Annotated in this window: 98 protein-coding genes, 1 other RNA gene and 1 pseudogene (2 of these 100 cut by a window edge); 63 read left to right on the top strand and 37 right to left on the bottom strand. The window is 60.3% G+C overall.

Annotated elements, in window-relative coordinates; all coding sequences use genetic code 11:
- A protein-coding gene (locus PMI09_RS28240) for an AGE family epimerase/isomerase (RefSeq protein WP_007802422.1) crosses the window boundary here: on the bottom strand, positions 1-545 show its 5' end (the start). 715 nt of this gene lie to the left of the window's left edge; 545 of the gene's 1,260 nt are visible here — the first part of the coding sequence; the start codon lies at positions 543-545; its stop codon lies off the left edge, out of view.
- A 172-nt stretch (positions 546-717) separates the two neighbouring features.
- Here PMI09_RS28240 and metH point away from each other — a divergent pair, with 172 nt between their 5' ends.
- Positions 718-4,491 carry a methionine synthase gene (gene metH, locus PMI09_RS28235; RefSeq protein WP_007802420.1) on the top strand — a complete coding sequence of 1,258 codons (3,774 nt, stop codon included), beginning with the start codon at positions 718-720 and terminating at the stop codon, positions 4,489-4,491.
- An 89-nt stretch (positions 4,492-4,580) separates the two neighbouring features.
- Here metH and PMI09_RS28230 read toward each other — a convergent pair whose 3' ends face one another.
- The 3 genes from PMI09_RS28230 to PMI09_RS28220 are packed head-to-tail and all read right to left on the bottom strand — an operon-like array spanning position 4,581 to position 7,151.
- Positions 4,581-5,456 carry a protein phosphatase 2C domain-containing protein gene (locus PMI09_RS28230; RefSeq protein WP_007802418.1) on the bottom strand — a complete coding sequence of 292 codons (876 nt, stop codon included), beginning with the start codon at positions 5,454-5,456 and terminating at the stop codon, positions 4,581-4,583.
- Positions 5,457-5,505: 49 nt separating this feature from the next.
- On the bottom strand, positions 5,506-6,270 hold the full coding sequence (locus PMI09_RS28225; protein WP_007802416.1) for a GntR family transcriptional regulator: 765 nt from the start codon (positions 6,268-6,270) through the stop codon (positions 5,506-5,508).
- On the bottom strand, positions 6,267-7,151 hold the full coding sequence (locus PMI09_RS28220) for an N-acetylglucosamine kinase (RefSeq protein WP_007802414.1): 885 nt from the start codon (positions 7,149-7,151) through the stop codon (positions 6,267-6,269). Before PMI09_RS28220 ends, PMI09_RS28225 begins: the two co-directional genes overlap by 4 nt.
- 526 nt (positions 7,152-7,677) lie before the next feature.
- Here PMI09_RS28220 and PMI09_RS28215 point away from each other — a divergent pair.
- From PMI09_RS28215 to PMI09_RS28195, 5 genes are all read left to right on the top strand, one after another.
- Positions 7,678-8,937 (top strand): ABC transporter substrate-binding protein, encoded by a 1,260-nt coding sequence (locus tag PMI09_RS28215; protein ID WP_007802412.1) that lies wholly within the window; start codon positions 7,678-7,680, stop codon positions 8,935-8,937.
- Positions 8,938-9,123: 186 nt separating this feature from the next.
- Entirely contained in the window at positions 9,124-10,071 is a 948-nt protein-coding gene (locus PMI09_RS28210) for a carbohydrate ABC transporter permease (protein WP_007802410.1), read from the top strand.
- A gap of 10 nt (positions 10,072-10,081) precedes the next feature.
- On the top strand, positions 10,082-10,924 hold the full coding sequence (locus PMI09_RS28205; RefSeq protein ID WP_007802408.1) for a carbohydrate ABC transporter permease: 843 nt from the start codon (positions 10,082-10,084) through the stop codon (positions 10,922-10,924).
- Entirely contained in the window at positions 10,921-12,003 is a 1,083-nt protein-coding gene (locus tag PMI09_RS28200; RefSeq protein ID WP_007802406.1) for a Gfo/Idh/MocA family protein, read from the top strand. Before PMI09_RS28205 ends, PMI09_RS28200 begins: the two co-directional genes overlap by 4 nt.
- A 12-nt stretch (positions 12,004-12,015) precedes the next feature.
- Entirely contained in the window at positions 12,016-13,017 is a 1,002-nt protein-coding gene (locus tag PMI09_RS28195; protein ID WP_007802404.1) for an ABC transporter ATP-binding protein, read from the top strand.
- Between the two features lie 54 nt (positions 13,018-13,071).
- Here PMI09_RS28195 and PMI09_RS28190 read toward each other — a convergent pair whose 3' ends face one another.
- From PMI09_RS28190 to PMI09_RS28165, 6 genes are all read right to left on the bottom strand, one after another.
- Entirely contained in the window at positions 13,072-13,377 is a 306-nt protein-coding gene (locus PMI09_RS28190; RefSeq protein WP_007802402.1) for an NIPSNAP family protein, read from the bottom strand.
- A gap of 203 nt (positions 13,378-13,580) precedes the next feature.
- On the bottom strand, positions 13,581-14,642 hold the full coding sequence (locus PMI09_RS28185; RefSeq protein WP_007802400.1) for an ABC transporter ATP-binding protein: 1,062 nt from the start codon (positions 14,640-14,642) through the stop codon (positions 13,581-13,583).
- A 13-nt stretch (positions 14,643-14,655) separates the two neighbouring features.
- Positions 14,656-15,444, bottom strand: coding sequence for an ABC transporter permease (locus tag PMI09_RS28180; RefSeq protein ID WP_007802398.1), 789 nt, complete (start codon positions 15,442-15,444; stop codon positions 14,656-14,658).
- Complete coding sequence (locus PMI09_RS28175; RefSeq protein ID WP_007802396.1) at positions 15,441-16,334, bottom strand: ABC transporter permease; 894 nt, start codon at positions 16,332-16,334, stop codon at positions 15,441-15,443. The genes PMI09_RS28180 and PMI09_RS28175 overlap by 4 nt, the downstream gene beginning before the upstream one ends.
- Positions 16,335-16,408: 74 nt before the next feature.
- Positions 16,409-17,491 (bottom strand): ABC transporter substrate-binding protein, encoded by a 1,083-nt coding sequence (locus PMI09_RS28170; RefSeq protein WP_210301557.1) that lies wholly within the window; start codon positions 17,489-17,491, stop codon positions 16,409-16,411.
- A gap of 202 nt (positions 17,492-17,693) precedes the next feature.
- Entirely contained in the window at positions 17,694-18,566 is an 873-nt protein-coding gene (locus PMI09_RS28165) for a MurR/RpiR family transcriptional regulator (protein ID WP_007802392.1), read from the bottom strand.
- A gap of 175 nt (positions 18,567-18,741) precedes the next feature.
- Here PMI09_RS28165 and PMI09_RS28160 point away from each other — a divergent pair, with 175 nt between their 5' ends.
- The 6 genes from PMI09_RS28160 (at position 18,742) to PMI09_RS28135 (ending at position 26,284) form a co-directional block, all read left to right on the top strand.
- Positions 18,742-19,515, top strand: coding sequence for an N-formylglutamate amidohydrolase (locus PMI09_RS28160; protein ID WP_007802390.1), 774 nt, complete (start codon positions 18,742-18,744; stop codon positions 19,513-19,515).
- A 126-nt stretch (positions 19,516-19,641) separates the two neighbouring features.
- Positions 19,642-21,189 carry an amino acid permease gene (locus PMI09_RS28155; RefSeq protein WP_007802387.1) on the top strand — a complete coding sequence of 516 codons (1,548 nt, stop codon included), beginning with the start codon at positions 19,642-19,644 and terminating at the stop codon, positions 21,187-21,189.
- A 144-nt stretch (positions 21,190-21,333) separates the two neighbouring features.
- Entirely contained in the window at positions 21,334-22,701 is a 1,368-nt protein-coding gene (locus PMI09_RS28150; protein WP_007802385.1) for a glutamine synthetase family protein, read from the top strand.
- A 104-nt stretch (positions 22,702-22,805) separates the two neighbouring features.
- Complete coding sequence (locus PMI09_RS28145) at positions 22,806-24,191, top strand: aldehyde dehydrogenase family protein (protein ID WP_007802383.1); 1,386 nt, start codon at positions 22,806-22,808, stop codon at positions 24,189-24,191.
- Positions 24,188-25,339, top strand: coding sequence for an iron-containing alcohol dehydrogenase (locus PMI09_RS28140; RefSeq protein WP_007802381.1), 1,152 nt, complete (start codon positions 24,188-24,190; stop codon positions 25,337-25,339). Before PMI09_RS28145 ends, PMI09_RS28140 begins: the two co-directional genes overlap by 4 nt.
- Positions 25,340-25,570: 231 nt before the next feature.
- On the top strand, positions 25,571-26,284 hold the full coding sequence (locus PMI09_RS28135; RefSeq protein ID WP_007802379.1) for a ParA family protein: 714 nt from the start codon (positions 25,571-25,573) through the stop codon (positions 26,282-26,284).
- Positions 26,285-26,354: 70 nt separating this feature from the next.
- On the opposite strand, the gene PMI09_RS28130 is transcribed toward PMI09_RS28135, so the two are convergent.
- Positions 26,355-27,716, bottom strand: a complete 1,362-nt coding sequence (locus tag PMI09_RS28130; protein ID WP_007802376.1) for a L,D-transpeptidase family protein — start codon at positions 27,714-27,716, stop codon at positions 26,355-26,357.
- 230 nt (positions 27,717-27,946) lie between these two features.
- Between PMI09_RS28130 and PMI09_RS28125 the strand changes: the two genes are divergently transcribed.
- The 3 genes from PMI09_RS28125 to PMI09_RS28115 all read left to right on the top strand — a co-directional run bounded on the left by PMI09_RS28125 (position 27,947) and on the right by PMI09_RS28115 (position 29,612).
- The gene (locus PMI09_RS28125) at positions 27,947-28,786 is read left to right on the top strand and encodes a DUF4432 family protein (RefSeq protein WP_007802374.1); all 840 of its coding nucleotides are present in this window, start codon (positions 27,947-27,949) and stop codon (positions 28,784-28,786) included.
- A gap of 69 nt (positions 28,787-28,855) precedes the next feature.
- Positions 28,856-29,194 carry a TIGR01244 family sulfur transferase gene (locus PMI09_RS28120; protein ID WP_007802372.1) on the top strand — a complete coding sequence of 113 codons (339 nt, stop codon included), beginning with the start codon at positions 28,856-28,858 and terminating at the stop codon, positions 29,192-29,194.
- Positions 29,195-29,267: 73 nt separating this feature from the next.
- Complete coding sequence (locus PMI09_RS28115; RefSeq protein WP_007802370.1) at positions 29,268-29,612, top strand: RidA family protein; 345 nt, start codon at positions 29,268-29,270, stop codon at positions 29,610-29,612.
- Positions 29,613-29,650: 38 nt separating this feature from the next.
- On the opposite strand, the gene PMI09_RS28110 is transcribed toward PMI09_RS28115, so the two are convergent.
- Genes PMI09_RS28110 through PMI09_RS28095 form a run of 4 tightly spaced genes read right to left on the bottom strand, consistent with a single transcriptional unit; the run spans position 29,651 to position 34,429 of the window.
- On the bottom strand, positions 29,651-31,309 hold the full coding sequence (locus PMI09_RS28110) for a thiamine pyrophosphate-binding protein (protein ID WP_007802368.1): 1,659 nt from the start codon (positions 31,307-31,309) through the stop codon (positions 29,651-29,653).
- A complete protein-coding gene (locus PMI09_RS28105) occupies positions 31,306-32,508 on the bottom strand; it encodes a CaiB/BaiF CoA transferase family protein (RefSeq protein WP_007802366.1) in 1,203 nt (400 codons plus the stop codon). Before PMI09_RS28105 ends, PMI09_RS28110 begins: the two co-directional genes overlap by 4 nt.
- 18 nt (positions 32,509-32,526) lie before the next feature.
- A complete protein-coding gene (locus PMI09_RS28100; RefSeq protein WP_007802363.1) occupies positions 32,527-33,483 on the bottom strand; it encodes a DMT family transporter in 957 nt (318 codons plus the stop codon).
- Between the two features lie 16 nt (positions 33,484-33,499).
- On the bottom strand, positions 33,500-34,429 hold the full coding sequence (locus PMI09_RS28095; protein WP_007802361.1) for an alpha/beta hydrolase: 930 nt from the start codon (positions 34,427-34,429) through the stop codon (positions 33,500-33,502).
- Positions 34,430-34,586: 157 nt separating this feature from the next.
- Here PMI09_RS28095 and PMI09_RS28090 point away from each other — a divergent pair, with 157 nt between their 5' ends.
- The 4 genes from PMI09_RS28090 (at position 34,587) to metF (ending at position 39,256) form a co-directional block, all read left to right on the top strand.
- Positions 34,587-35,321, top strand: a complete 735-nt coding sequence (locus tag PMI09_RS28090; RefSeq protein ID WP_007802359.1) for a ribonuclease T2 family protein — start codon at positions 34,587-34,589, stop codon at positions 35,319-35,321.
- 193 nt (positions 35,322-35,514) lie between these two features.
- Positions 35,515-37,164, top strand: coding sequence for an energy-dependent translational throttle protein EttA (gene ettA / locus PMI09_RS28085; protein WP_007802357.1), 1,650 nt, complete (start codon positions 35,515-35,517; stop codon positions 37,162-37,164).
- 165 nt (positions 37,165-37,329) lie between these two features.
- Positions 37,330-38,352: an ArsR/SmtB family transcription factor gene (locus tag PMI09_RS28080; RefSeq protein WP_007802354.1), complete on the top strand. Its 1,023-nt coding sequence runs from the start codon at positions 37,330-37,332 to the stop codon at positions 38,350-38,352.
- Between the two features lie 4 nt (positions 38,353-38,356).
- The gene (gene metF, locus PMI09_RS28075) at positions 38,357-39,256 is read left to right on the top strand and encodes a methylenetetrahydrofolate reductase [NAD(P)H] (RefSeq protein WP_007802352.1); all 900 of its coding nucleotides are present in this window, start codon (positions 38,357-38,359) and stop codon (positions 39,254-39,256) included.
- Positions 39,257-39,764: 508 nt separating this feature from the next.
- Here the strand turns inward: metF and PMI09_RS28070 are convergent.
- From PMI09_RS28070 to PMI09_RS28055, 4 genes are all read right to left on the bottom strand, one after another.
- Positions 39,765-40,997 carry a lytic murein transglycosylase gene (locus PMI09_RS28070; protein ID WP_007802349.1) on the bottom strand — a complete coding sequence of 411 codons (1,233 nt, stop codon included), beginning with the start codon at positions 40,995-40,997 and terminating at the stop codon, positions 39,765-39,767.
- A gap of 82 nt (positions 40,998-41,079) precedes the next feature.
- Positions 41,080-41,877 carry a glycoside hydrolase family 25 protein gene (locus tag PMI09_RS28065; protein WP_007802347.1) on the bottom strand — a complete coding sequence of 266 codons (798 nt, stop codon included), beginning with the start codon at positions 41,875-41,877 and terminating at the stop codon, positions 41,080-41,082.
- A gap of 131 nt (positions 41,878-42,008) precedes the next feature.
- Entirely contained in the window at positions 42,009-42,626 is a 618-nt protein-coding gene (locus PMI09_RS28060) for a class I SAM-dependent methyltransferase (protein ID WP_052026613.1), read from the bottom strand.
- Between the two features lie 50 nt (positions 42,627-42,676).
- Positions 42,677-43,921: a DUF3419 family protein gene (locus tag PMI09_RS28055; protein WP_007802342.1), complete on the bottom strand. Its 1,245-nt coding sequence runs from the start codon at positions 43,919-43,921 to the stop codon at positions 42,677-42,679.
- 171 nt (positions 43,922-44,092) lie between these two features.
- On the opposite strand from PMI09_RS28055, the gene PMI09_RS28050 reads away from it, so the two are divergent.
- Positions 44,093-45,478, top strand: coding sequence for a serine hydrolase domain-containing protein (locus PMI09_RS28050; RefSeq protein WP_007802340.1), 1,386 nt, complete (start codon positions 44,093-44,095; stop codon positions 45,476-45,478).
- Here PMI09_RS28050 and PMI09_RS28045 read toward each other — a convergent pair.
- The 3 genes from PMI09_RS28045 to PMI09_RS28035 form a co-directional block, all read right to left on the bottom strand.
- Positions 45,472-46,407 carry a lytic transglycosylase domain-containing protein gene (locus PMI09_RS28045; RefSeq protein ID WP_037084414.1) on the bottom strand — a complete coding sequence of 312 codons (936 nt, stop codon included), beginning with the start codon at positions 46,405-46,407 and terminating at the stop codon, positions 45,472-45,474. The two genes, PMI09_RS28050 and PMI09_RS28045, sit on opposite strands and share 7 nt — an antisense overlap.
- 114 nt (positions 46,408-46,521) lie before the next feature.
- Positions 46,522-47,157 (bottom strand): LysE family translocator, encoded by a 636-nt coding sequence (locus PMI09_RS28040; protein ID WP_007802337.1) that lies wholly within the window; start codon positions 47,155-47,157, stop codon positions 46,522-46,524.
- 58 nt (positions 47,158-47,215) lie between these two features.
- Complete coding sequence (locus tag PMI09_RS28035) at positions 47,216-48,427, bottom strand: pyrophosphate--fructose-6-phosphate 1-phosphotransferase (protein ID WP_007802335.1); 1,212 nt, start codon at positions 48,425-48,427, stop codon at positions 47,216-47,218.
- A 342-nt stretch (positions 48,428-48,769) separates the two neighbouring features.
- On the opposite strand from PMI09_RS28035, the gene PMI09_RS28030 reads away from it, so the two are divergent.
- From PMI09_RS28030 to rnpB, 5 genes are all read left to right on the top strand, one after another.
- A complete protein-coding gene (locus tag PMI09_RS28030; protein WP_007802334.1) occupies positions 48,770-49,477 on the top strand; it encodes a J domain-containing protein in 708 nt (235 codons plus the stop codon).
- Positions 49,474-50,238: an N-acetylmuramoyl-L-alanine amidase gene (locus PMI09_RS28025; protein ID WP_007802332.1), complete on the top strand. Its 765-nt coding sequence runs from the start codon at positions 49,474-49,476 to the stop codon at positions 50,236-50,238. Before PMI09_RS28030 ends, PMI09_RS28025 begins: the two co-directional genes overlap by 4 nt.
- 260 nt (positions 50,239-50,498) lie before the next feature.
- Positions 50,499-51,017 (top strand): lytic transglycosylase domain-containing protein, encoded by a 519-nt coding sequence (locus PMI09_RS28020; protein WP_007802330.1) that lies wholly within the window; start codon positions 50,499-50,501, stop codon positions 51,015-51,017.
- A 99-nt stretch (positions 51,018-51,116) separates the two neighbouring features.
- Positions 51,117-52,304 carry an FAD-dependent oxidoreductase gene (locus tag PMI09_RS28015; RefSeq protein WP_007802328.1) on the top strand — a complete coding sequence of 396 codons (1,188 nt, stop codon included), beginning with the start codon at positions 51,117-51,119 and terminating at the stop codon, positions 52,302-52,304.
- Positions 52,305-52,407: 103 nt separating this feature from the next.
- An RNA gene (gene rnpB, locus PMI09_RS29820) (RNase P RNA component class A) lies at positions 52,408-52,802 on the top strand.
- A 34-nt stretch (positions 52,803-52,836) separates the two neighbouring features.
- Here rnpB and PMI09_RS28010 read toward each other — a convergent pair.
- On the bottom strand, positions 52,837-53,031 hold the full coding sequence (locus PMI09_RS28010; RefSeq protein ID WP_007802326.1) for a hypothetical protein: 195 nt from the start codon (positions 53,029-53,031) through the stop codon (positions 52,837-52,839).
- Positions 53,032-53,609: 578 nt separating this feature from the next.
- Between PMI09_RS28010 and mraZ the strand changes: the two genes are divergently transcribed.
- The 12 genes from mraZ to murB all read left to right on the top strand — a co-directional run bounded on the left by mraZ (position 53,610) and on the right by murB (position 67,412).
- On the top strand, positions 53,610-54,047 hold the full coding sequence (mraZ, locus tag PMI09_RS28005) for a division/cell wall cluster transcriptional repressor MraZ (RefSeq protein ID WP_007802325.1): 438 nt from the start codon (positions 53,610-53,612) through the stop codon (positions 54,045-54,047).
- Positions 54,048-54,064: 17 nt separating this feature from the next.
- Positions 54,065-55,090 carry a 16S rRNA (cytosine(1402)-N(4))-methyltransferase RsmH gene (gene rsmH / locus PMI09_RS28000; RefSeq protein WP_007802323.1) on the top strand — a complete coding sequence of 342 codons (1,026 nt, stop codon included), beginning with the start codon at positions 54,065-54,067 and terminating at the stop codon, positions 55,088-55,090.
- Position 55,091: 1 nt separating this feature from the next.
- The gene (gene ftsL, locus PMI09_RS27995; protein ID WP_007802321.1) at positions 55,092-55,496 is read left to right on the top strand and encodes a cell division protein FtsL; all 405 of its coding nucleotides are present in this window, start codon (positions 55,092-55,094) and stop codon (positions 55,494-55,496) included.
- 2 nt (positions 55,497-55,498) lie between these two features.
- The gene (locus PMI09_RS27990) at positions 55,499-57,241 is read left to right on the top strand and encodes a peptidoglycan D,D-transpeptidase FtsI family protein (RefSeq protein ID WP_007802319.1); all 1,743 of its coding nucleotides are present in this window, start codon (positions 55,499-55,501) and stop codon (positions 57,239-57,241) included.
- A 67-nt stretch (positions 57,242-57,308) separates the two neighbouring features.
- Positions 57,309-58,769 (top strand): UDP-N-acetylmuramoyl-L-alanyl-D-glutamate--2,6-diaminopimelate ligase, encoded by a 1,461-nt coding sequence (locus PMI09_RS27985; RefSeq protein WP_037084409.1) that lies wholly within the window; start codon positions 57,309-57,311, stop codon positions 58,767-58,769.
- On the top strand, positions 58,766-60,199 hold the full coding sequence (locus PMI09_RS27980; protein WP_007802315.1) for a UDP-N-acetylmuramoylalanyl-D-glutamyl-2,6-diaminopimelate--D-alanyl-D-alanine ligase: 1,434 nt from the start codon (positions 58,766-58,768) through the stop codon (positions 60,197-60,199). The genes PMI09_RS27985 and PMI09_RS27980 overlap by 4 nt, the downstream gene beginning before the upstream one ends.
- 22 nt (positions 60,200-60,221) lie before the next feature.
- Positions 60,222-61,322, top strand: a complete 1,101-nt coding sequence (gene mraY / locus PMI09_RS27975; RefSeq protein WP_007802312.1) for a phospho-N-acetylmuramoyl-pentapeptide-transferase — start codon at positions 60,222-60,224, stop codon at positions 61,320-61,322.
- A 7-nt stretch (positions 61,323-61,329) separates the two neighbouring features.
- The gene (murD, locus tag PMI09_RS27970; protein WP_007802309.1) at positions 61,330-62,742 is read left to right on the top strand and encodes a UDP-N-acetylmuramoyl-L-alanine--D-glutamate ligase; all 1,413 of its coding nucleotides are present in this window, start codon (positions 61,330-61,332) and stop codon (positions 62,740-62,742) included.
- A gap of 1 nt (position 62,743) precedes the next feature.
- On the top strand, positions 62,744-63,898 hold the full coding sequence (gene ftsW / locus PMI09_RS27965) for a putative lipid II flippase FtsW (RefSeq protein ID WP_007802306.1): 1,155 nt from the start codon (positions 62,744-62,746) through the stop codon (positions 63,896-63,898).
- Positions 63,899-63,904: 6 nt separating this feature from the next.
- Complete coding sequence (gene murG / locus PMI09_RS27960; protein WP_007802304.1) at positions 63,905-65,029, top strand: undecaprenyldiphospho-muramoylpentapeptide beta-N-acetylglucosaminyltransferase; 1,125 nt, start codon at positions 63,905-63,907, stop codon at positions 65,027-65,029.
- On the top strand, positions 65,026-66,441 hold the full coding sequence (gene murC, locus PMI09_RS27955; protein WP_007802302.1) for a UDP-N-acetylmuramate--L-alanine ligase: 1,416 nt from the start codon (positions 65,026-65,028) through the stop codon (positions 66,439-66,441). The genes murG and murC overlap by 4 nt, the downstream gene beginning before the upstream one ends.
- Positions 66,438-67,412: a UDP-N-acetylmuramate dehydrogenase gene (gene murB, locus PMI09_RS27950; RefSeq protein WP_007802299.1), complete on the top strand. Its 975-nt coding sequence runs from the start codon at positions 66,438-66,440 to the stop codon at positions 67,410-67,412. The genes murC and murB overlap by 4 nt, the downstream gene beginning before the upstream one ends.
- A 117-nt stretch (positions 67,413-67,529) precedes the next feature.
- Here the strand turns inward: murB and PMI09_RS27945 are convergent, their stop codons facing one another.
- Positions 67,530-68,834 carry an MFS transporter gene (locus tag PMI09_RS27945; protein ID WP_007802297.1) on the bottom strand — a complete coding sequence of 435 codons (1,305 nt, stop codon included), beginning with the start codon at positions 68,832-68,834 and terminating at the stop codon, positions 67,530-67,532.
- 503 nt (positions 68,835-69,337) lie between these two features.
- Between PMI09_RS27945 and PMI09_RS27940 the strand changes: the two genes are divergently transcribed.
- From PMI09_RS27940 to ligA, 8 genes are all read left to right on the top strand, one after another.
- Entirely contained in the window at positions 69,338-70,264 is a 927-nt protein-coding gene (locus tag PMI09_RS27940; RefSeq protein ID WP_007802296.1) for a D-alanine--D-alanine ligase, read from the top strand.
- Entirely contained in the window at positions 70,252-71,184 is a 933-nt protein-coding gene (locus tag PMI09_RS27935) for a cell division protein FtsQ/DivIB (RefSeq protein WP_007802294.1), read from the top strand. Before PMI09_RS27940 ends, PMI09_RS27935 begins: the two co-directional genes overlap by 13 nt.
- Positions 71,181-72,512 (top strand): cell division protein FtsA, encoded by a 1,332-nt coding sequence (ftsA, locus tag PMI09_RS27930; RefSeq protein WP_007802292.1) that lies wholly within the window; start codon positions 71,181-71,183, stop codon positions 72,510-72,512. The genes PMI09_RS27935 and ftsA overlap by 4 nt, the downstream gene beginning before the upstream one ends.
- A gap of 56 nt (positions 72,513-72,568) precedes the next feature.
- Complete coding sequence (gene ftsZ, locus PMI09_RS27925) at positions 72,569-74,293, top strand: cell division protein FtsZ (RefSeq protein ID WP_007802290.1); 1,725 nt, start codon at positions 72,569-72,571, stop codon at positions 74,291-74,293.
- A 286-nt stretch (positions 74,294-74,579) separates the two neighbouring features.
- On the top strand, positions 74,580-75,536 hold the full coding sequence (gene lpxC / locus PMI09_RS27920; RefSeq protein ID WP_007802288.1) for a UDP-3-O-acyl-N-acetylglucosamine deacetylase: 957 nt from the start codon (positions 74,580-74,582) through the stop codon (positions 75,534-75,536).
- 275 nt (positions 75,537-75,811) lie between these two features.
- Entirely contained in the window at positions 75,812-76,681 is an 870-nt protein-coding gene (locus PMI09_RS27915) for an outer membrane protein assembly factor BamD (RefSeq protein WP_183720441.1), read from the top strand.
- A gap of 5 nt (positions 76,682-76,686) precedes the next feature.
- A complete protein-coding gene (recN, locus tag PMI09_RS27910; protein WP_007802284.1) occupies positions 76,687-78,360 on the top strand; it encodes a DNA repair protein RecN in 1,674 nt (557 codons plus the stop codon).
- Between the two features lie 108 nt (positions 78,361-78,468).
- On the top strand, positions 78,469-80,640 hold the full coding sequence (ligA, locus tag PMI09_RS27905; protein WP_007802282.1) for an NAD-dependent DNA ligase LigA: 2,172 nt from the start codon (positions 78,469-78,471) through the stop codon (positions 80,638-80,640).
- A gap of 33 nt (positions 80,641-80,673) precedes the next feature.
- On the opposite strand, the gene PMI09_RS27900 is transcribed toward ligA, so the two are convergent.
- Positions 80,674-81,195, bottom strand: a complete 522-nt coding sequence (locus tag PMI09_RS27900) for a GNAT family N-acetyltransferase (RefSeq protein WP_007802279.1) — start codon at positions 81,193-81,195, stop codon at positions 80,674-80,676.
- A gap of 264 nt (positions 81,196-81,459) precedes the next feature.
- Here PMI09_RS27900 and PMI09_RS27895 point away from each other — a divergent pair, with 264 nt between their 5' ends.
- From PMI09_RS27895 to PMI09_RS27885, 3 genes are all read left to right on the top strand, one after another.
- Positions 81,460-82,050 carry a 3'-5' exonuclease gene (locus PMI09_RS27895; RefSeq protein WP_037084430.1) on the top strand — a complete coding sequence of 197 codons (591 nt, stop codon included), beginning with the start codon at positions 81,460-81,462 and terminating at the stop codon, positions 82,048-82,050.
- A 63-nt stretch (positions 82,051-82,113) separates the two neighbouring features.
- Positions 82,114-82,608, top strand: coding sequence for a CreA family protein (locus PMI09_RS27890; protein WP_007802274.1), 495 nt, complete (start codon positions 82,114-82,116; stop codon positions 82,606-82,608).
- Positions 82,609-82,713: 105 nt separating this feature from the next.
- Complete coding sequence (locus tag PMI09_RS27885) at positions 82,714-83,583, top strand: aldose 1-epimerase family protein (protein ID WP_007802273.1); 870 nt, start codon at positions 82,714-82,716, stop codon at positions 83,581-83,583.
- Positions 83,584-83,729: 146 nt separating this feature from the next.
- Here the strand turns inward: PMI09_RS27885 and PMI09_RS27880 are convergent, their stop codons facing one another.
- The 3 genes from PMI09_RS27880 to PMI09_RS27870 form a co-directional block, all read right to left on the bottom strand.
- On the bottom strand, positions 83,730-84,140 hold the full coding sequence (locus PMI09_RS27880; protein ID WP_007802271.1) for a GFA family protein: 411 nt from the start codon (positions 84,138-84,140) through the stop codon (positions 83,730-83,732).
- Between the two features lie 229 nt (positions 84,141-84,369).
- Positions 84,370-84,837, bottom strand: coding sequence for a chemotaxis protein CheW (locus PMI09_RS27875; RefSeq protein WP_007802269.1), 468 nt, complete (start codon positions 84,835-84,837; stop codon positions 84,370-84,372).
- A gap of 2 nt (positions 84,838-84,839) precedes the next feature.
- Positions 84,840-86,804: a methyl-accepting chemotaxis protein gene (locus PMI09_RS27870; protein ID WP_007802267.1), complete on the bottom strand. Its 1,965-nt coding sequence runs from the start codon at positions 86,802-86,804 to the stop codon at positions 84,840-84,842.
- Positions 86,805-87,156: 352 nt separating this feature from the next.
- On the opposite strand from PMI09_RS27870, the gene PMI09_RS27865 reads away from it, so the two are divergent.
- Genes PMI09_RS27865 through PMI09_RS27855 form a run of 3 tightly spaced genes read left to right on the top strand, consistent with a single transcriptional unit; the run spans position 87,157 to position 89,784 of the window.
- On the top strand, positions 87,157-87,759 hold the full coding sequence (locus PMI09_RS27865) for an SCO family protein (protein ID WP_007802265.1): 603 nt from the start codon (positions 87,157-87,159) through the stop codon (positions 87,757-87,759).
- A 4-nt stretch (positions 87,760-87,763) separates the two neighbouring features.
- The gene (locus tag PMI09_RS27860; RefSeq protein ID WP_007802264.1) at positions 87,764-88,891 is read left to right on the top strand and encodes an FAD-dependent oxidoreductase; all 1,128 of its coding nucleotides are present in this window, start codon (positions 87,764-87,766) and stop codon (positions 88,889-88,891) included.
- Between the two features lie 14 nt (positions 88,892-88,905).
- A complete protein-coding gene (locus tag PMI09_RS27855) occupies positions 88,906-89,784 on the top strand; it encodes a 50S ribosomal protein L11 methyltransferase (RefSeq protein WP_007802262.1) in 879 nt (292 codons plus the stop codon).
- A 159-nt stretch (positions 89,785-89,943) separates the two neighbouring features.
- Here PMI09_RS27855 and PMI09_RS31805 read toward each other — a convergent pair whose 3' ends face one another.
- Complete coding sequence (locus tag PMI09_RS31805) at positions 89,944-90,117, bottom strand: hypothetical protein (RefSeq protein ID WP_007802260.1); 174 nt, start codon at positions 90,115-90,117, stop codon at positions 89,944-89,946.
- A gap of 279 nt (positions 90,118-90,396) precedes the next feature.
- Between PMI09_RS31805 and PMI09_RS27850 the strand changes: the two genes are divergently transcribed.
- On the top strand, positions 90,397-92,232 hold the full coding sequence (locus PMI09_RS27850) for an aminopeptidase P family protein (RefSeq protein WP_007802257.1): 1,836 nt from the start codon (positions 90,397-90,399) through the stop codon (positions 92,230-92,232).
- A 30-nt stretch (positions 92,233-92,262) separates the two neighbouring features.
- On the opposite strand, the gene PMI09_RS27845 is transcribed toward PMI09_RS27850, so the two are convergent.
- Positions 92,263-92,571, bottom strand: a complete 309-nt coding sequence (locus PMI09_RS27845) for an AzlD domain-containing protein (protein ID WP_007802255.1) — start codon at positions 92,569-92,571, stop codon at positions 92,263-92,265.
- A gap of 2 nt (positions 92,572-92,573) precedes the next feature.
- Positions 92,574-93,290 carry an AzlC family ABC transporter permease gene (locus PMI09_RS27840; protein WP_007802253.1) on the bottom strand — a complete coding sequence of 239 codons (717 nt, stop codon included), beginning with the start codon at positions 93,288-93,290 and terminating at the stop codon, positions 92,574-92,576.
- A gap of 132 nt (positions 93,291-93,422) precedes the next feature.
- Here PMI09_RS27840 and PMI09_RS27835 point away from each other — a divergent pair, with 132 nt between their 5' ends.
- A complete protein-coding gene (locus PMI09_RS27835; RefSeq protein WP_007802251.1) occupies positions 93,423-93,671 on the top strand; it encodes a DUF2164 domain-containing protein in 249 nt (82 codons plus the stop codon).
- Here the strand turns inward: PMI09_RS27835 and pncA are convergent, their stop codons facing one another.
- Complete coding sequence (gene pncA, locus PMI09_RS27830) at positions 93,672-94,298, bottom strand: bifunctional nicotinamidase/pyrazinamidase (protein ID WP_007802250.1); 627 nt, start codon at positions 94,296-94,298, stop codon at positions 93,672-93,674.
- Positions 94,299-94,661: 363 nt separating this feature from the next.
- A complete protein-coding gene (locus tag PMI09_RS27825) occupies positions 94,662-96,134 on the bottom strand; it encodes a sensor domain-containing diguanylate cyclase (protein WP_007802248.1) in 1,473 nt (490 codons plus the stop codon).
- A gap of 336 nt (positions 96,135-96,470) precedes the next feature.
- On the opposite strand from PMI09_RS27825, the gene PMI09_RS27820 reads away from it, so the two are divergent.
- Positions 96,471-96,872 (top strand): DUF488 domain-containing protein, encoded by a 402-nt coding sequence (locus PMI09_RS27820; RefSeq protein ID WP_007802246.1) that lies wholly within the window; start codon positions 96,471-96,473, stop codon positions 96,870-96,872.
- A gap of 89 nt (positions 96,873-96,961) precedes the next feature.
- Positions 96,962-97,309 carry a hypothetical protein gene (locus tag PMI09_RS27815; RefSeq protein ID WP_007802244.1) on the top strand — a complete coding sequence of 116 codons (348 nt, stop codon included), beginning with the start codon at positions 96,962-96,964 and terminating at the stop codon, positions 97,307-97,309.
- A gap of 105 nt (positions 97,310-97,414) precedes the next feature.
- Here the strand turns inward: PMI09_RS27815 and PMI09_RS27810 are convergent, their stop codons facing one another.
- Entirely contained in the window at positions 97,415-99,895 is a 2,481-nt protein-coding gene (locus PMI09_RS27810; protein ID WP_007802242.1) for an ATP-dependent helicase, read from the bottom strand.
- Between the two features lie 408 nt (positions 99,896-100,303).
- Between PMI09_RS27810 and PMI09_RS27805 the strand changes: the two genes are divergently transcribed.
- The 4 genes from PMI09_RS27805 to PMI09_RS27790 all read left to right on the top strand — a co-directional run bounded on the left by PMI09_RS27805 (position 100,304) and on the right by PMI09_RS27790 (position 106,726).
- Entirely contained in the window at positions 100,304-101,470 is a 1,167-nt protein-coding gene (locus PMI09_RS27805; RefSeq protein ID WP_007802239.1) for an efflux RND transporter periplasmic adaptor subunit, read from the top strand.
- Entirely contained in the window at positions 101,467-104,622 is a 3,156-nt protein-coding gene (locus PMI09_RS27800) for an efflux RND transporter permease subunit (protein WP_007802236.1), read from the top strand. The genes PMI09_RS27805 and PMI09_RS27800 overlap by 4 nt, the downstream gene beginning before the upstream one ends.
- 248 nt (positions 104,623-104,870) lie before the next feature.
- Complete coding sequence (locus tag PMI09_RS27795; RefSeq protein WP_007802234.1) at positions 104,871-105,866, top strand: flagellin N-terminal helical domain-containing protein; 996 nt, start codon at positions 104,871-104,873, stop codon at positions 105,864-105,866.
- A 194-nt stretch (positions 105,867-106,060) separates the two neighbouring features.
- Entirely contained in the window at positions 106,061-106,726 is a 666-nt protein-coding gene (locus PMI09_RS27790) for an OmpA family protein (protein WP_037084427.1), read from the top strand.
- 50 nt (positions 106,727-106,776) lie between these two features.
- Here the strand turns inward: PMI09_RS27790 and PMI09_RS27785 are convergent, their stop codons facing one another.
- Positions 106,777-107,184, bottom strand: a complete 408-nt coding sequence (locus PMI09_RS27785; RefSeq protein WP_037084403.1) for a DUF2000 family protein — start codon at positions 107,182-107,184, stop codon at positions 106,777-106,779.
- Positions 107,185-107,217: 33 nt separating this feature from the next.
- Between PMI09_RS27785 and PMI09_RS27780 the strand changes: the two genes are divergently transcribed.
- Positions 107,218-108,105: an AraC family transcriptional regulator gene (locus PMI09_RS27780; protein ID WP_037084400.1), complete on the top strand. Its 888-nt coding sequence runs from the start codon at positions 107,218-107,220 to the stop codon at positions 108,103-108,105.
- On the opposite strand, the gene PMI09_RS27775 is transcribed toward PMI09_RS27780, so the two are convergent.
- Both PMI09_RS27775 and PMI09_RS27770 read right to left on the bottom strand, forming a co-directional pair.
- Entirely contained in the window at positions 108,065-109,159 is a 1,095-nt protein-coding gene (locus tag PMI09_RS27775; protein ID WP_193385430.1) for an AbrB family transcriptional regulator, read from the bottom strand. The two genes, PMI09_RS27780 and PMI09_RS27775, sit on opposite strands and share 41 nt — an antisense overlap.
- A 164-nt stretch (positions 109,160-109,323) precedes the next feature.
- Entirely contained in the window at positions 109,324-110,226 is a 903-nt protein-coding gene (locus PMI09_RS27770) for a LysR family transcriptional regulator (protein ID WP_007802224.1), read from the bottom strand.
- 96 nt (positions 110,227-110,322) lie between these two features.
- Here PMI09_RS27770 and PMI09_RS27765 point away from each other — a divergent pair.
- The 3 genes and pseudogenes from PMI09_RS27765 to PMI09_RS27755 form a co-directional block, all read left to right on the top strand.
- Positions 110,323-111,350, top strand: a pseudogene (locus tag PMI09_RS27765) (aldo/keto reductase).
- A gap of 108 nt (positions 111,351-111,458) precedes the next feature.
- Complete coding sequence (locus PMI09_RS27760; RefSeq protein WP_007802217.1) at positions 111,459-112,871, top strand: FAD-binding oxidoreductase; 1,413 nt, start codon at positions 111,459-111,461, stop codon at positions 112,869-112,871.
- 183 nt (positions 112,872-113,054) lie between these two features.
- On the top strand, positions 113,055-115,343 hold the 5' portion of the coding sequence (locus tag PMI09_RS27755) for an AsmA family protein (RefSeq protein WP_007802213.1). The gene runs 1,455 nt beyond the window's last position; 2,289 of the gene's 3,744 nt are visible here — the first part of the coding sequence; it begins with the start codon at positions 113,055-113,057; the stop codon falls past the right edge of the window.

Raw genomic sequence — 115,343 nt, 5'->3', positions numbered from 1 at the left:
CCGCCGTCGAGCGGTTGCCAGTCGGCAGTAAACTCCTCGGCGATGGCGCCGTGCGTGGCTTCCCAGAACTTGGTGTTCAGGACGTCGGTGATGTCGGCAAGCATGCCGTCGGCAAGCGGATGGCCAACCGTCTTGGCAGAGGAGGCTGCAAGCAGGACGAAGGCATGGCCGTAGCCCTGCTTGTTTGAATCGACGGGGCCGTTGTCGTCGAGTGACCAGAAGTAGCCACCGTTCTTGGTGTCGCGGTGATGCTTCCAGATGTACTGCATACCGTGATCCACGACGCCGGCGGCACCGGGACGGCCGAGGAGGGTGCCGATCGCAAAGCAGTGAACGGCCCGGGAGGCTATATGGATCGGGCGGACCTGGCCGGCGGCATTGAGCGGCTTGCCGGTGTCGTCGAGATCGAAGAAACCGCCGTTCGGGTTGACGGAGTTGTGCTGGAAGAAATCGAAGAGCCCGTTTGCCTGTGCAAGCAGCCAGTTGCGGTGGTATGCGCGGGTGGTCCAGTTTCCGAGCGCGGCGTCGCCGATTGCAGGTGCCATGATACTCCTCCGATTTCGTGCACAAAGCCTTCGCAACCGCCTATATAGGGGCCACCCGAGTCTGTCATCTGCCCAGCGCCGCAAAGGTGCCACATGCGAGGCATATATTGACATAAAGATATCTTTATGTGATTTGGTCAATTGGCCTGTAACGACGTCAAGGAGTCCGCCCGTGTTTGATACTCTGTTTGGTTCCGAAGGGGCAAAGCGCGACGGTAGTGAAGTGTTTGCGGCGCTCAAGAAAGCCGCCAGCGAACGCATCCTTGTTCTTGACGGTGCCATGGGCACGCAGATCCAGGGGCTGGGCTTCGATGAAGACCATTTCCGCGGCGACCGCTTCATTGGCTGTGCCTGCCACCAGAAGGGCAACAACGACCTTCTGATCCTGACGCAGCCGGATGCGATCGAAGAGATCCATTACAAGTATGCCAAGGCCGGTGCCGATATTCTCGAGACGAATACGTTCTCGTCGACACGCATTGCACAGGCCGATTATGCGATGGAAGGCGAGGTTTACGCCCTCAACAAGGAAGGTGCCGAGATCGTGCGCCGTGCGGCAGTCCGCGCCGAGCGCGAGGATGGCCGCCGCCGCTTCGTCGCCGGTGCCATCGGCCCAACGAACCGCACCGCCTCGATTTCGCCCGACGTCAACAATCCGGGCTTCCGCGCCGTCAGCTTCGACGATCTGCGCATCGCCTATGGCGAGCAGATAGACGGCCTGATCGACGGCGGCGCCGACATTATCCTGATCGAGACTATCTTCGACACGCTGAACGCCAAGGCCGCAATCTTTGCCTGCGAGGAGCGCTTCGAGGCGAAGGACATCCGCCTGCCGGTGATGATCTCGGGCACGATCACCGATCTTTCCGGCCGTACCCTGTCCGGCCAGACGCCGTCCGCCTTCTGGAATTCGGTGCGTCACGCCAATCCGTTCACGATCGGCCTCAACTGCGCGCTCGGCGCCAACGCCATGCGTCCGCACCTGCAGGAGCTGTCAGGCGTTGCCGACACCTTCATCTGCGCCTATCCGAATGCCGGCCTGCCGAACGAGTTTGGCCAGTATGACGAGACGCCGGAATTGATGGCGGCGCAGATCGAGAGCTTTGCGCGCGAAGGCCTCGTCAACATCGTTGGCGGCTGCTGCGGTTCGACGCCGGAACATATCCAGGCGATTGCCGAAGTCGTCGCCAAGTACAAGCCGCGTCCGATCCCCGAGCATCGCCCCTTTATGTCGCTGTCGGGTCTCGAGCCCTTCGAGTTGACCAAGGACATTCCCTTCGTCAACGTCGGCGAGCGCACCAACGTCACGGGTTCCGCGAGGTTCCGCAAGCTGATCACCAATGCCGACTACACGGCAGCACTCGATGTGGCGCGCGACCAGGTGGAAAACGGCGCGCAGATCATCGACATCAACATGGACGAGGGGCTGATCGATTCCGAAAGGGCGATGGTCGAGTTCCTGAACTTGATCGCGGCTGAGCCCGATATCGCTCGCGTGCCTGTCATGATCGACTCGTCGAAGTTTTCGATCATCGAATCCGGTTTGAAGCGCGTTCAGGGCAAGCCGATCGTCAACTCGATCTCGCTCAAGGAAGGCGAAGAGAACTTCCTCGCCCAGGCAAAGTTGCTGCACGCTTATGGCGCGGCCGTCGTGGTCATGGCCTTCGATGAGACGGGGCAGGCAGACAGCTACGAGCGCAAGGTCGAGATCTGCGCTCGCGCCTACAAGCTCTTGACCGAAAAGGCGGGCTTCCCGCCCGAAGACATCATCTTCGATCCGAACGTCTTTGCGGTCGCAACCGGTATCGAGGAGCACAACAATTACGGCGTCGACTTCATCGAGGCGACGCGGACGATCCGCAAGACGATGCCGCTGGTGCATATCTCAGGCGGCGTCTCGAACCTGTCCTTCTCGTTTCGCGGCAACGAGCCGGTGCGCGAGGCGATGCATGCCGTGTTCCTCTACCACGCCATCCAGGCGGGCATGGACATGGGGATCGTCAACGCCGGGCAGCTTGCCGTTTACGACCAGATCGATCCGGAACTGCGCGAAGCCTGCGAAGACGTGGTGCTGAACCGCCGCGCCGATGCGACCGAGCGGCTACTTGAGGTGGCCGAACGCTTCCGTGGCGCTGGCACAAGAGAAGCAAAGGCACAGGATCTTTCCTGGCGCGAATGGCCCGTCGCGAAGCGGCTGGAGCATGCGCTGGTCAACGGCATCACCGAATACATCGAGGCCGACACAGAGGAAGCCCGTCAGCAGGCCGCGCGGCCGCTGCACGTCATCGAAGGCCCGCTGATGGCCGGCATGAACGTGGTCGGCGATCTCTTTGGTTCCGGCAAGATGTTCCTGCCGCAGGTCGTCAAATCTGCCCGCGTGATGAAGCAGGCGGTTGCCGTGCTGCTTCCCTACATGGAGGAAGAGAAACGCCGGAACGGCGGCGACGACCGTAAGGCTGCCGGCAAGATTCTCATGGCGACCGTGAAGGGCGATGTCCACGATATCGGCAAGAACATCGTCGGTGTCGTGCTCGCCTGCAACAATTACGAGATCATCGATCTCGGCGTCATGGTACCGGCAACGAAGATCCTCGAAACGGCTGTTGCTGAGAAGGTCGATGTCATCGGTCTTTCCGGCCTGATCACGCCGTCGCTCGACGAAATGGTGCATGTCGCCGCTGAAATGGAGCGGCAGGGACTGGATCTGCCGCTGTTGATCGGCGGTGCAACGACGAGCCGCGTTCACACGGCTGTCAAGATCCATCCTGGCTATAACAAGGGGCAGGCTGTCTACGTGACGGATGCCAGCCGCGCCGTTGGTGTCGTCTCATCGCTGCTGTCGCCCGAGGGCCGCGACGGCTACGTGGCCGATATCCGCGCCGAATATGCGAAGGTGGCCGCCGCGCATGCGCGCAGCGAGGCCGAGAAGGTGCGTCTGCCGCTGGCACGAGCCCGCGAAAACGTGCAGCAGGTCGATTGGACGGCTTACAAGCCGACCAAGCCGAGCTTCCTCGGTACCAAGGTCTTCGACGGCTACGATCTCGCGGAGATCGCCAAGTACATCGACTGGACGCCGTTCTTCCAGACCTGGGAACTGCGCGGCCGTTTCCCGGCAATTCTGGAAGACGAGAAGCAGGGCGAGGCGGCACGCCAGCTGTGGGCCGATGCGCAGGCGATGCTGACGAAGATCATCGAGGAGAAGTGGTTCCATCCGCGTGCGGTCATCGGCTTCTGGCCGGCGAACGCGGTCGGCGATGATATCCGTCTGTTCAAGGACGACAGCCGCAAGGATGAGCTTGCCACCTTCTTCACGCTGCGCCAGCAGCTGTCGAAGCGTGATGGCCGGCCGAACGTCGCACTGTCGGACTTCGTTGCACCTGTCGAAAGCGGCGTTCATGACTATGTCGGCGGCTTCGTCGTCACGGCTGGTATCGAGGAGGTCGCGATTGCGGAACGCTTTGAACGGGCCAACGACGACTATTCGTCGATCCTCGTAAAGGCGCTGGCCGATCGCTTTGCGGAAGCCTTTGCCGAGCGTATGCACGAGCAGGTTCGCCGCGAATACTGGGGCTACGCCAAGGACGAGCATCTGAGTAACGAGCAGCTCATTACCGAGGAATACGCCGGTATCCGTCCTGCTCCGGGCTATCCGGCGCAGCCTGACCATACCGAGAAGAAGACGCTGTTCGGCTTGCTCGATGCCGAGAAGGCGGCTGGGGTGAAGCTGACTGAAAGCTACGCAATGTGGCCGGGCTCTTCCGTTTCCGGCATCTACATCGGTCACCCCGACGCTTACTACTTCGGCGTCGCCAAGGTGGAGCGGGATCAGGTCGAGGACTACGCCACCCGCAAGGGCATGGACGTTGCTGAGGTCGAGCGCTGGCTCGGCCCGGTTCTCAACTACGTGCCGCGCAAGCGTGACGAGGAAATCGAAGACGCGGCCTGATCGGCTGCGTCTTCAGTATTTGATTCAAGTGTCGGATAGATTGATTCAGGTTCTGGTCGCAACGAACTGAATCTGAATCGAAAATCGCCTCACGTGTCGGGCGCTAACTCGACAAGCAGCGCCGTCGTGTCGTCACTTTGTTTGTAGCGCGGATAGCGCAACCCCTCAGGATCAATCTCGCGTTCGAAGCGCCTGAGTTCGTCAAGCATTGGCCGCAGACCCTTCTCGCGCGCGGTGCGCACTAAGCCTGCCGAATCATAGGCCGCGTAAAGGACCGCGAGGTCCGAAAAACCGTCGCTGCAGACGATAGCGTGCGCCCTGCCTTTAATATCAAGCGGCTCGGAGACCAGGTGGTTGGCCGCCTCCGGTACGAGGCCGAGGGTCCAGACGCCGCTCTCCGGCGTATTCTGCCGCTCGCGGTGCTGGCGCAACAAGGTGAGGGTCTCGGAATTGCCGAGCGCGCCACCTTCCTTCGTGATGCCGCCCGTTCGCGCAATGTGCTTTCGCGCTTGGCTCTGCTCATATTCATAGGCACCCGGGATCGCCATGTACATCGTGGCTGAGCCATCTTCCTGCAGCAGAAAGAGACAAGAGTCGCCGAGGCCGATGAAATGGAAGCCGTCGCGTGTTTGATGCAGCATGGCAAAGGCGGTCAACGGCCAGGCGTAGCGCGGCACATTCTCGTTGTGGCGGAGAAATTCCGCACGGGCTGCCAGCGACAGGCTGCGCGCAACCTGCGAGATGTCGGTGTCGCGGGTGATCTGATCTTGAAAACCGCGTGCGAAATGCCGCGCGATCCACGCGGCGTCGCTGCCTGCCTCATCCATATATTGGCGATCGCCGAGGCCCGTCGCACCGTCGATGACGAAGGCGCAAGCCTCGTTGTGCCCGAAGCTGTCGTCGTTCGGCTTTGCCGGATTTCCGGGATCGGAGATGGTGTCGAGGATCCTGATGCGAGATGTCATGGGTGCAATCAATAGAGGCGCATCGCCGTCTCTTCAATCCGACCAGGCATCACGGCGCACCGATTGTGAGTTCGGCGACGAAATCATAGGCATCACCGCGGTAGAGCGAGCGGGTGAATTCGACTGCGCGCCCGGAGCCCAGATAGGAGATACGTTCGATCGACAGTCCTGCTGCGCCGACGGGGACGCCGAGCAAGTGCGCGTCGGCCTCTTTCATGTTGGTCGCCGAAATCCTCTGAACGGCACGCACCGGACGGACCTGGCGACGCTCGAGTTCTGCATAGAGCGACGTTGTCACAACGAAGGGATCCGGCAGGAATTCGCCGGAAACGCTGGCGTTTTCAATTGCCAGCGGCTGGTCGTCGGCGATGCGCAGACGGCTAAGGCGCGAGACCCTGACATCGGTCGCGAGGCCGAGAATCATCATTTCATCCGGCGAGGGCGTATGAATGCCCTTGTGCAGCCATTCGGAGCGCGAGGTCATTCCACGCCGAGCCATATCCTCGGTAAAGGAGGTGAGCTGCGAGAGGCGCTGTTCGACCTTCGATACCGGCTTGGTCACGAAGGTGCCGGAGCCGTGACGGCGGACAAGCAGGCCGTCGGCGACGAGTTCATCGATCGCCTTGCGCACCGTGACCCGGCTGACCGTCGCAAACTCGGCGATGTCGCGCTCGGGCGGCAGGGCATCGCCGTGGCTGAGCGTGCCCGTGCGGATGGCATCTTCCAGCGTGCGCCGCAGTTTGACGTAAAGCGGGCCAGTGCCGCCGGCCTGAAGGCGCTCGGGGGAAAGGAGGCTTGCAAAATCATCCGTCATGCCGCGCCTCTTCCTTCCTCGCGCAAGAACTTCACTGCGAGCTCGATGGCGCCCTGCAGGACATCGCCCTTCGGCTCTTGCAGCAGGGCGGTGTGGCGCTCTGCAATCCACGGACGATAAGCCTTGGCCAGGCCGCCGAGCAGGCAGATGGCGTGGCATTCCGGCCAAAGCAGGGCATCCAGACTCTCGCCGATCGAGGCTGCCGCGTTCTGCACGATCGCCGTCGCAACCGGATCGCCTTTCGCGGCAGCCTCAAAGACGACGGGCGCATAGCGGGCGAAGTCATTGGGACGGGAGACATGGGCAAACTCGACGACGCGCTCGGGATCATCGCCATACTCGGCCATGACCGTCTGGGTGACCGGCGAGGGGGGGCGCACACCGTCATGGGCGAGCAGAGACTGCTCCAGCAGGTCGCGACCGAGGCGGGCGCCGCTTGCCTGGTCACCGACAACGAATCCCCATCCGCCGATGCCGTAAAGCTTTCCGTCGCGGCGGGCATTGTAGACAGAGCCGGTGCCGAAGGCGCCAATCACGCCGTCGCAATCGCCGAGCGCTCCTTGGAGTGCCGTCGTCGCATCGGTGACGACACGACGTCTGGCAAAGGGCAAGGCACGCTCGATGCGCGCGGCATAGTCGCCGACATTTGCGCCGGCGACGCCAATGACGGCCGCAACGCTGGAAACGGCTTCAGGCAAGAGACCGGCGTCGCTCAATGCGTTTTTCGCCGACGCAACGATGTTGAGCAGCGAGCTATCAAGGTCGGACAGGATGTTCGATGGGCCGGCCGTGCCACGGCCCAGGATACGTCCTGTCGCATCCGTGACTGCGGCGCGGCAGCTGGAGCCGCCGCCATCAATGCCGATCGTAAGTTCTGTCATTGAACCACCAAAAAATCCGCTCATTCCCCTTGTTTTCATTACAATACCAAAAAAATACCATTTACCAAGCCCAAAGCGACGTAAAAATTCATCTTCTTATCACATTGATTTTGAATAATAAAATTTTTAATCGCGTTTTTCTGTCGTCGAAACGTTAAAATTGGCTGGACAATTGGTATTTTTTTGGACTTAATTCCATCAAAGGGAACAGCGCATCGGGCAGCGATAAACCGGCAGGATAAAGATAAGCCGGGCCACTCGATGGAATGTGGATCCGGCTGTAGCGGCTCAGTCGCTCTCAAGTCGCTTTTCGCAATCAGTTTTCCCTTTCGTCGCTGTGCCGGGCCGGTCTTCGGTCGGGTGCGCTATCTGGTCGACGGGTGCTTTGCCCGCCGAGCCGATTTGAGCTTTCGGGCCGGCAGTTGCTGACGGCCCCTCAGGGGGCGGTGGGTGCCATCGCATGCACGCAACCGCTCGTTTCAGGTCAAGAACAGCGCCTCATCGGCGCTCAAAACAGGAGAGGGAAATGAAGAACACCGCACTGAAAGGCTTCCTGCTGGCCTCGAGCCTGCTGACATCCGTGGGCTTTGCTCATGCCGCCGACGTCACGCTGACGGTCGAAAGCTGGCGTAACGACGACCTGCAGATCTGGCAGGAGAAGATCATCCCGGCATTCGAAGCCAAGAACCCGGGTATCAAGATCGTCTTCTCGCCGACGGCGCCGACCGAGTACAACGCTTCGCTGAATGCCAAGCTCGACGCCGGCTCGGCCGGTGACATCATCACCTGCCGTCCGTTCGATACATCGCTTGAACTGTTCAAGAAGAAGCAACTCGTCGATCTGACCAGCCTGGCTGGCATAGAGAACTTCACGCCGGTTGCAAAGGCTGCCTGGTCGACCGACGACGGCAAGTCCACTTTCTGCGTGCCGATGGCCTCGGTCATCCACGGCTTCATCTACAACAAGGATGCGTTCGACAAGCTCGGCATCTCCGTTCCAAAGACGGAGGACGAGTTCTTTGCCGCGCTCGAAAAGATCAAGGCAGACGGCACCTACATCCCGCTCGCCATGGGCACGAAGGACCTCTGGGAAGCCGCAACCATGGGCTACCAGAACATCGGCCCGAACTACTGGAAGGGTGAAGAAGGTCGTTTGTCGTTGATCGAGGGCAAGCAGAAGCTGACGGATGCCGGCTGGGTCAAGCCCTACGAGGAGCTTGCCAAGTGGAAGCCTTACCTCGGCGACGGCTTCGAAGCGCAGACCTACTCTGACAGCCAGAACCTCTTCACGCTCGGTCGTGCGGCGATCTACCCGGCCGGTTCCTGGGAAATCGCGCTGTTCAACAGCCAGGCGCAGTTCAAGATGGGTGCCTTCCCGCCGCCGGTTCCGAAGGCCGGCGACCAGGGCTATATCTCCGATCATCCGGATATCGGCGTCGCTCTGAATGCCAAGAGCACGCATGCCGAAGAAGCCAAGAAGTTCCTGAGCTGGGTTGCTTCCAGCGAATTCGCCGACATCTACGCGAACTCGCTGCCGGGGTTCTTCAGCCTGAATTCGAACCCGGTCAAGATGACCGATCCGCTGGCTCAGGAGTTCGTTTCCTGGCGCGGCCCGTACAAGTCGACAATCCGCTCGACCTATCAGATCCTGGGGCGCGGCACGCCGAACCTCGAAAACGAGACCTGGATTGAGTCGGCGAACGTCGTCAACGGCACGGATACGCCGCAGGTGGCTGCCGAGAAGCTCCAGAAGGGCCTCGACGGCTGGTACAAGCCAGGCAAGTGATGAAAGCTGAGGGGCGGCGCCAGCCGTCCCTCACTCCGGCTCAAAGCCAATTTCGTATCCGCTGTTCCTCTCCCCGCCGCCTTCGAAACCCGAAGCGACGGGGAGACGACTAGAGGGACGGGCGTTCTGCCCGCTGTGTCAGACGCGCTGCGCCACAGGTGCAGCCAAGAAGAACAGGCAAAAGCCATGAGCGAAGCCGAATCCGCTATCGATGTCGTTCCCATCAGTCGCCCGGTGCGCTGGCACATCGGCGTCTTTCTTTTCCCGGCATTCGTCGTCTATTCGGCGATCATGATCCTGCCGCTGATCGAAACGCTGAGGCTTTCGTTCTACAACACCGTCGACGGCGCGCCTGCCTTCGTCGGGCTCGCGAACTACAAGGTGTTGTTCGGCGATGCGCGCTGGGCACGCGACTTCTGGAATGCGCTGGTCAACAACTTCATCTTCTTCCTCATTCACATGTGTGTGCAGAACCCGATCGGCATCGCGCTGGCCGCGCTGCTGTCGACGCCGCGGCTTCGCTTCGTGGCGTTCTACCGCACGGCGATGTTCCTGCCGACGTTGCTTTCCTTTGTGATCGTCGGTTTCATCTGGAAGCTCATCCTGTCGCCGATCTGGGGCGTTGCTCCGTGGCTGATGAGCCTCGTTGGCATGAAGTCGCTTTTCGCCCCATGGCTCGGGCAATCCGGACCGGCGCTGATCGCTGTGTCGCTGATCTCCAATTGGCAATATATCGGCATTCCGATGATGCTGATCTACGCTGCGCTGCTCAGCATCCCGGAAGAAGTGATCGAGGCCGCCGAGTGCGACGGCATCACCGGCTGGGCACAGTTCTGGAAGATCAAGCTGCCGCTCATCCTGCCGGCCATCGGCATCATTTCGATCCTGACTTTCGTCGGCAACTTCAATGCCTTTGACCTGATCTACACGGTACAAGGCGCACTTGCTGGCCCCGACATGTCGACCGATATTCTCGGCACGCTGCTTTACCGCACCTTCTTCGGTTTCCAGCTCCAGCTCGGCGACCGCTCAATGGGCGCCACGATCGCGACGGCCATGTTCCTGATCATCCTCGCCGGCGTGTCGTTCTATCTCTTTGCTATCCAGCGGCGCCTGCGCCGGTACCAATTCTGAGGAGTGTGTCATGTCCAATAGAGCACGCACATCCCCCATCCGCACCGGCCTCGTCCACCTGGCGCTCATCGGCTATACGCTTGTTGCCATCTTCCCGGTGTTCCTGACGATCATCAACTCGTTCAAGGACCGCAACGCGATCTTCCGTTCGCCGATGCAGGTACCTACGCCCTCGACCTTCAGCCTTGTCGGTTATCAGACCGTGCTGGGGCAGGGCGACTTCGCCACCTACTTCCAGAACAGCTTCATCGTAACCGTCGTTTCGATCTTCTTCGTGCTGTTGTTCGGTGCGATGGCGGCCTTCGCGCTCTCGGAATACAAGTTCAGGGGCAACACGCTGACTGGTCTTTACATGGCGATCGGCATCATGATCCCGATTCGCCTCGGCACAGTCGCCATTCTCCAAGGCATGGTAGCCGCTGGCCTCGTCAACACGCTGACGGCGCTGATCCTCGTCTACACGGCTCAGGGCATTCCGCTGGCGATCTTCATCCTGTCGGAATTCATGCGGACGGTTTCCGATGACCTGAAGAATGCCGGTCGCATCGACGGGCTCTCGGAATATTCGATTTTCTTCCGGCTGGTGCTGCCGTTGGTACGCCCGGCCATGGCAACGGTTGCCGTCTTCACGATGATCCCGATCTGGAACGACCTCTGGTTCCCGCTTATCCTGGCGCCATCCGAAGCAACCAAGACCGTTACTCTCGGCTCGCAGATTTTTATCGGGCAGTTCGTGACCAATTGGAACGCCGTGCTTGCCGCGCTGTCGCTGGCGATCCTGCCGATCCTCGTCCTTTATGTCATCTTCTCGCGGCAGTTGATCCGCGGCATTACATCGGGAGCGGTCAAGTGAGTGCATCCGACACGCCAATCCGCGTCCTGGTCGCCGGCCTCGGCAACATGGGACGCAGCCATGCGCTGGCCTATCACAGCAATCCCGGCTTCGAGATTGTCGGGCTGGTCAACCGCTCGACGCCTGATCTGCCGGAGGAACTGAGGGGTTACAAGATCCATTCGGATTTCAAGATGGCGCTCACCGAGTTGAAGCCTGATCTCTGCGCCATCTGCACCTACTCGGACACGCACGCCGATTATGCGGTCGCTGCCTTCGAGGCGGGTTGCGACGTCTTCGTCGAGAAGCCGCTGGCGACAACGGTCGCCGATGCGGAACGAGTGGTCGCGGCGGCAAAGAAGGCTGGGCGGAAGCTGGTGATCGGCTACATCCTCCGTCACCACCCGTCCTGGATGCGGCTGATCGAGGAAGCGCGCAAGCTCGGCGGGCCGTATGTCTTCCGCATGAATCTCAACCAGCAGTCCAGCGGCCCCACTTGGGAAACCCACAAATCACTGATGCAGACGACGTCGCCAATCGTCGATTGCGGCGTGCATTATGTCGATGTCATGTGCCAGATCACCGACGCCAAGCCGGTCGAGGTGCGCGGCATGGGACTGCGCCTTTCGGGCGAAATCGCGCCCGATATGTACAACTACGGCCAGCTGCAGGTGCTGTTCGAGGATGGTTCAGTCGGCTGGTATGAAGCCGGCTGGGGCCCGATGATCTCGGAAACGGCGTTCTTCGTGAAGGACATCATGTCGCCGAAGGGATCTGTGTCGATCGTGATGGACCCGAACGCCAAGTCTGACGACATCGACGCTCACACCAAGACCTCGGTCATTCGTCTGCACACGGCGGGGACCGGACCTGATGGCAAGTTCCTCAGGCCGGACGAGGATATGACGATGGCGGGAGAACCTGGCCATCAGGAACTCTGCGACCGCGAGCAGGCCTTTATGCTGAAGGCTATTCGCGAGGACATCGACCTCAACCGCCACATGGCAGACGCTGTCGCTTCGTTGCGCATCTGCCTCGCCGCCGACGAAAGCGTGCGTACCGGACAAGCCGTCAAGCTCCAAGAGCCGGCCAAACGATAAGGAATACGACGAGTGGGATCGCTTCAACTCAAATCCATCCGCAAGACTTACGGCACGCACGAAGTGCTGAAGGGCATCGACCTGGAGGTCAAGGACGGCGAGTTCGTTATTTTCGTTGGACCTTCGGGTTGCGGAAAATCGACGCTTCTGCGCAGCATTGCCGGATTGGAGGACGTCACCTCGGGCGCCGTTCTCATCAATGGCAAGGATGAGACGCTGACGCCTCCCGCCAAGCGCGGTATCGCGATGGTGTTCCAGTCCTATGCGCTCTATCCGCACCTGACGGTCAAGGACAACATGGGCCTCGGTCTCAAGCAGGCCGGCACGCCGAAGGACGAGGTCGACAAGCGGGTCAGCAAGGCATCGTCGATGCTGTCGCTCGAACCGTATCTCGCCCGGCGCCCGGCCGAGCTTTCCGGTGGTCAGCGCCAGCGTGTCGCCATTGGCCGCGCGATCGTCCGAGAGCCGGCGCTCTTCCTTTTCGACGAGCCGCTGTCGAACCTCGATGCCGCCTTGCGTGTCCAGACGCGTCTCGAGATCGCGCGCCTGCACCGCAGCCTCAAGGCAACGATGATCTACGTCACCCACGACCAGGTCGAGGCGATGACGCTTGCCGACAAGATCGTGGTGCTGAATGCCGGCGCGGTCGAGCAGGTCGGCTCGCCGATGGAGCTCTACAACCGCCCCGCAAACGTCTTCGTCGCGGGCTTCATCGGTTCGCCGATGATGAACTTCATTCCGGGCGACAAGGTCGCCGATGCCGGCGCAAAGACCGTTGGCGTCCGCCCGGAGCATCTGACCCTTTCGCGCGAACATGGCACTTGGCGGGCGAAGGTCGTCCATGTCGAACATCTCGGGGCGGACACGATCATCTATCTGGAATCCGAACAGTGCGGTCTCATCACCGCGCGGCTCTTTGGCGAGCACAAGTACGAGCCCGATGAGATCGTCTATGCGACGCCGCATACGGCCCACATGCATCGCTTCGATGCAAATGACAAGGCGATCCGCTAGGCCCGCCACGAACCAAAGGCCCCGCCATCGAGCGGGGTCTTTCGTTTCTACCGATCAGCCAAGGACGGGCCGCATGAAACTGCGCTCGTAGCTGATGATGCTTCGGTTACGTTTATCGAGATCGAACGCGGCCTGGCATTCCGGGTCGGCTGCCATGCGGGTACGGTAATCTTCGTAGGCCGCGAAGCTCGGGAACGAGAACAGCGCGATAGCAATGTTGTTGGCGCCCTCGGACGGCAGGAAATAACCGTGATGCGTGCCGCCCATTCGATTGACGATCGGGATCCAGAGTCGAGCATATTCCTCGAATTCGGCGATCTTGTAAGGGTCGATCGTGTAACGCAGATAGCAGGTAATCATTTGAAACATCCGGTTTGAGGCCATGCCGTGCGGTCATGGCAGGGGGTATGCTGCTGACTTTGCTGAACGAAAACGTTTCAGCTGTCGTTGCGCATCAAGGTCGCTATTCCAAGCAATTTCCGGCGCCGCAAAATGCAGCGCCCGGAAATGCGGAAGCGAGTGTGGCAAAGCCGCAAAACATGAGGGCGGCCCTGCCCGCGCGGTCAGTCGCGGATGACGAGGAGGTCGGCCGCCATGAAGCGAAGCGTAACGGTCTCGCCAGCGGCCGGGGGCGTTACGCCGGGGCTGTTGAACATGTCGAAGGAGATGACGTTGCCGCCGACGTTCATGCGCGTACGGATGACAGAACCGAGGAAGTGGGCGGACACGACCTGACCGGTCAGCTTCGTATCGCTTGGCGTTCCCTCAGCCAGCGATCCGGCCTCCGGACGCAGGGCCAGCGAGACGGTATCACCCGCCTTGAAGGCGGCGACCGACTGCTTCAAGGTCACGCCCTGGTCGCCGATCTGGATACGGTTGGCGGCCGGATCGACGACCTTCGCCTCGATCATGTTGAGCGTGCCGACGAAGGAGGCGACGAAGCGCGTTGCCGGCGTGTTGTAGATCTCGAATGGCGTTCCGATTTGGTCGGCACGGCCGGCGTTCATGACGACGATGCGGTCGGAGATCGAGAGGGCCTCTTCCTGGTCGTGCGTCACGAAGACGGTGGTGATGCCGAGCTTCTGCTGGATGGCGCGGATTTCCTCGCGCAACGACACGCGGATCTTGGCGTCAAGGGCTGACAGCGGCTCGTCGAGCAGCAGCACCTGCGGGCGTACCGCAAGGGCGCGGGCAAGCGCCACGCGCTGCTGCTGTCCACCAGACAGTTGATAGGGATAGCGGTCGGCAAGATGATCGAGCTTGATCAGCCCGAGCATTTCCTTGACGCGCTGATCGATCTCCGTCGCCTGCTCACCGGCGACCTTCAGGCCGAAGGCGACATTGTCGTGAACGGTCATGTTGGGAAACAGCGCATAGGCCTGAAAAACCATGCCGATATTGCGCTTGTTGGGCTTCAAATTGTTTTGCTCTTTGCCGCCGATGGCGATGCGACCGGCCGAGGGCGCTTCGAAGCCTGCGATCATGCGCAGGACCGTTGTCTTGCCGCAGCCCGACGGGCCGAGGAACGAGATGAATTCACCCTTCTCGATCTGCATGTTGAAGTCATGCACGACCTGCGTTGCGCCGAAGGATTTCTTGAGGTTTGCGAGTTCGAGAAAAGCCATGAAACCAGATACCTTACGACTTAGCCGGGGCGGCTTTGTGGAAGCGGGAGACGAGTTGCAGCAGGCCCATGCTGAGCCAAGTGATGGAGAAGGCGATGACGGCCAACGCCGACGGCTCGTAGGCGCGATTGGCGCCGACCAGCTGCAGGTATGGGCCGAAAGCCGGACGATTGAGGAGCGCGGCCATGGTGAATTCGCCCATGACGATCGCAAGAGTGATGAATGCGCCCGAGAGTACGCCGCTCATGACGTTCGGGAAAATGCACTTGAACAAGATCGTCGTCCAGCTTGCGCCGAGGCTTTCGGCCGCTTCCGTCAGCGTGCGGACATCGATCGCGCGCATGGCGGTGTCGACGGCGCGGTACATATAGGGCAGCGACAGCGTCATGTAGGAGAGGACGAGCAGGATGTTCGTACCTGTCGTCGAGCCCGTCAGCGGCAGGATCGAGGATGAGTTGTACATTCTAAGATAGCCGAAGACGATCACGATTGCCGGGATAACCAGTGGCAGCAGCGTGATGAACTCGACGATCGGGCGGATCTGCGGCAAGCGCAGACGCACCCAATAGGCAGTCGGGACCACGAGCAGCATACCGAAGACGATCGTCAGCAGCGCCATCAGCATCGAATAGCCGAAGGTTTCGCGAAACTGCGCCTCAGAGAAAACCGAAGCGTAGGCATCGAAACTGTAGGCGCCGCGGCGCATGCGTAGCGAGAATTCGATCGTGGCAATGAGCGGCAGCACGAAGTAGATCGCGCCGAATGCGATGGCGATCCAGGCTCCAAGGCGTGATGTCTTCATTTTTGCCACCGTTCAGCGCGCATTCGCAGCAGGATGTAGAGGAGGTTGGACAGGCCGGTGATGACGATCATGCCGAGCGCGAGCGCGTAGCCGAGGTTGGCGTTGTGAAGCACGTCGCCGCGGATCTGTGCATAGAGCAGGATCGGCACGATGTTGAGAGAGCTACCGGTCAGCGCGTAGGCGGTGGCAATGGCGCCGAAGGCATTCGCGAAGAGAAGCAGCGTCGTGCCCATCAGGCTCGGCCAGAGGATCGGAAAGGCAACCATGCGCCAGTACTGGCCATTGGTCGCGCCAAGGATCGATGCTGCTTCCTTCCACTCCTTCTTCATGCCGTCGAGCGCCGGCGTCAGGATCAGGACCATCAGCGGGATCTGGAAGTACATGTAGGTGAGAGTTAGCCCGAAGAAGCTCAGCAGGTTGAAGCCGGTGGAATAGAGATTGAAGCCGAACCAGTCGCGCAGCAGGACGGTCACGAGCCCGGTGCGCCCGAGCGTGGCGAGGAAGGCGAAGGCAAGCGGTACGCCCGCAAAATTGGAGGCGACGCCGGAGAAGGTCAGGAGGCCCGAACGAACCCAGTTCGGCAGACCGCCGAGCACGACCGCCCAGGCGAGAAAGAAGCCGATCAGCGCGCCACCCAAGGCTGATGCCACGGACACCTTGATACTGATCCAGTAGGCGCTGAGGATCGACGGCGTGAAGAGATCGACGATATTCTTGAGGGTCAGGTCGCCTTCCGGCGTCAGGAACGCGCCTGCGACCAGATAAAGCGTCGGTATGATAAGGAACATCGCAGCAAAGATCATGAACGGCGCGATGCCGAGCCAGTCTACGATCCTGTCGCGGTTTATCATGGGCGTGGCCGGGGCCGCGGATGTTGAAACAGTGGTCATAGACGACAGCCTTATCGGGGCAATGAAGAATGAAACCTCTCCGCCACGAGGGCGGAGAGGTGCTGCGTCAGAGATTACTTGACGTTGGCGCCGACGACGCTGTCCCACTTGGTGGTAATAGCGGTCTTGCCAGCAGCCTGCTCGGCGAGCGTCGGGAAGACTGCCTTTTCATAGGAAGCAGCCGGCGGCAGCTTGTCGAGAAGTGCCTGCGGGACCTTCTTGTTCTTCGCCAGATCGTTGAAGCGGATCGGGTGGCAATAGCCCTTCAGCCAGCCAAGTTGACCTTCGTCCGAGTAAAGGTATTCCATCCAGAGCTTTGCAGCGTTCGGATGCGGAGCAAAGGCGGAGATCGCCTGGACGTAAACGCCGGCAACGACGCCCGATGCCGGAACGACGACTTCAGCCGGCGGGTTGCCCTTCAGCGTATCGCGCCAGGAGAGACCATTGTAGTCCCACGCAACGACGATCGGGGTCGAGCCCTGAGCGAGCGAAGCGGACTTGCCGATGACAGGAACGAGGTTGCCGGCCTTGTTGAGTTCGGCGAAGTAAGCGAGACCGGCTTCACCAGCCTTGGTCGCATCCTTTTCACCGGCTGCGATGCCAGCGGCATAAACGGCCTGGACAGCCTGGTTCGACGCGCGCGGATCACCGGCAAGTGCGATGCTGTTGGCGTAGTCCGACTTCTTCAGGTCGGCCCAATCCTTCGGCACTTCCTTGACGATGTCGGTGTTCACGACGAACGACAAAACACCGTAGTAGTCGCCGTACCAAAAGCCGTCAGCATCCTTGGCACTGTCCGGAATGGAGTCCCAGGTCGAGACCTTGTAGGGCTGGATCAGGCCGTCTGCCTTTGCCGAGGGGCCGAAGGAGAGGCCGACGTCGATGACGTCAGGAGCCTGCGGGCCGGTGTTACCCTTGTTGGCCTTGATGGCTTCGATTTCGTCGCCCGAGCCTGCGTCCGGGTTCAGTTCGTTGACCTCGAGGCCATACTTAGCCTTGAAGCCGGCAATGACGTCGCCGTAGCCGCACCAGTCGTGCGGAAGCGCAATCGTCGTCAGCGTGCCTTCCTTCTTGGCGGCAGCGATAAGTTCAGCGCTTGGCTCAGCGGCTGCGATTGCAGTCGAAGCAACGACAATCGCAGTAGAAAGCGAAAGCATTTTCGAAATATTAGAGATCACTGTTGTTCTCCTTCGGGTTTTCAGTGTCCGACGATGCTGTTACTGACGTTACGTGAAGCTTTCGTGACAGTTTGGTGACGTTCTTTTTTCTTTGTATAGCAGGCAGTTGGCGGCGATGTTTCATTTACGACACGCTGTTCGCTCGACCGTCTCACGTCATCTATCTATCTTATTTTCCCTCCTAGCTGAGTTTGCGGAAAAGTCTGGTTTGCTCGAACAGACCCTCCAGGGTTTTCATACGTTCTTTCGTCTGGTCCCAAGTCGAGCTCTGAACGGCTTCGATGAGAGCTTCGACGATGAAGAGAGTGACGACAGACGAGTCCCAGGCCGATGGGGCCTCGATCTGCACGCGGAAGCTGTGGCGCGCGAGCTTGGCAGCCGGAGAGCCCCATTGGTCGGTAAAGACGACGATCTCGGCGCCGCTTTTGCGAGCGGCGGTCGCGAGGCTGACCATCTCCTGCTCGTAGCGGCGGATGTCGAAGATGACCAGCAGGTCGCCGGGACTCATATTGAGCACGTATTGCGGCCAGCTGCTAGAGTTCGATGACAGCAACGCCGTGTTCGGTCGAATGACCTGCATGTGGGTGAAGAAGTACTCGGCCAGCGCACCGGTAATGCGTCCGCCGACGAAGTAGAGGCTGCGCTTGCGATCGGACAGCAGGGAGGCAACGCTGTTGAAGGTGGCCGTATCCAGGCCGCTCAGCGTCTGACGCAGGTTGCCCATGATTGCGTCGGCAAAGCGGTTGAGAATGTGCGTTCCCGGCGCATTGGAGGCCCAGCGGTCATGCTTGGTGATAGGGTTCGAGATCGTCGCTTCGACCTCTTGATGAAGGTGTGCCTGGAAGTCGGGATAGCCCTTGAAGCCCAGCTTCTGGACCATGCGCACGACTGTCGGCGTCGATACGCCGGCATTTTCTGCAATCGTCGTGATGCTCCCCAGTCCGGAGACGGGGTAGTTGGCCAACAGGCTCTCAGCCAATTGCTTTTCGGCCCGCGTAAGCATGCCAAAATGCGAATGGATTACGTCCGAAACTGTCTTCGACGCAGCGGTCACGCGATCTGCTCCCCGGGATTGGTCTTGTGCCACTTTCCCACCGAAAGTTAACAACGCTGTCACAATCCATGTCAACTACCGTCATGAAAAGAAATTTTCAGGATGCGCTTGACAGTCGTCGGAACCTGAAGAATTCTTTTCTTATACATTCTTTATTAATGATCGGGATGCGGCTGTGGTGCCTGCTCAGTTCAAGGTCCTAAGCGAAACGGAAGGGGGGTGCGTTTCGGTCGAGCGGCCGAACGGCAAGAGCCCGTTGCTTGTGATCTGCGAACATGCGTCCCGCCTCCTGCCTGAACGCTACGGAACGCTCGGTCTGTCCGGCGAGGCCTTGGAAAGTCATATCGCATGGGATCCAGGCGCCTTGGCTGTTGCCCGCGGGATTTCACAAGCGCTCGATGCCACGCTCATTTACCAGCGGTTCTCGCGATTGATCTATGATTGCAACAGGCCGCCGGAGTCTCCGGGGGCGATGCCCTCGAGAAGCGAAATCCACGATATTCCGGGCAATGCCAATCTCAGCGCGGAAGAACGCCTCATGCGCACCGAAGCATTGTATATTCCTTTCCACGACGCCATTCGCGCACTGATTCGCGATCGCAAGGCGAGGGGGCAGGAGACGGTGATTGCAACAGTCCATAGCTTCACGCCGGTGTACCACGGGAAGACGCGCACCGTGGAAATTGGTATACTGCACGACGAAGACAGCCGCTTTGCCGACAGCGTTTTGAACGCCGCATCGACCGGCTCGCCTCTCTACAAAATCGAACGCAACGAGCCCTATGGCCCTGCGGATGGCGTGACCCACACGCTGATCCTGCATGGGCTGTCCAACGGGCTACGCAATGTAATGATCGAGGTCCGCAACGACCTCATCTCAGACGAAGACGGTCAAGGGGTCGTGGCCGACTATCTGACGGGGCTTCTCCAGCAAAGCCTGGACGCCTGACAACGAAGAAAAAGACCCCAGGGAGCAGTCTAACTGCGATCAGCCCGAAGGCGAAAACGTCGCGGGCACTTTGGCACTGGATGATCACCCGCAATCCCGCGGCTGATCGCTAAACAGGGGGAAGTCATGTCCGACTACACGGATCACGACAAAAAGCAGGATATGCACATCCTGCACTCCATGGGCTACGCCCAGGAGCTGGAACGGCGGATGAGCTCGTTCTCGAACTTTGCGGTCTCATTCTCTATCATCTGCATTCTTTCCGGCGGCATCAACTCGCTGGCTCAAGCCACGGCGGGTGCTGGCGGTGCGGCTATCGGCATCGGTTGGCCGCTCGGGTGCTTCGTTTCGCTGGTGTTCGCTGTCGCGATGGCGCAGATCAGCTCGGCCTATCCGACTGCAGGCGGCCTCTATCACTGGGGCTCGATCCTCGGCAACCGTTTCACCGGCTGGCTGACCGCCTGGTTCAACCTGCTCGGTCTTGTCACGGTTCTCGGCGCGATCAATGTCGGCACCTACTACTTCTTCATGGGCTCGTTCGGCACCAGCTATTTCGGGCTGACCGATACCACCACCGTTCGCATCCTGTTCCTGGTGATCATTACCGGTGCCCAGGCGCTGGTGAACCACATGGGGATCGGGCTGACGGCGAAGCTCACGGATTTCTCGGGCTACCTGATCTTCGTAACGGCAATCGCCCTTGCTGCAGTTTGCCTGCTGGCAGCGCCGTCCTACGACATTGCCCGTCTCTTCACTTTCGCCAACTATTCCGGCGAAGCCGGCGGCAACGTCTGGCCGTCGACCTCGGGCGCCTGGGTGTTCCTGCTCGGCCTCCTGCTGCCGATCTACACGATCACCGGCTATGACGCTTCGGCACATACCTCGGAAGAAACGGTCAAGGCCGCCCATTCCGTTCCGCGCGGCATGGTCGCCTCCGTTCTTTGGTCGGCGCTCTTCGGCTACATCATGCTTTGCGCATTCGTGCTGATGCTCCCGAACATGGACGATGCGGCCAAACAGGGCTGGAACGTGTTCTTCTGGGCCATGGACAGTCAGGTCAATCCTGTCGTCAAGGATCTGCTCTACCTCGCCATCTTCGTCAGCCAATGGCTGTGTGGTCTGGCGACGGTGACCTCGGTCTCCCGCATGATCTTCGCCTTCTCGCGTGACGGCGGTCTGCCGGCATCCAAGGCTCTTGCCAAGGTCAGCCCGAAGCACCGCACGCCGGTTGCCGCCATCTGGACGGGTTCGATCCTCTCTGTTCTGTTCGTCTGGGGCTCGTCGCTTGTTTCGATCGGCGAGACCCCGGTTTACACGATCGTCGTCTCGTGCACGGTCATCTTCCTGTTCTTCTCCTTCGCGATCCCGATCACCCTCGGTCTCTTCGCGTGGGGCACGTCGAAGTGGGACAAGATGGGACCATGGAACCTCGGCGAAGGCACGTTCAAGCTGTTTGCGGTCCTGTCGATCCTGGCGATGATGCTGATCTTCGTCCTCGGCATTCAGCCGCCGAACCAGTGGGCGCTTTACATCACTGTCGGCTTCCTGGTCCTCACCGGTATCGTCTGGTTCGGCTTCGAAAGCCGCCGCTTCAAGGGCCCGCCGATCGGCGACGAGGTTGCGCGTCGTCAAGCCGAGATCGCGGCTGCCGAGAAGGCCGTTGGCGAAGCCTGAGGTTTCGACTTCCCTCTCCAACCGCGGGGCCGCGATGGCGGCCCCGCTTCCCGGCTCAACGAAAACGCATCAGAGGCGGCAGGCCCGTCTCACAGTATGCTCTTTCGTTGCCCCGATTTCAGTTCAATGTCAGGCGGATTCAATATGAGCATCTATACCCTCGACGATCTCAAGCAGGATGTTGCCGACGGGCGCATCGATACAGTTTTGGCGTGCCAGGTGGACATGCAGGGCCGCTTGATGGGCAAGCGCTTTCAGGCTGAATACTTCCTCGAGAGCGCATGGAAGGAAACGCATAGCTGCAACTATCTCGTTGCCACCGACATGGAGATGGAAACCGTCTCCGGCTACAAGGCGACGAGTTGGGAAAAGGGCTATGGCGACTACACGATGAAGCCCGATCTTTCGACGTTGCGCCGCATTCCGTGGCTCGAAGGCACAGCGCTCGTGCTCTGCGATCTCCTCGACCACCACACGCATGAAGAGGTGCCGCACTCGCCGCGCGCGATCCTGAAGAAACAGGTCAAGCGGTTGGAAGACATGGGCATGAAGGCGTTCATGGCCTCGGAGCTCGAATTCTTCCTGTTCGACCAGACCTACGAGTCTGCGCACGCGTCAGGCTATCGCAACCTGAAGCTCGCCAGCGCCTATAACGAGGACTACCACATCTTCCAGACGACCAAGGAAGAAGAAGTCATGCGGGCAATCCGCACCGGCCTTCAGGGCGCCGGCATTCCGGTCGAAAACTCCAAGGGCGAGGCGTCCGCGGGCCAGGAAGAAATCAACGTCCGCTATGCCGACGCACTGACGATGGCCGATCGCCACTCGATCATCAAGAACGGTTGCAAGGAAATCGCCTGGTCGAAGGGCAAGGCGATCACCTTCCTGGCGAAGTGGCACTACAATGCCGCCGGCAGTTCGTCACATATCCATCAGTCGCTCTGGAGCGCTGACGGCAAGACGCCGCTCTTCCACGACGAGGGGGGCAAGTACGGCATGTCGCCGCTGATGAACAACTACGTGGCCGGTCTTCTCGCCCACGCGGGCGAGATCACCTACTTCCTCGCGCCTTACATCAACTCGTACAAGCGCTTCATGGCGGGCACCTTTGCGCCGACGAAGGCAATCTGGAGCAAGGACAACCGCACGGCCGGCTATCGCCTCTGCGGCGACGACACCAAAGCGATCCGTATCGAGTGCCGTGTCGGCGGCTCCGACCTTAATCCCTATCTCGCCTTTGCCGCGCTGCTTGCCGCCGGCATCGATGGCATAGAGCAGAAGATGGAGCTCGAGGCGCCGTTCGTCGGCGACGCCTATGGAGCACGCAGCGTCCGCGAGATCCCGCGTACGTTGCGCGCGGCAACAGTCGCCATGACGGAATCGAAGATGCTTCGCAATGCCTTTGGCGACGACGTCATCGACCACTATACCCGTGCTGCCCAGTGGGAGCAGGAAGAATACGATCGTCGCATCACCGACTGGGAAGTGGCGCGCGGTTTCGAAAGAGCATAATAGGCGTAGCCAAAGCCGGATAGCGTCCTGTCATATGATCTCCATATCTGAGGAGATTGTTGGGGGCTGCCGGTTTCGGCACGCGAAAACATAGGATGAAGATCATGGGAATGATCCAATGCATTTCACCGATCGACGGATCGGTTTTCGCCGAGCGGCCGGCGCTTTCGCTAGAGGCGGCGAAAGAGGCGGTGGCGCGTGCGCGCAAGGCGCAGAAGGCCTGGGCGAAGCGGCCGTTGGAAGAGCGCGTTCAACTGGTACTGAAGGGCGTCGCGCGCCTTAATGAAATGTCCGACGTCGTCGTGCCGGAACTTGCCTGGCAGATGGGCCGCCCGATCCGCTACGGCGGCGAGTACAAGGGCTTCAACGAGCGCTCCAACTATGTCGCTTCGATCGCCGCCGATGCGCTCGCGCCGCTGGTTGTCGAGGAAAGCGACAAGTTCGAGCGTCGCATCGAACGTGAAGCGCATGGCGTTGTGTTCGTCGTGGCCCCCTGGAATTATCCCTACATGACGGCGATCAACACGATCGCGCCGGCGCTGATGGCGGGCAACACGGTCGTTCTGAAGCATGCGTCACAGACGCTGCTGGTTGGAGAGCGGCTGGTGCAGGCTTTTGTCGAGGCCGGCGTTCCCGAGGACGTCTTCCAGAACGTGTTCCTTGACCACGAAACGACCTCGGCGCTGATTGCTGCGGGCAGCTTCAACTTCGTCAACTTCACCGGCTCGGTCGAAGGCGGCCGCTCGATGGAGCGGGCGGCAGCCGGAACGTTCACAGGGCTCGGGCTAGAGCTCGGCGGCAAGGATCCGGGCTACGTCATGGAAGACGCCGACCTCGACGCGGCGGTCGATACGCTGATGGACGGCGCGACCTATAATTCCGGCCAGTGCTGCTGCGGTATCGAGCGCATCTATGTGCATGAATCGCTCTATGACAGCTTTGTCGAGAAGTCGGTCGCCTGGGTGTCGAACTACAAACTCGGCAATCCGCTCGATCCTGAGACTTCGCTTGGCCCGATGGCCAACAAGCGCTTTGCCAAGGTCGTGCGCGAGCAGATCGCCGATGCCGTTTCCAAGGGCGCCAAGGCGCTCGTTGACCCCAAGCTGTTCCCACAGGACGATGGCGGCGCCTATCTCGCACCGCAGATCCTCGTCAACGTCGATCATTCCATGGCCTTTATGCGCGAGGAGACCTTTGGTCCTGCCGTCGGCATCATGAAGGTGAAGAGCGACGACGAAGCCGTTACGCTGATGAACGACAGCCAGTACGGCCTGACGGCTTCGCTCTGGACGAAGGATCCGGAACGGGCAGGGCGGCTCGGCCGCGAGATCGAGACCGGCACCGTCTTCATGAACCGCGCCGACTATCTCGATCCGGCTCTGTGCTGGACCGGCGTCAAGGAAACCGGCCGAGGGGGTTCGCTGTCGATCATTGGCTTCCACAACCTGACGCGTCCGAAATCCTACCATCTGAAGAAAGTCACAGCATGAGCAGCAACATCACAGCCAACTGGAGCTACCCGACCGCCTTCAAGCTTGGCCGGGGCCGCATCAAGGAACTGGCAGACGCCTGCAAGAGCCTCGGGATGAAGAAGCCGCTGCTGATCACCGATCGCGGCCTGGCTTCCATGGCGATCACCAAGACCGCGCTCGACATTCTCGAAGATGCCGGCCTTGGCCGCGCGATCTTCGCTGATGTCGATCCGAACCCGAACGACAAGAACCTCGAGGCTGGCGTTAAGGCGTTCAAGGACGGTGGCCATGACGGCGTCGTTGCCTTCGGTGGCGGCTCGGGCCTCGATCTCGGCAAGTGCGTCGCGTTCATGGCCGGCCAGACACGGCCGGTCTGGGACTTCGAGGATATCGGTGACTGGTGGACGCGCGCGAGCGTCGAAGGCATCGCGCCGATCGTGGCCGTCCCGACGACGGCCGGCACAGGCTCGGAAGTTGGTCGTGCCAGCGTCATCACCAATTCCGAAACGCATGTGAAGAAGATCATCTTCCATCCGAAGTTCCTGCCGGGCGTCGTCATTGCCGATCCGGAACTGACCGTCGGCATGCCGAAGATCATCACCGCTGGCACCGGCATGGACGCCTTTGCGCACTGCCTGGAAGCTTATTCCTCGCCCTTCTATCATCCGATGTCTGCCGGTATCGCGCTGGAGGGCATGCGCCTCGTCAAAGAATTCCTGCCGCGCGCCTACAGGGAGGGCACGGACCTCGAAGCCCGCGCCAACATGATGTCAGCCGCCGCCATGGGCGCTGTCGCCTTCCAGAAGGGTCTCGGCGCCATTCACGCGCTGTCGCATCCGATCGGCGCGGTCTACAACACCCATCACGGGATGACGAATGCCGTCGTGATGCCAGCGGTATTGCGTTTCAATCGTTCGACGATCGAGGAGAAGATTGCGCGCGCCGCGGCCTATCTCGGCATCTCCGGCGGCTTCGACGGCTTCTATAACTACGTCCTGCAGCTTCGCTCCGAGCTCGGTGTTCCCGACAGCCTGTCTGCGATGGGAATCAAGCCGGATCGAATCGATGAACTTTCGGCAATGGCGATCGAGGACCCGAGTGCTGGCGGCAATCCGGTCAAGATGACACTCGAAAATACCAAGGCACTCTTTAAGGATTGCTTCTGAACTTAAAGAAGACGGCGGACCTGAACTGGCCCGGAAAGCCTAGGCTTTCCGGGCTTTTTTTCCAAGGGCGTCGCGATTTCGCCAGAGTGCAAGAAATGCTGGCCGCAATTTCAGGTGTCACGTTTAGGAGTTGTTAACCATAATTAGAAAGGATGCATTAACCGCACGATGCTTCCGAGAGTGCGCGGCAGAGCCATAGAAAGGCTCACATTTTCCCTTCGAGGACCGAACATGCCAGTCATCACTTTCGCAAACACCAAGGGCGGCGCTGGCAAGACCACAGCCGTACTTCTTCTCGCCACCGAGCTTGCCCAGAAGGGCTATCGGGTGACAATCCTCGATGCCGATCCGCAGCACTGGATCACGCGGTGGCATGAAGTATCCGGGCATGTGGCGAATATCTCGGTGATCGATTTCGTCACGTCGGCGTCCTTGCCGCTGCACATATCGGAAAACAAGCACAATACGGACTACTTCATCATCGACCTTCCGGGCGCGCGCAATCCGCTGCTTGCGACGGCAATCGGCCTTTCCGATCATGTCCTGATTCCCATCCAGGGATGCGCGATGGACGCCCGTGGCGGAGCGCAGGTCCTCGAGTTGCTGCAGTATCTCGACGAGAAGGCGGGTATCCGTATCGGACACTCGGTTGTGCTGACGCGCGTCAATTCGATGGTGACGACGCGAGCGCTCTCGATCGTCAAGTCGTTGCTGAGTGAGCGTCAGGTCCCGGTCCTCGACACCGCGATCATCGAACGCTCCGCCTTCCGCGATATTTTTGACTGCGGTGGCACGCTGCATTCCCTCGATCCGGCTCGCGTCAGCAACCTCGACAAGGCGCGGGAGAACGCCCGCTGCTTTGCTGAGGAGATCATGGGCAAGGTTCCAGTGAAGCTTCCGGAACCGGCACGCAGCACTGGCCCGCTGATCCGTTCAGCTGCCTAGCGGCAACTGTCAGCAAAACAAAAATGCGCCCTTTGCGGCGCATTTTTTCTTGATGGAACGGGCTGGTAGATCAGTCGGTGAATTCGACCGTCACGCCGGGCTTGACCATCTTCGCCAGTTCGGTGGCATCCCAGTTCGTCAAACGGATGCAGCCGTGGCTCTGGGTGCGGCCAATCTTCGATGGTTCCGGCGTCCCGTGGATACCGTAGGTCGGCTTGGAAAGCGCCATCCAGACCGTGCCGACCGGGCCGTTCGGACCCGGCGGAATGTTCAGGATCTTGTCGTTGGCGCCCTGCTGGAAGTTGATCTTCGGATTGTAGGTGTAGCCCGGATTGAAGGCGACGCGCTCGACGGTCACCGTACCGGACGGCGAGGGCGTATCGGTGGAGCCAATTGAGGCGGGGTAGGCGGCGACGAGATTGCCGGCATTGTCATAGGCAAAGACCTGCTTGCGGCCCTTGTCGGCGATGATGCGCGCGACCGATCCGGCCTTCACTTCACCGGGATTGACGACCTTTACGATCGTGCCGGGCACCGTGAAATCGACGCCCGGATTGATTTCCTTCAGGAAGCCTTCGTCCATATGGAAGCGCTCGGCGAGCATTTCCGTCGTGGAGGTGTAGCCGAGCGATGACATCGCAGCCTTATGCGCGTAGTCCTCCGGGATTTCCGCAACGTACGGGCCGGCGGCATCCGCAGGCGTAATGGTGTAGCTGACGAGCGGCAGACCGCCACTCATGCGCAACTGCTCGAGAATTGCGTCGGTGTTGTTTGGGTCGAGCGTCTCGCCTGTCATCTGCTGATAGGCGTAGATCGCCTTGGTGACGTTCGCGCCCATGTGGCCATCGATCGCGCCAGGGGACACTCCGGCGCGGTCGAGGAATACCTGCAATGCGACGATCTCGGACTTCGACTTGTTCTTGAGCGTGATCACCGGCTCCTGAGACGGCTTCGGCTGCAACATTTCCGGCGTCTGCTGATCCTGCTCGATGGACGCATAGTCGTCGCCGCTTTGCGGATAGGGTTGGTCATCGAGCGGCTGGCGGTCGACCGGAGCGTTGCGCGGGATCGAGCCGGTCACGGCGCCCCGCTCAGCGTAACGACCATCGCCGTAGGGGTCGTCGCCATAATAGGCATCGTTGTTGTACGCGTCGCGCACCGGCGGGCGTGGGTAATAGCCGCGGGCCCGCATCTCGGTCGCGATCACATTGCCATAGGGATCGACCAGCACGCGGTTGCCGCGTCGATCACGCGCGTAAGCCGCGCCCGACGGGACATAGTCGAGGATGTCACCGTTCGGCGCCACGAAGACGACGTCGCCTTGGCGTCCGTTGTAAAGCTGCTGCGCATCGGCAGATGGCGCTGCGATAGCGATAGCGATGGCGAGCAGGGCAGTTGCGGCAGACAATCCCGTTATTACAAAGCGATTCACGTCTTCATACCCTTCAGTGACTTGGCCGACACACACCTGCGAATTTTGACGCTAGTGTGGAATTTATGAGATCGTGCTGAACAAAAGATAAAAATCCCGTGATTTCTCCTTTAGTCATAAACATTTGGAGCGACTAGTCGGTTCCACGCGGCAAGGCGCGCCGTCGTGATTGACGAAATCCCTGCCGAGACATAACGGTGCGCAAGCCGCTACCGGGAGGACGTTGAACGATGATCGAATTTGCCGCCGCCAGAGGGCCGACACTGATGCTGGACGAAACGTCGCTGATGGATATCGGCGGATGTGTCGTCGATGGCGTCGACATCGCTCCCAAGAAGGCGGTCCCCGACGACGGCGATGCGCGCATATCGCATTCGGTCGAAGGCTTTCTCTTTACCTGCGGGCCGGACCATATCCGTCACCGCGAACCGATTGTGGGACGGGCGGACGGAAAGGTCTATCCTTTGCACGGGTCCGGGCCCGGGCACGCAGCCAAGGTTCTCTGGACGAAGTTCGACAATGGCAATGCCGAGTGCCGGGCGGATATTGATATCGTGACGGTCGAGGGCTTGTCGGTCCGGATCGAACGCCACTGGTTCATCGACGGCAACACGGGGGAGGCGCGCCTCACGGACAAGGTCGTCAATACGAGCGACAAGATCGTTCCGACCTTCCTGATGTACCACATGAATATCGGCGGCAAATGGTTTGATGCCGGCACGCGCCTCGAAGGCAAGATGCTCGAGGGTGGTGGCTTTCCGTGGAATTTCGGCGAGGAGCCGGGTGGTATCTTCTGCGTCGAGGCGCCGGCAACGGAAGGCGGCTTTGCCGAGGTACGGCTTGGGCCGATCGCCGCAATCGGCGGCAAGGTTCTCCGAGTGCGCGTCCTTGCCGAGACGTTGCCGCACCTGCAGGTCTGGCGCAATCAGAAAGCGCCCGCCGACGTCCTTGGAATCGAGCCGGTATCGCATCGCTGGGTGTCGCGTTCGGAGTTGGAGGCATCGGGCGATTTCGTCATGCTGAAGCCCGGAGAGAGCCGACATTATGCGCTCAGCTTCGCCTTCGTTTGAGTGATCTGCGGTTGACGCTGGGCATGGGGCGGCGTAGTCATTCAGCCCACGATTTCAGGAGGATTAGCGATGGACATTCGCCAGATCGACGACGAGTATTCGGTTTCCGGTCAGATTTCGGTCGAGGATCTCGATCAGATCAAGGCCCTGGGCTTCAAATCGATCGTCTGCCATCGCCCCGACGACGAGAGCCCCGATCAGACGCCATATGCACTGGTAGCAGCGCGCGCCAAGGAACTCGGCCTCGATATCGCACATGTGCCGGTCGGCCCGATGGGTGTTACCGAAGAGGCGATCACGGGGATGGTTGATGCGCTCGATGAATTCGCGCGCCCGATGCTCGGCTACTGCCGCTCCGGCGCCCGCTCGACCGCGATCTATCAGAAGACGCACCACATTCGCGCCTAGTGCCGATCGGCAAACCAAATCCGGCGCCGCTCGATTCCAGCGGCGTCGTTCGTTTCGCAAACAGGAGAACATCATGAGCATCAAGCGTATCGACGCCGGCGCCCGCATGAGCGGTGCAGTTGTCCACGGCAACACCGTTTACCTCGCTGGCCAGGTCGGCGAAGGCGAAAGCGTCACCGAACAGTGCAAGTCGGCGCTGGCCGAAGTCGATCGTCTGCTCGCTGCAGCCGGCTCGAACAAGTCCAAGATCCTGCAGACCTTGATCTATCTTTCCGACATGTCCTACTTCGCCGAAATGAACGCCGCCTGGGAAGCCTGGGTCGATCCAGCCAACACGCCGGCTCGCGCGACCAGCGAAGCCAAGCTTGCTGCGCCGAAGTACAAGGTCGAGTTCACGGTTACAGCCGCCCTCGACTAAGTCGGCGGCATTGCGATTTCGAAGGCCGGTGGGTTCGCTCACCGGCTTTTTGTTTGGGCAATTTCGGAAAGCGTACGCGTCGGCGTAATTGCTTCCGGATCAAGCTTTACCTCAATGATCGAGGGCTTGCCGCTCGCCCGTGCGCGCTCGAAGGCGGCTGCGAAGCTTTCCGTCGTCTCGACTGTTTCCCCATGGCCACCGTAAGCGCGCGCAAGCGACGCAAAGTCCGGGTTCGTCAGATCGGTGCCACTGACGCGACCGGGATACTCGCGCTCCTGATGCATGCGGATGGTGCCATATATGCCGTTGTTGATGACGATGGCGATGATCGGCAGGTTGTAGCGAACGGCGGTCGCAAATTCCTGGCCGTGCATCAGGAAACAACCGTCCCCGGCGAAACAGATGACCTCGCGTTCGGGAAAGAGCTGCTTGGCAGCAACCGCGGCCGGCAGGCCGTAGCCCATGGAGCCTGATGTCGGTGCCGCCTGGGTGTTGAACTGACAGAAACGATGGAACCGATGCAGCCAGGTGGCATAGTTTCCGGCACCGTTGGTGAAGATCGCATCGGGGCGCGTATTTGCCTCGATCCACTCCATGATCGGTCCCATATGGACTGGGCCGGGACCGCTTTGCGGCGGTGTCGACCACGCAATGTAGGCCTGATGCATCCGTTCGGTGCGCTCCGCCCATCTGAGTTCGCTTGGTGCCTCGAGATCAGCAAGATCCGCAACGAAATCACTCGGGCTCGCGCAGATTGCGAGGTCGGGCCTGTAGACACGGCCAAGCTCGGATGGATCGGGATAAATATGGACAAGCGATTGCTGCGGGTAGGGGATGTCGATGAGCGTATAGCCGGAGGAGGGCATTTCCGACATGCGCCCGCCAAGCAGGATCAGCAGGTCGCTCTCCTTGATTTCCTTTGCCAGTGCGGGGTTGATACCGATGCCGACATCACCGGCATAGTTGGGGTGTAGATGATCAAACAGCATCTGCCGACGGAACGAGCATCCGACGGGCAGGGCGAAGCGTTCCGAGAAGGTTTTCAGATCGGCGACCGCATCCGCATCCCAGCGTGTGCCGCCGACGATGACCATCGGCCGCTCCGCCTTCAGCAGTCGCAGGTAAAAGTCGTCAATCTGACGACGACCGGGATGCGCTTCGACGCGCAAATAGCGCTTGGCGCGGGGCGCCTCCACTTCGTCGCGCAGCATGTCTTCGGGCAGTGATAAGACGACGGGGCCGGGACGGCCTGACGTGGCGATCGCAAATGCGCGGGTGACGAACTCGGGAATGCGAGCAGCATCGTCGATCTCGCCCACCCACTTGCTGAATTCGGTGAGGGCGCGGCGGAACTCGACCTCCTGAAAAGCCTCTCGCTCGCGGGCGTCGCGCTGGACCTGCCCGATGAAGAGGATCATCGGAATGGAATCCTGCCTGGCGATATGCAGCCCGGCCGTGGCGTTCGTGGCGCCAGGCCCGCGCGTTACCATGCAGATGCCGGGCTCGCCGGTGAGCCTGCCCCAGGCATCGGCCATCATGGCCGCGCCACCCTCCTGACGGCAGACCACCACGTCGATGTCGCTGTCATAAAGCGCATCGAGAACGGCAAGGAAACTCTCGCCGGGCACGCAGGAGAGGCGTTTCACCCCATTCGCTTTCAAGGCCTCGACGATCAGTTCCCCGCCGGTTCTTTTCATGATGATCTTTTCTCCTCCAGTTCGGCGAGCTCCGCCAGAACCTCCTCCTGATGCTCTCCCAGCCGCGGGCTCGGCCGCTCGTAACGCAAGGGCGTCTGCGAGAGCACGACCGGCGTCCTCACGCCGGGAATGACGGTACCCTTTGCGTCGGCGAGATCTACCCGCAACCCACGCGCCTGAATTTGTGGATCCGCAAACATTTCCTCGATGGTATTGATCGCGCCGGCCGGAACGGCGTCCGTCTCACAGGCCCGCAGCAGGTCGGCCTTCTGCCATCTCAACGTTTCGGTCGAAACCAGCCTGCGAACCTCGTCACGGTTTGCTACGCGCGCCTTGTTCGTCGAAAAGCTCGGATCGTCGACAATGCCCTTAAGGCCGAGGATGGCGCACAGGCGTCGGAACTGGCCGTCATTGCCGACCGCGAGGATCAGATAGCCATCGGCGGCCGGCACGACTTCATAGGGCGAAATATTCGGATGCGCGTTTCCAAGTCGCGTCGGGGCGCGGCCGGACACGAGATAATTCATGTTCTGGTTGGCGAGCACGGCCGACTGGACGTCGAGCAGCGCCATGTCGACCAGCTGCCCTTCGCCGGTCCTCTGCGCGTGGATGAACGCTGCCTCGATGGCTGCGACCGCGTAAATGCCGGTAAAGATGTCGGCGATCGCAACGCCTGCTTTCATCGGCTGTCCGTCCGGCTCGCCGGTGATCGACATGAAGCCGGACATGCCCTGAACGATATAGTCATAGCCTGCCAGGCTGGCATAGGGACCGTTCTGGCCGAAGCCGGTGATCGAGCAATAGACGAGCTTTGGGTTGGTCTTTTTCAGGCTCTCGTAGTCGAGACCGTACTTCACGAGCCCACCGAGCTTGAAGTTCTCGATGACCACATCGGCCGTGGCGATGAGGCGGCGGACCAGCGCCTGATCTTCCTCGCGCTTTAGGTCGGCGGTGATCGAACGCTTGCCGCGGTTGGCAGCGTGGTAATAGGCGGCGGAGAGGTTTTCGCCGTCGGCACCCTCGACAAAGGGTGGTCCCCAGTGCCGGGTGTCATCGCCTCCCTCCGGGTTTTCGACCTTGATCACGTCGGCGCCGAGATCGGCTAGCATCTGGCCCGCCCATGGACCTGCAAGGACCCTCGCAAGCTCGATGACGCGTATGCCGGACAGCGGCGGCTTTTGGGGCTGATTGTCTGTCATGTTCCTCCCACGAGCAGATCAGGGCGCCAGGGCCGATTGAGGTGTATCGGATACCGGCTTCGATGCAAAGCGTCGCTCGCGCCAGATGATGTACAAGCCCGATGCGATGATGATGAAGATGCCGAGCCACTTGAGCGCATCCGGAAAGTCGCCGAAGACGAGCCAGGCGAAGACGGTCGCCGACACGATCTCGAAATACTGCAGCGGTGCCAATGTCGAGGCGGGCGCTGCGCGGTAGGCATAGACGCCGAAGATGCCGGCGATGGCAGCCGTGACACCGACGCCGAGCAGGTAGAGATAGCCACGGCCATCCGGTATCACCGCGTCAAAGACGTCGGAACCCGTCGCGCTGCCGAAAGCCAGCAGGATGGCGCAGAACAGCAGACCCCAGATGCCCATCTGAAGCTGCATCGCCCACGGATCTTCCCGATGCGAAAGCACGCGGGTCATCAAGGCGAAGATGGCGATGCACAACGCGCTGACGACAGGCAGAAGCGCGACGTAGCCGACCTCTTGGAAGCTTGGCTGGATGATCAGCATCGCGCCGAAAAATCCGACGCCGCAGGCAGTGTAGCGGCGCCAACCGATTGTCTCCTTGAGGAAGATGCTGCTCAGGATCGTCAGTATGATGGGTTCGACGAAGAAAATCGCGATCGCATCGGCAACCGGCATGTACTTCAGCGTCGTAACAAAGGAGACCATGGAGATGGTTATGATGGCGCCTCGGATGGCATGAAAGATGTTGGCGCGCCAGGAAAAGGTCTTCCAGCTTGCGCGCCAGATGACGATCGGCAGCATGCAGAGGGCCTGCACGACGAAGCGCGCGGCCGTGATTTCTGCCGCGGGAATCGTAGCTATTGCGAGCTTAGAAAAGATGTCGATGATCGGGGATACAAGCACCGACAGGAACATCAACAGAATGCCGGTCGACACCTCCGAAGCGGCTGCGGGGCGGGAAGAGATGCCATTGTCCATCGCGAAATCCTTCGGTTCAGGATCTTGCGATCGCTTCGTCGCACCAGTCAGCGAATGCAGCGATGGCCGCGTCCGCTCCAATTTCATTCAGCGTTTCGTGGCGCATGTCCTGATATATCTGCGTCGTGATACGGGAGAAGCCATGGGCTTTCAAATGGTTTGACAACCAGATCACCGCTTTTCCGCCATCTGTTGCCGGATCCTGCCCGCCGCCGACAAGATGGATCGGCGTCAGCTTCGGCAGTCGTTCCAGATGCGTCATTCGCGGGGCGCGAAACGTCAGTTCGAAAATATCGAGCCAGAGTGACACCGAGGCATCGAAGCCGCACAGCGGGTCCGCGATATACTTGTCGACTTCGGCAGGATCGCGGCTTAGCCAATCGAAGTCGGTTCGACGGCCGGCGATGGATTTGCCCCAGGTGCCGAAGGTGAGCTTCGGCAGGATGCCGCTCGGAACATCAGAGCCCTTCAGTGCACGTTCGGCGAGCAGGATCGCTTGCGCGGCCCGTCCTGATATCCCGGGGTTGAAATTGGAGTTCCAGACGGCGAGGGCGTCATATTTCTCCGGATGGGTGAGCGCCGCGTTAAGCGCAATGAGGCCTCCCATCGAATGTCCGAAAAGAATGACGGGTAGGCCGGGATACTGCGTCACGGCGTGGTCGCGGACCGAACCGACATCATCGATCACCTGCCGGATGCCTTCCTTGCGCGCAAAACGCCCGATCGGTGCGTCGGCCGCGGTCGTCTCGCCATGTCCACGGTGATCGAAGGCGAAGACATGGTAGCCACGAGCCGCTATCGCCACCGCAAAACGGGCGTAACGCTTGGAATGCTCGGCCAGTCCATGGGAGACAAGGATAATTCCGCGTGCCTCGGATTGCGCCGGTTCGTGATGAAATCCAAGCGAAGCGTTCGCCGTTTCAAGGCGTTGCGTATCTGCAAACATCATATCCTCCCATTGGCGGGAGAAGATCAGATCGCCCGGGAAATGCAACACATCCAAATATTTATGCGACCGGATTTTCGCATCCTACGGATTGAGGGTTGTGAAAATAAAGCCGGCGTGATTTCTTGTTCATGAATTGTTCCTTGTGGGGATGAAAATGAGCAATCCATTTCTGCGTATGGCAGTATTCCTGATTGCGATCGCGGCTGCCGGCGTTGCGGGAGCCCAGGATGGCGCTGGAAGAACGCGCTTCATTCTGGCTGCCAGCTGGCAGCCTGCCTTTTGCGAAACCAACCAGCGCAAACCGGAATGCAGCAGCCAGACCAAGGACAGGTTCGATGCGACCAATTTCTCGCTGCACGGGCTATGGCCGATGCGCAAGGATTATTGCGACGTCTCCGGCGACCTGCGCGCCGCGGACAAGGACGGCGACTGGAACAAGCTGCCGGCGGTGGAGCTGTCTGCTGCGACCAAGACCGCACTCGCAAAGGCGATGCCTGGAACGCAATCCGGCCTGGAGCGGCATGAGTGGATCAAACACGGTACCTGCACAAAGCTGAGTGCCGACGACTATTTCGCCACGTCTGTCCGGCTGATCGACGAGCTCAATGCTTCGGCGGTCCGCGATCTGTTCGCGACCAATATCGGCAAGCCGCTGACGGCGGAGGCGATCAAGGCCGTATTTGATAAAAGCTTTGGCGCTGGCGCCGGAGATCGCGTCAAGATGAGCTGCCGGCGTACCGGTGGAAACCGCGTCATCAGCGAACTCACGATCGGTCTTTCGGAAGCCGCGACATCGAATGGCGAAACGAGCCTGCGCGACCTTATCCAAGGGGCAGGGCGGACGTCGTTCGGCTGCAATGAGGGCGTCGTGGACGCCGCCGGCTTTTGATCCCGCTCACCGAAAACCAAGGCCGGTCTGTCGACCTTTAGGCCATACGAGCCGACTAACAGAACAGCGTGCCAGGTTCCGATCCCGACGACGGTCGCAAAAGCCTCCGGTTTTTGGCCGTCGCGCGTTGCTCCTTTGGCGCAATTCGCCTACATAGCGGCAAAACTTAAATCCCCCGCGGAGCGAATTATCAATGGCACGTCAGTTCATCTACCATATGGCCGGCCTCAACAAGGCTTACGGCAACAAGAAGGTGCTGGAGAACATCCACCTATCTTTCTATCCGGATGCCAAGATCGGTATTCTCGGCCCGAACGGTGCTGGTAAGTCGACCGTGCTGCGCATCATGGCGGGCCTCGATAAGGAATATACTGGCGAGGCATGGCTGGCCGACGGCGCAACGCTCGGTTACCTCGCGCAGGAACCACAGCTCGATGCCTCCAAGACGGTCCTTGAGAACGTCATGGAAGGCGTTGCGCCGAAAAAGGCGATCCTCGACCGCTACAACGAGCTGATGATGAACTACTCCGACGAGACGGCGGAAGAGGGCGCTAAGCTCCAGGATGTCATCGACAGCCAGAACCTCTGGGACCTCGAAAGCCAGGTGGAAATGGCGATGGACGCGCTGCGCTGCCCGCCCGGCGAGTCCTCGGTCGAAAAGCTCTCGGGTGGCGAAAAGCGCCGCGTCGCACTCTGCCGCCTGCTGCTCGCGCAGCCTGATCTGCTGCTGCTCGACGAACCGACCAACCACCTCGACGCCGAGACCATCGCCTGGCTTGAAAAGCACCTGCGCGAATATCCGGGCGCCGTCTTGATGATTACCCACGACCGCTACTTCCTCGACAACGTCACAGGCTGGATCCTCGAGCTCGACCGTGGCCGTGGTATCCCGTACGAAGGCAATTATTCGGCCTACCTGCAGGCGAAGGCGAAGCGCATGCAGCAGGAGGGCCGCGAAGAGGCCTCCCGCCAGAAGGCGATCAGCCGCGAGCAGGAGTGGATCGCCTCCAGCCCGAAGGCCCGTCAGGCGAAGTCCAAGGCCCGTATCCGCGCTTACGACGAACTGGTCGCTGCGGCCGACGCCCGTCGCCCCGGCGATGCGCAGATCGTCATCCCCGTCGGCGAGCGTCTCGGCCAGGTGGTTATTGAAGCGGAGAACCTCACCAAGGGCTACGGCGATACCATGCTGATCGAGAACCTGACCTTCAAGCTGCCGCCCGGTGGCATCGTGGGTGTCATCGGTCCGAACGGTGCCGGCAAGACGACGCTGTTTCGCATGATCACCGGCCAGGAAAAGCCTGATAGCGGTGACATTCGTATCGGTGAGACTGTCGACCTCGGCTATGTCGACCAGAGCCGCGACGCGCTCGCCGGCAACAAGACCGTCTGGGAGGAAATCTCCGGCGGTAACGACATCATCAAGCTCGGCAAGCACGAAGTGAATTCGCGCGCCTATTGCGGCGCCTTCAATTTCAAGGGCGGCGACCAGCAGCAGAAGGTCGGCACGCTTTCGGGCGGTCAGCGCAACCGCGTGCACCTGGCCAAGATGCTGAAGGCCGGCGGCAACGTCATTCTGCTCGACGAACCCACCAACGACCTCGACACGGAAACGCTGGCAGCCCTTGAGGATGCGCTCGAGAATTTTGCCGGCTGCGCCGTCATCATCAGCCACGATCGCATGTTCCTTGACCGTCTGGCCACGCACATCCTCGCCTTTGAAGGTGACAGCCACGTCGAGTGGTTCGAAGGTAACTTCGAAGAGTACGAGCTGGACAAGATCCGCCGCCTCGGGGCCGATTCGGTCAATCCGAAGCGCGTGACCTACAAGCGCTTGACGCGCTGATCATCGGATATTGGTTTTAAGCGTTGAAGCCCCGGTTCGCCGGGGCTTTTTTGCGCGCATTGATGTCGCGATCCGAGCAGCTAATTTCGTGAACGGATTGAATTGCGTCTTGCCACGTCCCCTCGATTCACATAAAGATATCTTTATATGTTGATTGGATCGGATATGGGTGAGCCTATCAGACTCGGACTGGATGCGTTGGTGGACGTCCTCAGGGCGGCCGGTGAGCCGACACGTCTACGCCTGCTGGCCCTGCTCGCGGCAGGAGACCTGACGGTCACCGATCTTACCGAAATCCTCGGCCAGTCCCAACCTCGCATCTCTCGCCACCTGAAGCTGCTCGGCGAAGCGGATCTCATCGACCGCTACCAGGAGGGCGCCTGGGCCTATTTCCGGCTGCGTCAGGATGGCAAGGCAGTCCTTTTCGTCCGCAGCCTGTTGGCGCATGCTTCCGAGAATGATCCGGTGATCCTGCGTGACAGCGAGCGCCTGGCTGCCGTGAAGCGCCAGCGGGCGGAGCGCGCACAGGCCTATTTCAGCCGCAACGCCGCCGAGTGGGACGAGCTTCGCCGGCTGCATGCCGCCGATGAAGAGGTCGATGCCGCCGTCATTCGGCTGCTCGGCAGCCAGCCGATTGACTCGCTCCTCGACCTCGGCACCGGGACGGGTCGCATCCTTGAACTCCTGTCCGGCCTCTATCGCCGGGCGATCGGCGTGGACGCCAGCCGCGATATGCTGAGCGTGGCGCGTGCCAATCTCGACAAATCAGGGATCACCAAGGCATCCGTTCGTCAAGCCGATATCCTGAACCTGCCGTTCGAGGCGCAGGATTTCGACGTGGTCACGATCCACCAGGTGCTGCACTTTTTCGATCAGCCCGAGATCGCGATCTCCGAGGCGGCGCGTATGCTGCGGCCGGGCGGGCGGTTGGTCATCATCGATCTGGCGCCGCATGGGCTGGAATACCTTCGTGACGAGCATGCGCATGTTCGCCTCGGCTTCTCGCATCAGTCGATATCCGACTGGCTGCGGAAGGCGGGGCTGGATGTCGAGCAGGTCGTCGACCTTCATCCGGGTCATCAAAGCGGGCAGGGGCTCACCGTCACCGTCTGGCTTGCGCGCGACCCCCGGCGTCTCATAGCCTCCTCAGCGAGCGAAGGCGCCGAACCCATATTTGCCGGGAGATAATCATATGGCTTTGAACAGCGCCGCGCGCCGCAAGATCGGTATTTCCTTCGAGTTCTTTCCGCCGAAGTCGGAAGAGATGGAAGGTCAGCTGTGGAACACGGTCAGCGAGCTGCAGGACTGGGATCCCGACTTCGTATCGGTAACCTACGGCGCCGGTGGCACCACCAAGGCACCGACGCTGGCGACCGTCTCGCGCTTTCTCGCCGAGACTCCCCTTGCCACCGCATCGCATCTCACCTGCGTCGGGGCGACGAAGGATGAAACGCACAGCGTCATCGAGACCTTCCGCAAGGTTGGCGTCAAGCATTTTGTAGCGCTTCGCGGCGATGCTCCGGGCGGCGTCGGCGCGCCCTACCAGCCGCATCCCGGCGGCTATGCAAACGCGGCGGCATTGGTTGCCGGACTGCGCGAGATTGGCGATTTCGAGATTTCGGTCTCTGCCTATCCCGAGAAGCATCCGGAGAGCCGCGATACCGCTGCCGACATCGACATGCTGAAGCAGAAGGCGGACAACGGCGCGACCCGGGCGCTGACGCAATTCTTCTTCGACAACGACAATTTCGAACGCTATCTGGAGCAAGTGCGGGCCGCCGGTATCAATATTCCCGTTGTGCCGGGCATCATGCCGATCCAGAACCTGACGCAGCTGAAGCGCTTCGCCGGCGCCTGCGGCACTCTCATACCGGCGTTTCTGGATGAGCGCTTTGCGGGCTTCGACGACAAGCCGGAAGAAAGAGCAAAGGTTGCGGCCGAGGTTGCAGCCGAACAGATCGAAGATCTGGCCCGTCGCGGGCTCACCGACTTTCACCTGTACACCATGAATCGTGCGCCGCTCGTCTCGGCCGTGCTGACCAATCTCGGCTTCACGCGGGACGGTGCCAAGAAGGCCGGTGCCGCCGCATAGGCTGCTCCTGTCGGAAGACAAAAAGAAAAGCGCATCTCCTCGTGGGATGCGCTTTTCCGATTCATTGAACTGTTTCGCTACTCAGGAGTCTCGGCACTGTTCAATCGGCACGACGTTCAGATGAAAAGCATTGTCAATACGAATGCAAACGCCGCGCTGACCAAAAGGACATTCAAGGATTGTGTAAGTCCCATGTCTGTCTCCTCGCGTTAACGGTGCGATAATATGTCGTGATTGTGTCGCTTGGAAAGCGGATTTTATACTGCACTGCGGCGAAAATGTCACATCACGGACGCGGGGCCGCAACTAATTCACTGAAATTGCGAAAGAAATTCCCGCAGAAAAATATTCACAGATTTTAACCTGCCGTTAAAGTCGGCGATCCTGCCTTCACACTTGCGGCAAGATGAAGGCTTTGCCTGAAGCGTCTGAAACCATGGAATAATCCGCGCAAATGAACAGGCCGGGTGTGAAACCCGGCCCGAAGGCGTGCGCTCAAGATGCGCGATCAGAGGGAGTTAAGGAGCGTCGGCGTTGCCCAGCCGTCGGCCGGCATGCCGAGGCGCTGCTGCTCCTTCTGGATGGCAACGCGCGTGCCTGAACCCAGGATGCCGTCGACCTTGCCGACGTCATGGCCGAGCGTTCCGAGCTTCGTTTGCAGTTCCTTCATCTGATCATTGGAAAGGCCCTGTTCGGGCGCGCCCTTGAGATAGGGCTCGGCACCGGCGAGGCGGGTCCCAAAATAAGCGGCCGAGGTCGTGTAGATGAACGACTTGTTCCACTCGAGGTAGATCTGGAAGTTCGGGTAAGCGATGAAGGTCGGGCCGAGGCGGCCCTGGGGCAGGATCAGGTCGGCATGCAGGTTGCCGAAGCTCGTGTTACCGTCACGCGGCTTGACACCAAGGGCAAACCAATCGCCGGCCGTCATAGGGCCGCCAATACCGGATTTTTCCCACGGGAGGCTCTCGGGAAGTGTGACCTCCTGAATCCAGGGCTGCCCCTTTTGGAAGCCGAGATGCTGGATGAATTTTGCTGCCGTCAGAATGGCATCGGGAGCGCTCTGCTTGAGGCGCACATGGCCGTCGCCGTCACCGTCCATCCCGTAAGCGACGATATCGCGGGGCAGCATCTGGACCTGACCGATCTCGCCGGCCCAGGCACCTGTGTTGGTTGCCGGCTCGAGATCACCATGCTGAACCATTTCAATAAGGGCGATCAGCTGCGGGCGGAACAACTCGGGGCGCCGGCAATCATGAGCCAGCGTCACGAGCGCGTTGCGGGTGTTGAAATCGCCCTGCACAGCGCCGAAATCCGTTTCCATGGCCCAGAAGGCCGTGATGACGCCGGCGGGCACTCCGAACTCCTGCTCGGCGCGGGCGAAGACATCCGCATACTGCTTCATCTTCTGGCGGCCGATATCGAGGCGGGCCTGGCTGACGGTGCGCTGTGAGAATTCCAGGAAGGTCTGCTTGAACACGCCCTGCGCGCGGTCGCGGCTCAAGACCTTCTGGTCGATCTGTGCGCCTTCAAGTGCCTTGTCGGCGGCTTCTGCGGATGCGCCTGCTGCAATCGCGTCGGCCTTTACGCCGGCCAAGAACGCAGCGAGATCACCATCACATGCCGGGGCGGCCGCCTGCGAAGCCGGTGCACTCGGTGCCGGCGTCTGAGCGGCAGCGCCGGTGGCAAGACCGGCGGCAAAAAGGAGTGCAAGTGCCGTGCGGCTTGCGGGCGAGCGGTGCATAGTTTCGATCCTCGTCGTCAATGGAATTTCCGTCGATTTCCCAGATGATTGTGACGGAAGCAAGAAAGACGAGGGGACGTTACTAAGAATTTGTGTCCTTGGATACCGCGGCTACCCAGTTGTGCCAGTTCTGCGTCGATCCGGCGAAAACATTGATGTCCGTCGGGCCCTTGATACCAGGGATGACGCCCGTCGACGTGTACTGCCAGAAGGCCCACCGGCGGTCGGCATAGGTAACTTCGGGATGTTTGGCGACGGAGCGGACCCAGAAGTGATAATTCTGGAAGTAGCCGACGAGATTGTCACGGTGGAAATCGACCGACGTGTAGATAATCGGACGCTTGCCGTAGTAGGCCTCGAGGCGGTCCATAAAGCGCTGCAGCTGTGCGCGCACCGTGGCTGGATCGGGGCGATAACGGCATGTCTTGGACTCTGAGTTCCATTCGACATCGAGGACAGGCGGCAGCCGCATCGAGTCTTTCGGCACGTTGCTGATGAACCAATCGGCCTGTTCATCAGGCGTCGAGCAGAAATAGTAGAAATGATAGGGAGCGTGCGGAATGCCCACGGCGCGGGCGCGCTGCCAGTACTCATTGAAGCGCGAATCGACGCGGTCCTTGCCCTCGGTCGCCTTGATGAATGCGAAAGCGACGCCGGAGTTCCTGACCGTCTGCCAGTCGATATCGCCCTGCCACTTCGAGACGTCGATGCCGTGAACTGGCTGCTTCTCCGGATGCTTTGTTCCGAAGTCCTGAGGATCGGTGTCCTTGAAGCGCGTCTTCGGCTTTACGGACGCTGTTTCGAGATAGTCATAGCCCGATGACGTGCACCCGGCGAGCATGACAGCCAACGGCAAAACGCAAAACAGAAGCCGGCGCATAGATGTTCCGTCGCGAAACGAATGGAATTTTTGCCCCACAGCTCGACCTTCGTGATAAACGCGTCCAGCAGAGGAATGTCCCCTCTATTTCCCATATCAACGTAAAAATTCGGTTAGTTTCAAGCGAAATGTCAAGGTTTGGTCACAATGACAGCCCGCCAGGCATAGCCGCCGCCGATGGTCTCGAACGTCAGTCGTCCTTGGTTTTCAGAGGCTTGAGACTTAAGAACCTGCCGCAGATTGGGACGCGGCGACACGTGAAATTTTCGCAGCCATGCCTTGAGAAGACGCGCAAACCAGCTCGGCAGGCGTTCCTGCTGACCAAAATCGACGATGTGCAACTCGCCGCCGGGGGCTAGGGCGGCCAAGGCCGAGTCGATCGCGCATTCCCAGTCGGGAATCATAGAAAGCGCATAGGAAATGAGGATGCGGTCGAAGCCGCCGACGCCGAACTCGCGCGGCGTGAAGGCCGTCGCGTCCGCGACACGGAAATCAGGGAGCGTGGCTTTGGTATCGAATGTCTTGCGCGCGGAGATCAGCATCTCCGCCGAAATATCGAGCCCGTAGAGCTTAGCCTGCGGATAATATCTATGGGCAAGTGCGAGGTTGCGGCCGGTTCCACAACCGACCTCCAAAAGGGTGCCGCCTGCCGGCACATTCAGATTGCGGATCGTCTGATCGCGACCGAGCAGGTAATACTTGCGCGTCAGGTCATAGATGTGGCGCTGATAACGGTACATGCCGTCCATCAGGGCGGCGTGGTCGTCGTCCTTTGCGACCGGGTTCGTGTCGACCCCGCTCACGCGGTCTTCCTGTAGATATGGAAGCCGCCATAGATCGCCGAGCGATCGAGCGCCGTCAGTTCAATCGAGCGTTCCTCCATGTAGGTCCACTGATCGCGGATCGCAGGCGACAGGCGTCCTTCGATGATGCTCTTTTCGGCCGCGGTGCGGAAAATCACCCGAGCGCCTTCACGGGCTGTGCGACTGATCTCGGCCCATAGATCATTCAGTTGCTGGTCCGTCATCCAATCCTGTGCATCCAGGAGGATATAGCGATCGCGCGAGGCTGCCGGCTCGCCGGCGAGCAGCTCGGTGAAGCTTGCGTGATGAACGTTGACGCGATCCACATTGGCACGGATCGCCTCGTAGTTCGCGGGCTCGAGATAGGTCGGAAGCGGGCCTTCGCCCCTTGGCGCGTAGCGGCGAGCGAACGCCTGCCAGGCAAAATAGTTTTCCTGCATGGGGAAGTGACAGGCGAGCTTCTCAAGACGGTGGCGTAGGACCGGAGCGATGGACTGGTCGGCCGCGAGGCTTGCCAGTTCGTCGTATTGCTGCGGCGGGATGCCGAGGCCAAACAGCGAGCTCTTGCGGCCGGTGATCCAGCGCACAACCGGCTTGTCAAAGAGCGGCGCGATCTTCTCGTCGAAGAACTGGCGCTGCTCGCGCAGCGAGCGCGTCTTGGTCATCTCCGTCAGGTCGACGCCGTGCAGGCGGGCAAGCAGGTGGGCTGCACCGATGAACCGACCGAGGAGACCCGTTTCGTAGATGTTGCGGTCGAAAACCGTCACGCGCCGACGGCCGAACTTGCGGCCATTCCAGTAGTTCCGGGTTGTCTCGTCGAGATTTGCTGCGAGGAACTGGTCGAAGGCGCGGCTGTTCGATGTTTCGCGCGGTGTGGCGAGGAAGCGAACGAGGTCGGCGTGTCCGGGAAGGTGACGGAACGCCGCGAGTTTCAGGCGATTGAGGGCGATGTGATGCGGGTTAAGGTCCACCACATCAATCGACGCCGGGCTTTTGGAGAGATAGGCGAGTATGTTGCAGCCGCCGGAGCCGATCGTCACGATGCGATGATGCGGCTGAAGCTCCATCGCCAGCATGTCGAGGTCGGGATCTTCCCAGATTTGCGGATAGACCAAACCGGAAAACAGCAGGCCAAAGAGCCGTTCCGAAAAGCCCGCCTTGGAGAAGGCATTGTGGCGGAGAAGAGCTGCCTTGAGTTTCCGGTTCTTGCGGAAGCCGGCATCCGGTGCAAATTCCGTCATATGAGTCTTTCACCCTTTTAGCGTTCAGGGCGTTTAGCGCGCCGTCACTACAGTTTGATGACGCAGGCTGTGGGCAGGCCTTTCTGCGGTAGCAAATAGAAACCATCCGGGCGTTGGGGTCTTTCGCGCCGCGGGCTTTCCTGCTTCTCTTGCAGGCATGGAGGACCGTACATGCGATTTGTGCTGCGTGTCGTGAAGTCACTTGCCCTTCTGCTGATCGCGATCGTCGCAATGGGCGCGGCTTGGCTCTATGTCAGCCCACCTGAATTGCTGCGGGTGGGCGACGGCTATGCGGCCAAGATCGTTTGCTCGAACGTCTTCCTTGCAGGGCGGGATCCTGAACAGGTGCTCTATGAGGACGTTCAGGCGCCCGGAAATCCGTTGCTGCGGCTTGTGCGTGTGGTTGTCGACAGGCAGGAGAAGCGGGTTACAGCGCGCATCCTCGGGGTCTTCGCACCGGGCTATGCAATTTATCGCGGCGCGCTCGGCTGCAGCAGCGTGCCGGACGGGGATTTTGAAGCGGCCGCGAGCGCGGTGCCCGATCGTCCGGTCGCTCGAGAGCCGCAAAATGATGCGATATGGCCGCAGGGTAATGCCGTCGCGACGGTCAATGACAGCCGTATCGACGCACTGCTCTCGCACAGCGACTTGACCGGTCCTGCAGCGCGCGCGGTTGTCGTGGTTCGCAACGGCCGTATCATTGCCGAGCGCTACGGTGACGGCTTCAGTCCGACGACGCCGCTGACGGGGTGGTCGATGACGAAGACCGTCAATGCGGCGATTGTCGGACGGCTGATGCAGGACAACAAGATCGGGTTTGATGATGCCGCCCTCCTGCCGCAGTGGCAGGGCGGCGACCATTCAGCAATCAAGCTCAGCGATCTGCTGGGCATGGAGAGCGGCCTGGCCTTCAACGAGAATTATGGCACGGTCGCAGATGTCACACGCATGCTCTATCTCGATGCAGATATGACGGCGCTCCCGGCGAGCCTCCCCTTGGAGGCGAGCCCGGGCCAGCGCTTTAACTATTCGAGCGGCACATCGGTTTTGATCTCGAAGATATGGATGGATCGGATCGGCAACATGCAGGCGGCGCTTGCCTATCCCAAGATGGCGCTGTTTGACCCGATCGGCATGTCGAGTGCCGTACTGGAGGTTGACGCGCGCGGCACCTTTGCCGGCAGCTCCTATCTCTACGCCACTGCGCGGGACTGGGCCCGTTTCGGGCAGTTTCTTCTTCAAGACGGCGTCTGGAATGGACAGAGGCTGTTGCCGGAACAGTTCATGGCGGCAATGCGGACGCCGACTGTGGCCTCGGGTGGCAAATATACGCAGGCGCAGGCCTGGCTTGCCGCGCCGGGGGGTGACAGCAGCACCATTGCCGGTCTTCCCGATGACACCTTCTGGATGGAGGGGCACGACGGACAGAGCATTGCGATCGTGCCATCCGCGAAGCTTGTCGTCGTCAGGCTCGGGCTGACGCCGAGCTGGCTCCGTTATAAGCCGCAGGTCCTGGTAAAGGAGATTCTAGCGGTGCTGCCCGGCAGTGGTCAGTAGTTGCCGTGGGCGACGTCGTTCATGCCCTTGCGCTTGGCATCATAGTAGTAGCCACGGGCATAGAGGCGGATCGCATCGTCTTCGCTGTTGTCGGAGACTAGCCAGGCGCCGCGAAGGTATTTGGCGGCGTATTTGATGTTGGTATCGGCGTCAAACAGGCCGGCGGGCTCGCCGTTGTAGCCCATCGACTTAGCCGTATTGTACTTGATCTGCATGAGGCCGAAGTAGCCACGCTTGTTATAGGCCTTCGAATTGTAACGGCTTTCCCGATGCACGACGCGGTGAAGCAGGGATGAGGGCACCTCGTAAAGCTTCGAGTACTTGTCGATAATTTTGGTGATCGCGCTTTTCTCGACCGTCGGTGCACCATCGTCGTCGCTGTCGCTGAACATGGGTGGAGCGGTCGGCGGGTCGGACGGACCTGAGGTGTCGAAGCCGTAGTCCATCATCGGATGCGGCATGGTATCTATTGCGGAAAGCGCGGCAATCGCACCAGTGCCAGCCTGCGGCGTCGCAGCAAAGGCGAGCTGCGTCGACGGAGAAGTGGTGCCCGGTCGCGGTGTCGGTATAACGGACTGGATAGCCGTCATCTCGGGCGTGAGCGGGATCTGCGCATAACCCGTTGCTGTGGCCTGCTGGATCTGGCTGCTCAACTGAGAGGGATCGGTTGCCGGCATGGCCGGTGCTGCCAGGGCAGTTGCTGTCGGATCGGCGGTGGTGATCATCGCCGTCTGGGGCGCGCCTTCGCCGGCCGGCACGGCTGCAAGCGTAGCGTCTTCGCCCGGCTTCGGCGTCGGAACAACGGTCTGGGCTGCGGTCAATTCTGCCTGCGACGTGTATTCGACGCTCGTGCATCCGGCAACAACGCCGCAGAGCATCGTCGAGACGATGAGACTGCGTTTCAGGCCGGAAAAACCGATCGCTACCATACTCTCACTTTCGTGAATGCGCCGCCCCGGCAGCATTTAGAAGTTACCAAAAACCTTAAGCCCGGATTCCGCAATTAACGTATTCGTTGTTTAGCCGCAACCCGCCGAAAATATTTACGCGGCGATGCGCCGATAGCCAGCGGTTACGGCGCCTGCAGCAATGAGCAAGGTGCCGCCGGTACGGTTGACTGCGCGCTGAACGCTTGCCTTGCGGATAAGGCCGCGCGCCGCGTTTGCGGCCAGCGCATAGATAGAGGCATTGATGGTCGCGAGCACCAGGAAGGTGGCTTCCATGACGAGCATCTGGCCAAAGAACGGCAGATCCGGATTGAGGAACTGCGGAACGAATGCGACGAAGAATACGATGCTCTTCGGGTTGAGAGCCGTTACGACATAGGCGTGGAGGAAAACCTTGAGCGATTTCTTTTCGGGCAGGTTGTCATTGTCTGCCATGGGCTCGGAAATCACGGGTGCACGCCAGAGTTTTACTCCGAGCCAGATCAGATAGGCGCCGCCGATCCACTTCAGTACCGTGAACAGGGTTGCGGAGGCCGCGAGTAGGGCCCCCAATCCGAATAGCGATGCGGTCATCGCGGTGAAGTCGCCGAGTGCAACGCCGGTTACCGTTGCAAGCGCCGTCTTACGGCCATGACCGAGGGCATAGGAAACGACGAGGAGAATCGTCGGGCCCGGGATGGCCAGCATGATTGCAGACGCAGCGGCAAAAGCGAACCAGGCTTCGAGCGACATGGAATCTCCTCCTATTCCCTAGGGTAAAAGCAAAGACACCATATCAACCCTCAGTCAATCATGCCGTCCGGTATTTCTGCCCTATTGTGTCCATGACTTCGCCGAACCACTTGGTGGAGATGTCAAAAGCCTTGCCGCCCTTGATGCGCGGGAACTCGATTGTCCGCAACTTGCCGTTCTGCGCTTCGTCGTGACCGGTAACACCCGATACCTTGTTGAGGGCGCTTTCGACGGCAAGGTCGGTCATGCTCTGAATGAGACGGAGGTCATCGCTGTTGGCAGGTGCCGAACGGGCAAAGTAGCCCGACTTCTGCACGAGCGAGCGCTCGGCATTGATGAGGCCTGCGAACTGCTTCTGGAACCAGCCGCCGACATTGATCGTATCAATCTTCACGTGGCCGAAAGCGTCGCGCTTGATGGTCTCGCCGGCGGCCTCGCGTTCCGCGACGATGGCGTCAAGGCAAGCGCCCTCCGAAACGAATACCGTCGCGTGGCCCGTGCGGTCGATGATTTCTTTCAGTCGTGCGGCTTCCGCATCGAGGTCGAACGCCATTTCAGGGAGATAAACCGCATCGATGCTCTTCATCTTGGCGTTCGTCATCAAGCCATCGACATATTCGTAATTCTTCGTCCGCTGCAGATAGGCCCGGGCAGTTGCTGCCGTCAGCCAGCCGCAGTGGCGTCCCATGACTTCATGGATGATCAGGGTGCGCGGTGCCGCCGTCTGTTCGTTGCTGACGTTGTCGAAGAACTGCGCGCCAATTTCCGCGGCCGTCCACGCGCCGAGCGACTGGCGGATGGGGACGACGTCATTGTCGACCGTCTTGGGCAGGCCAACGACCGTCAGATTGTAGCCATTGGCGGCCAGATATGCCGCCAGATCGGCAGCCGTGGTGTTCGTGTCGTCGCCGCCGATCGTATGAAGGATCGTGACCCCATCATTGGCGAGGCGCTCGGCCGCCACGCGCAGTGGATTTTCACCTTCCTTGACCAGGCCACGCTTCACGCAATCGGCTGCGTTGGTCAGCTTGACGCGGCTGTTGCCGATCGGTGAGCCGCCGTAACGATGCAGAAGCGGTGCCTTCTCCCGCATGTCAGCGGTGATCTTTATGCTATCGCCGAGGAGCACTCCTTGGTATCCGGAGCGATAAGCGACAAGCTCGATGTCCGGCGCCACGTCGCTGTAGCGTTCGATAAGTCCGCCGACCGCCGACGACAGACAGGGTGCCAGGCCTCCAGCCGTGAGCATTGCGACTTTCTGTTTGGCCATGATCCCTCCAACGTCTCATAACAGCGCAGTTGCGTGCTGCTTACCTAACGCATGGATGCGACAGGGAAAGGGGCATGTAAAGTGTAGTTATTATGAAAATCAGGCCCCAAACGGCGAAGACAGGCGGAAGCGGTGATATAATCGTTTCAAGCTCGAGATGGCGCTTCAGAAGGCTGTGGAAAGCGCGATCGTCACTCACTGGCAGCAGTTGGGACCCACTTCGCGCTGCGACCATGAACGAATTGTGAAAGGTCTATTCCATCCTACGACCAATCGCCGCCTTGCAAACGCAGGCATTATTTGGTCAAGGTGTTTCATCTATTTGCACTGCGAGAGACTTTTATGTCCTTCTGGGAAAAACTGCTGAATGCCATTGGCAACACCGCGGGCAACGTCCTTTCGGCGGTGGTCGAGGCTATCCGGACAGTTTTCGAGGGTGATCCCGAGACGCGCCGCAAGGTCGCCTTCTCGGTCGCGATCATCGCTTTGTCGGCGAAGATGGCCAAGGCGGATGGAATCGTCAGTGAGAGGGAGGTCGATGCCTTCCGTGAGATCTTCGAATTCCCGCCCGAGCAGGCGAAGAATGTTGCACGCCTCTATAATATGGCGCGTCAGGACGTTGCCGGCTATGAGGCCTATGCAGAGCGCCTTTCATCTTTGTGCGTGACTTGTGCAGCCAATTGCCCGGTGCTGGAAGAGGTGCTGGACGGTCTCTTCCACATCGCCAAGGCGGACGGGCTCGTCCACGAGAAGGAGTTGGCCTTCCTGCGGCATGTCGGCGAGATCTTCCATATGAATGAAGAGCATTTCGAACGGATCGCAGCGCGCCATGTCTCCATGGGTCGCGACCCATACAAGGTGCTCGGCGTGTCGCCCTCCGATGACTTCACGACGATTCGCCGTCGCTATCATGGCCTTGTCAGTGAACATCATCCGGATCGGCTGATTTCCCGTGGCGTACCAGCCGAGTTCCATGCCATTGCCAATGAGCGGATGGCTGCTCTGAATGCAGCCTACGAGGCGATCGAAAAGGAACGCCGCGCAGCATGACCTCGTTCGAGGCCGACTACCGGAAAGCCCTTGTTCGTCCGTCGCCCAATCACGGGGAGCGTGCGGGCGGGCGCAAGCCTGATATGATCCTTCTGCACTATACGGGCATGCCAACGCCGGATGGAGCGTTGGAGTGGCTCTGTCGTGACGAGAGCCAGGTCTCGAGTCACTACTTCGTAGGTGAAGACGGCGAGGTTCTTCAGCTCGTGCCTGAGGAGCGCCGCGCCTGGCACGCCGGCAAAAGTTACTGGCAGGGCGAGACCGATATCAACTCTGTGTCGATCGGGATCGAGATCGCCAATGCGGGGCACCCCGGCGGTCTTCCCGAGTATCCGCAAGAACAAATTCAGGCAGTCATTGAATTGTGTCGCGATTGCGGCCAACGTTGGTCCATTGCCCCCGAACGGGTGCTTGGACACTCCGATGTTGCACCGATTAGGAAGGTTGATCCGGGGGAAAAATTTCCCTGGGCAGGCCTTCACAGAGCTGGTGTCGGGCACTGGGTCGAGCCTGCTCCGATCGCAGGTGGAAGATTTTTCCAACGCGGAGACCACGGCCAGCCGGTCGAGGCCTTGCAGTCGATGCTCTCGCTTTACGGTTATGCGACGGAAATCACAGGCGAATTCTCCGATAAGACGGCGGGCGATGTGGAGGCCTTCCAACGCCACTTTCGGCCTGCGCGGATCGACGGAATTGCGGATTTTTCGACGATAGACACGCTACACCGTCTGCTGGCGTCGCTTCCGCGCTACTCCTCATAAGTCGTACTTTTAAGCGGCTCCGACTCCGAAGAATTCGGGTGTCTGCTGCGCCGCCACATGATTTCCCTATTATCTCCTCATTGCGATGGTCTAACGCCATCGTCGAACGGTGCCGCCTGGTTTGTTTTGGGGTTTCAGGCGGTTGTCAATTGAAACAAAAAGAATTGCTGCAGAACATCTAATGTATATCTGCTGCATATGGCCGGATTGTTATTAGAATTTCGATCCGGAAATTCTTTGGGTCGGAGTAATTAGACTGTATGAAGAAGATTATTTCTGCTGCAGTGTGCGCGAACGCACTGTTGATGAGTATCAATTGCGCCTTTGCGGGCGAATGGGGTGCAAGATCTCAGACAGTTCCTTTGAAGACTGTTGACCGGACCAGCGGCTATGCGATGCCGGACTTCACCGCCAACAAGTATTCCGCTCTCATTGTCAAATATGCAAACCAGTACGATGTGCCCGTCGAGCTTGCTCATGCGGTCGTGCGCGTAGAGAGCAATTTCAATCCGAATGCACGCGGTAGCGCGGGTGAAATAGGTCTCATGCAAATCAAGCCGGCGACTGCAAGGATGATGGGTTATTCGGGGACGAGTAAAGGATTGTTCGATCCGGAGACGAACATCAAATTTGGCATGAAATACCTGGCTGCAGCGCATGAGCTCGGCGGTGGCGAAACCTGCGACACGATCCTGAAGTACAATGCCGGCCACGGCGCAACCCGCATGAACCCAGTCTCGAAGGCTTATTGCGGCAAAGTCCTGGCGATGCTCGATTGATCATCTGGACTGCTTGGTCGAGAATCACTTCGGTCAGGCACTTAACGATATGGTTCAACATGACGCCTGTGTTATCTGACCTCTGAAATGAGGTGACACGTGGCAGTTGATTTCAAGGTGATCATCGTCGGAAGCGGAATGATGGGCGCGGCTGCAGCCCGTCATCTTTCCGGGATGATCGAGGGCGTTGCGCTCATCGGCCCCGGTGAGCCAGCCGAGCGCAAGAGCCATCATGGCGTTTTTGCCAGTCATTACGACGAGGCCCGCATCACGCGGTGCTTCGACGACAATATGGTTTGGGCGACGTTGGCGGCGCGCTCGCTCGATCGCTATAGGGAAATCGAAGCGAAAAGCGGCATTTCCTTTTTCTCGGAGGTGGGTTGTCTGTTTGCCGGACCGCCCGCCCGACCGGGCCAGGGATTCCTTGGGCGGGCGCTGCAGGTAAGCGAAGCGCTTGATCTCGACGTTGAAATGTTGACGTCTGCGGCGCTGCAAGAGCGCTTTCCTCAGTTTGACCTCAATCCTTCGTTCAACGGCTATTTCGAAGCGCGGCGTGCCGGCCATATCAATCCGCGCGCTTTGGTTCGGGCTCAGACCAAGCTTGCCGGGCAGGCGGGTGTGACGGTCATCGATGCAACCGTTGCCTCGGTTCGCGATGAGGGCACGTTCGTAGAGGTCCATACGGATGGCATGCACTACACCGCCGAACGTGTGCTGGTCGCCGCCGGCGGGTTTAGCAATTTCAACGATCTTCTGCCGGCTGCCACCGATGTTCGCCTTGCGGCGCGCACTGTCGCCTTCTTCGAGCTTGGTGAGCGGGAAATGGCGGTCTTGTCCGAAATGCCTTCGACGATCGTCTTTGGTGACCGCGACGAGGACCATGTCTATATCCTCCCACCGGTGCGCTATCCCGACGGCAAGACCTATCTCAAGCTCGGCGGCGATCTGGAAGCACGCTCATTCGACACGCTGGAGGACGTCGGAGCCTGGTTTCGCTCGGACGGCGATCTGGTGGAGCGCGACCTTCTGGTATCCACGGCCCTTCAACTGATGCCGGCGCTGGCCGGGTGTCCGACAACTTCGGCGCCTTGCGTGGCGACCTTCACGGCAACAGCCTATCCTTATGTGGGATACACGGATTCGCCGCGCATCGCCGTTCTCTCCGGCGGCAATTTCGTCGCGGCTAAGTCATCGGACGAACTTGGCCGGCTGGGTGCGGTCGTCATGACGCAGGGCTGGCTCTGTGCCGAGGACTTCGGCCAGGAGTTGACGCCCGTCTTCCGGTAGGCAAGCGCATTTCAGCGGCGCGTCAGGCAATTGTCGTGGTATTGCTTCCTCGTTGCGGACATTTCAGTGGAATTCACGCCAAGTCTCCGCTAAGGGAACCGTGCCAGTTGGCCGGGCAGCCGCGCTTTACCAATGCCGAAAGGCGGTAGGGTGAGGAAAGTCCGGGCTCCACGGAAACACGGTGCCGGATAACGTCCGGCGAGGGCGACCTCAGGGAAAGTGCCACAGAAAGCAAACCGCCTGCACGGCAGGTAAGGGTGAAAGGGTGGGGTAAGAGCCCACCGCATTTCCGGTAACGGCGATGGCAAGGTAAACCCCACCGGGAGCAAGACCGAATAGGGATGACGTGGGAGGCGAAAGCCTTTCGGCCGGTTTCCAGGTCAGTCATCCGGGTGGGTTGCGTGAGGCAGCGTGCGAACGTTGTCCCAGAGGAATGGCTGCCACGTTCCGGCTTCGGCCGGGGCCATACAGAACCCGGCTTACAGGCCAACTGGCGAATTCCCTTTGCGAAATGAGGGTTCCGGCATTGCCGTCAGTGGGCGGTCGGCGCCTTCGCCAGACATTCTTCGCAGGTGGTGCTGCTTCGGGCAAGAATGGACCAGCGCTTGAATATCTTCCCGCAGGAATCGCACTGGATGTCGGTTGTCATGCCCGACTGCGAGAGCGCAATACGCTTTTCCGGCTCAAAGCGCCCGTACAGAAGCCCCTTTAGTGTGAAGTTTGTCATGGCGTTACTCCACTGTTACTTATTTAGCCATCGGTAATATGCGGCAGCGCAGAACTAATTCAATTCTCCGGCTCTTTATTATTTTGCACATGGCAATATCCGAACGGCTTGATCCCTACTTCGAAGGAAATAGCGGTCGCCTACCTCTTCATGGGGGCGCTCGGACTGGCGCCTCCCACTCTTGAAGAGGGAGTCTTAAGCCTCTGTTTGAAATCGCATATTTGGCTGTGCCGATTTGAAACATGTGCCGCCTTCGAGGGCATGCTCGCAACACGCCCGCTTGGCATCGGTAAGGGCAATCCTAACCCTTTGTTAAACTTAACAGCTTATAAATTTTCGATACTGCGCTCATCGTGAGACGGGCGTTTCCCATTGACGCCCATATGGTCCCATGTTATCCCATTTATGCACTGCGCAAGGGCAAGTAGGTGCCCCTCAATCGCAAAGCCAAGGTGTCTTCCTCGATGGAAGCGCCGGATGGGATCACGCCCGTTTGGCTCGCGAAGCTGTGCCTGAATTTCGAGGTTCCGGGCTTGTGAGTTCAGTCCGGGCTCTTTCGGGAACGGATGTTTCGTGTCATGAGCCGCTTCCTTTCAAATGCGACCAACAGAATCGATTCCAAAGGCAGGGTTTCCGTGCCGGCGGCGTTTCGATCCGTGCTGGCGCAGCGCAATGTTCAGGAGCTCTATTGCTTCCAGGACTTTGTGTTTCCGGCGATCAGTGTCGGCGGTCCGGACCTCCTGGAGAGGTTCGAGCGTCAGATTTCTGCGGAAGATCCGTTTTCGCCGGACGCGAACGAGATGTCGCTTCTCATCCACGGGGGCGGTATCTTCATGAAGCTCGATGCGGAAGGTCGGCTGATGGTCACGAATTTCATTCGCGACTTCACCGGCATCTCGGACGAAGTGACCTTCGTCGGTCGGGCGGATCATTTTCAGCTGTGGCAGCCGCAGGCATTTCAGGCTGCCCAGATGCAGGCACGAGGAGGGCGTCGGCTGGCGGGCGGGCGTTCCTGACAATACGAGGGAACGGAATGGCGGCGAATCCTGGCGGAGATTCAACTGATGCCGGTGGCGGACCGGTTCGCCACATTCCGGTTCTTCTCAACGAAGTGCTTGCGGCGCTCGATCCTTTCCCCGGCAAGCTCATTTTGGATGGCACATTCGGTGCGGGCGGCTACACGTCTGCCATTCTGGGCGCTGGTGCAAACGTGATCGCCCTGGATCGGGACCCGACCGCGATCGAAGCCGGCCAGGCCCTTGTGGCAAGCAGCCAGGGTCGTTTGACGCTCGTTCATTCTCAATTTTCTCAATTGGCCGAGTGTGCTCCCCACGACGGGCTCGACGGGGTCGTGCTCGACATCGGCGTTTCGTCAATGCAGATCGATGAGGCCGAGCGTGGCTTCTCGTTTCAAAAGAGTGGTCCTCTGGATATGCGCATGTCGGCTGCAGGCGTTTCCGCGGCTGACGTGGTTAATCGCGCCAAGGTGGCCGATCTGATCCGCATCTTTCATTTTCTCGGAGAGGAAAGCCAGTCGCCGCGCATCGCGCATGCGATTGAAAAGCGGCGGGCCGATAAGCCCTTCGAGACCACGCGTGATCTGGCCGGGCTGATCGAGCTCGTCACGCCGCGGAAGATGAAGGACAAGATTCATCCGGCGACGCGCGTCTTTCAGGCGCTGCGCATTTTCGTCAACGATGAGCTCGGCGAACTGGCGCAGGCGCTGTTTGCCGCGGAGCGTGTCCTGAAGCCCGGTGGACGCCTCGTTGTCGTCACCTTTCATTCGCTTGAAGACCGGATCGTCAAGACGTTTTTCTCCGATCGCGCCGGCAAGGCTTCGGGCTCTCGTCACCTGCCCGTTGCGCACGAGCGTGCGGCGACCTTCGAGCGAATCGGTAAGCCAATGGTTGCTGCGACCGAAGCGGAGGCGCAAGCAAACCCGCGGGCGCGCTCGGCCAAGCTACGTGCGGGGCTGCGCACTGCAGCACCTGCCGAAGCGGCAGATGTTTCCATCTTCGGATTGCCGAATCTGGCGAGTCTCGGAAAGCTCGGAGCCTGATATGCTGAGAACCTTGGACCTCATCCTGGTCGGTGTCATGACAGCAGCGGCGGCTGTCACCTACACGATCAAGCACCATGCCGAACTCAAGCTTGAGGAGGTTCACCGCCTCGAAGCGGAGATCAAGCTCGAGAAGGACACGATCGATCTATTAAAGGCCGATTGGGCTTTGCTCTCCCAGCCGAACAGACTCGAGCGTCTCGTCAACAACTACAATGGCGAGCTTCAGTTGCAGCCAACGGCTTCAACGTCGCTGGTTCATGCCAAGGAGCTGCCGATGTTGAAGTCGCAGGTTCCTGTTCCCGACGTTACCGAAGCGAAGGCTGGTTCTGGCAAGGCAAAGCCTAAGGCAGCGGTGCCGCGACCCGAAGAAGAAGACCTGATGGCAACCGGATCGGTGGAGTAGAGATGTCCTTTCTTTCACGCATCATGGTCTTGAAGAGCCAGGCGCATTTTTCGGCAGGCACACACAACCGCTTCGGTGGCAACATGCCGATCGAGGGATCGCGAAAGAAGAGGGCGGGGCAGGCCAAGAGCCGTGTCGGTCTGCTGATCGTCGGTTTCCTCGGGGTCTATTGCGTGATCGGCGGGCGTCTCGTTGAATACGCGGTCCGCGACCCGGAGGTCGTGTCCAGCATTTTGCCGCCGGATCGCCTGATGGCGTCGCGCCCTGATATTCTGGATAGAAACGGCGAAGTGCTGGCGACCGATATCCGCACTGTCTCGCTCTTTGCCGAACCGAATAAGGTCGTCGATGCCGACGAGGCGGTCGAGAAACTTGCCACGGTTCTGCCCGACCTTGACATGAAGGGTACCTATAAGAAGCTCGCGAACCGCACATCCCACTTTGCCTGGCTCCGTCGCCAGCTGACGCCGAAGCAGCAGAGCCAGATCCTCGCGCTCGGCATTCCCGGCATCGGCTTCCGGCCAGAGAAGCGTCGCTTCTATCCGGGTGGCCCAACCGCAGCGCACATCCTCGGTTACGTCAACATCGATAACCGCGGCGTTGCCGGCATGGAGAAATACATTGACGATCAGGGTCTTGCCGACCTTGCTTCAGTCGGTATGACAAGCGATCAGCCGCTTGAACCTGTGCGTCTGTCCATCGACGTTCGTGTCCAGAACATCGTGCGCGATGTCGTCGTCAACGCAGTTAAGAACTACGAGGCAAAGGGTGCGGGCGCCGTGATCCTCGATATTCATACCGGTGAGGTGCTTGGGATGGCATCGGCGCCGGATTTCGATCCCAACAATCCGCTGGAAGGCGCCAAGGAGGGTTGGCTCAACCGCATGTCGAACGGCACGTTCGAGATGGGGTCGACCTTCAAGACCTTCTCCCTCGCCATGGCACTCGACACCGGCAAGGTCAGTCTCAACGACAGCTTCGATGCCACGCAGCCGATCCGCATCGGCGGCTTCACCATTCACGACTTCCACGGCCAACGCCGTTGGCTGACGCTGCCTGAAGTCTTCCAGTATTCGTCGAACGTCGGTACCGCCCGCATCATCGACATCGTCGGCATGGATGCTCAGAAAGATTATCTGACGAAGCTCGGCCTCTTGACCAAGATGCAGACCGAGTTGCCAGAAGTGAAAATGCCGAGCCAACCGAAGGTTTGGAAGAAAATCAACTCGATTACGATTTCCTTCGGCCACGGGGTCTCGACCACGCCGCTGCAGACGGCGGTTGCCGGCGCTGCACTCGTCAATGGCGGCAAGCTCATCGAGCCGACCTTCCTTCCGCGCAACCGCGAACAGGCAGACGAAGTTGCTGAAGCGGTCGTCAAGAAGAGCACCAGCGACGATGTGCGCTATCTCTTCAAGCTGAACGGCATCAAGGGGTCTGGCCGCAATGCGGACGTTCCCGGCTTCAACGTCGGTGGAAAGACCGGGACGGCCGACAAGGTGGTCAACGGCCGCTATGCGACGAACCTCAACTTCAACGCGTTCCTGGCGGCGTTTCCGATCGATGACCCGAAGTATGTCGTGCTGACCTTCTGTGATGAGCCGCACAATGGTGAGAAAGGCCAGAACATCGCCGCGTATACCGCAGCGCCGATGGTGAAGAACATCATTGCCCGCGCAGCGCCAATTCTCGGTGTGGAACCCAAGTTCGGTGACGACGGATCGGCCATGTTGGTGTCTTATTGAGTCTGAATGAATGTCGAAGCCGATTCGCCACGGGGGCGCGGCGGCTCGAGAGAGAAAAGTACATTCGATGAACTTGCGAGACATCGCCGGAGATGCATTTCCGGAACTTGAAGATCAATTGGCTGGGGCTGTCGGGGCGCTGGCGGTTTCTGGCATCTCGTCCGATAGCCGCAAGATCGAACCCGGAATGGTGTTTGTGGCCGTCGCCGGGACGAAGGCGGACGGCGCGGGCTTTATCGCGGATGCGGCGACGCGTGGTGCGGTCGTAGCGCTTGCCTCCCATAGTATCGATGCCTCCATCCCCGTTCTTGTCGTGAACGATCCGCGCCGCTTCCTGTCGATCGCGGCGTCTCACTTCTATGGCAAGCAGCCGGAAACGATGGTGGCCGTGACCGGCACGGCCGGCAAGACGTCGGTTGCCTCCTTCACCCGGCAGATATGGGCCTATGCTGGGCATGCGGCCGCGATGATCGGCACGACCGGCGTCGTCTCGCCGACACGCAACGAATACGGCTCGCTAACGACGCCTGATCCGGTTTCACTTCACAAGCTGCTGACAGAACTCGCGGACGAGGGCGTCACGCATGCCTCGATGGAGGCGTCCAGCCACGGGCTCGATCAGGGCCGCCTGGACGGCGTCAAGCTCGCTGCCGCTGCCTTTACCAACCTCGGCCGCGATCACATGGACTACCATCCGACGGTCGAAAGCTACATGGCCGCGAAGATGCGGCTGTTCGATACGCTGCTGCCGAAGGGCGCACCGGCCGTGATCTTTGCCGACGATGCTTGGTCGGAGCAGGCGATCAAGGCGGCTCGCGATGCGGGTCACGGTGTTCGCACCGTCGGACGCAAGGGCGATTACCTGACTCTGAAGCGCGTCGAACATTTTCGCCACAAGCAGGTGGCTGAAATTCATGCCGACGGCGAGATCTTTGAGGTCGACATTCCGCTTGCCGGCGACTTCCAGGTGGCCAACGCGCTCGTGGCGGCAGGCCTTGCCATGTCGACGGGTGTGCCGGCGAAGGTCGCCATGGCCGCGCTCGAGAAGCTGCAGGGCGCGTCGGGTCGGCTTGAGCTGGTGGGGCACACCAAGGATGGCGCACTTGCTTATGTAGACTACGCACATAAGCCGGACGCGCTCGCCAACGTTCTGGAATCCGTTCGGCCGTTTACGACTGGCCGTGTGATCGTCGTATTCGGCTGCGGCGGCGATCGCGATCGCGGCAAGCGCCCGATTATGGGCGAGATCGCCTGCCGTCTGGCCGATGTGGTGATCGTCACCGACGACAATCCGCGCTCAGAAGAGCCGGCGGCTATTCGTGCCGAGATCATGGCGGCTGCAGGTTGCGCGACCGAGATCGGCGACCGCGCCGAGGCGATCCGAACCGCGGTTGAAATGCTCACGTCGGGCGACACGTTGATCGTTGCCGGCAAGGGACACGAGGAAGGGCAGACGATCGGGAGCGTCACCCTGCCGTTTTCGGATCACGCCGAATTGCGTAAGGCTTTGGAGGAGCTGAAACCGTGAACTGGCTTTGGACGACGGAAGACATGATTGCCGCCATGGCAGGGCGGCCGTTCGGAACTTTGCCTGAGGGCATTACCGGGATTTCCATCGACAGCCGTTCCATTGCGCCCGGCGAAGCATTCTTCGCCATCAAGGGCGACCGCGTTGACGGCCACGACTTTGCGTCGATGGCGATGGCAAACGGGGCTGCTCTTCTCGTCGTCAGCGAAGCACGCCTTCCAGCCATGGGGCGGCTCACCGTTCCGGTGATCGTTGTCGAGGACGTGTTGGCGGCACTTGGCAAGCTCGCTGTTGCCGCGCGCGCCCGTTCGCGCGCCCAAATCGTTGCTGTCACCGGTTCGGTTGGCAAGACGACCACCAAGGAGATGCTGCGGCGAGTCTTGGCTCCATCGGGCAAGGTGCATGCTTCCGTGGCCTCTTTCAACAATCACTGGGGCGTACCTTTGACGCTCGCCCGGATGCCGCTCGATACCTATTTCGGCGTTTTCGAAGTTGGCATGAACCATCCGGACGAGATCCGTCCGCTGGTCAAGATGATCAAACCGCATGTCGCCGTGATCACGACGATTGCACCGGCTCACCTAGGCAATTTCAAGAGCATTCGCGAGATCGCAACGGCGAAGGCCGAGATTTTCGAAGGTGTGGTTCCGGGCGGGCAGGTCGTGCTTAACAGAGACAACGATCAGTTCAACTTCCTGGAGCGCACGGCGCAGGCTTGGGGCATCCAGCACATCCATTCGTTCGGTCAGCATGCGAAAGCCGATTTTCGCCTGGCGGAGTTCAACGGCTCCGATCAGAGTTCGACGTTGTGGATCACCATTGACGGCGAGACGAAGGAAGTTGCGATCGGTGCACCGGGCCGGCACATCGCCGAGAATGCGTTGGCCGCCCTCGGCGTTGTGAAGATCGTCGGGGCTGATATGCAGCAGGCGATCGGCGCCCTTGCGACGCTCCAGCCGGAAAAGGGCAGGGGTCGTCGTCATCGGTTGGCGATCGAGCGCAGCTCCTTCACAGTTGTCGACGAGAGCTACAACGCCAATCCTGCTTCGATGCGAGCGGCAATCGCTGTGCTTGCGAGTTCCGTGCCGACGGGCACGGGACGCCGCGTCGCCGTGCTTGGCGACATGCTGGAGATGGGCGACTACGCGCAGAAAGTCCATTCGGATCTGGCGGGGCCATTGCTCGCTGCCGGTATTGAGCACGTCTGGCTTGCCGGCCCTGAAATGGTTGCGCTGAAGGAATCGCTCCCCGAGAGCGTCCAGGTCGTCCACCACGAGAAGACCGAAGAACTCGCAGAATATGTATTAAACGCTGTCGCGGCTGGCGACGTGCTGATGGTAAAATCGTCACTGGGCATCGGTTTCGGCAAGATCGTCGCCGCGCTCCTTGACAAATTCTCGCCATTTGCCGACACGCAACGCGATTTTTGAGCGGGTAAACAAGGGGCCCTGAATGCTGATTTGGCTTGTCGAACTGTCGGAACACCTGAAATTCTTGAACCTGTTCAGGTACATCACCTTCCGCACGGGCGCCTCCCTGTTTACGTCCGCCTTCATTGTGTTCCTCTTTGGTCCTGCCATCATTAACTCGTTGCGTATCCGTCAGGGTAAGGGGCAGCCGATCCGTGCCGACGGCCCGCAGACGCACTTCAAGAAGGCCGGTACGCCGACCATGGGCGGCCTGATGATCCTCGCCGGCATTGTCGGTTCGTCGCTGCTTTGGGCCGATCTTTCCAACGTTTACGTGGTCGCGACGCTGCTCGTGACCCTCGGTTTCGGCGCGATCGGCTTCTACGACGACTACCTGAAAGTCACCAAGCAGAGCCATAAGGGCTTTTCCGGCAAGGCTCGGCTCGGCATCGAGTTCGTGATTGCCGGCATTGCCGTCTACTTCATGATGCGCACGGCGCTGGCGTCGGGTACGGCAGGTTCAACCTTCGGGTCGTCGGTCGCGTTTCCGTTCTTCAAGGATTTCATGATCAATCTCGGCATCATGTTCGTTGTCTTCGGCGGCTTCGTGATCGTTGGCGCCGGCAATGCCGTGAACCTTACCGATGGTCTTGATGGCCTCGCCATCGTCCCTGTGATGATCGCCGCTGCGTCCTTTGGCGTCATCGCCTATCTGGCGGGTAACGTCGTCTTCGCGAATTATCTACAGATCAATTTCGTGCCGGGCACGGGCGAACTCTCGGTTGTCCTCGGCGCCGTCATCGGCGCCGGCCTTGGCTTCCTCTGGTTCAATGCGCCGCCCGCCGCGATCTTCATGGGCGACACCGGCTCGCTGGCGCTCGGCGGCACGATCGGCACGGTTGCCGTGGCCACCAAGCACGAGATCGTCATGGCGATCATCGGCGGCCTGTTCGTGATGGAGACGCTGTCGGTCATTATCCAGGTCGGCTTCTTCAAGATGACTGGCCGGCGCGTCTTCCTGATGGCGCCGATCCATCACCATTTCGAAAAGAAGGGCTGGACGGAAAGCCAGGTGGTGATCCGCTTCTGGATCGTTGCGGTCGGTCTCGCCCTGCTTGGTCTCTCCACCCTGAAGCTGCGGTAAGGCCGCAATGATCCCCGTTACGACACTCGCAGGGAAGAAGGTCGCGCTCTTTGGGCTCGGCGGCTCGGGCTTTGCCACGGCGCGTGCGCTCAAATTGGGTGGTGCCGAGGTCACTGCATGGGACGATAACCCCGACAGCGTCGCCAAGGCTGCCGCTGAAGGCATTCATACAGTAGATCTGCGCTCCATCGACTGGAGCGCGCAATCGCTCTTCGTGCTTTCGCCAGGTGTTCCCCTGACGCATCCGAAACCGCACTGGACGGTCGATCTCGCTCGTGCCGCCGGAGTTGATATCGTCGGCGACGTCGAGCTTTTCGTGCGCGAGCGCCGGGCGCATGCGCCGGATTGCCCGTTCATCGCGATCACCGGCACCAACGGCAAGTCGACGACGACGGCGCTGATCGCGCACATCCTGAAGTCCAGCGGCAGGGATACGCAACTCGGCGGCAACATCGGGACGGCGGTCCTGACGCTCGATCCGCCAAAAGATGGACACTTCTACGTCGTCGAATGCTCGTCCTATCAGATCGACCTCGCACCGACACTCAATCCGTCCGCGGGCATCCTGCTCAACCTGACGCCGGATCATCTCGATCGCCATGGCACGATGCAGCACTATGCCGACATCAAGGAGCGGCTCGTTGCCGGCAGCGGCGTTGCCGTCATCGGCGTGGACGACAGCCATTGCGAGATGATCGCAGACCGTATCGAGCGGGCAGGCGGCAAGGTTACGCGGATTTCGCGGCGCCACGCGCTTCCCTATGGCATCTATGCGGATGGAACGAAGCTTATCCAGGCCTCGGGAGGCGCAACAAGGCCGATTGCCGATCTTAACAGCATCCAGACACTGCGTGGCAGCCATAATGCGCAGAATGCCGCTGCAGCCGTCGCCGCATGCCTTGCAGTTGGCGTCTCGGAAGATGAAATTCGTGCCGGCTTGACGTCCTTCCCCGGGCTCAAGCATCGGATGCAGCCGGTCGGGCGTCGCGGCAATGTCGTTTTCGTCAACGACTCGAAGGCCACCAACGCTGATGCGGCCGCTCCGGCGCTGTCGAGTTACGACCGCATCTACTGGATTGCCGGTGGATTGCCAAAGGCCGGTGGCATCACGTCGCTGACGGGCTTCTTCCCGCGGATCGCCAAGGCCTATCTTATCGGCGAAGCCGCGGCCGAATTTGCCGCGACGCTCGGCGAAGCCGTGCCATATGAGATTTCTGGAACGCTGGAGCGCGCCGTGGCACATGCGGCTGCGGATGCTGAAAAAGATGAAAGCGGCCCACTGGCCGTGATGTTATCCCCGGCTTGCGCAAGCTTCGACCAGTACAAGAACTTCGAAGTGAGGGGCGATGCATTTGTCAGCCATGTGGCAGCGCTCGACGGAATCACCATGCTGATCGGTTCGGCAACAGGAGATAAATGACATGGTAAGCCGCGCGGAACGTGGGCCTCTGGCCGATTGGTTTTGGACCATCGACCGCTTTTTCCTGGCGATGTTCATCTTCCTGATGGGCATCGGCTTCATGCTGTCGTTCGCCGCCTCGCCAGCGGTTGCGGAGCGCATCGGGCTGGAGCCGTTCCACTTCGTCAAGCGACACGCGGCTTTCATGATCCCATCGCTGGCTGTCATGGTCGGGCTTTCCTTCCTGACGCCGCGCCAGGTGCGGCGCACGGCGATCATCCTGCTGATTGTCGCTCTCGCCATGATGTTGTTGGCGCTGTTCTTCGGCATCGAGGTCAAGGGTTCCCGCCGCTGGGTCACCTTGGCCGGCATCTCGATCCAGCCGTCAGAGTTCATGAAGCCGGCCTTTGTGGTGGTCTGCGCATGGCTCTTTGCCGAGCATGCGAGGCAGCCTGAAATTCCAGGCAACCTGTTCGCCATCATCCTGTTTGGCATCGTGGCAGCACTTCTGGTCGCACAGCCCGACCTTGGGCAGACGATCCTGACAACGGCTGTCTGGGGCGGCATGTTCTTCATGGCCGGCATGCCGTGGATCTGGATCATTATTCTGGGTGCCGGCGGCGTCGGAGGACTCTTCGGCGCCTACTACGTGTTCCCGCACGTGGCGCTGCGTATCGACAAGTTCTTGACCGGCGAGGGCGATACCTTCCAGATCGATACGGCGCGTGAAGCCATCATCCGCGGCGACTGGTTCGGCCAGGGACCGGGCGAGGGCATCGTCAAGCGCATCATCCCGGACGCGCATACCGACTTCATTTTCTCGGTCGCTGCCGAGGAGTTCGGGATCGTCTTCTGCATGGCGCTTGTCGCGCTGTTTTCCGTTCTCGTGCTGCGCGGTCTCTCGCATGCCTACAAGGAGCGGAATGACTTCAACCGCTTTGCCGTCGCTGGTCTCGTGCTGCAGATCGGCATACAGTCGATCATCAATGTGGGCGTCAATCTCGAACTGCTGCCGGCAAAGGGCATGACCCTGCCGCTGATTTCCTACGGCGGTTCGTCCATGGTCGCCATCTGCGTCACCGCCGGGTTCATTCTCGCGCTGACGCGCCATAGGCCGGAAAAGCGTGCGCAGGATCGGAGCCTCTTCCGCGTCGCGCATGGCATGCCGGCGGAGTAAGAGTTCATGAGCAAAGGCATCGTCCTGCTTGCCGCCGGGGGAACCGGCGGTCATGTGTTTCCCGCGGAGGCTCTGGCCTTCAAGCTGAAAGAGCGGGGCTATTCCGTGCATCTCGTCACCGACAGTCGTGCCGAGCGCTATGCCGGAAAATTCCCGGCCGATGAGATCCACGTCGTTCCGTCGGCGACGATCGGCTCGAAGAATCCGATCTCCGTCGCTCGCTCGCTGTGGACGCTTTGGAGCGGCATGCGGGCCGCCAAGAAGCTGATTGCACGGCTGAAGCCCGTGGTTGTTGTCGGTTTCGGCGGCTATCCCACTGTACCGCCGCTGCTCGCCGCGACACGCCTTGGCGTGCCTGCCATGATCCACGAGCAGAATGCGGTGATGGGACGCGCCAACAAGGCGCTGGCGAGCCGCGTGCAAGCGATTGCCGGCGGCTTCCTGCCTGAAGGCGGCGGTCAGTTTCCCGACAAAACGGTGACAACGGGTAATCCGGTGCGCCCGGCAATCATCGATGCGGCGAAAGTGCCGTATTCTCCATCGAATCCTGGTGAGCCTTTCAATCTCGTCGTCTTCGGCGGCAGCCAGGGCGCACAGTATTTCTCCAAGGCGATGCCGACGGCCATCAGCTTGCTTGATGACGGACTTCGCGATCGCCTGCGCCTTACCCAGCAGGTTCGGCCGGAAGATACGGAGATGATGGGCGTTTGCGTCGCTCAGTTGAAGATGGCGGCTGACACAGCCCCCTTCTTCACCGATATGGCCGAACGACTTGCCGCTGCACATCTCGTTATCTGCCGTTCAGGCGCATCGACTGTTTCGGAGATTTCCGTGATCGGGCGGCCGGCCGTGCTCGTGCCTTATCCGCATGCATTGGATCACGATCAGGCCGCGAATGCGGCAGCGCTTGCGGCGACAGGCGGTGCCAAGGTTATTCCGCAGGCCGAGCTTTCGCCCGAGAAGATTGCTTCGATCCTCACCCATGTGATGAATGACCCCGAAAAGCTCGGCCGGATGGCCGCTGCAGCAAAGCAGGCGGGTAAACCCGATGCTGCGAACTTGCTTGCCGACATGGTAGAGGCTATTGCGGCACGACGTACAATTGCAGAGTTCAAGGGGAAACGCGCATGAAAATGCCGAAGGCCATCGGCCTCGTTCATTTCATCGGCATCGGCGGCATCGGCATGAGCGGCATTGCCGAGGTGCTGCATAATCTCGGCCATCGCGTGCAGGGATCGGATCAGGCCGACAGCGCCAATGTGCAACGCCTGCGCGACAAGGGCATCGAAGTCTTCGTCGGTCACAAGGCCGAGAACCTCGGCGACGCCGAAGTTGTCGTCGTCTCGACCGCGATCAAGAAGAACAACCCGGAACTCGTAGCGGCGCGCGAAAAGCTGCTGCCGGTCGTACGCCGGGCAGAGATGCTTGCCGAATTGATGCGGTTCCGCAACGCGATCGCGATCGGCGGAACGCATGGCAAGACGACAACGACGTCGTTGGTGGCGACGTTGTTGGAAGCAGGCGGCCTCGATCCCACGGTAATCAATGGCGGCATCATCAATGCCTACGGCACCAACGCCCGCATGGGCGAGGGTGAATGGATGGTGGTGGAGGCCGACGAGTCCGACGGCACATTCTTGAAGCTTCCCGCTGATGTTGCTGTCATCACCAACATCGACCCTGAACACCTCGATCACTACGGCAACTTCGATGCCGTGCGCGCTGCATTCCGCCAGTTCGTCGAGAACGTGCCGTTCTACGGCTTCGGCGTGCTGTGCCTCGACCATCCGGAAGTCCAGGCACTGGTTGGCCGCATCGAGGACCGCAAGATCATTACCTATGGCGAGAATCCTCAGGCCGACGTTCGTTTCATGAATGTTCGTGTCGAGGGTCCGCGTTCGATTTTCGACGTCGAGATCCGTCGCCGGCGGACTGGGCAGGTCATCAGGCTCGACAATCTCGTGATGCCGATGCCCGGACGTCACAACATCTCTAATGCCACCGCCGCGATTGCGGTTGCCAACCGTCTCGGCATGTCGAGCGAGGACATCGCCAAGGGACTGGCCTCCTTTGGCGGCGTCAAGCGTCGCTTCACGCTGACCGGCGAATGGAACGGTGTGCAGATCTTCGATGATTACGGTCATCACCCGGTCGAGATCAAGGCCGTGCTGCGGGCCGCGCGTGAGGCCTGCAAGGGGCGTGTGATTACGGTCCATCAGCCGCATCGCTATTCGCGCCTATCGAGCCTTTTCGAGGAGTTTGCGGCTTGCTTCAACGATGCGGACAGCATTTTCCTTGCGCCTGTCTATGCCGCAGGCGAGGATCCCATCGAAGGGGCGAACTCCGAGGCACTTGTGTCACGGATCAAATCGGGCGGTCACCGTGATGCCCGCTTCTTGTCGTCCCCAGAGCTTTTGCCTGAAATGGTCGCAGAGATTGCAAAGCCGGGGGATTTTGTGGTTCTGTTGGGGGCTGGGAGTATCACATACTGGGCGGCAGCGCTGCCCAAGCAATTGGAAAGCCTTTCGGGAATATCTGCATGAAACAGGTGAATGGGGAAAAGCTTCTTGCGTCGCTCGGCGACGGCGTAAAGGACATCCGTGGGAGGATCACACCGGATGCGCCGATGGACCGTGTCACCTGGTTCCACGCTGGCGGTCTGGCCGAGCTGATGTTCCAGCCACACGACGAGGACGACCTCAGCGCCTTCCTCAAGATCCTGCCCGAAGAAGTGCCGATCACCGTCGTGGGCGTCGGCTCTAATATTCTCGTGCGCGATGGCGGCATTCCTGGTGTCGTTCTCCGGCTTTCAGCGAAAGGCTTCGGCGCAGTCGAGCTCGCTGGCGAGAATCGTATTCTTGCCGGTGCAATCTGCCCGGACAAGCATGTTGCGGCCATGGCAATGGACAACGGCATCGGCGGCTTCCACTTCTACTACGGCATCCCTGGCAGCATCGGCGGTGCGGCACGCATGAACGCCGGCGCCAATGGCGCGGAGACGCGTGAACGGGTTGTCGAGGTGAACGCCGTTGATCGCAAGGGCAACAAGCACATCCTGTCGAACGCCGATATGGGCTATTCCTACCGTCATTCGTCGGTGCCGAACGATTTGATTTTCACGTCGGTGCTCTTCGAAGGCTATAGCGAGGATCGCGCCAAGATCCGCGCTGAGATGGACGCCGTGCGCAGCCATCGCGAGACGGTCCAGCCAATCCGGGAAAAGACCGGCGGTTCGACCTTCAAGAACCCGGAAGGGCATTCGGCCTGGAAGCTCGTCGACGAGGCCGGATGCCGCGGTCTGGTGATCGGCGGAGCGCAGATGTCCTCGCTTCACTGCAACTTCATGATCAACATGGGGCAGGCGACGGGATATGATCTCGAATATCTCGGCGAACAGGTTCGCCGCGAGGTCTTCGAGAATTCCGGCATCAAGCTTGAGTGGGAAATCAAGCGTCTCGGCGTTTTCATGCTGGGACGCGAAGTCCGCCCCTTCCAGGGCGTGACCAGCGAGTAGACTTCGTCCGGCTGGTTCCTCGCTCGAGCGACAGGAAATAGCTTTTTACCTTCTTGCAGACAAGAAAGGCCGCAAAACCAGGGTTTTGCGGCCTTTCGTTTTCAATATGAGTTAACTTCAGACTTCGTCGCGGCCCGAAGCCAGGATGCAGATCAGCGTGATGACCGCGGAGAGGCCGAGATAGTAGCCGACATACTGCATGCCGTAGTTTGCCTGCAGCCAGGTGGCGATGTAGGGCGCCAGCGAAGCGCCGAAGATGCCGGCAAGGTTGAAGGTGATCGACGAGCCGGTGTAGCGGACGGCCGTCGGGAAGGGGGCGGCAAGCGCGGTTCCGATCAGACCGTAGGTCATGCCCATCAGCGCCATGGCGACGATCGCGAAGACCAGGATGCCACCTTCGCCGCCAGTCATCAGGCCGGGCAGGAAGAACGAGAAGATACCGATCAGCAAGGTGGTGAGGATCAGCATTTCGCGACGTCCGAACCGCTCGGCCAGTTTGCCTGATATCGGGATGAAGATACCGAAGGCGACCGAACCGACGATCTGGATTTCGAGCGCGTCAAGGAACGGGATCTTCAGGACCTTGACGTTGTAGGACAGCAGGTAAGCCGATCCGATATAGAACAGCACGAAGGTCGCGAGCGCCACAAAGGTGCCGAGGAACAGGCTACGCTTGTGCTTGCGAAAGAGTTCGGCAACCGGAACAGCAACGCGCTCCTGCTTGTCGATCGCCTTCTGGAAGGCTGGCGTCTCGGTGATCGACAGGCGGACCCAGAGGCCGATGACGATCAGCAGGATCGAGGAGATGAACGGCACACGCCAGCCCCAGCTCAGCAAAGCGTCCTGAGACATGACCTGCAGCAGCAGCCAGAAGATGCCCGAGGAAAGGAACAAGCCGACCGGGGCGCCGAGCTGCGGGAACATGCCGTACCAGCTGCGCTTGCCTTCCGGCGCGTTCTCGGTCGCGAGCAGCACGGCGCCGCCCCATTCGCCGCCGAGACCGAAGCCCTGGCCGAAACGGCAAAGCGCGAGCAGCAGCGGTGCGATGACGCCGATCGATTCGTAGGAGGGCAGGAGGCCGATCACAACCGTCGAAATGCCCATGGTGAGCAGCGCGGCAACGAGTGTCGTCTTGCGGCCGATCCTGTCGCCGAAATGGCCGAAGACCACGGCGCCGAGCGGACGGGCGAAGAAGGCTATGGAGAAGGTTGCAAAGGATGCAAGCAGTGCGGTCGTCGGGTCGCTGTTCGGAAAGAACAGCGTCGGAAAGACCAGCACGGCGGCGGTTGCATACACGTAAAAATCGAAGAATTCGATCGTGGTGCCGACGAGGCTCGCGATCAGAACACGCGCCGGCGAGTTGACTTGCGCATGGTTCGATGAAGCGGGAGTCGGCGATACTTTGTATATCGCGTCTGACATTTTCATTCCAATCGGGATTGTAAAGATGCCTTGGGAGGCAGGCGGCTCTTAACGCAATTTTAATTCGGCGCAAATGGTCACCGCGTAACAAACGAAAAAAAGATTAGTAGGCTTTGCATTTTTCCACCCATCGACGCCCGCGTGTGGTCACTTGACCAGAATCAATATGAAGCAGATCCCTCATGAAAGCTCTGGTTGAGCGCATGAGGGCTTCTTGGCGGCGCTCTGGGTGGCCTTGTGTGGAAATTAGCAGGCGAAGAGGGCTCGAACTGACACAACTTCCTTTACGGAACCCCGCGCGTCACGCGCTGTCGCCACGGGGTTTCTGCGTTTTGCACGGCCCTGTCCGGGCGGTCGGACAAGCCAAAAATTAACGAAAGTAAACACTTCATTAACCATAATCGGACTCTAATGCATCTGCATCACCGAGCGAGATTCGGACGACAAACAAGCTTGGTGCAAGCGTCGGAACGCAGTGTGCAGGTTATTTTTTGGGGGTGTTGATGAGTCGCAAGCATGTCGCTGTCCTGATGGGCGGGTTTTCCTCGGAGAGGCCGGTAAGCCTTTCTTCCGGGACGGCGTGCGCGGATGCTCTTGAGGCTGAGGGCTTCCAGGTGACGCGGATTGATGTCGACCGCGATGTGTCTGCGAAGCTTGCTGCCTTGCGACCCGATGTCGTCTTCAATGCACTGCATGGCCCCTACGGCGAGGATGGTACGATCCAGGGCGTGCTCGAATATCTTGAGGTTCCCTACACGCATTCCGGCGTGCTGGCGTCGGCCCTTGCCATGGACAAGGAGAAGGCCAAGGGCGTTGCCGCCGCCGCTGGCATTCCGGTTGCGCAATCCGAGGTGATCAATCGATTCGCCTTTCCGGCCGAGCACCCGATGAAGCCGCCCTATGTTGTGAAGCCTGTGCGTGAGGGCTCCAGCTTCGGCGTGGTGATCGTTCAAGAGGATCAATCTCACCCTCCGCAGATCATCAGCTCTCCGGAATGGCGCTACGGCGAGCAGGTTCTTGTCGAGCGTTACATCTATGGTCGCGAGCTGACTTGCGGCGTTATGGGTGATCGGGTCCTCGGCGTGACCGAGGTTGTGCCGCTCGGGCATGGCTTCTACGATTATGATGCCAAGTACGTCGCGGGTGGATCGAAACACGTCATCCCTGCGGAAATTTCACCGAATATTTACCAAAAAATACAATCATTGGCGTTAAGGGCGCATCAAGCAATTGGTTGCCGTGGCGTCAGTCGCTCCGACTTTCGTTATGACGACCGCTTCTCCGAAGATGGCGAAATTATCTGGCTGGAAATCAATACTCAGCCAGGCATGACGCCAACCTCCCTGGTGCCCGAAATGGCCGGTCATGCCGGCTACTCGTTTGGTGAATTTCTCCGTTGGATGGTGGAGGACGCTTCTTGTTCTCGGTGACGGTCAAAAGGATAGGGCGCCCAAGTCATCAGGTGGAGCCTTCGTATCCCGAGGGTGATGGTCGGCTGATTCTGCCGCGCCCGCTGCGTCGTGTCGTTCGCTTCCTTGTCAGCCTCGGAAGCGGCCGCATCCATATTCCGGCTCATGTCGGGACGGTCTCCGCCTTGGCTTTCTTTGCCGCGACGGGTCTCTATGGCATGTCGCTCGGTGGTCACACAGAAGCCGTTGCCCAGGCGACGACAACGGCTGCCGGATTTGCGATCGATGATGTGAAGGTGTCCGGCAATTCCGAGACCTCCGAAATCGAGATCCTGCAGCTGTTGGGGCTTGATGGCACAACGTCGCTCGTGGCGCTCGATGTCGATGCGGCGCGTCAGAAGATCGCGAAGCTTCCCTGGGTCGAGAATGTTGAAGTTCGCAAGATCTATCCGAAGACGATCGAGGTGAAACTCAAGGAGCGTGAGGCCTACGCCATCTGGCAGCATGGCCAGGAACTTTCTCTCGTGGAGAAGGGGGGCTCGGTAATCGCTCCGCTGCGCGACAATAAGTTCTCGCAGTTGCCTCTGGTGGTTGGTCGTGGTGCGGAGGCTGCTGCAACTTCGCTCGAAGCCGAATTCGCAAACTGGCCGGAGATCAAGGCGCGGGTGAAGGCCTACGTCTGGGTTTCGGGTCGTCGCTGGGATCTGCACATGGACAACGGCATTTCGGTGAAGCTGCCGGAAGACGATGTCGATCTGGCGTTGGCGCGGCTGTCGAAGTTCATGAAGGAGCAGGATCTTCTGGAGCGCGACATCGCTGCCGTCGATCTGAGGCTCACCGACCGCACGGCAATTCAGTTGACGCCGGAGGCGATGGCGCGCCGGCAACTGGTGCTCGATCAGAGGGCTAAGGATTTGAAGAAGGCGGGGCAAAATATATGAGCTTGTTCGGTTCGTCCCATTTCGGATTGCCGCGCCTGAAGCCGCTTTCGTCGAAGCGGTCCCATGTCGTTTCGGTGCTGGACATCGGATCGACGAAGGTCGTCTGCATGATCGGCCGCCTGACGCCCCGCGAGGAAAGTCAGGTTTTGCCCGGTCGCACGCATAACATTGAGATCATCGGGATCGGTCATCAGCGCTCGCGTGGCATCAAGACCGGTGCGATCTCTGACCTGGATGCTCTGGAAAGCGTGATTCGCCTTGCGGTCGACGCTGCAGAGCGCATGGCCGGTCTTACTGTCGAAAGCCTGATTGTCAACGTCACGGCGGGGCGCCTGACGAGCGACATCTACACTGCGACCATCGATCTCGGTGGCCAGGAAGTCGAACTGAACGACCTCAAGAAGGTCCTTTCCGCCGCCTGCCAGCAGTCGCTGCGCCAGGATCGTGCCGTACTGCATTCGCTGGCAACCGGCTTCTCGCTTGACGGCGAGCGCGGTATCCGCGATCCGCTGTCGATGTATGGTGACGTTCTCGGCGTCGACATGCACGTCGTCACGGCTGAGCGTACCGCGCTCAAGAACCTCGAGCTCAGCGTCAATCGCGCGCACCTCTCGGTCGAGGGCATCGTTGCGACGCCCTACGCATCGGGCCTTGCTGCTCTCGTCGACGACGAAGTCGAGCTCGGCTGCGCGGCGATCGACATGGGCGGCGGCACGACGACGATTTCGGTCTTCGCAGAAGGCAAGCTGGTGCACACGGATGCCGTCGGCCTCGGCGGCCATCACGTCACCACGGATCTCGCCCGCGGTCTTTCGACCCGTATCGAGGATGCCGAACGCCTGAAGGTCGTCCATGCTTCCGCGATGCCGAATTCCTCGGACGAGCGCGAACTGATCTCGATCCCGCCGATCGGCGAAGACGAACGCGACCTGCCGACACAGGTGCCGCGCGCTTTGGTATCGCGCATCGTCAGCGCCCGGATCGAGGAAACGATGGAATTGATCCGCGACCGCATCCAGCGCTCGGGCTTCAGCCCGATCGTCGGCAAGCGCGTCGTGCTGACGGGCGGTGCGAGCCAGCTGACCGGCCTTGCCGAAGTCGCACGCCGCATTCTTGCCCGCAACGTCAGAATCGGTCGTCCGATGGGCGTCTCGGGCCTGCCGACAGCAGCGAAGGGCCCAGCCTTTTCGACCGCCGTCGGCCTGATGATCTATCCGCAGGTCGCGGACCAGGAAACACATGCGTCACAGAGCGGTCTGCTCATGTCGCTTGGGGGAAATACCAGCCGCTTTGCCCGCATGGGGCAGTGGCTGAAAGAAAGCTTCTGATAATTGAGTGAATTGGCCGGCGTGGCGATACGGCCATAAAGAGAAGGAACGGTAAGATGACTATCAAGCTGCAAAAGCCGGATATCACTGAGCTTAAGCCGCGTATCACCGTGTTCGGTGTTGGCGGTGGCGGTGGCAACGCTGTCAACAACATGATCTCCGCGGGCCTCCAGGGCGTCGACTTCGTCGTTGCCAACACCGACGCCCAGGCCCTGACGATGACGAAGGCAGAGCGCATTATCCAGCTCGGCGCCAATGTTACCGAAGGTCTCGGTGCTGGCTCGCAGCCGGAAGTCGGTCGCGCAGCTGCCGAGGAATGCATCGATGAAATCATCGATCACCTGAACGGCACGCATATGTGCTTCGTCACCGCCGGTATGGGCGGCGGCACGGGTACTGGTGCTGCTCCGGTTGTCGCTCAGGCAGCCCGGAACAAGGGCATCCTGACCGTTGGCGTTGTCACCAAGCCCTTCCACTTCGAAGGCGGTCGCCGCATGCGCCTGGCGGAAGCCGGCATCGAAGAGCTGCAGAAGTCGGTCGACACGCTGATCGTCATCCCGAACCAGAACCTCTTCCGCATCGCCAACGACAAGACGACCTTTGCCGACGCTTTCGCGATGGCCGACCAGGTTCTCTATTCGGGTGTTGCCTGCATCACTGACCTGATGGTGAAGGAAGGTCTCATCAACCTCGACTTCGCTGACGTTCGTTCGGTCATGCGCGAAATGGGCCGCGCCATGATGGGAACCGGTGAAGCATCCGGCCAGGGCCGCGCGATGCAGGCTGCCGAAGCTGCGATCGCCAACCCGCTGCTCGACGAAACCTCGATGAAGGGTGCACAGGGCCTGCTGATCTCCATCACCGGCGGTCGCGACCTTACCCTCTTCGAAGTCGATGAAGCGGCAACCCGTATTCGCGAAGAAGTCGATCCGGATGCGAACATCATCCTCGGCGCGACATTCGACGAATCGCTCGAAGGCATCATCCGCGTTTCCGTCGTTGCGACAGGCATCGACCGTGCCATCAACGCGGCGGCAGGGAAGACTTTCCAGCCGGTGGCAAAGCCGATCGTGCGTCCTTCCGCGGCCGTTGCTCCGGCGCCGGCCGCAGTTCAGCCTGCACCTGTCCTGCAGCAGGCACCCAAGCCCGTCGATCCGGTCGCGCAAGCAATCCGTACGGCTGAAGCCGAAATGGAACGCGAGCTTGAAATCCACGCGCCGCGTGCTTCAGCCCCGGTCCAGCAGCCGGCGATGCAGGAGACCTTCCGTCCGCAGAGCAAGATCTTCGCTGCTCCTGAGGCCGCTCCGGTCATTCGTCCAGCTCCGGTTCAGCAGGCTCCAGTTCACGCTCCGGTCATGAGCCAGCCGGTTCAGCAGCCTGTTATCAGCCAGCCGGCACCGGTCATGCAGCAGCCGATGGCCGCTCAGCAGGCCGTACGTATGCCGAAGGTGGAAGATTTCCCGCCAGTGGTTCAGGCAGAGATCGACCATCGCTCGCAGCCTGCTCCGACGTCTCATGCGCATGAAGAGCGTGGTCCAATGGGCCTCCTGAAGCGGATCACCAACTCGCTTGGCCGCCGCGAAGAGGAAGTCGCGCCGGAGATGACGTCGGCTCCTGCGGCTGCCTCGCAGCAGCGCCGTCCGCTCTCTCCCGAAGCAAGCCTCTATGCACCGCGCCGTGGAAATCTCGACGATCAGGGTCGCAGCGTTCCGCAGGCTCGCATGATGCAGGAAGACGATCAGCTCGAAATTCCGGCATTCCTGCGCCGTCAGTCGAATTGAAGCAAGGACAGAATCGCCACAAGGATGCCCGGGAGTAAGCTCCCGGGCATTGCTGTTTCAGAGCATCGAATCTGGCGCTAATTGCGCTGTTATTTCAATGGCATACTTTCGTAACAATGCGAAAGAAACAGTGATTTGGATTGGAACCCGGGCGCACGTATGTATGGGGTCAAGAAACCGCCCTTGTGCCCTTCATGGCGAGACTTGGACGGCGTGAAATGAACCCTGGCAGATAGTTCGGCATGTTAGCCGCGGCGGGTCACCAGGGATAATAAAGGCAAAATTTATGGTTATTGGCATGTTGGGTTTTCAAACGACGGTATCACGTCCGATCACGCTCTCGGGCATCGGCGTCCATTCCGGTGCTGACGTTTCGATTACCTTCAACCCGGCAGAAGCCGACACTGGCGTCGTCTTCAATCGCATGCATGAGAACGGCGAGGTTTCCGAATACCGTGCTGTTTCTTCGCAGGTCGGCAATACGGATCTCTGCACTGTTCTTGGGTTCTCGCCGGCGCACTCAGTCGCGACGATCGAACATGTCATGGCTGCTGTCTACGCGCTTGGTCTCGACAACGTGTTGATCGAGGTCCATGGCGCCGAAATGCCGATCATGGACGGCAGCTCTATGCCCTTTATCGAAGCGATCGAACAGGTTGGCCTGGTATCGCTCGGCGTGAAGCGCCGCTACGTCCGCGTCACCAAGCCGGTTCGCATCGAGCATGGCGGCTCGTGGAGCGAGTTCCGTCCCTATGACGGTATGCGCTTTGAAGTCGAGATCGATTTCGATTGCCCGCTGATCGGCCGGCAGAAATGGGAAGGCGACATGACGGCCGCGACGTTCAAGTCCGAGTTGTCGCGCGCTCGCACCTTCGGTTTTATGCGGGATGTCGAGCGTCTCTGGGCATCTGGCCATGCGCTTGGTTCCTCGCTTGAGAATTCCGTCGTCATCTCGGACGACAATACTGTTATCAATGTCGAGGGCCTGCGTTACGCCAAGGACGAGTTCGTGCGCCACAAGGCACTCGATGCCGTCGGCGATCTGGCACTGGCCGGCGCTCCGTTTATCGGCTGCTACCGCTCGTATCGCGGTGGCCACAAGATGAATGCTAATGCTCTCAAGGCGCTGCTCAGCGACCCGACCGCCTATGAAGTGGTCGAGACCTCTGCGCCGCGCCAGCGTGTTGCTCCTCGGGATTTCATCCGGGTCAACGCACCGGAATTTGCTCCCTGGTCGGCATGACCTCCATCGCATCTTTAAGGCCAGGGCCGCCTCCTTCGGGAGGCGGTTTCTTTATGGGGAACAGACCGACGGTGATTCCCCGATAGATGTGTTGCCGCAGATGTTTAGCGGCAACAGTTGCAGCTTTCTCGGTGCAAAACCGGTGAATATGGCCTGCGTCGCCACAAAAATGCGTTAATGCATCATCATTGCGTTGCTCTGGCTGCTCATTTGTGGCTAGAAACGCCAGCAAGGCGTGGCTGCTGTTGAGGGATGGCAGCGTTGGGATTGTTCCGATGGGTTATGCAGGGTCTGAAAGTATGATGAAGACAGCGCGCGCTTTGTTCGCATCGCTCTTGGTGCTGAGCGCAGGTGCCTTAGTTTCCGGATGCCAGTCGGACCCTGACATCGATATTACCAAGCTCGGCGTCGAGAGCGATCCGCCGGATGTTCTTTATACCCAGGGCCTCGCCAACATGAAGGCCGGTAACATGGCCGAGGCGGCGCGCAAGTTCGATGCCATCGACCGCGAGAACCCGTTCTCGGAATGGGCGCGCAAGGCGCTCGTGATGAGCACCTTCGTCAAGTACCGCCAGGGCCGTCTCGACGATGCTCTCGCCTCGGGTAACCGCTATATGGCGCAGTATCCGAAGTCCAAGGATGCTCCCTATGTGCAGTATCTGATCGGTCTGACCTATTCCAAGCAGATCGTCGACGTCACGCAGGATCAGCGCGCGGCTGCAAAGACCGTCGAAGCCATGCAGGCTGTCATCGACAATTATCCGGATTCCGAATACGTCGACGATGCGCAAGCGAAAATCCGCTTCGCACGCGACCAGATCGCCGGCAAGGAAATGCAGGTCGGTCGTTACTATATGGAACGCAAGGAATACCTTGCGGCAATCTCACGCTTCCGCACAGTCGTTGAGAAGTATCCGAATACCAACCAGATCGAAGAAGCGCTCGCGCGCCTTGTCGAAGCCTATTATGCAATGGGCATCGTCGAGGAGGCGCAGACCGCCGCCGCCGTTCTGGGCCACAACTATCCGGATAGCCAGTGGTACGCAGATTCCTTCAAGCTCTTGAAGAGCGGTGGCACAGAGCCGCGTGAAAACCCGGGCTCCTGGATCGCTGCTGCAGGCAAGAAACTCCTGCTCGGTTCCTGAGGCCAATGCTGACCCAGCTTTCGATCCGCGATATCGTCCTGATCGAGCGGCTGGATCTCGCCTTCGAGACCGGCCTCTCGGTGCTGACCGGTGAGACCGGTGCTGGCAAATCCATCCTGCTCGATAGCCTGTCGCTTGCCCTTGGTGGCCGCGGCGATGGCGGCCTTGTTCGACACGGCGAAGACAAGGGGCAGGTGACGGCTGTCTTCGACGTCGGGCCGGATCACGGCGCCCGCAAGTTGCTGCGCGAAAACGGCATCGATGATGATGGCGATCTCATCTTTCGCCGCGTCCAAAACTCTGACGGGCGTACGAAGGCCTATGTCAACGACCAGCCACTCAGTGTTCAGCTGATGCGCCAGGCCGGACAGATGCTGGTCGAGATCCACGGCCAACATGATGATCGTGCTCTCGTCGATACGCATGCGCACAGGATGCTGCTCGATGCCTTCGCAGGCGCGAACGAAGACTCTGCGGCCGTTTCCAACCTTTACCGCATCTGGCGTGATACCGAGCGAACACTGAAGAAGCAGCGTGAGAAGGTGGAGAATGCTGCGCGCGAGGCGGATTATCTACGCTCCTCCGTCGAGGAGCTCGAAAAGCTGTCACCGCAGGATGGCGAAGAGGACGAACTTGCCGACCGCCGCCAGAAGATGATGAAGGCCGAGCGGATCGCGGGCGATATCGCCGAGGCTTCCGAGTTCCTCAACGGCAACGCCTCTCCTGTGCCGCATATCGCCTCGCTGGTGCGCCGGCTGGAGCGCAAGAGCCACGAAGCCCCAGGACTGCTGGAAGATACGGTGGCGCTTCTGGACGCTGCGCTGGACCAGCTCTCCAACGCTCAGATGGAAGTCGAGGCGGCACTCCGGAAAACGGAATATGATCCGAAAGAGCTGGAGCGTGTAGAGGAGCGCCTGTTTGCCTTGCGCGCCGCCTCGCGCAAGTACTCCGTTCCGGTGACCGAACTGCCGGCGCTCGCCGTTCGCATGATCGGCGATCTTGCCGATCTCGACGCTGGCGAGGAAAGGCTTGCCAAGCTTGAGGCGGAGGTCGGTGTCGCCAAGGCGAACTACCACACGGCGGCCCGCACGCTTTCCGACAAGCGTCATCATGCTGGAGACGCGCTGGCTGCTGCGGTCATGGCGGAGCTGCCGGCGCTAAAGCTCGAGCGGGCACGGTTCATGGTGGAAATCACCACCGATCCCGAAGACGCGACCTCGGAGGGTATCGACATGGTGGAGTTCCACGTTCAGACCAATCCCGGCACGCGTCCGGGCTCGATCATGAAGGTGGCATCCGGCGGCGAGCTTTCGCGCTTCCTGCTGGCCCTTAAAGTGGCGCTTGCCGATCGTGGCTCTGCGCCAACGCTCGTCTTCGACGAAATCGATACCGGCGTCGGCGGCGCGGTTGCGGATGCAATCGGGCAGCGGCTGAAGCGCCTTTCCGACCGTGTACAGGTGCTGTCGGTCACGCATGCGCCGCAGGTTGCGGCACGGGCCGCAACGCATCTGTTGATTTCGAAGGGGCCGGCTGCGGAAGGCTCCGAGAAGATCGCGACTCGCGTCGCGACGATGGCGCCTGGCGACCGTACGGAGGAAATCGCGCGCATGCTGGCGGGGGCCTCGGTGACGGAAGAGGCGAGGGCCGCGGCTGCCCGTCTGCTGGCCGGGAACGGCTGATTTCGCAATCGCCGAATTGGGGAGAGGCGCCGGAGATGACGTCTCGCTCTCTTTCAATCCATGCATTTTGCTCTAAAACGACTCCAGATTCCGTGGAGCGAGAGCCGTATGTCGACCGAAGCCATAGCCGTTGATGCCCTGACGATCGAAGATGCCGCTGCCGAGCTTGAGCGACTTGCCAGGGAGATCGCCCGCAACGATGAGCTTTACCACGGCGAGGATCGCCCGGCGATTTCGGATGCGGAGTATGATGCGCTGAAGCGGCGCAACGACGCGATCGAGGCGCGCTTTCCGGAACTCATTCGCGAAGACAGCCCATCGCGGCGTGTCGGTTCCGCGCCTTCGGTGACCTTTGCGCCTGTCGTGCATGCGCGCCCGATGCTATCGCTCGACAATACGTTCTCGCAGGAGGACGTGCAGGACTTCGTGGCCAGCGTCTACCGTTTTCTCGGCCGTCTGCCGGACCAGTCGATCGCGTTTACCGCAGAGCCGAAAATCGACGGCCTCTCCATGTCGATCCGCTATGAGAATGGCAAACTTGTAAACGCAGCGACTCGCGGCGACGGTACGACGGGGGAAAACGTCACCGCGAATATCCGCACCATCAAGGAAATCCCCAACGAGTTGCCTGCGGGCGTTCCTGCCGTCGTTGAAGTGCGCGGCGAGGTCTATATGGCCAAGAGCGACTTCATGGCGCTGAACAAGCAGATGGAGGCGGCGGGCAAGCAGACATACGTCAATCCGCGCAACACCGCCGCTGGCTCGCTGCGACAGCTCGATGCGAAAGTGACAGCGAGCCGCAAGCTGAAGTTCTTTGCATACGCCTGGGGCGAAATTTCCGAGCCCAATGATTTGCCGAAGACGCAATTCGACATGGTGCAGAAGTTCAAGGAATGGGGCTTTCCCGTCAATCCGTTGATGAAGCGGTTGAATTCCGTCGCCGATATCCTGGCGCACTATGACGAGATCGGCCTGAAGCGACCGGATCTCGACTACGACATCGACGGCGTCGTCTACAAGGTTGACAGTCTTGAGCTGCAGACCCGTCTTGGGTTCCGTTCGCGCAGCCCGCGTTGGGCGACCGCGCATAAGTTCCCGGCGGAACAGGCCTTCACGACGGTCGAAAATATCGACATCCAGGTCGGCCGCACTGGTGCGCTGACGCCGGTCGCGCGGCTGACCCCGATCACCGTCGGAGGCGTGGTCGTCACCAATGCGACGCTGCACAATGCCGATTACATTGAAGGCATCGGCAATTCGGGCGAACGCATCCGCGAGGAGGAGCATGATATCCGCATCGGCGATACCGTGATCGTGCAGCGGGCCGGCGACGTCATCCCGCAGGTGCTCGACGTCGTCATGGAAAAGCGGCCCACAGATGCAGCCCGCTACGAATTCCCGAAGACCTGCCCGGTCTGCGGCAGCCATGCCGTGCGCGAGAAGAACGAGAAGACCGGCAAGCTCGATTCGGTCACCCGCTGCACCGGCGGCTTCATCTGCAGGGCGCAGGCGACGGAGCATCTCAAGCACTTTGTCTCCCGCAATGCCTTCGATATCGAGGGCCTTGGATCGAAGCAAATCGACTTCTTCTTCGAGAATGAGGACAGGGCGCTGCAGATTCGCACCGCGCCCGATATCTTCACACTGGAGAAGCGGCAGGCGGGCTCACTGACCAAGCTCGAGAATATCGACGGCTTCGGCAAGGTCAGTGTCGGCAAGCTCTACGCAGCTATCAACGAGCGCCGCACTATCGCGCTCCACCGCTTCATCTATGCGCTCGGCATCCGCCATGTCGGCGAGACGACCGCGAAACTGCTGGCGCGCTCTTATGGCACCTATGACGCCTTCGAGGAGGCGATGAAGGAGGCTGCATCACTTTCCGGCGATGCCTGGAACGAGTTGAACGCCATCGAAGGCATTGGCGAGATTGTCGCTCGTGCCATCGTCGAATTCTACAAGGAGCCGCGCAATATCAACGTGATCGGAGCGCTGCTTGACGAGCTCAACGACAAGAGGCCCTTGCCCGCCGAACAGCCGGTGACATCCGACAGCCCTGTCGTCGGCAAGACCGTCGTTTTCACCGGCTCGCTAGAAAAGTTCTCACGCGACGAGGCCAAGGCGCGGGCCGAAAGCCTCGGCGCCAAGGTCGCGGGGTCGGTGTCGAAGAAGACCGATATCGTCGTTGCGGGACCCGGCGCTGGCTCGAAGCTCGACAAGGCACGCGAACTCGGTGTCCAGACGATGGACGAGGACGAGTGGCTGGCGCTGATCGGCGGGTGAGGGCATCGGTTCTGCTCACCTCAGAGCCTTCTTCTACCGCTTGACCCTCGCCATCGCATAGGCATCGACGTAACTGCCGGCCCGGAAGGCGTAGGCACGAAGTACGCCTTCCTCTTCGAAGCCGAACTTTCTGTAGAGCGCAAGAGCGGCTTCGTTGTCGGTGTAGACGGTCAATTCCAGACGCATGATGTTCAACCAATTATCCGCGGCGTCGATGACGGCTGCGAGCAGCGCGCTGCCGATGCCTCGGCCGGTAAAGTCGTCATGAACGCCCATGCCGATGCCGGCGACGTGATTGCGACGGCCGCGGAAGCGGGTCATGCCGATGTCGCCGACGATCTGCCCGTCGATGGTTGCGACCAGACGCATCGCGTCCGGATTGCTGTTTTCGACATGGCGGCGGGTTTCTTCGATACTCTGGTAGGGCGGACGCAAGGTCCCTGCCCGAAAGCCCGGCAGATTGACCAGCGCTGCCAAGGCTTCGGTGTCGGACGGACGGATGGCTCGGATCAACAGTCCGACAGGTGCTTTTCTACTGCTTGGATTATTCTGCATGCAACTCTCCTGGTTGTTGTGAGGAGAGCCGGTTCCAGAACCCTGCTCGCCTCGGCAGGGTTTCGGGGATGACGGGGCTTGATCTAACGCACCGTCGCTCCCGCCAACCCTGCAAGGGTGGTGGTCGTCAGCGTAAGCGTCATGGTCATCGATCCGTTCATGCCCGCCATGTTTCGCAATCCGGTTGCGGATGTCAACAGCTTGGGTTTGCGCCGACAGGGCCGGAAGGCTATGCCATATCGATACAATCGAATCGGAAACCCCTTGAAGACCATCGCCATTGATTTCGAAACTGCCAACGAACAACGCGGCAGCGCCTGTTCGGTCGGTCTGGCATGGATCGAGGATGGCAAGGTCACCCGCGTCGAGGAACGGCTGATCCGCCCGAAGGAAATGCGGTTTTCCGGCATGAACATCGCCATTCATGGCATTCGGCCGGAGCACGTCGAGGACGCGCCGGAGTTTCCGGAGGTGATGGACGAGTTTCACGACGATTTCCGAGGCGCGACCATGATCGCGCACAATGCGGCTTTCGATTTCAGCGTTTGGCGCACAAGTCTCGACCTGTATCGGCAATCTTATCCGGAACTCACCTATCTCTGCAGCCTGAAGATGGCACAGCGAATCTGGCCGCATTTCCTGTCGCATCGGCTGAACATGATTGCCGAGCACCTTGGGCTGCGCTTTGCGCATCACAACGCTGCCGAAGACGCTGCGGTCTGTGCGCATGCGGCGATTGCGATGGCAAAGGCCGTCGGGGCGACAGCGGTGAACGCCATTCCTGCTCTGATCGGCATGAAACCGGGAAGGCTGACGTCGGAGGGGTACGAGGCCTGCACGTGCAGGAAGGCGTGAGGGCTTCCTTGTAAAGGCATCGGTCGCGCTTACCTTAGATGCGGATGTAATCAGGGAGCCGTCATGTCCAGAAAGAGCTGTATCGCGCTTGCCGCCGCCTCGCTTGTAGGCCTCTGCGCCGGCACGGCATCCGCCGACCAAGTCGGCAAGGTCGGGGTCGACTGGATCGGCAACGACATCATCATCGACGCGGTGGCCGACCCGCAGGTGAAAGGCGTGACCTGTCACGTCACCTATTTCGACCGCAGCGTTATCGACCGCGTGAAGAACGGCAACTGGTTCGAGGATCCCTCGAACAACTCCATTGCCTGCCGTCAGACGGGGCCGATTGAGATCGGCGACATTGACCTGTCGAAGGGCGGCGACGAGGTGTTCAAGACAGGCATGTCGCTGATCTGGAAGAAACTGGTCGTCAACCGGATCTACGACAAGGAGAACGACACGCTGATCTATCTCGCACATTCTCGCGAACTGACCGACGGCTCGGCCAAGATGGCGATCTCGACTATCCCGCTCTATGGCCAGAGCGTCATCTGGAAGAACGGAAAGCCGCAATAGCTGCGCGCTCGCTGACGGGACGAGGTGGCCAATCGTGCGTCGTCATGGAAATCGTTGGTTGACGCGGATAGGGTCCGATTGCGGATCAAATCGAAAGGATGCTCGATGCCAAGCCTCACGCGGATCGCAAACCAGTACCTGACAGTCGATGTCTCCTCTTTCGGCGCCGAGATGCAGGACTTGCTGACGAGCGACGGCAGGTCGTGGCTGTGGAATGGTGATGCGGCTTTCTGGGGCGGGCGTTCGCCTGTGCTCTTTCCGATCGTCGGCAAGGCGCCCGATGACATGCTGGCAATCGACGGCCAGAGCTTTCCGATGGGCCAGCACGGCTTCGCGCGCCGGACGGAATTTGCCCTTGCGTCCGCCAGCGCGACGACGTGCCGGTATGAGCTTGCGTCATCGCCCACGACGATGGCGGTCTTTCCGTTCGACTTCCTGTTGGCGGTGGAGCATACGCTTGAGCGGCGGGCGCTGACCGTCGCCGCCGAGGTGACCAATCGCGACCGGCGGCCGATGCCTTTTGGGCTCGGCTTTCATCCCGCCTTCCTCTGGCCATTGCCAGGCGCTGCCGGGCAGGATCACGTTATAACGCTCGACAATCAGGGCGAGCCTGGTTTGGTGCGGTTGGAGAATGGGCTGATTTCGCCCGCAAAGCTGGCATCCCCATTCAAGGCAGGACGGCTTGTGCTGGACCACGGTATGTTCGAGCAGGATGCCATGATCTTTCCGGAGGATGCGGGGAAGGGGCTGCGCTACGGCGTCGAGGGCGGACCGACGATGCATTTCAGTTTTGAGAATCTGCCCAATCTGGCGCTCTGGCAGAAACCGGGTGCGCCGTTCATCTGCATCGAACCCTGGCATGGGATGGCTGCTCAAAAGAACGGCTCGAGGGAGCTTGCAAAGCGACCGTACAGCCTGACATTGCCTCCCGGCGAGATCGGCCGCTTTGCGTTTACGGTCGAGATCGTCGAGTAGTTCGATCCTGGCATCAGTCTGCGATCAGACCGCGATCGTTTCGAGGCCGACGGCTCGGCCAAGATGGCGATCTCGACGATCCCGCTCTACGGCCGGAACGTCATGTGGAAGAACGGCAAGCCGCAACAGCAGCGCGGCCCGTCGAGTTAGGGACGGCTTTTGGGATGGGCCGGCAGGTTGTCGCAGATGACATCCCAGGACACCTTTTCGGATGTCCAGACGTGAAAGGTCGGGTGATACTCATCCGGCTCGTCGAGGCTGACGGTCATGATGTCGATCAAACCGGGGTCCGCATCGTTCTGGTAGCCGAGCGGGGAACCACATGAGCCGCAGAATGTCCGCACGACGCCCTTCGAGGAGGCGAAAGCCCGCGGGGCTCCTTGTTCGTACACCAGTGTTCGCACGGGAAAGGTGACGAACGGCAGCGTGGGAGCCGAAGCAACCTTCCGGCATGTCTGGCAATGGCAGATGCCGCTGGATAGGGGCGCCTCGTCGATTCTATAGCGGATCGCGCCGCAGCCGCATCCTCCGGTGTGGCGGGTCTTTGCTTTGCTCATCCTGCGTATCCCATTGCCTTTTCCAACGACATTGAAACGCCGGCCTTCGCCCTTCATTTACAAGGTTATGTCTAACGACCGCGTGACGGAGGTGGCGTTCGCCAACGAGATAGCCTGCAATGCGGCCCTAAGAATGGCGGCATAGAAAAACCGCTTGCAACGTTCGGTCGCAAGCGGTTCGGAAATGTTGTCAGGGGCCAGGCCTAGCAGCGAAACCCGGCTAGTCTGATCACGCGGCCTGTGCCAGCTCGTCGGCGATGACGGTGTCGAGGTTCAGGAAGCAGACCATGGTCTTTTCCAGCGCAACGATGCCGCGGCAAAAGGCGCGCTGTGCTTCCGGAATGATCTCCGGCGCCGGCTGCAGGTCTTCGCTCTTGATGGTCATCATGTCGGAGACCTGCTCGACCAGCAGGCCGACGAGCTTGCCGGCTATGTCGGTGACGATGATGGCGGAGCGCTCGGACGGCTCCGTCATCTTCATGCCGAGGCGGCAGGCCATGTCGATGACCGGGATCACCGCGCCGCGCAGGTTGATGAGGCCAAGCACGTAAGGCGGCGTGTGCGGCATCGGGGTGACCGGTGCCCAACCGCGAATTTCGCGGATCGCCATGATGTCGATGCAGAATTCCTGCTCGCCGAGATGGAAAGAGACGATCTCGAGATGCGAGCCGGTCTGGTTGATGATGGTACTGTTCATGATCAGAATTCTTCCCAGTTGTCTCCGGCCGGTGGGGCCATGGCTCTGGCGGTTGCGCCGCCGCTGAATGCGCCCGCCACCTTGCCGATCAGGCTTCGTGCGGGAGATGGTTTTGGATGCGAGACTGCGGTGGCTTCCCGCGGCGTAGAACGGGCATTCATGCCCTCGCCGATCTTGAACGTCTGGATCAGGTGGATCAGGCTGTCGGCATCGGTGGCGAGTGCGTGGCTTGCTGCGTTCGTCTCTTCCACCATGGCCGCGTTTTTCTGCGTGACCTGGTCCATCTGGCTGATGGCCGTATTGATTTCGTTCAGTCCAGTGGATTGTTCGCGTGCAGAGGTTACGATTGACTTAACATGCTCGTCGATGCGCAAAACATCGTCGCCGATCTGGCGCAGCGCTTCGCCTGCGGCCGTCACGAGTTCACCGCCGGCCTTCACCTCGGCTCCGGACTTCCCGATCAAAGCCTTGATATCCTTGGCGGCACCCGCTGCGCGACCGGCGAGTTCACGCACTTCCTGTGCGACGACCGCAAAGCCCTTGCCGGCTTCGCCTGCGCGCGCCGCCTCGACGCCTGCGTTGAGGGCGAGGAGATTAGTCTGGAATGCAATCTCATCGATGACGTTGATGATCGTTCCGATCTCGCGCGAGGCCGCCGCGATTCGCTCCATGGCCGCCATGGCGTCGGTGACGACCACATCTGACTTCGCCGTGTTCTGCCGGGTATGGGCCACCATGTGGCCGACTTCTTCGGCGCGGTTGGTGGCGTTGCGAACCGTTGCCGTGATCTGATCGAGGGCAGCGGAGGTTTCCTCGAGCGAGGCCGCTTGCTGTTCCGTGCGCTTTGCGAGGTCGTCGGCGGCCGAGCGCATCTGCTGGCTGTTTGCCTGGATGGAAGCTCCGTTCTGGGAGATGCCGGCCATCGTCTGGCGGAGCGTTGCCGTGGTCTCGTTGAAGTCGCTACGCAGGCGCTCCAGTTCCGGCTTGAACGGTTGATCGATGGTGACCGTTACGTCACCGCCAGCGAGCCGTGTGAGGCCTTGGCCCAGTGCTTTTACTGCTTTATCGAGCGCTTCGGCATCTGCAAGTTTTGCCGCTTCGCGGCTGCGACGCTCGGCATCACTTTGCTGGCGTTCGCTTTCACTTCGCGCCTGGAGGTCCTGCTTCTCGATTGCGGCAAGGCGAAAGCTCTCCGCCGCGCGCGCCATGTCGCCGATCTCGTCGCCACGCTCAGTGGCGGGGACGTGGCTATCGAGATCGCCGCGCATGATCCCCTGCATGCTCTTGCGTACGCCCTCGATGCCGCGGCGAATCGAGCCGCCATGGATGTACTGCAGGATCGCCATCGTCAGGATAGCGACGATGCCAAGTGCAAGCTGGATGTGAATCGCTCGCTGCGAGATCACATTGGCTTCGTCGATTTTCCTCTTGGCGAATTCGCCGCCTTCGCGGGCGAACTTATCCAGAGTCGCGCCCACCTTGTCGCCGCCACCGTCGATGGCGTCATCAAGCCTGTCGAATTCATTGTCGGGCGCCCCAGATTCGACGGCAGCTTTCAGGTCTCCGACGACATTCTGTCCGAGTGTCGCCACGTCTCCATCATACGTGGAGAGCAGGCTTCCCGTGTTCAGCTCCTCTCCGAGGCGGTGCATTTCCTTGGAACTGCTCTGTAGCTCGCCGATCGCTTCGTTCATCAGTTTCAGGCGTTCGGGCATCACGGCGCGATCGCCGCGATCGACGATGGTGTCCATGGCGGCGAGAATTAGAGTAAGATTTGCGGTGCGCAGCTCGTTGATGTGATCGACGCTAGCCTGGATCTCGTTGGCATGCCTCAGAGCGGCGTCGGCGCTCGAATTCTGGTGCCAGCCGACTCCAAGCATCGCGCCGAAGCCGACGAATGCAGCGCCGGCCAGCGTTCCAAGCCTCTGGCCAACGGAGAGGCTCTTGCGCACTTTCATATCAGTCATGTGACGATTATCCCCCCGCGATGAGACGCGGCATGTATCTTGCGCTCACGCGGATAGCCGGGGTTGAAATGCCAGGCAGACGTCATGTCACGAGAACGGCGACCGTTCTATCCATTGCTAAATATAGATATGTATTTTTAAGTATTTGCTAACCCTCAAAGATTGTAGGTTGCCTTTGTTGCGTCGAATATGTGTTTGTAAATACTGGATTTTCCGATTTTGATTGCGCCTTTTCCGTGTGCTGGTGGGGCAATCGGTCGCCGCCTGGAAAACATCTTGTTGAATTGCACCCTGAAGAACGAGGCGATATCACCCGGAAACGGGAATGGTCCCGATCTCAGAGGTTCGATCGATGAAGACTGTCCGCATTGCGGTCTGGGTTGCGGTGCTGGTGATGGCCGGGATTCTCGGCTGGCTGACGCTCAATGTCACCAAGACAAAAGAGGCTGTATCCGAGGGACCGTTCGGCGTGCCGTTCACGCTTGTCGCCCAGAACGGCCAACCAATCACGGAGCAGGCCTTCCGCGGCAAGCCGACGGCGCTCTTCTTTGGCTTTACCCATTGCCCGGAAGTATGTCCGACAACGCTGTTCGAAATGAATGGTTGGCTGGAGAAGGTCGATCCGGAGGGCAAGAAGCTTCGGGCCTACTTCGTCACCGTCGATCCGGAGCGCGATACGCCTGACGTCATGAACCAGTACGTCTCCAATGTCTCCAAGCGCATTGTCGGTATATCAGGCGCTCCCGACAAGGTTGCCGACGTCATCAAGGGTTACCGCGTCTACGCCAAGAAGGTTCCCGTGGATGAGAGCAATCCGAACGGCGACTACACGATGGACCATACGGCCTCGGTCTTCCTGCTCGATTCGGCAGGGCGGTTCTCCGGGACCATCGCCTATGGCGAAAATCCCGATACGGCTGTAAAGAAACTGGAGAACCTCGTCAGCAAGGGATGACGGCATGGCGTCAGGGCATCGCAGCATCTTGATCGCCGGGGCCGGCGCGACTGGCCTGACTGCTGCCCTCGAACTTGCCCGACGCGGGTTCCTTCCGCGTATCGTTGATAGCGACGCCGGGCCCGTGCCGCTGACGGAAAGCCGTGCGCTGGGCATCAATGCCAGAACGCTGGCGCTGCTTTCACCCTCGCGTGTGTCGGACACGATACTGCAGGAGGCGCAGCAGATTGCGCATTTCCGCATCGTCTCCAAGGGAAGACTGCTTGCTGACATCGACACGACGAAGGTTCCCGGCCCCTACAGCGCAATCCACGCGCTGGCACAGGGGCATACCGAGCGGCTGCTGCTGGGCAAGCTTTCCGACTATGAGGTTGCTCCGGAATGGCAAACTGCGGTGGAGACAGTCTCCGGGGATCTTTCGAAGCCGCGAGTAACGCTACGGAAGGCCGATGGATCGGTCGAAACGGCGGATTTCGATATCGTGATCGCTGCCGACGGTGCCCATTCGGCGGTCCGCAAAGCTGTCGGTATCGGTTTCCCCGGACAGGCGCTGGAGAGCAGCTTCTATCTGGCGGACTTTCGTTACGCTGTGCCGATCGATCCCGGTTTTGCCGAGATAACCCTGTTCGATCCCGGCATGATCGGGCGTTTGCCTGTCACCCGCGATGTGCTGCGCTACATCTCGACGCTTCCCGATTTCGAGAGCCGCATCCAACATCCTGCCGCAATCGCCGAGCGTGTCTGGGCCTCCGATTTTCGCATTCACTTCCGCCATGTCGCTGTGATGGCAAGAGGCAACGTGTTTCTTGCAGGCGACGCGGCGCATATTCATTCGCCGGCCGGTGCGCGGGGGATGAACCTTGGCATCGAGGACGCGTGCTGGTTGGCCTGGCTCATCTCGGAAGGGCGGGAGCGCGAATATGCGGGCCTCAGAATGCCGGCGGTGAAGACGGTGCTGAAGCAGACCCATCAACTGACATCGCTTATTACCATGAAGAATCCGGTGGCGATCGCGATCCGCAATGTTGCCGTCCCCTTACTTTTGCGAATACCTGCATTCCGACAAAAATTGCTTCACGGCGTTTCCGGATATGATACGCAGTCGCCGCCCTGGATCGATGGCGCCCTATAGAAGAAAGACCGCTTGTGAGTGAAATACGCCTTTATGTGACGACGACCGAAGTGCAGGCAGGAGAGATTCTGGATCTGCTGTCCGATGTTTTCGGCGAAGAAGACTTCGCAATCGCGACCACTGAGATCGATGAGAAGAAGGATATTTGGGAAGCCTCGGTCTACATGATGCGCGAAGAAGAACTACAGGTTCGCGCGCGCGTCGAGGAAGCGCTGAAGGTGAGCTTTCCCGAGGCCAAAGTCGAGCGCGAAGTGATTCCCGAGGTCGATTGGGTGGCGAAGTCACTTGAGGGGCTGACGCCGGTTCGGGCGGGGCGCTTTCTGGTCCACGGATCGCACGACCGCGACAAGGTGCGGTCCGGCGATATTGCGATCGAGATCGATGCCGGCCAGGCTTTCGGTACAGGTCATCACGGCACGACGGCAGGCTGCCTGGAGACGATCGACCGTGTCTTGCGTTCCCGCCGGGTGCGGAATGCGCTTGATCTCGGAACCGGCAGCGGCGTTCTGGCGATTGCTGTCAGGAAGCTGCGGAACATTCCTGTTCTCGCAACGGACATTGACCCGATCGCGACGCGGGTCGCTGCCGAGAATGTTCGGCGCAACGGCATTGCGTCGGGTATCGCCACAGAGACGGCGCCAGGTTTTCACTCGACCGCCCTTTGCGCGCATGGCCCCTTCGATCTGATTATCGCCAACATCCTGGCGCGGCCCTTGATCAAGATGGCGCCGCAACTCGTGACCCACTTGGCGCCCGGGGGCTCGGTCATTCTTTCCGGCATTCTGGCTGCGCAGCGTTGGAAGGTGCTGGCGGCCTATAACGGTGCGCATTTGCGGCACGTCCGTACGATCTGGCGTAATGGCTGGGTGACGATCCATCTCGATCGTCCTTGAGGCGAGGGCAAAAGAAAAGGCGGTGCCAATGGCACCGCCTTTGGACCAGTTTCCCGGTCAATGCCCGCGAGCTCGAAGGAGGAGGAGCGCTCGAGCGGGCTTCTACTGGTTCTGATCGCCGGTCCCGTGAGGGAGGAGGAGAAGGGAGCGGCGAGTTGCTCAGAACGCGTAGTTGGTTGCGACCTGATGGCGCGTAACCTTTTGGCCAGCGCCCAGCAGATTGAGGGTGTCCTCATGCAGCGGACGGCGCGAGCCGATGACGTGACGCACAGTCTGGCGCTCGCCAGCCTGCACCGGGCTGCTGTAAGCGAAGCGCGACAGAGGGGCAGTCATATCTAAATTCCTTTTGTTTCGTTTCAGGTTCGTCTCGAACCCGTTTGATGGCGCCTATATAGCGATTTAGAAAAGCTGAGGGAGAGGGTTTCGTTCATGGGAGCCATGCGTGGAATGCATAAAGCATGCCACTTTGTGAGGCGGCGCCTCATTTCCGCCGGATTATTGCGCGGCTTTCGCTCATACGTCACTTCGCGAATTCCTCGTACTCGTCTGAAATTCCTATAATATAGCCGAATCTCGCCTAGGGGATTCGCCTAAAACACCGGATTCTTGAACATGTTCCAGTCTTTCGAAGTCACTTCGACGCCACAATTCGGCCGCGATCGCGTCTCGGCTTTGCGCGCAAGTTTTGATGCGCTTGATATCGACGCCTTTCTTGTGCCGCGTGCCGACGAGTTCAACGGCGAATACGTGCCGGCTTGTTCGGAGCGCTTGTCGTGGTTGACGGGCTTCACCGGGTCTGCGGGCGTTGCGCTGGTAACGCGTTCGGAGGCGATTGTCTTCGTGGACGGGCGCTACGTGACGCAACTTACCGAGCAAGTGGATAGTTCCGTCTTCACAGGCGGAGACCTTGTGAACGAACCGCCTCATGCCTGGCTTGCGAAGAACGGCTCCAAGGGCCTGCGCCTCGGCATCGATCCCTGGCTGCATTCCGGCGCAGACGTGCGGCGACTTGAAAAGGCGCTGGCCGAAATTGGCGGTTCGCTCGTTGTCCTGCCTCACAATCCTCTCGACAAGCTCTGGAGCGACCGGCCGCAGGAGCCGCTGGGACAGGTGATGATCCAGAGCGTCGTGCAGGCGGGCGTGCTCGCGACCGACAAGATTGCAACGATCGCTGCCGATCTTGCAAAGAAGAACCTCAAGGCGGCGCTGATCGCCGATCCGTCCTCGGTCGCCTGGATCTTCAATATTCGCGGTGCCGACGTTCCGCACACGCCGCACCCGCTGGCGCGTGCGATCATCTATGCCGACGGCAAGGCGGACCTCTTCCTCGACAAGCGCAAGACCGGTATCGAGGCCGAAGCCTATCTGGCGCAGATGTGCATGCAGCTTCCGCCGTCGGAACTCGAAAGGAAACTGTCCGCTGTTGCAAGAGATGGCGGTCGAGTCGTCGTGGATCCGGACCTTACCTCGTATGCCTTGGCGGAGATCATTCGCAAGGGGGGTGGCGAGGTCGTGGAAGGGAATGATCCCGCAAAGCTTCCGCGAGCTGTCAAGAACAACGTTGAGATCAACGGTTCTGCGGCTGCGCATCTGCAGGACGGCGCGGCGATGGTCGAATTTCTCTCCTGGCTGTCGCAGATCAAGCCGGGGACCGTGACCGAAATCGAGGTGGCGGAGAAGCTGGAAGCGGCACGCGCCCGTGTCGGCCAGAGTATGCAGAACCCGCTGAAGGATATCTCCTTCGACACGATCTCCGGAGCCGGCGAGCACGCGGCTATCATGCACTATCGCGTGACGACGGAAACGAACCGCAAGCTGGAGGCCGGGGAACTCTTCCTGATCGATTCCGGCGCCCAGTACATCAACGGCACGACCGACATTACCCGCACCGTCGGCATCGGTTCCGTCACCGAGGAGCACAAGCGCTTCTTCACGCTGGTGCTGAAGGGCATGATCCAGATCAGCACCGCACGGTTTCCGAAGGGCACGCGCGGATGCGACCTCGATCCGCTTGCCCGCATTGCACTCTGGCGGGCAGGGGTTGATTTTGCCCATGGAACCGGTCACGGCGTCGGGTCCTATCTTTCAGTGCATGAAGGCCCGCAGCGCATCGCCAGGCTCTCGACGCAGGAGCTTTTGCCGGGGATGATCCTCTCGAACGAGCCCGGCTATTACCGCCCCGGCGCTTTCGGCATCCGCATCGAGAACCTGATCTATGTCCGCGAGGCAGAGGCGATCGACGGTGGCGACATGCCAATGCTCGGATTCGAGACGCTGACCTTCTGCCCGATCGACCGCAGCCTGGTTATTCCGGAACTTCTGACGCATGACGAGCTGCATTGGTTCAACAGCTACCACGAGCGCACCCGAGAAGCGCTGATGCCGCTGATTCACGACCACGACGTCAAGGCGTGGCTGGAAAATGCGACCTTGCCGCTGGAATATTAAGCGAGGCGGCCTTGTCGGCCGCCAGTGGCGTTACATGCCGATCGTGTGACGCCAGCCCATGACGACGAGCCACGCGGCAATCAGCATCCAGGTGTGCGAGACCCGCAGACCGACGAGGAGTGCGACGAGCAGGGCGAGCTTCGAATCCCAACCGCCGATGAAGAAGGCCGGCGCAACAAGCGTCGTCAAGACCGCGGCGGGGACGGCGGCAAGCGCAGCCTCCATGCGCGGCGGAATGCGCTTCATCGTGGTGATGAGGATATAGCCGCCGATGCGGGTTGCGTAGGTCGCAACCGCGGCTGCGACGATCACGAGAGCCATGTGAAGATCGAAGGCCATCGTCATACCTCGTGCAAATCGGATTCGAGTTCCTGCTCATGCGGTGGCGGCGGGAACAGGGCGGCAAGGATGATGCCTGCCGCGGCACCTAGGCTGACGTGCCAAGGCGAGCCGACATAATGATAGGCGATAATGGAGGCGACAGCGCTGACGGCGGCGACCGGCAGAAAATTGTCGCGATGGCGGAAGTCAAGGACGATGCCGAGGAAATAGGCCGGCAGCAGGATGTCCAGTCCGATCGATTTCGGGTCGCCGATGTAACTGCCGAGCATGCCGCCGAGCAAGCTGACCAAAACCCAGGGTACATAGATGATGATGCCAAAGCCGAGATACCAGACAAACGTGACCGGCTTGCCTGCTTCGCCGCGTTTTGCCGTTTCCGCAAACTGCGGATCGACCAGCAGGAAGAAGGTGAAGAACTTCTGGATCGGCGAGAAGTGCTTGATGTAGGGCGCGAGTGCCGCCGAATAGAGCACGTGGCGAAAGTTGACTGCCAGGATGGAGGCGACGATCAGCCAAGCCTGGACGTTGTGGCCGAAGAGCTCGATGCCGACCATCTGGCTTGCGCCGGCATAGACCGTGGCGCTCATGAAGGTCGTTTCGGCGAGCGACATGCCGTTATCGACCGCCAGCGCTCCGAACAAAGCCCCGAATGGGGCCGAGGCCAGCGCAACGGCTGAGCCACCGCGCAAACCGTCGAAAAAATCAGCGCGACTCATCGGCGACAATCCTTCTGGAATTTTGCCCTCGTCTAAGGAGGGGCGGTATCTGCCGCAAGCAAATTTCCTTGATTGAACGATCGATTTCGCTGAACGATGCATTCGCAGCCGATCGCCTTTCGGGGAGAGAACATGAATCAGATCGAACTTTCGAAGGAAGAGAAGACCGAGCTCCTTGCGCGGATCCAGCATTATTTCGACAGCGAGCTGGACCAGCCGATAGGCCTTCTCAAAGCGGAGATCGTTCTTGAGTTCTTTGCGAAGGAAGTTGGCGCCGCCTATTACAAGAAGGGGCTCGAAGACGCGCAGGTCGCGCTTGCCAGACGGATGGATGACTTTTCCGAGGACGTCTATCAGTTGCAGCGGAACGCGACGCAGTGATCAGCCTTCCAGAATTTGCCGGCTGGTCACGATATCGATGCCACGCGCACGCATTTCCTCGATCGCGGCCGCAACGCCTTCGGGTGTAATGCCGCGGCTGGCGTCTTCGACAAAGCGAACCCGCACGCCCGGCATCATCTCGGTCGCATCCAATGCCGAGAACTTCACGCAGTAATCGGTCGCGAGACCGCAGACGTCCAGTTCGGTCACGTCCTGGCCCTCGAGAAAGTCGGCGAGCCCGGTAAGCGCGTCTTGATCATTGTCGCGAAAAGCCGAGTAGCTATCGATATTGCGATTCTCGCCCTTCTGCAGGATAAGGTCGATTTTGCCCATCTTGAGGTCCGGATGCAGTTCTGCGTCCGCTGTGCCCTGCACGCAATGATCCGGCCACATCATCTGCGGCTTGCCCGAAAGTGTGCCGAGTTCGAATGGTTTCTTATCGGGGTGGGAGGAGGCGAAGCTGCCGTGGCCGGGCGGGTGCCAATCCTGGGAGGCGACGATCAGGTCGTATTTGCCGCTCTCGATCAGGCGGTTTGCGACGGGAACCACCTCGTTGCCGTCAGGGACCGCGAGGTTGCCGCCCGGGCAAAAGCCATTCTGAATATCGACTAGAAGCAAGGCTTTCATCGGTGCGACTCCCTCGATTTTGCATTGCACCATGCCAAGGGCCGAGGGATGGCGCAAGCGTCGAGACGCTTCGCCGCAGGGGCCGGAGAAGCGAGCCTTGAAAAGGTCGGGTCGGTCGGTGCCCTTCAGCCCGTAAAAGGCGATACAAGCATAGCACAGAACCGGCATCAGGTAGGCGATGTATATGCCGATGATGTCGGCAAGGGCGCCTCAGGGCGCCGCCAGCAATGGCCAGGCAGGGGATTCCGGAGTCCTGACTCGTTTAGTATGGTAGTATTCAAATATTGCGTTGCGATAGGTAGTTCGCGATTGCGAACACACGCTGGCGAGGCTGGTTCTTAGGACAGGTGTCGGGGCGACTGTTCAAGCCGCCGAGGCGGACTTTTCGTTCGTGGTGGCGCTGCCTTGCTCTTCCGCCTTGCGGCCGGCGTGATAGGCACGCTTTTGCGCGTACATGGCAATATCGGCACGCCGCACCATTGACTCCATCGTTTCCCCTGGCTCGCTTGTCGCGACGCCGAGCGAAATGCTGAGCGGAGCGTTGGAGTAGAACTGGTTGTTGATCTTGAGGAGTTCCCCGATGGTCTCGACCATTGTCGCGACCGCCTGCTTGTCGGCGCCGGGCATCAGCACTGCAAATTCGTCGCCGCCGATGCGGGCAGCATGATTGGGTTGAGCGGCGGCGCCGTTCAGGACCTCGCCAAGGCGGCGCAACAGTCCATCGCCGGCATCATGTCCGAGCTGGTCATTTGCCTCCTTCAAGCCGTTGAGATCGATGATGACGGCCGATATCGGGCGCAGTGACTTGCGCTCGAGCCTGTTCAGCTCGTCCACATAGAAGGCGCGATTGCGGAGTTTGGTTAGAACGTCGTGCTTGCCGAGATATTCGAGATAGCCTTCCGCCTTCTTGCGCGCGGTGATGTCGGTAAGCGCCACCTGCACCAGTGCCCAGTCTGCTTCATGGCCGGGAAGGACGGAGAATTGCAGGAGGACATAGCGCTCCGAGCTGTCGAGCGCGTAGTTGATGACTTCGCGCTGATGGAAAAGTCTGCCGTTCCACAGTTCGATCAGCTGTTCGCGGAAGTGTTTCTCCATATCGTCGCGGAAGACTTCTGCGATGCGTTGCAGAAGCGTGTGGCGGTCAGGCGCGCAGAACAGATCGAGGGTCGCCTGGTTGACGTCGATGACCCGGATCTCGCTCATGCACTGGCCTACGAACTCGGGATGGACATCGGTGAAGACCCGGAAGTCGTCGATGCCGCGATCGCGGACATTCTCCAGCAGCAGCTTGATCTGGCTGAAATCCTCGACCCAAAGCGAGACCGGCGAATGCTCGAAAATGCCTTCGGCGTAACGGCGGTTTTCGCGCTCCTTGCGGCGGGCTTCCTCGCGAGCCGTGACATCTTCCGTCGTCAGCATCACCTGCGCGAGCGACTGCTCATGGCCCGGCAGCACCGAGCCGCGCAACTGGATATCAAGCCGGCGTCCGGACAGCGTGTAGTTGACGGCGCTGCCGGTGAATTCGGTCTTGCCGTCCCAGAGTTCGGCCAATTCGTTGACATGGCTTTCCAGCATCTCATCGCGGAATACCAAGCCGAGGTTCGCGACGAGGTGATCGAGGTCGTTGGCTTCGAAGAGTTCCAACGTCTTGCGGTTGACGCGCAACACGCGGATCAGCTGCGAGCAGGCCGCGACACGTCTGGTATCGTCCCTCAAATAGGCGCGAATATCTTCGACGCCTTCGGCGCGCCAGCGATCGAACTGTGCCTTGACCCTGCTGAAATCCTCGATCCACATCGCGATTGGTGACAGATCGAAGATATCGCAATCGCTCATGACGGGACTTTCGGTTTTGGCGTTACCTTTGGAGGCACAGCACTATTTGATCGATCTTTAGGAGTGATTCGTTAACCTTCGCTTGACGCGGCGTTGTTGGTGGTGCCGCCGTAACGCTGACCGCTCTCATGCGGGGAGCCATTGACGCCCGCGATCCCGCCAATCTTCTTTTGCAGGAGAGGTCGCGGCTTCGAAGGTGCGAAAGAGTGACAATGGTGAGTAGCGTTCAAAGTATCAGGCGGCAGGCGACAGTGGCGACGGTCAAGTTTTGCCTCGTCATGCTCGTGATGATCTTCCTTGCTGCTGGATGCGTAGACAGGTTGATGGAGGGGCGGAATGGCTATTGGCGTCGTGCAACTGGGGTCGCCGCGGGCGGAAGGCGAGGGCGTGCGCATCGGCACCGTCCGCCGACCGCCGCGGGGCGTACCGAAGGAGGAATTCTCCAGCCGCAACTACTATGACGTCTGGCTGCCGATCCTTTCGCCGAGCCAGGCCCTGGTGACCCAAGCGAAGGCAGCGACCACGGATGCCGAATGGGCGATGTTTGTGCGCAGCTTCAGGAAGGAAATGAACGTGCCGGAGGCAAGTCATGTGCTCGACCTGCTCGCCACGCTTTCGCATGCAAGCCATTTTTCGATCGGTTGCTACTGTGAGAACGAGAGCCGATGCCATCGAAGCGTGTTGCGGCGCCTGCTTGAAGAGCGGAACGCAACGTTTGCGGCGGAAGCCTGCGCCTAGCGCCTTCGTAGGCCTGCTATGAGCCGCGGCCTTGCTGACTCCGGGATTTTCTGCCTTTCTGTGCGAGGGGATTACCCGGAGCCCAAGCCATGACCGAGCCCGGTCCAGAGGAGAAGATCGACGCGACGTTCCGCAACGGCTCGCTGACGGCGGCCGGCATCATCCTCGGCTTTTCCTTGAGCTTCATCAGCCGCTGGGCCTCCAATCCAAACGACTGGAGCCGGATCGACATCTTTCCGATGCTGCTGCTGACGGTGGGGATAGCCCTGCAGGTCAAGGTCTTCGCCGACCTCCTGGCCCGGGACTCGCTGATTGCTGCCAAATACGATCGGGCCAGACGGCTGTTTCTGATCGGCATCGCGGTCGTCGCGGCCGGAATCGGGCTGGCATTGCTCAATGATATTCTGGGGCTGGGATCAATGCCGATCTTGGGGTGAGCGGGATGTTGCCGTCTTATAGTCTCGATCTCATCGACGCTGCACGATGTCCGCAGGCCGATCAGATTGAGATTCTTGTGAATCCATCCTGATATAAGATGAAACCTATGAAACCCGCTCCACAAACCCATCGAGCACTCTCTTCTGGCCAGCCCGGTCAAAATCGATCGTAAGCTTATTGCCCTCGATCTCGATGATATTGCCGTTGCCGAATTTCAGGTGGAAGACGCGGTCGCCGGTCTTGAACTTCGAGGGTTCCGTCGCCGTGGATTTCGCTACCAGCTCGCCGTCGATGGTGCGGCCGCGCGGGCCGCTTTCGCCGTAGCCGATGCGCTCCACGGCATGGCCGGAGCGGGTGCCCCAGTTGTCGCGGGTGGCGTCCGTCTTGTTCTGCTGGGCACGCTTCCAGCCCGGCGTCGAATAGGCGTTGGCGAAGGGATCGGCCTTGTCGAAGCGGGACTGACCGTAGCTGCCCCTGCCATAGCCGCCATAGCTCTGCTCGGCTTCCGCCACTTCGACATGCGTTTCCGGCAGTTCATCGAGGAACCGCGACGGGATCGTCGATTGCCACAGACCGTGGATGCGTCGGTTCGAGACGAACCAGATGTGGCAGCGCCGCTTTGCGCGGGTGATGCCGACATAGGCGAGGCGGCGTTCCTCTTCGAGACCGGCGCGGCCGCTTTCATCGAGCGAACGCTGGTGCGGGAACAGGCCTTCTTCCCAGCCCGGCAGAAAGACGGTGTCGAACTCCAGGCCCTTGGCCGAATGCAGGGTCATGATCGAGACGGCGTCGAGATTTTCATTCTGCTCGGCGTCCATCACCAGCGAGACGTGCTCGAGAAAACCGCGCATCGACTCGAAGCTTTCCATCGAGCGGATGAGTTCCTTCAGGTTTTCAAGACGGGTTGGCGCGTCCGCCGACTTGTCGTTTTTCCACATGTCGGTGTAGCCCGACTCTTCGAGGATCTGCTCGGCAAGCTCGGTATGGGGCGTGTTCTCCAGCATTTCCTGCCAGCGGCGGAACGACTGAACGACGTCGAAGAGGGCTTTGCGCGCCTTCGGCTTCAGCTCGTCGGTTTCGATCATGTCGGCGGCTGCCGCCAGCATCGGGATATCCCGGGCGCGAGCGTAATCGTGAAGGGCGCGTACCGTCGTATCGCCGAGGCCGCGCTTCGGGGTGTTGATGATGCGCTCGAAGGCGAGGTCGTCGGCAGGCTGTGCGACGAGGCGGAAATAGGCCATGGCATCGCGGATTTCGAGGCGCTCGTAGAAGCGCGGGCCGCCGATGACGCGGTAGTTCAAGCCTAGCGTCACGAAACGGTCTTCGAATTCGCGCATCTGGAAGGAGGCGCGCACGAGGATTGCCATGTCGTTCAGCAGATGCCGCTTGCCATTGGCATCGCCGCGCTGAAGCTGCTCGATTTCCTCACCGATTTCCCTGGCTTCCACTTCGGAATCCCAGGAGGCGTGCACCTGGACTTTGATGTCCTCGGGATCGCTCCGGTCGGTGAAGAGTGTCTTGCCGAGGCGACCTTCGTTGTGAGCGATCAGATGGCCAGCCGCACCAAGGATATGTGCCGTCGAGCGGTAGTTGCGTTCCAGCTTGATGACCTTGGCGCCCGGAAAATCCTTCTCGAAGCGCAGGATGTTGTCCACCTCGGCGCCGCGCCAGCCGTAGATCGACTGGTCGTCATCGCCGACGCAGCAAACGTTCTGCGGTTCGCCCCTGGGGCGCTGCGCAAGCAGCCGCAGCCACATGTACTGGGCGGTGTTGGTGTCCTGATACTCGTCGACGAGGATGTAGCGGAAGCGGCCGTGATACTCCTTGAGAAGATCAGGGTTCTTACGGAAGATCGCGATCGGGTGCATCAGGAGGTCGCCGAAATCGCAGGCGTTCAGCGTCGAAAGCCTTTGCTGGTAGGCGATGTAGAGTTCGCGGCCCTTGCCATTGGCGAAAGCGCGCGCGTCGCCCTCGGGGATGTCGCTCGGGCCGAGGCCCTTGTTCTTCCAGGTGTCGATCATGCCGGCAAACTGTTTGGCGGGCCAGCGCTTGTCGTCGAGGCCTTCCGCCTGGATGAGTTGCTTGATCAGGCGAACGACGTCGTCGGTATCGAGAATCGTGAAATCGGAGCGCAGGCCGACGAGTTCGGCATGGCGGCGTAGAAGCTTGACGCCGATCGAGTGGAAGGTGCCGAGCCATGGCATGCCCTCGACGGCGCCGCCGACGAGCACGGCAATACGCTCCTTCATCTCGCGGGCAGCCTTGTTGGTGAAGGTGACGGCAAGGATCTGTGAGGGGAATGCACGGCCGGTGTTGAGGATGTGGGCAATGCGCGTCGTCAGAACGCGCGTCTTGCCGGTGCCAGCGCCCGCGAGCACGAGAACGGGACCTTCGAGTGTTTCGACGGCTTCGGTCTGCTCCAGATTCAGGCCGGAAAGGTAATCGGGGCGCTTGCCGCCATCGCGAGCGGCCATGGCGCGGGCGGCGAGCCCTCCGCCGGCCGGAGCGGCAGGGGCCGGCTGCTTGCGCGGCGGCTCATCCGGCTCTTCGTCGAAGAAGGGGATATCGTCGAAACTATTGCTCATGGCGCGTAATGTAGTGATTCGGGATGGAAAGACCAGAAAAGATGTTCTGCTTTCATTCCTGTCCGGGCGGCTGTCCTCAGCTTGTATCCGGCCTGGGAGGGCCGCAACGGCGACGAATTGCCGGATGTGCTGCAAGTTTTATCCTAGGCGGCACGGCATGTCGCATAAACGTCAGAAAACAAAACCGTTATTTGTCCTCGGCGAAGAAACGCTGCGACGCGTGCGGGAAACGAGTGGCGAACGTTTTACCAGTAACTCAGTCTTGATATTACAATTCAGTAATGCGGACCAATTCGCTTGCCGGTGATCAGCAAAGAGACAATATTGTCGCAGACGCGCGGCAATTTGTCCTGCGAACGCCTCTTTCGATAGACCCTGGACGAGCCTCGAGTCCCTCTGGAGACGTGAATGGCATTTTGGAAGCAGTTTATAGTTTGCCTTGTCGTGATTGCTGCCGGCTTTGCTGGATGGGTTTACTTTGTGCCGGGGGCCGGCGAGACGCTGCGCAAGGCCGGCTTTTCTGAGGTTTCCAAGTTGGCGCCCGGCGAAGCTGCACCGCAGCCTGTGGTCAGCGCAGAGGGACAATCAAGGCGCCGCGGTGGCGGAGCCAATGCGCCCGTTCTGGTCGCCACGCAAGCCGTTGTTCGTGGCGTCGTCAATGATCGGTTGAGCGCCATCGGCACGGGGGATGCGATCCGCTCCGTCGTGGTGATGCCGCAGGCGAGCGGTACGATCCGCGACATCCTCATCAAGTCGGGTGACAGGATCACCAAGGGGCAGGTTCTCGCGAAGCTCGACAGCGAAGAGCAGGTCATTGCTCGCGGTCAGGCTGATGTGGCGCTGAAGAGCGCCATCGAGAAATCCAGCCTCTACCACAACATCAAGTCCAGCGTGTCGCGCATGGACGTCTTCGACGCAGAGATCGCTGAGCAGGGCGCACGCCTGCAGCTGCAGGCCGCCGAGCTCAATCTCGAGCGCCGCAACATCGTCGCGCCCATCGATGGCATCGTCGGTATCATCGCTGTCAATGTCGGTGATAACGTCTCGACGACAACGCCGATCGCCACGCTCGACGACCGGACGGAGATTCTCGTCGACTACTGGGTACCGGAGCGCTTTGCCAACACGATCACCGTAGGTCACCCGGTGGAGGCGACCTCTGTTGCGCTGCCCGGGCGAGCTTTCTCGGGAGTGGTGGAGGCGATCGACAACCGCATCGACGCCGCCAGCCGGACACTGCGCGTGCGGGCGCGGATCGACAACGCGTCCGACGAATTGCGGGCCGGCATGTCTTTCAATGTCGGTATGAAATTCGCGGGTGATCAGTACCCGGCGGTGGACCCCGTTTCGGTACAGTGGGACTCCCAAGGCTCTTTCGTCTGGCATGTTGTCGACGGCAAGTCCCAAAAGGTTCGCGTCAGCATCGTGCAGCGCAATCCCGACTTTATCCTTGTCAAAGCCGACCTGAAGGACGGCGACGCCATTGTTACCGAGGGGCTGCAGCGCGTCCTTGAGGGCGGAGCAGTGCGCGTCGCAAGCGAAGTCGCGTCGAGCTCGGAGCCTGCCACGCAATGAACGTGATCGAGATGCAGGAGAAGCCGGCTTCCGGCAAGCAGACATTTACCGCGCTGTTTGTCCGACGCCCGATCCTTGCGCTGGTATTCAACACACTCATGATCGTTGCCGGCCTCGCGGCCTATGCCGGGATCGAAGTGCGCGAACTGCCAGATGTCGACCGGCCTATCGTCACCGTTCGCACGACCTTTGACGGCGCTTCGCCACAGACGGTCGATCAGGAATTGACGAAGGTCATCGAGGGGGCGGCGGCACGCGTCAGCGGCCTGAAGTCGATTTCATCGAGCTCGCAGTTCGGCCAGAGCCGTGTGACGCTCGAATTTTCCGACTCGGTTGACCTCGCCGTTGCGGCGAACGACGTGCGTGATGCCATCGGCCGTATCGCCGATCGTCTACCGGAGGAGGCGGACGCGCCGCAGATCGTCAAGGCCGACTCCGATTCACAGCCGATCATGCGTCTTGCCGTGACCTCGTCCAAGCTCAACATGGACGACCTGACCCTTCTCGTCGAAAACCAGGTTATCGATCGTCTTGCCTCCGTCGACGGCGTTGCCGATGTCGAGACATATGGCGACCAGGAGAAGGTCTTCCGCGTCGACGTCAACCAGAGCGAACTCGCCAGTCGCGGGCTGACGGTTGGTGATTTGACGAAGGCGCTGTCGAGCGCTGCCCTCGATATGCCGGCCGGATCGTTGAAGAGCCCGACGCAGACGATCGTCGTGCGTGCGATGGCAAGCCTGCAGACGCCGGAAGAGTTTTCCAACGTTGTCCTGCAGAGCCACGTGCGACTCGGCGATGTGGCGAACGTCACGCTTGGGCCGCGCGACGGACAGACTGCACTGCGCTCCAACGGCGTTCCCGGCATCGGCCTCGGCATTATCCGCCAGGCGCAGTCGAATACGCTGAACATTTCGAACGGCATCAAGGACGCCGTTGCCGAGCTTTCGAAGACGCTTCCCGAGGGCACGCGGATCGCTATTACCAGCGATGACGCCGTCTTCATCCAGGGGGCGATCCATGAGGTCTTGCTCGCGCTGATCCTGGCCGTCGTCATCGTTACCGGCGTGATCTACCTTTTCCTCAGGGACTGGCGCGCGACGATCATCCCTGCCGTCAGCATGCCGGTGGCCCTCATCGGAACTCTCGCGGCCGTCTATCTCGTTGGCTTCTCGATCAACATCCTGACGCTGCTTGCGATCGTGCTGGCGACTGGTCTCGTCGTGGACGACGCGATCGTCGTTCTCGAAAATATCGTACGCCGTCGATCGGAGGGCATGGGGCCGCGGGCGGCTGCCGTGCTTGGTACGCGCGAGGTGTTCTTTGCTGTGATCGCGACGACCGCGACGCTTGCGGCGGTCTTCATTCCGCTTTCCTTCCTGCCGGGGCAGGTGGGTGGGCTCTTCCGCGAATTCGGCTTCGTGCTCGCTTTCTCGGTCGGCCTCTCGTCCATCGTCGCCTTGACTCTATGTCCGATGCTGGCGTCGCGGATACTGACGAAGGAGATGCTCGAGGACCACGGACTTCTCGGCCGTTTCGGCACCTGGTTTGCTGATACCTACCGGTGGTCGTTGCATGCCTGCCTGAATGCGCCGCTCGTGATCATCGTCGCATCCGTTCTTTTCGCGGGAGCGGCTGTTGTCGCGTTCCAAACGGTTCGGAGCGAGTTGACGCCGAGCGAAGACCGGGCCCTGGTGATGATGCGCCTTACAACGCCGCAGGGTTCCAGCCTCGAATATACGCGCGACAAGCTGCAGCGGGTCGAGGAATATCTTCAGCCGCTCGTCGACAGTGGCGATATCCGCAACGTCTTTTCCATCTCGGGACAGGGCGGACAGGTCAACAGCGGCTTCATGGTGCTGACGCTGGCCCCATGGGGTGAGCGTCACCGCACGCAGGCCGAAATCGTTGCCGATATCAACAAGACGGCTGCCAGGGTGCCGGCGCTGCGTGGCAATGCCATCCAGTCCAACAGCCTGCGTATCCGTGGCGCCGGCAGCGGGCTGCAGATGGCACTGGTCGGCAACGACCATGAGGCTCTGACGGCTGCGGCTGCCGACCTGGTCCACGCGCTCGATGTCACGGGACACTATGATACGCCGCGACTGACCAACGAGCCGACACAGGCGCAAGTTTCTGTCACGATTGACCGCGAGCGTGCCTCCGATCTCGGCATCGATATCACCGGCCTTTCGACAGCCATGCAGTCGTTGCTCGAGGGGCGTTCGGTCGTCGATGTCTTCGTGAAGGGTGAATCCTATCCTGTGTTGCTCACATCGAACACGCGGCCGCTGGACGATCCGACGGATCTCGAGAACGTCTTCCTCAAGACCGGCGACGGCAAGATCGTGCCGATGTCGGTGATTGCCACGCTGACAGAGAGTTCCGTCGCGCCGCAGCTGAACCGCGAACAGCAACTTGCGTCGGTGGCGATCACCGCTGGCTTGAAGAACGGTCTCTCACTCGGAGATGCGGTCAAGGAAGTGACCGAGATCTCGAAATCGGTCCTGCCGGCCGGCGCTCGTCTCGTCCCTCTTGCTGAGGCCGCGACGCTGGAAGAAAACTCGAGCGGAATGGCGCTGACCTTCGGCTTTGCCATCGTCATCATCTTCCTGGTTTTAGCCGCTCAGTTCGAGAGCGTGCTTTCGTCGGTCATCATCATGTCGACGGTGCCGCTGGGGCTCGCGTGCGCCGTCTTCGCGCTGATCATTACCGGGTCGAGCCTCAACATCTATAGCCAGATCGGCCTTGTGCTGCTTGTGGGTGTGATGGCGAAGAACGGCATTCTGATCGTCGAATTCGCCAACCAGCTGCGCGATCGCGGCGAAGATGTGCGCACGGCGATCGAGAAGGCGTGTGCGCTGCGCCTGCGCCCTGTGATGATGACCATGATCGCGACGATCCTCGGCGGCGTTCCGCTGGTCTTTGCGCATGGCGCCGGCGCGGAAGCGCGTATTGCGCTCGGCTGGGTAATTGTCGGGGGGCTCGGCTTTGCGACGCTCGTGACACTTTACATCACGCCGGTCGCCTACCTGCTCATCGCCCGCTTTGCGAAGCCGCATGCTCACGAAGAGGAGCGCCTCCACGAAGAAATGGCGCAGGCCTCGCGTCCGCGCCCTGCCACCAAGGCAGGGCGGCTGGAGGCGGCGGAGTAAGGAAGCCCGCTGCCCTGGCCGGCAAACGCTGCGACTTATAGTTTATGAAAAGTTGTAGGATTGGATGCATTTCCTCTGAACCTTAGATGTTTTTTAAGCATGAGCGGCAATCATGCGAGCAGAAACCGATAGGTCCTCCAGCGTTTCGGGGGGGCTGCTCCGGCGCCGGTGTGGGGCGCCCCCGAACATGAGCGTTCGCGGTGCGGTTTGTGTGTATCAGCGTATTGTTGTGTTCGGAGTACAGTGCCTTGAGCATTTATCGGCGCACTTCGGTGGATGCCGCGCTTTATGTTTTGCGTGACATCGGTCGCGATATGACCAAGACCCAGAGGCAGGTGTCCACCGGCCTCAGAGTGGAAAAAGCGTCCGACAATGGCGCCTACTGGGCGATCAGTTCGACGCTGAAAACCGATCAGAAAGCCCAGTCGGCAATACGCGATGCCCTTGGCCTCGCGGCCGCGACCATGGGCACGGCCTACAACGCCGTCGACAACGCGATCGATCTCGTCAGTGAGATCAAGGCAAAGCTGGTCGCGGCAACCGAGTCCGGCGTCAACAAGGACAAGATCAATACAGACATCGCTCATCTGAAGGATCAATTGCGGTCGGTCGCGCAGTCGGCGACCTTCAACGGCGACAACTGGGTGGCGATCGACGATTCCTCGGATCCGTCGAAACCCAGGCAGATCCCTTCGTCCTTCATCCGTTATTCTGACGGAAGCGTCAAAATCGACACGCTGAGCTATGAGGCCGACCTGGCACCAGTTGGGGCGACAAGCTCAAAGGATGCGCGCTATCTGATCGATGATCGCACGACGGGATCGGGGGAATACGGCGCTCTCACGTCGCAGTATTTTGCCACCGAGGCCGGTGCTTCGCAAAACTATGTGATGCTGAAGGGCGCCGGCAACACGGCAGGGCAGGTCGAGATTGGGGTTTCAAGCACTACGACCCAGGCGCAGGTGAAGGAGATGATCACCGTCGTCGACATGATGCTGAACCAGATGACGACGGTCGGCTCGGCCTTTGGCGCACTCGAAAAGCGTATCGGCATCCAGGGCGATTTCGCGCAGTCGTTGGACGATTCCTACGCCCGCGGCATCAGCCGGCTGATCGATGCCGACATGGAGGAGCAGTCGAGCCGGCTGCGGGCCCTGCAAACGCAGGAGCAGCTTGGCTTGCAGTCGCTGAACATCGCTAACGCCAGCTATGACAAGGTTCGCCAGCTCTTCCAGAACTTCTAACAGGTCGGCTTGATAAAGGACGTGTCGCGCGCAATCCGACGGGCGACACGGCCACTCAGCCTGTCACTGTGGCTTGCGATCCGCAGTCGCTGTGCATTTTGCCCGATTTCCAGCATCTGAAGCGCCTGCTTCATCTTGTTGCCGCAATCCTTAATACTGGTCGCATCAACACCGAACTGGAGACACACCTGTCCATGATCAAGAAATTCATACTTTTGTCTGTTGCCGCAACTTACCTTAGTGCTTGCACCACGACCGACCCCTATACGGGCGAGCAGAAGATGTCGAACACGTCAGGCGGGGCACTGCTGGGTGCCGGCGTTGGCGCGCTTGCTGGCCTGGCTGTCGGCGGCTCGCCGGTTGGACGTCGCAACGCTGCGCTGATCGGTGCCGGCGTCGGCGCGCTCGCGGGTGGTGCGATCGGCAATTACATGGATCAGCAGGAATCCGAACTGCGCGCCCAGCTCCAGGGAACCGGCATCTCGGTCACCCGCCGCGGTGACAACATTATCCTGAACATGCCGTCCAATATCACGTTCGATGTCGACCAGGATGCCGTGAAGGCTGGCTTCTATCCGACGCTGAACTCTGTCGCGATCGTCTTGCGCAAGTTCAACCGCACGCTGATCGACGTGAACGGTCACACCGATTCCACCGGCAGCCTGCAGCACAATCAGGATCTGTCGCAGCGCCGCGCGATGTCGGTTGCCGACTATCTCGGCACCCAGGGCATCGATCCGCGCCGTGTTTCGGCCGTTGGCTTCGGCCCATCGCAGCCAATCGCTTCCAACGCCACAGAAGCCGGCCGCGCCCAGAACCGCCGCGTCGAAATCCAGATCGCGCCTGTCACCCAGAGCTGACCGACATTGCAGTCGTGAGAAGCGGCCGGGCCAGCGCCCGGCCGTTTTCGTTATTGGTGCATCGTCGCGCCTTTGGTGATCTTGTCGACAATCTTCTTCTCGGCTCGGATGGCGATGCCGACGACCTTGGCATTGTCAGGTGCATATTCAGCAAAGACGGCTCGGTTGGCGGTGTCGTGGCCGGTTGCGAACATCTCCTCGATGAACAACGAAGAGGTCACGCCGCGCTCCAAAGAGCGGCGGTGGATCGTCGACAGAGTCTCGCCCTCGGCCGATAGAACGATGATCGGCTGGATGGAGAGCGGATGGTAAAGATTGCCGGCGCGATCCTTGTAGGCCTCGCCGATGATCTCGGGGTTCTGTCCGGCAATGCCGCTCATCAGGAAGGCGGTCACGTTCAGCTTCTGCCAGGATGCAAGATTGTTTCGCAGGACGATCGCAATTTTGGTATCAAACATTCCACTCTCTTTCATGCGGGTTCGAAAATCGCGTTGGACCAGGATGTAAACAGTCATGCCTTCGAGGGTCTTGAACGTTTGTGCACGGAACGCAGCGCAGACGGGATCGTGACTGCGCCGGCTTTTCCCGGCATCGAGCGGATCGAGGCGCAATTTTCAGGCAATGCCTTCGAGCCCCATCGCCACGATACCTATGCGCTTGGCGTCACGATCAAAGGTGTGCAGACTTTTTCCTATCGCGGAGAGCGGCGCTTCAGCATGCCAGGACAGGTGCTCGTGCTCCACCCTGACGAAGAGCATGATGGTGGTGCGGGTACCGATGACGGGCTGCAATATCGCATGCTCTATCTGGAACCGGCGTTGCTGCTCGAATGCCTAGACGAGGAGAAGATCGGGCTGCCATTCGTCGATGAACCGGTGATCTGGGATCCCATCCTAGCTGGCACGTTGCTCGCAGCGCTTGGCGAACTGGATCGCGAGCTCGATGAGCTGTTCGTCGACGACTTCGTTTCGCGTGTTGCCGGTGGACTTGCGAAGCATGCAAGGACACCACAGCGGCCGCTCGGAAGCGTGGCGTGGCAGCGCGCAAGATTGGCGCGGGACTATCTCGAAGCGCATGCGACAGAGACTGTGCGGTCGGGCGAGTTGGAGGTTGTTACCGGCCTCGACCGCTTTTCCCTCGCGCGGCATTTCAGGGCTGCCTTTGCAACCAGCCCGCATCGCTATCTCCTCATGCGGCGCCTGCAGTATGCGCGTGCCATGATCGGGGCGGGTGAAGGACTTTCGGATGTTGCTGCCGCGACCGGATTTGCAGACCAGAGCCATTTGACCCGGCACTTCAAGAAGGCCTACGGCATGACGCCTGGCCAATGGGCGAGCCTCAGACAGGCTTCTCCGCAAGACCGGAGCGGCGCGCGATAAAGCGTGCCAGCATTGGGCCGGTAAACAGGATCACTAGGAAGCGGCCGGTTTGCATGGCCATCACGAAGGGCACGTCGACATCGCTCGATGCGGCGATGATGGCGACGGAATCGGCGCCGCCGGGGCTGGTTGCAAGATAGGCTGTGAGCGGATCGACGCCTGCGAATTTGTGCAAGGCAAAGGCCATGCAGCCACAGATCGACATCAGCAAAAGGATGGAGGCCGCGACGCGGGGAAGGGCGCGGGCGGCGTGCATGACAATGCCGCGGGTGAAGCGCAAACCGATGTTCCAGCCGATCAGGGCATAGCTGATCGCCAGAAGCCATAACGGAAGCTCGATCGTCAGCAGACCGAAGCCTTGCAGCAGCGAACCGAGCACCAACGGCACGGTGATTGTGCCGCCTTGGATACGAAAACGGACAGCAACATAGGCAGACAGGCAGGTCAGGGTGACAGTCGCGGCAAGCGCCTGCCAGTCGACCGGTGGGAAGAGGATGATTGCCGGCGGTTCGCCACCGTCTGCGGCAACCCATAGGCGGGAGACCACCGAAGCGGCCACGGCGACGAAGACCACACGCAGATACTGCATGAAAGCGACGAGACGGGCATCGGCGCCGTAGGCTTCGGACATGATGACCATCGCGGAAGCCGCACCGGGCGAGGAACCCCAAACCGCCGTCGTTCCCGGTAAGACCTGCCAGCGTGTCAGCAGCCAGCCAAGGCCGGCCGCCGCGACGATGACGGAAAGGATCATCGCGAGAAAGAGCGGTGCGCCGGTCGCCATCGTCTTCAGGATATCGACGGTGATGGCGCGCGCCATGAGAAATCCGACGAGCGCCTGTCCGAAGAGGAGCGGCCAGCGCGGGACCCGAAGTGATCCCTGGCCGATGGAGAGAGCAAGGATAATTGCCGCCACCATCGGGCCGATAAGGAGTGAGGCCGGCAGGCCAAGCATTTCGAGCCCGACGACAAGCAGGGTCGAGATGCTGAGCAAGAGTATCCACCGCGGCAGGCTGGCGTATCGAAGGAAGCGGCTGGCGTCGTACAACGGCATGATTCCCATGCATGTCTTGCCAATGCTGGAACCGCGATCAGGCGAAGCAAGGGAGCAGCACTGGCTGGCAAAAGAGGCCGCCCGGAGAGACCGGAGGGCAATGCGCCGATATAGGCGCGAGCCGGGGAAGGGGTCAATTGCGAAATCCTATAGATCTCGCAGCGTTAGAGGCTGACGCGCTCGGCCAGGAAGTCGAGCAGCGCTCGCACGCGGGCCGGCAACGGACCGCCCTGGCCGATATAGACGGCGTAAAATTCCTCGATATCACCGGGGTTGATCTCCTCGAGAACCGGGACCAGCCGCCCGGCCTCGATATCGGCGCGAACTGTGAAGGTGGCGAGGCGGACTAGGCCTGCGCCTGACAGTGCCATATACCGCATCGCTTCGCCGTCGCCCACCTGCACGCCGGGTGAGATCGGCAACGCGACGGTTTCTCCGTCCTGGCGAAGGGGCCAGCCCTGGACGCTGCGCGCATAAGAAAAGCCGATGCGGCGGTGATGTTTCAGGTCCGCAACAGATTTCGGCTCGCCGGCGCGCTTTAGATAGGTCGGCGACGCCACGATGACTTTCCGGGTGACGCCGAGCTTGCGCGCAATGAGACTGGAACTCTTCAGCGGTCCGGCGCGGATCGCGACATCGGCTCGATCCTCTACGAGGTCGACGATGGCGTCTGTATGCGAGATATCGAGAGTGACGGCGGGATTGAGCGCCAGAAACTCGGAGACGAGCGGCGCAAGGATATGATGGCCGAAGGAGGCGCTCGTGTTAATACGAATGGGACCCACGGCCTGTTCGCCGGCGGAGGCGTAGCGTTCGGCCTCCGCTATGTCTGCAAGAATAGAAATGCTGCGCTCGTAAAAGGCGGAGCCTTCCGGCGTTAGATGCAGCTTGCGGGTCGAACGATTGACGAGGCGAGCGCCGAGGCGTGCCTCAAGCCGCGCTACAAGCTTGCTGACTGCAGATGGCGTCATGCGGCAGGCGCGGGCCGCGGCCGTGAAGCCGCCGAGCTCGACGGCGCGTACGAAGACTTCCATTTCGCCGGAGCGATTGATGTCTTGTCGGCTCATGATGAATTCAGTTCATGGATGGTTTTCTTTCCGGCAATCTATATCATGGTAAATTCAGTGTCTATCTCTTCTGAAGTCCACAACAGGAGACTGACCATGGAATACAGAAATCTCGGCGCATCAGGCCTCAGGGTGCCGGTCTTGAGCTTCGGGGCGGGAACGTTCGGAGGCTCGGGTCCGCTCTTCGGTGCATGGGGCAATACGGACGCCGCCGAAGCCCGGCGCCTGATCGACATTTCGCTCGAAGCGGGCGTCAATCTCTTCGATACGGCGGATGTCTATTCGGCTGGGGCCTCCGAGGAAGTCCTTGGCCAGGCGATCGCCGGTCGACGAGATGCCGTGCTGATCTCGACCAAGATCGCCCTGCCGATGGGCGATGGCCCTGCGGATTGGGGAACCTCGCGCGCGCGTCTCACTCGCTCGACGGACGAGGCGTTGAGGCGGCTGGGCACGGACTACATCGATCTGCTGCAGCTTCATGCCTTCGATGCCTCGACGCCTATCGACGAGGTGCTTGCAACGGGCTGATAACGGCAGGGAAGATCCGCTATGTCGGCGTCTCCAATTTCGCGGGATGGCAACTGATGAAGTCGCTCGGGATTGCAGAGCGTCACGGCTATCCGCGCTATGTCGCGCATCAGGTCTACTATTCGCTGGCTGGCCGTGATTACGAATGGGAACTGATGCCGCTTGGCGCCGACCAGAGCGTAGGCGCGCTGGTCTGGAGTCCGCTTGCCTGGGGTCGTCTCACCGGTAAGCTCCGGCGCGGCCAGCCGCTGCCGGAGGGTAGCCGTCTGCACCAGACGGCGGAATACGGGCCGCCGGTCGATGACGAGAAGCTTTACGACATCGTCGACGCGCTGTTCGAAGTTTCGGAAGAGACAGGCAAGACCGTTCCGCAGATCGCGCTCAACTGGCTGATTGGCCGCCCGACTGTCGCCAGTGTCATCATCGGCGCGCGGAACGAGGCGCAGCTGCGACAGAATCTCGGTGCTGTCGGTTGGTCGCTATCGAAGGAGCAGGTGGAAAGGCTCGATAAGGCGAGTGCAGTGACCGCGCCCTATCCGTACTTTCCGTACCGCAGGCAGGAGGCCTTTGCACGGCTCAATCCGCCGTTGGTCTGAACGGCGCTCGGCAGAGGACCATTCTCGCTAGTCCTGCACTAGACAGGCGCCGTCTCTTGTCTCATACCAACCTGCCTCCCGGCAGCGAAGGTGAAGGAGATCAAAGAGATGGCGCTCAAAGATGCAAGAACCGGAACACGCAACGAGGTTGGCATTGCGGCTGCTCTCGGCGTTCTGAAACAGAGCTTTGGCGAGCGCTTCCAGACCGGCCAAGCCTTTCGCGAACAGCACGCGCACACGACGACCTACATTCCGTCGCAGCTGCCCGACGGCGTGCTTTTTGCCGAGAGTGCAGACGATGTGAAGGCGGCAGTCAAAGTCTGCGCCGAACACAAGGTGCCGGTCATTGGCTTCGGCACGGGCTCTTCGCTGGAAGGGCAGGTCAATGCGCCCAATGGCGGGATATCAATCGATTTCAGCCGGATGAACCGGATTCTTGAAATCAATGCCGAGGATCTAGACTGCACCGTCGAGCCGGGTGTGACGCGCGAGGAGCTCAACACTTATCTTCGCGATACCGGTCTGTTCTTCCCGATCGATCCGGGCGCAAATGCCTCGATCGGCGGCATGACCTCGACGCGCGCGTCGGGAACGAACGCCGTGCGCTACGGCACGATGAAGGACAACGTGCTTGCCGTTACGGCGGTGACTGCAAACGGAGAAGAAATCCGCACCGCACGGCGCGCCCGCAAGTCGTCCGCCGGCTACGACATGACCCGGCTTTTCGTCGGGGCGGAAGGCACGCTTGGCATCCTGACCTCCGTGACGCTGCGGCTGCAGGGCATCCCGCAGAAGATCGGCGGTGGCGTCTGCGCCTTTCCGACCGTCCGGGCTGCCTGCGATGCGGTGATCATGACCATCCAGATGGGCATTCCCGTTGCCCGCATCGAACTTCTCGATGCCCTGCAAATCCGCGCCTGCAACGCCTACTCGAAGCTGAGCTATGAGGAAAAGCCGACGCTCTTCCTGGAATTTCACGGCACGGATGAGACAGTTGCGTTGCAGTCGGAGCAGTTTGCCGAGATCGCTTCTGAATGCGGAGGCGGCGCGTTCTCGTGGACAGTCAACGCCGAGGAACGCAGCAAACTGTGGAAAGCGCGGCACGATGCCTACTGGGCCTCGCGGGCGCTGGCGCCTGAAATGGCCGCGCTCTCGACGGATGTTTGCGTGCCGATTTCGCGACTTGCCGATTGCATCGGCGAGACGCAGGCCGACATCGAGGAGTATGGTCTGCTTGCGATGATCGTCGGTCATGCCGGTGATGGCAACTTCCATGTGCTTTTGTTGTTCGACGACAAGACGGAGGAGGGCATTGCTGTCGCCGAAGCCTTTGTCGGTCGGCTTAACGCTCGCGCTCTGGCAATGGATGGCACTTGCACCGGCGAGCACGGCATCGGCCAGGGCAAGATGGCATTCCTCGAGGAGGAGCTCGGCGGTACGGTCGACCTGATGCGGCAAGTCAAGGCGGCCCTCGATCCGGACGATATCTTCAACCCCGGCAAGATATTCCACCGTGCCTGAAGACGGACATTCCGTCGCGCCTGACTATCAGCCGGGATCGGTGCTGCAGGGAATGATTTGGCGATGAGGCGAATTCATCTCCAAATCAAGTAAATAGAGCATGATGTTGCCCGAAAGCTGCTTCACAGCTTTCGGTATCATGCTCTAGTGTCCGCGATGGATTCCGAATGGAGAATTGTTGAGTTGGTAGGCCGGTTCCTCGTCTTTTTGGGCGGAGTGGTTGTCGTGGCGCTATTCGTGGCGCTGCTGGCGCCGCTGTTTATCGACTGGACCGATTTCCGAAAGAATTTCGAGGACCAGGCGAGCCGGATCATCGGCAAGAAGGTCGTCGTTCATGGTGCGGTGGATGCGCGCCTGCTGCCGTTTCCCTCCGTGACACTGCATGACGTGCGCGTTGGGCAGGAGCTTGACGGGTCGCCGATTGTGCAGATCGAGCAGTTTTCCATGGACGCCGAACTTGCGCCATTCCTCTCGGGCGAAGCGTTGATCTTCGACATGCGCGTGGTCAACCCGAAGGTTAAGCTGAGACTTCTGAAGGACGGCACGCTCGACTGGACGCGCGGAAGCCAGCCTGAAATCCCAGCCAGGACAGTCGTTCTCGAGAACGTTCATGTCAGCGGCGGTGATGTCCAGTTCATCGACGATCAGTCGGGGCGGTCGCGGCACATCGCGGGTCTCAATGCTGAAATGTCGGCCAAGTCGCTTGCCGGTCCGTGGCGGATCGAAGGCGATGCGGCACTCGACGGCGAGCATGGCAGCTTCACCATCGCCAGCAATCTGCCTGACGAGAACGGAATCTTGCGGATGCGCACGCGCCTGCAGCCCGACAGGCAGCCGATCACGGTTGATCTTGACGGTGAGCTGAAGCTCGTCGACCGCAGACCGAACTATCAAGGAACGGTCTCCGCATCGATCGAGAACCGGAATGGCAAGAAAACCGACAAGGCTGATGTCCCTCCGCGACTGAAAGGGAAGTTCGAACTTACCAACGAAAGCATTCGGATACCGGAATATCGTCTGGAGGTCGGACCTACGGACGATCCCTACGTCGTCACCGGAGAGGCGACGCTTGATACGGGAAGCAAGCCGCAATTCCTGCTGATTGCGAATGGCCAGCAGATTGACGTCAATCGTATCGGCAATCAGGGGGCGAACGGCAAGACCAACCGTGATCCCGGCCTTTCGGCCCGGCAGCGACTGAACGCGATGATCCAAATTATTTCGCAAGTGCCGGTGCCGCAGGTGCCAGGAAAGGCGAGTGTTCGATTGCCGGCGATCGTTGCCGGAGACACGACAATCCGCGACATTCAGCTCGATGTCGAACCCGCTGGCAAGGGCTGGACGATCGACAACGTGGTCGGCACGCTCCCCGGTCGTACGCAGGTGGAGGGTCAAGGCAAGCTCAATCTGCAGGGGCAGGCATCCTTCGTTGGGCAGATCACGGTCGCCTCCAATCAGCCCACAGGCCTTGCGGCCTGGCTTGCCGGCTCCGTCGATCCTGCGATCCGGCAACTGCGACAGGCGGGTTTTTCCGCCGACGTCAATCTTACGCACGACCGGCAGACGTTCAACAACCTGGAAATTGCCGTGGGGCAGGCGACGCTCAAGGGCACGCTCGACCGCCAGGTGCTGGCCAACCAGGCGCCGACGCTGGACGTGGCGCTTGCCGGCGACGCGCTCGATCTGGATGCGCTGCGTGCGCTGACCGGATTGTTCACGGGTCAGGATGCCGGTGACAACGTGCTTGATCACAAAATCAACGCGCGGCTCAAGGCCGACAAGTTTAGTGCCTTTGGCGTCGAAGCGGCCGATGTCGAGACAAGCTTCGCAATTGCTGATGGGGCTCTCGCCGTCGAGAAGCTTTCCGTCAAGAATCTGGCAGGTGCGGAGGTGACCGCGACCGGTCGCGCCGAGGGATCGCTGCTCGACTACAAGGGCTCTGGCGAAATCACCTTCAAATCGGCCGATCCGGGCTCATTCTTCACCATGCTCAAACAGCATCTGCCACAACATCCGGTTATGGATAGGCTCGTGCGCAATGCTGCCTGGTACACCAATACTGCGCTGCGCGGCGCCTTGACGCTTGGAGGAGACGAGGGCGACGGCCTGACCCTGACGCTGGCCGGGGTGAGCAATGGTAGCCGTGTCAATCTCGACTACCGCATGTCGGATCTTCTGGCGCTGACGGGCAAGGGCACCACGAGCCTCGAGGCGACGCTTGAAAACAGCACCACTTCGATCTTGTTCGGGCAGGCCGGCCTTGATCCCTTGCCAGTCGATGCGGACGCCAACGGTCGTCTGACCCTGAAGGTACAGGCTGAGGGCACGGATCCCGCCGACGCGCAGCTGACGTTTGCCACTGACCGTACCTCGTTTACTGCTGGCGGTAAGGTGGATGTCCGCCCGCAAGCCTTCATGAACGGTCAGCTTGCGGTATCACTGGAGAGTGCGGACCTTGATCCCTATCTTGTG

Origin of the sequence: Rhizobium sp. CF122 (assembly GCF_000282035.1) — a bacterium.
In the GTDB taxonomy this organism is placed as follows: Bacteria; Pseudomonadota; Alphaproteobacteria; order Rhizobiales; family Rhizobiaceae; genus Rhizobium.
Note: the sequence above shows the minus strand (reverse complement) of the source record. Positions and strands in the feature narration are given on the sequence as shown.

Excerpts from the sequence above, each read along its gene's own strand:
- PMI09_RS28230 (WP_007802418.1), bottom strand. The coding sequence starts at position 5,456 with ATGACATCTCGCATCAGGATCCTCGACACCATCTCCGATCCCGGAAAT.
- PMI09_RS28225 (WP_007802416.1), bottom strand. The coding sequence starts at position 6,270 with ATGACGGATGATTTTGCAAGCCTCCTTTCCCCCGAGCGCCTTCAGGCC.
- PMI09_RS28220 (WP_007802414.1), bottom strand. The coding sequence starts at position 7,151 with ATGACAGAACTTACGATCGGCATTGATGGCGGCGGCTCCAGCTGCCGC.
- PMI09_RS28215 (WP_007802412.1), top strand. The coding sequence starts at position 7,678 with ATGAAGAACACCGCACTGAAAGGCTTCCTGCTGGCCTCGAGCCTGCTG.
- PMI09_RS28210 (WP_007802410.1), top strand. The coding sequence starts at position 9,124 with ATGAGCGAAGCCGAATCCGCTATCGATGTCGTTCCCATCAGTCGCCCG.
- PMI09_RS28205 (WP_007802408.1), top strand. The coding sequence starts at position 10,082 with ATGTCCAATAGAGCACGCACATCCCCCATCCGCACCGGCCTCGTCCAC.
- PMI09_RS28190 (WP_007802402.1), bottom strand. The coding sequence starts at position 13,377 with ATGATTACCTGCTATCTGCGTTACACGATCGACCCTTACAAGATCGCC.
- PMI09_RS28185 (WP_007802400.1), bottom strand. The coding sequence starts at position 14,642 with ATGGCTTTTCTCGAACTCGCAAACCTCAAGAAATCCTTCGGCGCAACG.
- PMI09_RS28180 (WP_007802398.1), bottom strand. The coding sequence starts at position 15,444 with ATGAAGACATCACGCCTTGGAGCCTGGATCGCCATCGCATTCGGCGCG.
- PMI09_RS28175 (WP_007802396.1), bottom strand. The coding sequence starts at position 16,334 with ATGACCACTGTTTCAACATCCGCGGCCCCGGCCACGCCCATGATAAAC.
- PMI09_RS28170 (WP_210301557.1), bottom strand. The coding sequence starts at position 17,491 with ATGCTTTCGCTTTCTACTGCGATTGTCGTTGCTTCGACTGCAATCGCA.
- PMI09_RS28155 (WP_007802387.1), top strand. The coding sequence starts at position 19,642 with ATGTCCGACTACACGGATCACGACAAAAAGCAGGATATGCACATCCTG.
- PMI09_RS28150 (WP_007802385.1), top strand. The coding sequence starts at position 21,334 with ATGAGCATCTATACCCTCGACGATCTCAAGCAGGATGTTGCCGACGGG.
- PMI09_RS28145 (WP_007802383.1), top strand. The coding sequence starts at position 22,806 with ATGGGAATGATCCAATGCATTTCACCGATCGACGGATCGGTTTTCGCC.
- PMI09_RS28140 (WP_007802381.1), top strand. The coding sequence starts at position 24,188 with ATGAGCAGCAACATCACAGCCAACTGGAGCTACCCGACCGCCTTCAAG.
- PMI09_RS28135 (WP_007802379.1), top strand. The coding sequence starts at position 25,571 with ATGCCAGTCATCACTTTCGCAAACACCAAGGGCGGCGCTGGCAAGACC.
- PMI09_RS28125 (WP_007802374.1), top strand. The coding sequence starts at position 27,947 with ATGATCGAATTTGCCGCCGCCAGAGGGCCGACACTGATGCTGGACGAA.
- PMI09_RS28120 (WP_007802372.1), top strand. The coding sequence starts at position 28,856 with ATGGACATTCGCCAGATCGACGACGAGTATTCGGTTTCCGGTCAGATT.
- PMI09_RS28115 (WP_007802370.1), top strand. The coding sequence starts at position 29,268 with ATGAGCATCAAGCGTATCGACGCCGGCGCCCGCATGAGCGGTGCAGTT.
- PMI09_RS28110 (WP_007802368.1), bottom strand. The coding sequence starts at position 31,309 with ATGAAAAGAACCGGCGGGGAACTGATCGTCGAGGCCTTGAAAGCGAAT.
- PMI09_RS28105 (WP_007802366.1), bottom strand. The coding sequence starts at position 32,508 with ATGACAGACAATCAGCCCCAAAAGCCGCCGCTGTCCGGCATACGCGTC.
- PMI09_RS28100 (WP_007802363.1), bottom strand. The coding sequence starts at position 33,483 with ATGGACAATGGCATCTCTTCCCGCCCCGCAGCCGCTTCGGAGGTGTCG.
- PMI09_RS28095 (WP_007802361.1), bottom strand. The coding sequence starts at position 34,429 with ATGTTTGCAGATACGCAACGCCTTGAAACGGCGAACGCTTCGCTTGGA.
- PMI09_RS28090 (WP_007802359.1), top strand. The coding sequence starts at position 34,587 with ATGAGCAATCCATTTCTGCGTATGGCAGTATTCCTGATTGCGATCGCG.
- ettA (WP_007802357.1), top strand. The coding sequence starts at position 35,515 with ATGGCACGTCAGTTCATCTACCATATGGCCGGCCTCAACAAGGCTTAC.
- PMI09_RS28080 (WP_007802354.1), top strand. The coding sequence starts at position 37,330 with ATGGGTGAGCCTATCAGACTCGGACTGGATGCGTTGGTGGACGTCCTC.
- metF (WP_007802352.1), top strand. The coding sequence starts at position 38,357 with ATGGCTTTGAACAGCGCCGCGCGCCGCAAGATCGGTATTTCCTTCGAG.
- PMI09_RS28070 (WP_007802349.1), bottom strand. The coding sequence starts at position 40,997 with ATGCACCGCTCGCCCGCAAGCCGCACGGCACTTGCACTCCTTTTTGCC.
- PMI09_RS28065 (WP_007802347.1), bottom strand. The coding sequence starts at position 41,877 with ATGCGCCGGCTTCTGTTTTGCGTTTTGCCGTTGGCTGTCATGCTCGCC.
- PMI09_RS28060 (WP_052026613.1), bottom strand. The coding sequence starts at position 42,626 with ATGGACGGCATGTACCGTTATCAGCGCCACATCTATGACCTGACGCGC.
- PMI09_RS28055 (WP_007802342.1), bottom strand. The coding sequence starts at position 43,921 with ATGACGGAATTTGCACCGGATGCCGGCTTCCGCAAGAACCGGAAACTC.
- PMI09_RS28050 (WP_007802340.1), top strand. The coding sequence starts at position 44,093 with ATGCGATTTGTGCTGCGTGTCGTGAAGTCACTTGCCCTTCTGCTGATC.
- PMI09_RS28045 (WP_037084414.1), bottom strand. The coding sequence starts at position 46,407 with ATGGTAGCGATCGGTTTTTCCGGCCTGAAACGCAGTCTCATCGTCTCG.
- PMI09_RS28040 (WP_007802337.1), bottom strand. The coding sequence starts at position 47,157 with ATGTCGCTCGAAGCCTGGTTCGCTTTTGCCGCTGCGTCTGCAATCATG.
- PMI09_RS28035 (WP_007802335.1), bottom strand. The coding sequence starts at position 48,427 with ATGGCCAAACAGAAAGTCGCAATGCTCACGGCTGGAGGCCTGGCACCC.
- PMI09_RS28030 (WP_007802334.1), top strand. The coding sequence starts at position 48,770 with ATGTCCTTCTGGGAAAAACTGCTGAATGCCATTGGCAACACCGCGGGC.
- PMI09_RS28025 (WP_007802332.1), top strand. The coding sequence starts at position 49,474 with ATGACCTCGTTCGAGGCCGACTACCGGAAAGCCCTTGTTCGTCCGTCG.
- PMI09_RS28020 (WP_007802330.1), top strand. The coding sequence starts at position 50,499 with ATGAAGAAGATTATTTCTGCTGCAGTGTGCGCGAACGCACTGTTGATG.
- PMI09_RS28010 (WP_007802326.1), bottom strand. The coding sequence starts at position 53,031 with ATGACAAACTTCACACTAAAGGGGCTTCTGTACGGGCGCTTTGAGCCG.
- mraZ (WP_007802325.1), top strand. The coding sequence starts at position 53,610 with ATGAGCCGCTTCCTTTCAAATGCGACCAACAGAATCGATTCCAAAGGC.
- rsmH (WP_007802323.1), top strand. The coding sequence starts at position 54,065 with ATGGCGGCGAATCCTGGCGGAGATTCAACTGATGCCGGTGGCGGACCG.
- ftsL (WP_007802321.1), top strand. The coding sequence starts at position 55,092 with ATGCTGAGAACCTTGGACCTCATCCTGGTCGGTGTCATGACAGCAGCG.
- PMI09_RS27990 (WP_007802319.1), top strand. The coding sequence starts at position 55,499 with ATGTCCTTTCTTTCACGCATCATGGTCTTGAAGAGCCAGGCGCATTTT.
- PMI09_RS27985 (WP_037084409.1), top strand. The coding sequence starts at position 57,309 with ATGAACTTGCGAGACATCGCCGGAGATGCATTTCCGGAACTTGAAGAT.
- mraY (WP_007802312.1), top strand. The coding sequence starts at position 60,222 with ATGCTGATTTGGCTTGTCGAACTGTCGGAACACCTGAAATTCTTGAAC.
- murD (WP_007802309.1), top strand. The coding sequence starts at position 61,330 with ATGATCCCCGTTACGACACTCGCAGGGAAGAAGGTCGCGCTCTTTGGG.
- ftsW (WP_007802306.1), top strand. The coding sequence starts at position 62,744 with ATGGTAAGCCGCGCGGAACGTGGGCCTCTGGCCGATTGGTTTTGGACC.
- murG (WP_007802304.1), top strand. The coding sequence starts at position 63,905 with ATGAGCAAAGGCATCGTCCTGCTTGCCGCCGGGGGAACCGGCGGTCAT.
- murC (WP_007802302.1), top strand. The coding sequence starts at position 65,026 with ATGAAAATGCCGAAGGCCATCGGCCTCGTTCATTTCATCGGCATCGGC.
- murB (WP_007802299.1), top strand. The coding sequence starts at position 66,438 with ATGAAACAGGTGAATGGGGAAAAGCTTCTTGCGTCGCTCGGCGACGGC.
- PMI09_RS27945 (WP_007802297.1), bottom strand. The coding sequence starts at position 68,834 with ATGTCAGACGCGATATACAAAGTATCGCCGACTCCCGCTTCATCGAAC.
- PMI09_RS27940 (WP_007802296.1), top strand. The coding sequence starts at position 69,338 with ATGAGTCGCAAGCATGTCGCTGTCCTGATGGGCGGGTTTTCCTCGGAG.
- ftsA (WP_007802292.1), top strand. The coding sequence starts at position 71,181 with ATGAGCTTGTTCGGTTCGTCCCATTTCGGATTGCCGCGCCTGAAGCCG.
- ftsZ (WP_007802290.1), top strand. The coding sequence starts at position 72,569 with ATGACTATCAAGCTGCAAAAGCCGGATATCACTGAGCTTAAGCCGCGT.
- lpxC (WP_007802288.1), top strand. The coding sequence starts at position 74,580 with ATGGTTATTGGCATGTTGGGTTTTCAAACGACGGTATCACGTCCGATC.
- PMI09_RS27915 (WP_183720441.1), top strand. The coding sequence starts at position 75,812 with ATGGGTTATGCAGGGTCTGAAAGTATGATGAAGACAGCGCGCGCTTTG.
- recN (WP_007802284.1), top strand. The coding sequence starts at position 76,687 with ATGCTGACCCAGCTTTCGATCCGCGATATCGTCCTGATCGAGCGGCTG.
- ligA (WP_007802282.1), top strand. The coding sequence starts at position 78,469 with ATGTCGACCGAAGCCATAGCCGTTGATGCCCTGACGATCGAAGATGCC.
- PMI09_RS27900 (WP_007802279.1), bottom strand. The coding sequence starts at position 81,195 with ATGCAGAATAATCCAAGCAGTAGAAAAGCACCTGTCGGACTGTTGATC.
- PMI09_RS27890 (WP_007802274.1), top strand. The coding sequence starts at position 82,114 with ATGTCCAGAAAGAGCTGTATCGCGCTTGCCGCCGCCTCGCTTGTAGGC.
- PMI09_RS27885 (WP_007802273.1), top strand. The coding sequence starts at position 82,714 with ATGCCAAGCCTCACGCGGATCGCAAACCAGTACCTGACAGTCGATGTC.
- PMI09_RS27880 (WP_007802271.1), bottom strand. The coding sequence starts at position 84,140 with ATGAGCAAAGCAAAGACCCGCCACACCGGAGGATGCGGCTGCGGCGCG.
- PMI09_RS27875 (WP_007802269.1), bottom strand. The coding sequence starts at position 84,837 with ATGAACAGTACCATCATCAACCAGACCGGCTCGCATCTCGAGATCGTC.
- PMI09_RS27870 (WP_007802267.1), bottom strand. The coding sequence starts at position 86,804 with ATGACTGATATGAAAGTGCGCAAGAGCCTCTCCGTTGGCCAGAGGCTT.
- PMI09_RS27865 (WP_007802265.1), top strand. The coding sequence starts at position 87,157 with ATGAAGACTGTCCGCATTGCGGTCTGGGTTGCGGTGCTGGTGATGGCC.
- PMI09_RS27860 (WP_007802264.1), top strand. The coding sequence starts at position 87,764 with ATGGCGTCAGGGCATCGCAGCATCTTGATCGCCGGGGCCGGCGCGACT.
- PMI09_RS31805 (WP_007802260.1), bottom strand. The coding sequence starts at position 90,117 with ATGACTGCCCCTCTGTCGCGCTTCGCTTACAGCAGCCCGGTGCAGGCT.
- PMI09_RS27850 (WP_007802257.1), top strand. The coding sequence starts at position 90,397 with ATGTTCCAGTCTTTCGAAGTCACTTCGACGCCACAATTCGGCCGCGAT.
- PMI09_RS27845 (WP_007802255.1), bottom strand. The coding sequence starts at position 92,571 with ATGGCCTTCGATCTTCACATGGCTCTCGTGATCGTCGCAGCCGCGGTT.
- PMI09_RS27840 (WP_007802253.1), bottom strand. The coding sequence starts at position 93,290 with ATGAGTCGCGCTGATTTTTTCGACGGTTTGCGCGGTGGCTCAGCCGTT.
- PMI09_RS27835 (WP_007802251.1), top strand. The coding sequence starts at position 93,423 with ATGAATCAGATCGAACTTTCGAAGGAAGAGAAGACCGAGCTCCTTGCG.
- pncA (WP_007802250.1), bottom strand. The coding sequence starts at position 94,298 with ATGAAAGCCTTGCTTCTAGTCGATATTCAGAATGGCTTTTGCCCGGGC.
- PMI09_RS27825 (WP_007802248.1), bottom strand. The coding sequence starts at position 96,134 with ATGAGCGATTGCGATATCTTCGATCTGTCACCAATCGCGATGTGGATC.
- PMI09_RS27820 (WP_007802246.1), top strand. The coding sequence starts at position 96,471 with ATGGCTATTGGCGTCGTGCAACTGGGGTCGCCGCGGGCGGAAGGCGAG.
- PMI09_RS27815 (WP_007802244.1), top strand. The coding sequence starts at position 96,962 with ATGACCGAGCCCGGTCCAGAGGAGAAGATCGACGCGACGTTCCGCAAC.
- PMI09_RS27810 (WP_007802242.1), bottom strand. The coding sequence starts at position 99,895 with ATGAGCAATAGTTTCGACGATATCCCCTTCTTCGACGAAGAGCCGGAT.
- PMI09_RS27805 (WP_007802239.1), top strand. The coding sequence starts at position 100,304 with ATGGCATTTTGGAAGCAGTTTATAGTTTGCCTTGTCGTGATTGCTGCC.
- PMI09_RS27800 (WP_007802236.1), top strand. The coding sequence starts at position 101,467 with ATGAACGTGATCGAGATGCAGGAGAAGCCGGCTTCCGGCAAGCAGACA.
- PMI09_RS27790 (WP_037084427.1), top strand. The coding sequence starts at position 106,061 with ATGATCAAGAAATTCATACTTTTGTCTGTTGCCGCAACTTACCTTAGT.
- PMI09_RS27785 (WP_037084403.1), bottom strand. The coding sequence starts at position 107,184 with ATGTTTGATACCAAAATTGCGATCGTCCTGCGAAACAATCTTGCATCC.
- PMI09_RS27775 (WP_193385430.1), bottom strand. The coding sequence starts at position 109,159 with ATGCCGTTGTACGACGCCAGCCGCTTCCTTCGATACGCCAGCCTGCCG.
- PMI09_RS27770 (WP_007802224.1), bottom strand. The coding sequence starts at position 110,226 with ATGAGCCGACAAGACATCAATCGCTCCGGCGAAATGGAAGTCTTCGTA.
- PMI09_RS27760 (WP_007802217.1), top strand. The coding sequence starts at position 111,459 with ATGGCGCTCAAAGATGCAAGAACCGGAACACGCAACGAGGTTGGCATT.